Annotated in this window: 105 protein-coding genes, 2 tRNA genes, 1 other RNA gene and 3 pseudogenes; 57 read left to right on the forward strand and 54 right to left on the reverse strand. The window is 32.8% G+C overall.

The window, feature by feature from the left end:
- Positions 1 to 261 precede the first annotated feature (261 nt).
- Genes P8K68_RS07310 through P8K68_RS07320 form a run of 3 tightly spaced genes read left to right on the forward strand, consistent with a single transcriptional unit; the run spans position 262 to position 2,075 of the window.
- The gene (locus tag P8K68_RS07310) at positions 262 to 939 is read left to right on the forward strand and encodes a DUF4294 domain-containing protein (protein ID WP_300249038.1); all 678 of its coding nucleotides are present in this window, start codon (positions 262 to 264) and stop codon (positions 937 to 939) included.
- The gene (locus tag P8K68_RS07315; RefSeq protein ID WP_300249039.1) at positions 940 to 1,566 is read left to right on the forward strand and encodes a hemolysin III family protein; all 627 of its coding nucleotides are present in this window, start codon (positions 940 to 942) and stop codon (positions 1,564 to 1,566) included.
- A gap of 17 nt (positions 1,567 to 1,583) precedes the next feature.
- Entirely contained in the window at positions 1,584 to 2,075 is a 492-nt protein-coding gene (locus P8K68_RS07320) for a GNAT family N-acetyltransferase (RefSeq protein WP_300249040.1), read from the forward strand.
- Positions 2,076 to 2,211: 136 nt separating this feature from the next.
- Here P8K68_RS07320 and P8K68_RS07325 read toward each other — a convergent pair whose 3' ends face one another.
- The 3 genes from P8K68_RS07325 to P8K68_RS07335 form a co-directional block, all read right to left on the reverse strand.
- Positions 2,212 to 2,640 (reverse strand): DUF4268 domain-containing protein, encoded by a 429-nt coding sequence (locus P8K68_RS07325; RefSeq protein ID WP_300249041.1) that lies wholly within the window; start codon positions 2,638 to 2,640, stop codon positions 2,212 to 2,214.
- 131 nt (positions 2,641 to 2,771) lie between these two features.
- Entirely contained in the window at positions 2,772 to 3,446 is a 675-nt protein-coding gene (locus P8K68_RS07330) for a ZIP family metal transporter (protein WP_300249042.1), read from the reverse strand.
- 190 nt (positions 3,447 to 3,636) lie between these two features.
- Complete coding sequence (locus P8K68_RS07335; protein WP_300249043.1) at positions 3,637 to 4,368, reverse strand: class I SAM-dependent methyltransferase; 732 nt, start codon at positions 4,366 to 4,368, stop codon at positions 3,637 to 3,639.
- Between the two features lie 198 nt (positions 4,369 to 4,566).
- Between P8K68_RS07335 and P8K68_RS07340 the strand changes: the two genes are divergently transcribed.
- Positions 4,567 to 5,727, forward strand: coding sequence for a THUMP domain-containing protein (locus P8K68_RS07340; RefSeq protein ID WP_300249044.1), 1,161 nt, complete (start codon positions 4,567 to 4,569; stop codon positions 5,725 to 5,727).
- A gap of 164 nt (positions 5,728 to 5,891) precedes the next feature.
- Here P8K68_RS07340 and P8K68_RS07345 read toward each other — a convergent pair whose 3' ends face one another.
- From P8K68_RS07345 to P8K68_RS07360, 4 genes are all read right to left on the reverse strand, one after another.
- The gene (locus tag P8K68_RS07345; RefSeq protein ID WP_300249045.1) at positions 5,892 to 6,404 is read right to left on the reverse strand and encodes a 3'-5' exonuclease; all 513 of its coding nucleotides are present in this window, start codon (positions 6,402 to 6,404) and stop codon (positions 5,892 to 5,894) included.
- Positions 6,405 to 6,823: 419 nt separating this feature from the next.
- On the reverse strand, positions 6,824 to 7,123 hold the full coding sequence (locus P8K68_RS07350; RefSeq protein ID WP_300249046.1) for a type II toxin-antitoxin system RelE/ParE family toxin: 300 nt from the start codon (positions 7,121 to 7,123) through the stop codon (positions 6,824 to 6,826).
- Entirely contained in the window at positions 7,116 to 7,367 is a 252-nt protein-coding gene (locus P8K68_RS07355) for a type II toxin-antitoxin system ParD family antitoxin (RefSeq protein WP_300249047.1), read from the reverse strand. The genes P8K68_RS07350 and P8K68_RS07355 overlap by 8 nt, the downstream gene beginning before the upstream one ends.
- A 451-nt stretch (positions 7,368 to 7,818) precedes the next feature.
- On the reverse strand, positions 7,819 to 8,793 hold the full coding sequence (locus P8K68_RS07360) for a hypothetical protein (RefSeq protein ID WP_300249048.1): 975 nt from the start codon (positions 8,791 to 8,793) through the stop codon (positions 7,819 to 7,821).
- Positions 8,794 to 8,996: 203 nt separating this feature from the next.
- On the opposite strand from P8K68_RS07360, the gene P8K68_RS07365 reads away from it, so the two are divergent.
- The gene (locus P8K68_RS07365; RefSeq protein WP_300249049.1) at positions 8,997 to 9,476 is read left to right on the forward strand and encodes an OsmC family protein; all 480 of its coding nucleotides are present in this window, start codon (positions 8,997 to 8,999) and stop codon (positions 9,474 to 9,476) included.
- 208 nt (positions 9,477 to 9,684) lie between these two features.
- Here the strand turns inward: P8K68_RS07365 and P8K68_RS07370 are convergent, their stop codons facing one another.
- The 4 genes from P8K68_RS07370 to rlmD are packed head-to-tail and all read right to left on the reverse strand — an operon-like array spanning position 9,685 to position 12,763.
- The gene (locus P8K68_RS07370) at positions 9,685 to 10,416 is read right to left on the reverse strand and encodes a DUF6048 family protein (protein WP_300249050.1); all 732 of its coding nucleotides are present in this window, start codon (positions 10,414 to 10,416) and stop codon (positions 9,685 to 9,687) included.
- Positions 10,382 to 10,921, reverse strand: coding sequence for a DUF6452 family protein (locus tag P8K68_RS07375; protein WP_300249051.1), 540 nt, complete (start codon positions 10,919 to 10,921; stop codon positions 10,382 to 10,384). Before P8K68_RS07375 ends, P8K68_RS07370 begins: the two co-directional genes overlap by 35 nt.
- Positions 10,922 to 10,949: 28 nt before the next feature.
- Entirely contained in the window at positions 10,950 to 11,312 is a 363-nt protein-coding gene (locus P8K68_RS07380; RefSeq protein WP_300249052.1) for a four helix bundle protein, read from the reverse strand.
- A 35-nt stretch (positions 11,313 to 11,347) separates the two neighbouring features.
- Positions 11,348 to 12,763 carry a 23S rRNA (uracil(1939)-C(5))-methyltransferase RlmD gene (rlmD, locus tag P8K68_RS07385; protein WP_300249053.1) on the reverse strand — a complete coding sequence of 472 codons (1,416 nt, stop codon included), beginning with the start codon at positions 12,761 to 12,763 and terminating at the stop codon, positions 11,348 to 11,350.
- Between the two features lie 200 nt (positions 12,764 to 12,963).
- Between rlmD and P8K68_RS07390 the strand changes: the two genes are divergently transcribed.
- A complete protein-coding gene (locus P8K68_RS07390; RefSeq protein WP_300249054.1) occupies positions 12,964 to 13,395 on the forward strand; it encodes a DUF6768 family protein in 432 nt (143 codons plus the stop codon).
- 163 nt (positions 13,396 to 13,558) lie between these two features.
- Positions 13,559 to 14,839, forward strand: a complete 1,281-nt coding sequence (rocD, locus tag P8K68_RS07395) for an ornithine--oxo-acid transaminase (RefSeq protein WP_300249055.1) — start codon at positions 13,559 to 13,561, stop codon at positions 14,837 to 14,839.
- 56 nt (positions 14,840 to 14,895) lie between these two features.
- Here rocD and P8K68_RS07400 read toward each other — a convergent pair whose 3' ends face one another.
- The 3 genes from P8K68_RS07400 to P8K68_RS07410 all read right to left on the reverse strand — a co-directional run bounded on the left by P8K68_RS07400 (position 14,896) and on the right by P8K68_RS07410 (position 17,334).
- Positions 14,896 to 15,222: a CCC motif membrane protein gene (locus tag P8K68_RS07400; protein ID WP_300249056.1), complete on the reverse strand. Its 327-nt coding sequence runs from the start codon at positions 15,220 to 15,222 to the stop codon at positions 14,896 to 14,898.
- A gap of 9 nt (positions 15,223 to 15,231) precedes the next feature.
- Positions 15,232 to 15,507, reverse strand: a complete 276-nt coding sequence (locus P8K68_RS07405) for a DUF2752 domain-containing protein (RefSeq protein WP_300249057.1) — start codon at positions 15,505 to 15,507, stop codon at positions 15,232 to 15,234.
- Positions 15,508 to 15,582: 75 nt separating this feature from the next.
- On the reverse strand, positions 15,583 to 17,334 hold the full coding sequence (locus P8K68_RS07410; RefSeq protein ID WP_300249058.1) for a T9SS type A sorting domain-containing protein: 1,752 nt from the start codon (positions 17,332 to 17,334) through the stop codon (positions 15,583 to 15,585).
- 260 nt (positions 17,335 to 17,594) lie between these two features.
- On the opposite strand from P8K68_RS07410, the gene P8K68_RS07415 reads away from it, so the two are divergent.
- Complete coding sequence (locus P8K68_RS07415) at positions 17,595 to 17,786, forward strand: LPXTG cell wall anchor domain-containing protein (protein ID WP_300249059.1); 192 nt, start codon at positions 17,595 to 17,597, stop codon at positions 17,784 to 17,786.
- Between the two features lie 2 nt (positions 17,787 to 17,788).
- The gene (locus tag P8K68_RS07420; RefSeq protein ID WP_300249060.1) at positions 17,789 to 18,340 is read left to right on the forward strand and encodes a DNA mismatch repair protein MutS; all 552 of its coding nucleotides are present in this window, start codon (positions 17,789 to 17,791) and stop codon (positions 18,338 to 18,340) included.
- On the opposite strand, the gene P8K68_RS07425 is transcribed toward P8K68_RS07420, so the two are convergent.
- On the reverse strand, positions 18,341 to 19,276 hold the full coding sequence (locus P8K68_RS07425) for a hypothetical protein (protein WP_300249061.1): 936 nt from the start codon (positions 19,274 to 19,276) through the stop codon (positions 18,341 to 18,343).
- Between the two features lie 140 nt (positions 19,277 to 19,416).
- Between P8K68_RS07425 and P8K68_RS07430 the strand changes: the two genes are divergently transcribed.
- Positions 19,417 to 20,559: a cysteine desulfurase family protein gene (locus tag P8K68_RS07430; protein ID WP_300249062.1), complete on the forward strand. Its 1,143-nt coding sequence runs from the start codon at positions 19,417 to 19,419 to the stop codon at positions 20,557 to 20,559.
- A 1-nt stretch (position 20,560) separates the two neighbouring features.
- Here P8K68_RS07430 and P8K68_RS07435 read toward each other — a convergent pair whose 3' ends face one another.
- A complete protein-coding gene (locus tag P8K68_RS07435) occupies positions 20,561 to 23,080 on the reverse strand; it encodes a TonB-dependent receptor plug domain-containing protein (protein ID WP_300249063.1) in 2,520 nt (839 codons plus the stop codon).
- Positions 23,034 to 24,719, reverse strand: a complete 1,686-nt coding sequence (locus P8K68_RS07440) for a M23 family metallopeptidase (protein ID WP_300249065.1) — start codon at positions 24,717 to 24,719, stop codon at positions 23,034 to 23,036. Before P8K68_RS07440 ends, P8K68_RS07435 begins: the two co-directional genes overlap by 47 nt.
- Before the next feature lie 177 nt (positions 24,720 to 24,896).
- Here P8K68_RS07440 and P8K68_RS07445 point away from each other — a divergent pair, with 177 nt between their 5' ends.
- The 4 genes from P8K68_RS07445 (at position 24,897) to rny (ending at position 27,320) form a co-directional block, all read left to right on the forward strand.
- Positions 24,897 to 25,187, forward strand: coding sequence for a hypothetical protein (locus P8K68_RS07445; RefSeq protein WP_300249067.1), 291 nt, complete (start codon positions 24,897 to 24,899; stop codon positions 25,185 to 25,187).
- 15 nt (positions 25,188 to 25,202) lie between these two features.
- A complete protein-coding gene (locus tag P8K68_RS07450; RefSeq protein WP_300249069.1) occupies positions 25,203 to 25,496 on the forward strand; it encodes a cell division protein ZapA in 294 nt (97 codons plus the stop codon).
- 60 nt (positions 25,497 to 25,556) lie between these two features.
- Positions 25,557 to 25,687: non-coding RNA, 6S RNA (gene ssrS, locus P8K68_RS07455), on the forward strand.
- Between the two features lie 58 nt (positions 25,688 to 25,745).
- Positions 25,746 to 27,320 carry a ribonuclease Y gene (gene rny, locus P8K68_RS07460; protein WP_300249071.1) on the forward strand — a complete coding sequence of 525 codons (1,575 nt, stop codon included), beginning with the start codon at positions 25,746 to 25,748 and terminating at the stop codon, positions 27,318 to 27,320.
- 169 nt (positions 27,321 to 27,489) lie between these two features.
- Here rny and P8K68_RS07465 read toward each other — a convergent pair whose 3' ends face one another.
- Positions 27,490 to 28,386: a site-specific tyrosine recombinase gene (locus P8K68_RS07465; RefSeq protein ID WP_300249072.1), complete on the reverse strand. Its 897-nt coding sequence runs from the start codon at positions 28,384 to 28,386 to the stop codon at positions 27,490 to 27,492.
- 64 nt (positions 28,387 to 28,450) lie between these two features.
- Positions 28,451 to 28,801, reverse strand: coding sequence for a TM2 domain-containing protein (locus P8K68_RS07470; protein ID WP_300249073.1), 351 nt, complete (start codon positions 28,799 to 28,801; stop codon positions 28,451 to 28,453).
- Between the two features lie 49 nt (positions 28,802 to 28,850).
- Between P8K68_RS07470 and P8K68_RS07475 the strand changes: the two genes are divergently transcribed.
- Both P8K68_RS07475 and aroQ read left to right on the forward strand, forming a co-directional pair.
- Positions 28,851 to 29,726: a hypothetical protein gene (locus tag P8K68_RS07475; protein ID WP_300249075.1), complete on the forward strand. Its 876-nt coding sequence runs from the start codon at positions 28,851 to 28,853 to the stop codon at positions 29,724 to 29,726.
- A 29-nt stretch (positions 29,727 to 29,755) separates the two neighbouring features.
- On the forward strand, positions 29,756 to 30,169 hold the full coding sequence (gene aroQ, locus P8K68_RS07480; protein ID WP_300249077.1) for a type II 3-dehydroquinate dehydratase: 414 nt from the start codon (positions 29,756 to 29,758) through the stop codon (positions 30,167 to 30,169).
- A 187-nt stretch (positions 30,170 to 30,356) separates the two neighbouring features.
- Here the strand turns inward: aroQ and lpdA are convergent, their stop codons facing one another.
- On the reverse strand, positions 30,357 to 31,733 hold the full coding sequence (gene lpdA, locus P8K68_RS07485; protein ID WP_300249079.1) for a dihydrolipoyl dehydrogenase: 1,377 nt from the start codon (positions 31,731 to 31,733) through the stop codon (positions 30,357 to 30,359).
- A gap of 176 nt (positions 31,734 to 31,909) precedes the next feature.
- On the opposite strand from lpdA, the pseudogene P8K68_RS07490 reads away from it, so the two are divergent.
- Positions 31,910 to 32,334: pseudogene (locus P8K68_RS07490) on the forward strand (FAD-dependent oxidoreductase); the annotation flags it as partial.
- Between the two features lie 303 nt (positions 32,335 to 32,637).
- Complete coding sequence (locus tag P8K68_RS07495) at positions 32,638 to 33,570, forward strand: nuclear transport factor 2 family protein (protein WP_300249081.1); 933 nt, start codon at positions 32,638 to 32,640, stop codon at positions 33,568 to 33,570.
- A 200-nt stretch (positions 33,571 to 33,770) separates the two neighbouring features.
- On the opposite strand, the gene msrB is transcribed toward P8K68_RS07495, so the two are convergent.
- Entirely contained in the window at positions 33,771 to 34,253 is a 483-nt protein-coding gene (msrB, locus tag P8K68_RS07500) for a peptide-methionine (R)-S-oxide reductase MsrB (RefSeq protein ID WP_300249083.1), read from the reverse strand.
- A gap of 198 nt (positions 34,254 to 34,451) precedes the next feature.
- Here msrB and P8K68_RS07505 point away from each other — a divergent pair, with 198 nt between their 5' ends.
- Both P8K68_RS07505 and P8K68_RS07510 read left to right on the forward strand, forming a co-directional pair.
- Positions 34,452 to 35,279 (forward strand): M48 family metallopeptidase, encoded by an 828-nt coding sequence (locus P8K68_RS07505; protein WP_300249085.1) that lies wholly within the window; start codon positions 34,452 to 34,454, stop codon positions 35,277 to 35,279.
- Between the two features lie 67 nt (positions 35,280 to 35,346).
- On the forward strand, positions 35,347 to 36,744 hold the full coding sequence (locus tag P8K68_RS07510) for an MFS transporter (RefSeq protein ID WP_300249087.1): 1,398 nt from the start codon (positions 35,347 to 35,349) through the stop codon (positions 36,742 to 36,744).
- A 224-nt stretch (positions 36,745 to 36,968) separates the two neighbouring features.
- Here P8K68_RS07510 and P8K68_RS07515 read toward each other — a convergent pair whose 3' ends face one another.
- Positions 36,969 to 39,515 (reverse strand): ATP-dependent Clp protease ATP-binding subunit, encoded by a 2,547-nt coding sequence (locus tag P8K68_RS07515; RefSeq protein ID WP_300249089.1) that lies wholly within the window; start codon positions 39,513 to 39,515, stop codon positions 36,969 to 36,971.
- Positions 39,516 to 39,775: 260 nt separating this feature from the next.
- Here P8K68_RS07515 and gyrA point away from each other — a divergent pair, with 260 nt between their 5' ends.
- Positions 39,776 to 42,340, forward strand: a complete 2,565-nt coding sequence (gene gyrA, locus P8K68_RS07520; protein ID WP_300249091.1) for a DNA gyrase subunit A — start codon at positions 39,776 to 39,778, stop codon at positions 42,338 to 42,340.
- 17 nt (positions 42,341 to 42,357) lie between these two features.
- Positions 42,358 to 43,614 carry a tetratricopeptide repeat protein gene (locus tag P8K68_RS07525; RefSeq protein WP_300249092.1) on the forward strand — a complete coding sequence of 419 codons (1,257 nt, stop codon included), beginning with the start codon at positions 42,358 to 42,360 and terminating at the stop codon, positions 43,612 to 43,614.
- 47 nt (positions 43,615 to 43,661) lie between these two features.
- Here the strand turns inward: P8K68_RS07525 and P8K68_RS07530 are convergent, their stop codons facing one another.
- Entirely contained in the window at positions 43,662 to 44,411 is a 750-nt protein-coding gene (locus P8K68_RS07530) for a C40 family peptidase (protein ID WP_300249094.1), read from the reverse strand.
- Positions 44,412 to 44,420: 9 nt separating this feature from the next.
- Positions 44,421 to 45,599 carry an acetyl-CoA C-acyltransferase gene (locus P8K68_RS07535; RefSeq protein ID WP_300249096.1) on the reverse strand — a complete coding sequence of 393 codons (1,179 nt, stop codon included), beginning with the start codon at positions 45,597 to 45,599 and terminating at the stop codon, positions 44,421 to 44,423.
- Between the two features lie 359 nt (positions 45,600 to 45,958).
- Here P8K68_RS07535 and P8K68_RS07540 point away from each other — a divergent pair, with 359 nt between their 5' ends.
- The 4 genes from P8K68_RS07540 to P8K68_RS07555 all read left to right on the forward strand — a co-directional run bounded on the left by P8K68_RS07540 (position 45,959) and on the right by P8K68_RS07555 (position 48,939).
- On the forward strand, positions 45,959 to 48,013 hold the full coding sequence (locus P8K68_RS07540) for an HDIG domain-containing metalloprotein (protein ID WP_300249097.1): 2,055 nt from the start codon (positions 45,959 to 45,961) through the stop codon (positions 48,011 to 48,013).
- Between the two features lie 90 nt (positions 48,014 to 48,103).
- Positions 48,104 to 48,191, forward strand: a tRNA-Ser gene (locus tag P8K68_RS07545).
- A 31-nt stretch (positions 48,192 to 48,222) separates the two neighbouring features.
- A tRNA-Pro gene (locus P8K68_RS07550) sits at positions 48,223 to 48,297 on the forward strand.
- 228 nt (positions 48,298 to 48,525) lie between these two features.
- Positions 48,526 to 48,939: an Arm DNA-binding domain-containing protein gene (locus P8K68_RS07555; RefSeq protein ID WP_300249099.1), complete on the forward strand. Its 414-nt coding sequence runs from the start codon at positions 48,526 to 48,528 to the stop codon at positions 48,937 to 48,939.
- Here P8K68_RS07555 and P8K68_RS07560 read toward each other — a convergent pair.
- From P8K68_RS07560 to P8K68_RS07580, 4 genes are all read right to left on the reverse strand, one after another.
- Positions 48,923 to 49,876 (reverse strand): transposase, encoded by a 954-nt coding sequence (locus P8K68_RS07560; protein ID WP_300249249.1) that lies wholly within the window; start codon positions 49,874 to 49,876, stop codon positions 48,923 to 48,925. The two genes, P8K68_RS07555 and P8K68_RS07560, sit on opposite strands and share 17 nt — an antisense overlap.
- Positions 49,877 to 50,525: 649 nt before the next feature.
- The gene (locus P8K68_RS07570) at positions 50,526 to 51,158 is read right to left on the reverse strand and encodes a hypothetical protein (RefSeq protein WP_300249101.1); all 633 of its coding nucleotides are present in this window, start codon (positions 51,156 to 51,158) and stop codon (positions 50,526 to 50,528) included.
- Between the two features lie 188 nt (positions 51,159 to 51,346).
- Positions 51,347 to 51,637 (reverse strand): hypothetical protein, encoded by a 291-nt coding sequence (locus P8K68_RS07575; RefSeq protein ID WP_300249103.1) that lies wholly within the window; start codon positions 51,635 to 51,637, stop codon positions 51,347 to 51,349.
- Complete coding sequence (locus P8K68_RS07580) at positions 51,618 to 52,511, reverse strand: universal stress protein (protein WP_300249105.1); 894 nt, start codon at positions 52,509 to 52,511, stop codon at positions 51,618 to 51,620. The genes P8K68_RS07575 and P8K68_RS07580 overlap by 20 nt, the downstream gene beginning before the upstream one ends.
- Before the next feature lie 161 nt (positions 52,512 to 52,672).
- Here P8K68_RS07580 and P8K68_RS07585 point away from each other — a divergent pair, with 161 nt between their 5' ends.
- The 5 genes from P8K68_RS07585 to P8K68_RS07605 are packed head-to-tail and all read left to right on the forward strand — an operon-like array spanning position 52,673 to position 56,492.
- The gene (locus tag P8K68_RS07585; protein ID WP_300249107.1) at positions 52,673 to 53,890 is read left to right on the forward strand and encodes an efflux RND transporter periplasmic adaptor subunit; all 1,218 of its coding nucleotides are present in this window, start codon (positions 52,673 to 52,675) and stop codon (positions 53,888 to 53,890) included.
- A gap of 6 nt (positions 53,891 to 53,896) precedes the next feature.
- Positions 53,897 to 54,640, forward strand: a complete 744-nt coding sequence (locus P8K68_RS07590; RefSeq protein WP_300249109.1) for an ABC transporter ATP-binding protein — start codon at positions 53,897 to 53,899, stop codon at positions 54,638 to 54,640.
- 12 nt (positions 54,641 to 54,652) lie between these two features.
- Complete coding sequence (locus P8K68_RS07595) at positions 54,653 to 55,870, forward strand: ABC transporter permease (RefSeq protein ID WP_300249111.1); 1,218 nt, start codon at positions 54,653 to 54,655, stop codon at positions 55,868 to 55,870.
- Between the two features lie 18 nt (positions 55,871 to 55,888).
- A complete protein-coding gene (locus P8K68_RS07600; protein ID WP_300249113.1) occupies positions 55,889 to 56,107 on the forward strand; it encodes a hypothetical protein in 219 nt (72 codons plus the stop codon).
- A 19-nt stretch (positions 56,108 to 56,126) separates the two neighbouring features.
- Positions 56,127 to 56,492: a hypothetical protein gene (locus P8K68_RS07605; protein WP_300249115.1), complete on the forward strand. Its 366-nt coding sequence runs from the start codon at positions 56,127 to 56,129 to the stop codon at positions 56,490 to 56,492.
- A gap of 8 nt (positions 56,493 to 56,500) precedes the next feature.
- Here the strand turns inward: P8K68_RS07605 and P8K68_RS07610 are convergent, their stop codons facing one another.
- Positions 56,501 to 56,983: a DinB family protein gene (locus tag P8K68_RS07610; RefSeq protein WP_300249117.1), complete on the reverse strand. Its 483-nt coding sequence runs from the start codon at positions 56,981 to 56,983 to the stop codon at positions 56,501 to 56,503.
- 141 nt (positions 56,984 to 57,124) lie between these two features.
- Here P8K68_RS07610 and P8K68_RS07615 point away from each other — a divergent pair, with 141 nt between their 5' ends.
- Positions 57,125 to 57,955 (forward strand): 5'-nucleotidase, lipoprotein e(P4) family, encoded by an 831-nt coding sequence (locus P8K68_RS07615; protein ID WP_300249119.1) that lies wholly within the window; start codon positions 57,125 to 57,127, stop codon positions 57,953 to 57,955.
- Between the two features lie 39 nt (positions 57,956 to 57,994).
- On the opposite strand, the gene P8K68_RS07620 is transcribed toward P8K68_RS07615, so the two are convergent.
- Positions 57,995 to 58,489: a hypothetical protein gene (locus P8K68_RS07620; protein WP_300249120.1), complete on the reverse strand. Its 495-nt coding sequence runs from the start codon at positions 58,487 to 58,489 to the stop codon at positions 57,995 to 57,997.
- Between the two features lie 49 nt (positions 58,490 to 58,538).
- Complete coding sequence (locus tag P8K68_RS07625) at positions 58,539 to 58,943, reverse strand: hypothetical protein (RefSeq protein ID WP_300249123.1); 405 nt, start codon at positions 58,941 to 58,943, stop codon at positions 58,539 to 58,541.
- A gap of 133 nt (positions 58,944 to 59,076) precedes the next feature.
- On the opposite strand from P8K68_RS07625, the gene P8K68_RS07630 reads away from it, so the two are divergent.
- The 4 genes and pseudogenes from P8K68_RS07630 to P8K68_RS07645 all read left to right on the forward strand — a co-directional run bounded on the left by P8K68_RS07630 (position 59,077) and on the right by P8K68_RS07645 (position 61,892).
- Positions 59,077 to 59,427 (forward strand): carboxymuconolactone decarboxylase family protein, encoded by a 351-nt coding sequence (locus P8K68_RS07630; protein WP_300249126.1) that lies wholly within the window; start codon positions 59,077 to 59,079, stop codon positions 59,425 to 59,427.
- Positions 59,428 to 59,443: 16 nt separating this feature from the next.
- The gene (locus P8K68_RS07635) at positions 59,444 to 59,830 is read left to right on the forward strand and encodes a hypothetical protein (RefSeq protein ID WP_300249128.1); all 387 of its coding nucleotides are present in this window, start codon (positions 59,444 to 59,446) and stop codon (positions 59,828 to 59,830) included.
- 238 nt (positions 59,831 to 60,068) lie between these two features.
- Positions 60,069 to 61,079, forward strand: a pseudogene (locus P8K68_RS07640) (AI-2E family transporter); the annotation flags it as partial.
- Positions 61,080 to 61,634: 555 nt separating this feature from the next.
- The gene (locus tag P8K68_RS07645) at positions 61,635 to 61,892 is read left to right on the forward strand and encodes an OmpA family protein (protein ID WP_300249129.1); all 258 of its coding nucleotides are present in this window, start codon (positions 61,635 to 61,637) and stop codon (positions 61,890 to 61,892) included.
- Between the two features lie 214 nt (positions 61,893 to 62,106).
- Here the strand turns inward: P8K68_RS07645 and P8K68_RS07650 are convergent, their stop codons facing one another.
- Complete coding sequence (locus P8K68_RS07650) at positions 62,107 to 62,559, reverse strand: DUF2267 domain-containing protein (protein WP_300249130.1); 453 nt, start codon at positions 62,557 to 62,559, stop codon at positions 62,107 to 62,109.
- A 160-nt stretch (positions 62,560 to 62,719) separates the two neighbouring features.
- On the opposite strand from P8K68_RS07650, the gene P8K68_RS07655 reads away from it, so the two are divergent.
- The 4 genes from P8K68_RS07655 to P8K68_RS07670 all read left to right on the forward strand — a co-directional run bounded on the left by P8K68_RS07655 (position 62,720) and on the right by P8K68_RS07670 (position 65,638).
- A complete protein-coding gene (locus P8K68_RS07655; RefSeq protein WP_300249132.1) occupies positions 62,720 to 63,484 on the forward strand; it encodes an exodeoxyribonuclease III in 765 nt (254 codons plus the stop codon).
- A gap of 72 nt (positions 63,485 to 63,556) precedes the next feature.
- On the forward strand, positions 63,557 to 63,685 hold the full coding sequence (locus P8K68_RS07660; RefSeq protein ID WP_300249134.1) for a hypothetical protein: 129 nt from the start codon (positions 63,557 to 63,559) through the stop codon (positions 63,683 to 63,685).
- A 38-nt stretch (positions 63,686 to 63,723) separates the two neighbouring features.
- Positions 63,724 to 64,560, forward strand: a complete 837-nt coding sequence (locus P8K68_RS07665) for a chemotaxis protein CheB (RefSeq protein WP_300249137.1) — start codon at positions 63,724 to 63,726, stop codon at positions 64,558 to 64,560.
- Positions 64,445 to 65,638: a PAS domain-containing sensor histidine kinase gene (locus tag P8K68_RS07670; RefSeq protein WP_300249140.1), complete on the forward strand. Its 1,194-nt coding sequence runs from the start codon at positions 64,445 to 64,447 to the stop codon at positions 65,636 to 65,638. Before P8K68_RS07665 ends, P8K68_RS07670 begins: the two co-directional genes overlap by 116 nt.
- A gap of 38 nt (positions 65,639 to 65,676) precedes the next feature.
- Here P8K68_RS07670 and P8K68_RS07675 read toward each other — a convergent pair whose 3' ends face one another.
- Both P8K68_RS07675 and P8K68_RS07680 read right to left on the reverse strand, forming a co-directional pair.
- Entirely contained in the window at positions 65,677 to 66,027 is a 351-nt protein-coding gene (locus tag P8K68_RS07675; RefSeq protein WP_300249142.1) for a hypothetical protein, read from the reverse strand.
- Positions 66,028 to 66,097: 70 nt separating this feature from the next.
- Entirely contained in the window at positions 66,098 to 66,505 is a 408-nt protein-coding gene (locus tag P8K68_RS07680; RefSeq protein ID WP_300249144.1) for a hypothetical protein, read from the reverse strand.
- A gap of 207 nt (positions 66,506 to 66,712) precedes the next feature.
- Between P8K68_RS07680 and P8K68_RS07685 the strand changes: the two genes are divergently transcribed.
- Positions 66,713 to 67,381 (forward strand): BON domain-containing protein, encoded by a 669-nt coding sequence (locus P8K68_RS07685; protein WP_300249146.1) that lies wholly within the window; start codon positions 66,713 to 66,715, stop codon positions 67,379 to 67,381.
- A 277-nt stretch (positions 67,382 to 67,658) separates the two neighbouring features.
- On the opposite strand, the gene P8K68_RS07690 is transcribed toward P8K68_RS07685, so the two are convergent.
- Positions 67,659 to 67,868 carry a dodecin family protein gene (locus P8K68_RS07690; protein WP_300249148.1) on the reverse strand — a complete coding sequence of 70 codons (210 nt, stop codon included), beginning with the start codon at positions 67,866 to 67,868 and terminating at the stop codon, positions 67,659 to 67,661.
- Between the two features lie 167 nt (positions 67,869 to 68,035).
- Here P8K68_RS07690 and P8K68_RS07695 point away from each other — a divergent pair, with 167 nt between their 5' ends.
- The 4 genes from P8K68_RS07695 (at position 68,036) to P8K68_RS07710 (ending at position 74,505) form a co-directional block, all read left to right on the forward strand.
- On the forward strand, positions 68,036 to 69,889 hold the full coding sequence (locus tag P8K68_RS07695; RefSeq protein ID WP_300249150.1) for a T9SS type A sorting domain-containing protein: 1,854 nt from the start codon (positions 68,036 to 68,038) through the stop codon (positions 69,887 to 69,889).
- Positions 69,890 to 70,062: 173 nt separating this feature from the next.
- The gene (ppsA, locus tag P8K68_RS07700; RefSeq protein WP_300249152.1) at positions 70,063 to 72,456 is read left to right on the forward strand and encodes a phosphoenolpyruvate synthase; all 2,394 of its coding nucleotides are present in this window, start codon (positions 70,063 to 70,065) and stop codon (positions 72,454 to 72,456) included.
- 1,225 nt (positions 72,457 to 73,681) lie between these two features.
- Complete coding sequence (locus P8K68_RS07705; protein ID WP_300249155.1) at positions 73,682 to 73,969, forward strand: hypothetical protein; 288 nt, start codon at positions 73,682 to 73,684, stop codon at positions 73,967 to 73,969.
- A 17-nt stretch (positions 73,970 to 73,986) separates the two neighbouring features.
- A complete protein-coding gene (locus P8K68_RS07710; protein ID WP_366143736.1) occupies positions 73,987 to 74,505 on the forward strand; it encodes a trypsin-like serine protease in 519 nt (172 codons plus the stop codon).
- 161 nt (positions 74,506 to 74,666) lie between these two features.
- Here the strand turns inward: P8K68_RS07710 and P8K68_RS07715 are convergent, their stop codons facing one another.
- The 4 genes from P8K68_RS07715 to P8K68_RS07730 form a co-directional block, all read right to left on the reverse strand.
- Positions 74,667 to 75,059 carry a hypothetical protein gene (locus P8K68_RS07715; RefSeq protein ID WP_300249157.1) on the reverse strand — a complete coding sequence of 131 codons (393 nt, stop codon included), beginning with the start codon at positions 75,057 to 75,059 and terminating at the stop codon, positions 74,667 to 74,669.
- A 100-nt stretch (positions 75,060 to 75,159) separates the two neighbouring features.
- Positions 75,160 to 76,227, reverse strand: coding sequence for a response regulator (locus P8K68_RS07720; protein ID WP_300249160.1), 1,068 nt, complete (start codon positions 76,225 to 76,227; stop codon positions 75,160 to 75,162).
- Between the two features lies 1 nt (position 76,228).
- Positions 76,229 to 79,138, reverse strand: coding sequence for a PAS domain S-box protein (locus P8K68_RS07725; protein ID WP_300249163.1), 2,910 nt, complete (start codon positions 79,136 to 79,138; stop codon positions 76,229 to 76,231).
- 67 nt (positions 79,139 to 79,205) lie between these two features.
- On the reverse strand, positions 79,206 to 80,231 hold the full coding sequence (locus P8K68_RS07730; protein WP_300249166.1) for a mechanosensitive ion channel domain-containing protein: 1,026 nt from the start codon (positions 80,229 to 80,231) through the stop codon (positions 79,206 to 79,208).
- A gap of 78 nt (positions 80,232 to 80,309) precedes the next feature.
- Here P8K68_RS07730 and P8K68_RS07735 point away from each other — a divergent pair, with 78 nt between their 5' ends.
- From P8K68_RS07735 to P8K68_RS07765, 7 genes are all read left to right on the forward strand, one after another.
- The gene (locus tag P8K68_RS07735) at positions 80,310 to 81,107 is read left to right on the forward strand and encodes a peroxiredoxin (RefSeq protein ID WP_300249169.1); all 798 of its coding nucleotides are present in this window, start codon (positions 80,310 to 80,312) and stop codon (positions 81,105 to 81,107) included.
- Between the two features lie 32 nt (positions 81,108 to 81,139).
- Positions 81,140 to 81,790 (forward strand): hypothetical protein, encoded by a 651-nt coding sequence (locus P8K68_RS07740; RefSeq protein WP_300249172.1) that lies wholly within the window; start codon positions 81,140 to 81,142, stop codon positions 81,788 to 81,790.
- Complete coding sequence (locus P8K68_RS07745) at positions 81,780 to 82,415, forward strand: dienelactone hydrolase family protein (protein WP_300249174.1); 636 nt, start codon at positions 81,780 to 81,782, stop codon at positions 82,413 to 82,415. Before P8K68_RS07740 ends, P8K68_RS07745 begins: the two co-directional genes overlap by 11 nt.
- Positions 82,412 to 83,044, forward strand: coding sequence for a phosphoribosyltransferase family protein (locus P8K68_RS07750; RefSeq protein ID WP_300249176.1), 633 nt, complete (start codon positions 82,412 to 82,414; stop codon positions 83,042 to 83,044). Before P8K68_RS07745 ends, P8K68_RS07750 begins: the two co-directional genes overlap by 4 nt.
- 179 nt (positions 83,045 to 83,223) lie before the next feature.
- Positions 83,224 to 83,835 (forward strand): flavin reductase, encoded by a 612-nt coding sequence (locus P8K68_RS07755; protein ID WP_300249177.1) that lies wholly within the window; start codon positions 83,224 to 83,226, stop codon positions 83,833 to 83,835.
- On the forward strand, positions 83,832 to 85,004 hold the full coding sequence (locus P8K68_RS07760) for a M20 family metallopeptidase (RefSeq protein WP_300249179.1): 1,173 nt from the start codon (positions 83,832 to 83,834) through the stop codon (positions 85,002 to 85,004). Before P8K68_RS07755 ends, P8K68_RS07760 begins: the two co-directional genes overlap by 4 nt.
- A 14-nt stretch (positions 85,005 to 85,018) precedes the next feature.
- Entirely contained in the window at positions 85,019 to 86,038 is a 1,020-nt protein-coding gene (locus tag P8K68_RS07765; protein WP_300249182.1) for a hypothetical protein, read from the forward strand.
- A 61-nt stretch (positions 86,039 to 86,099) separates the two neighbouring features.
- On the opposite strand, the gene P8K68_RS07770 is transcribed toward P8K68_RS07765, so the two are convergent.
- A complete protein-coding gene (locus P8K68_RS07770) occupies positions 86,100 to 88,043 on the reverse strand; it encodes an erythromycin esterase family protein (protein WP_300249185.1) in 1,944 nt (647 codons plus the stop codon).
- Between the two features lie 118 nt (positions 88,044 to 88,161).
- Between P8K68_RS07770 and P8K68_RS07775 the strand changes: the two genes are divergently transcribed.
- The 3 genes from P8K68_RS07775 (at position 88,162) to P8K68_RS07785 (ending at position 92,104) form a co-directional block, all read left to right on the forward strand.
- Positions 88,162 to 89,214 (forward strand): pesticidal protein Cry7Aa, encoded by a 1,053-nt coding sequence (locus tag P8K68_RS07775; RefSeq protein WP_300249187.1) that lies wholly within the window; start codon positions 88,162 to 88,164, stop codon positions 89,212 to 89,214.
- A gap of 1 nt (position 89,215) precedes the next feature.
- A complete protein-coding gene (locus tag P8K68_RS07780) occupies positions 89,216 to 91,483 on the forward strand; it encodes a glycosyltransferase (protein ID WP_300249189.1) in 2,268 nt (755 codons plus the stop codon).
- Between the two features lie 120 nt (positions 91,484 to 91,603).
- Positions 91,604 to 92,104, forward strand: coding sequence for a nicotinate-nucleotide adenylyltransferase (locus tag P8K68_RS07785; RefSeq protein WP_300249191.1), 501 nt, complete (start codon positions 91,604 to 91,606; stop codon positions 92,102 to 92,104).
- 115 nt (positions 92,105 to 92,219) lie between these two features.
- Here the strand turns inward: P8K68_RS07785 and P8K68_RS07790 are convergent, their stop codons facing one another.
- The 13 genes from P8K68_RS07790 to P8K68_RS07850 all read right to left on the reverse strand — a co-directional run bounded on the left by P8K68_RS07790 (position 92,220) and on the right by P8K68_RS07850 (position 107,715).
- Positions 92,220 to 94,877: a cation-transporting P-type ATPase gene (locus P8K68_RS07790; RefSeq protein WP_300249193.1), complete on the reverse strand. Its 2,658-nt coding sequence runs from the start codon at positions 94,875 to 94,877 to the stop codon at positions 92,220 to 92,222.
- Positions 94,878 to 95,033: 156 nt separating this feature from the next.
- Complete coding sequence (locus tag P8K68_RS07795; RefSeq protein WP_300249195.1) at positions 95,034 to 95,504, reverse strand: Hsp20/alpha crystallin family protein; 471 nt, start codon at positions 95,502 to 95,504, stop codon at positions 95,034 to 95,036.
- A gap of 111 nt (positions 95,505 to 95,615) precedes the next feature.
- Positions 95,616 to 96,038, reverse strand: coding sequence for a TerB family tellurite resistance protein (locus P8K68_RS07800; RefSeq protein ID WP_300249197.1), 423 nt, complete (start codon positions 96,036 to 96,038; stop codon positions 95,616 to 95,618).
- Positions 96,039 to 96,200: 162 nt separating this feature from the next.
- Positions 96,201 to 98,783 carry a calcium-translocating P-type ATPase, PMCA-type gene (locus P8K68_RS07805; RefSeq protein WP_300249199.1) on the reverse strand — a complete coding sequence of 861 codons (2,583 nt, stop codon included), beginning with the start codon at positions 98,781 to 98,783 and terminating at the stop codon, positions 96,201 to 96,203.
- A complete protein-coding gene (locus tag P8K68_RS07810; RefSeq protein WP_300249201.1) occupies positions 98,783 to 99,790 on the reverse strand; it encodes a hypothetical protein in 1,008 nt (335 codons plus the stop codon). Before P8K68_RS07810 ends, P8K68_RS07805 begins: the two co-directional genes overlap by 1 nt.
- Before the next feature lie 134 nt (positions 99,791 to 99,924).
- On the reverse strand, positions 99,925 to 100,761 hold the full coding sequence (locus tag P8K68_RS07815) for a universal stress protein (protein WP_300249224.1): 837 nt from the start codon (positions 100,759 to 100,761) through the stop codon (positions 99,925 to 99,927).
- Between the two features lie 103 nt (positions 100,762 to 100,864).
- Positions 100,865 to 101,695, reverse strand: a complete 831-nt coding sequence (locus P8K68_RS07820) for a universal stress protein (protein WP_300249227.1) — start codon at positions 101,693 to 101,695, stop codon at positions 100,865 to 100,867.
- Positions 101,696 to 101,909: 214 nt separating this feature from the next.
- Complete coding sequence (locus P8K68_RS07825) at positions 101,910 to 102,746, reverse strand: universal stress protein (RefSeq protein ID WP_300249230.1); 837 nt, start codon at positions 102,744 to 102,746, stop codon at positions 101,910 to 101,912.
- A 98-nt stretch (positions 102,747 to 102,844) separates the two neighbouring features.
- Positions 102,845 to 103,684, reverse strand: a complete 840-nt coding sequence (locus P8K68_RS07830; RefSeq protein ID WP_300249233.1) for a universal stress protein — start codon at positions 103,682 to 103,684, stop codon at positions 102,845 to 102,847.
- A gap of 405 nt (positions 103,685 to 104,089) precedes the next feature.
- A complete protein-coding gene (locus tag P8K68_RS07835; protein WP_300249235.1) occupies positions 104,090 to 105,232 on the reverse strand; it encodes a saccharopine dehydrogenase C-terminal domain-containing protein in 1,143 nt (380 codons plus the stop codon).
- Between the two features lie 272 nt (positions 105,233 to 105,504).
- Positions 105,505 to 106,197 (reverse strand): hypothetical protein, encoded by a 693-nt coding sequence (locus P8K68_RS07840; RefSeq protein WP_300249237.1) that lies wholly within the window; start codon positions 106,195 to 106,197, stop codon positions 105,505 to 105,507.
- Positions 106,198 to 106,294: 97 nt separating this feature from the next.
- Positions 106,295 to 106,531, reverse strand: coding sequence for an HPF/RaiA family ribosome-associated protein (locus P8K68_RS07845; protein ID WP_300249240.1), 237 nt, complete (start codon positions 106,529 to 106,531; stop codon positions 106,295 to 106,297).
- A 29-nt stretch (positions 106,532 to 106,560) separates the two neighbouring features.
- Complete coding sequence (locus P8K68_RS07850) at positions 106,561 to 107,715, reverse strand: hypothetical protein (protein WP_300249241.1); 1,155 nt, start codon at positions 107,713 to 107,715, stop codon at positions 106,561 to 106,563.
- A gap of 690 nt (positions 107,716 to 108,405) precedes the next feature.
- Between P8K68_RS07850 and P8K68_RS07855 the strand changes: the two genes are divergently transcribed.
- Both P8K68_RS07855 and P8K68_RS07860 read left to right on the forward strand, forming a co-directional pair.
- Positions 108,406 to 108,669 (forward strand): helix-turn-helix transcriptional regulator, encoded by a 264-nt coding sequence (locus tag P8K68_RS07855; RefSeq protein ID WP_300249244.1) that lies wholly within the window; start codon positions 108,406 to 108,408, stop codon positions 108,667 to 108,669.
- 3 nt (positions 108,670 to 108,672) lie between these two features.
- Positions 108,673 to 109,935, forward strand: a complete 1,263-nt coding sequence (locus P8K68_RS07860) for a type II toxin-antitoxin system HipA family toxin (RefSeq protein ID WP_300249246.1) — start codon at positions 108,673 to 108,675, stop codon at positions 109,933 to 109,935.
- Positions 109,936 to 110,125: 190 nt separating this feature from the next.
- Here P8K68_RS07860 and P8K68_RS07865 read toward each other — a convergent pair.
- A pseudogene (locus tag P8K68_RS07865) lies at positions 110,126 to 110,244 on the reverse strand (IS1595 family transposase); the annotation flags it as partial.

Consider the following 110,244-nt stretch of genomic DNA (forward strand, 5'->3'; position numbering starts at 1 on the left):
CAAAATAAATCTGTAATTTTAGAGTAACAAAACATAGATAGGTTTTTAGATTAATAAATTGAATTTCAGTACTTTAATTTACTAAAAATCTATCTTTTTTACTATTAAAACTTATCTAAATATTAATCGAACTCAGGTTTAAACGACTTAAGTTTACTTTTTTTCTGATAAACTCAACTGTTCTTATAATTTCAAACCTAACCTATCCAGTTTTCAGAAATTCAGTATTTTTGGCATAATAAATGTCCCATTATTTATTAGATGAACGACTTAAAATACATACTAATAATTTGCCCTTTCATGCTGATTGCTCAGATAAAGGACATTAAACAAGATTCTATACCTAAAGAATATCTTATTATTGAAGGCGATTCAGTACCTAGAACATCTATAGATTTAGATGAAGTGATGCTTTTACATAAGCTCAAGTTTGATAGTAGAGACGATAGAATCCGGTATTTAATTTTAAGACGAAAAACCATCAAAGTATACCCGTATGCTAAAATGGCAGCAGAACGCTTAGATTCTATGAATACAAGGTTAGCAACACTTACTAGGAATCGTGAAAAGAAACGTTATACAAAACGTATTCAAAAATATATTGAGGGTGAGTTCTCTGAGGAATTAAAAAAAATGTCGCGTACAGAAGGGCAAATTTTAGTAAAACTCATACACCGCCAAATAGGAAAAACAGCGTTTGATTTAATAAAGGAATTACGAAGTGGTTGGCGTGCCTTTTGGTATAATACAACTGCCAGTATGTTTGATATTTCACTAAAACGAGAATTTGACCCACTAAACCAAAAAGAGGATTATTTAATTGAAGATGTCTTGCAACGTAACTTTCAAAGCGGACGATTAGAACGTCAAAAATCAGCTATTAAATTCGATTTTTACGATTTAACAAATAAGTGGGTTCATCAAAATACACCCGAATAAATGCGTGTTCAAACTCCATTCGAAGAAAAACTCAATGCCATATCTCATGCCATTGGTGCTTTGTTTGGTATTGCAGCCCTAGTTTTACTCATCTTAAAGGAAACGAGTAAAACGAGTTGGAGCTTATTTAGCGTCATTGTTTACGGTACTTCAATCATCATCTTATTTATGGCTTCAACATTTTACCACGCCGTAAAAGGGGAGAAGCGAAAGCACTATTTTAGAATTGTAGACCACATCAGTATTTATTTCTTAATAGCGGGAACCTACACGCCAGTTTGTTTAATCGCTTTAGAGCATACTTTAGGGTGGACACTCTTTTTCGTCGTTTGGGGGATTGCAGCTTTTGGTGTGATTTTAAAACTTTTTTTTACAGGAAAGTTTGAATTATTTTCAACGCTGCTTTATTTAGTCATGGGCTGGCTCATTATTTTTGACTTTTCTAATTTAGCTGAAACTATAGGTAACCCTGGTATATTATTCTTATTTGCAGGCGGATTATCCTACACAGTCGGTATTGTTTTTTATGCGATTCAAAAAATACCATTTAACCATGTGATTTGGCATCTGTTTGTTTTGGCAGGCGCTATTTGTCACTTTTTCATGATTTACTTGTATGTAATATAATGATATTATAATTTTCTATGATTACCATTAAACGAGCCAATACAACTTCAGGCTATCATCAAATAGAAGCTTTAGCAGATACTATTTGGAGAGCGCATTACATTCCCATAGTTGGAAAACCGCAAATAGATTATATGTTAGATAAATTTCAATCTGCGAAAGCTATTGAAAAACAAGTTGAAGAAGGTTTTGAGTATTTCTTTTTAATTTATTATGGAACTCCAGTTGGCTATATGTCCATAAAACAAGAAGTTAAGGCTTTGTTTTTAAGTAAACTATATATACTGAGTAGCTACAGAGGTAAAAAAATAGGTAAGACTGCCATGCCGTTTATAGAAAACAAAGTGAAAGCTTATAATTTGGAACGTATTAGGTTAACGGTCAATAAGAATAATAGCAATGCAATTAAAGCTTACGAAAAATTAGGTTTTGTAAATGTACGACCATTGGTTACCGATATAGGAAATGGCTTTGTAATGGATGATTATGAGATGGTGAAAAAGGTTTGATGTCTTATGTCATTACGAGGAGCTCAGTGACGTGGTAATCTTTTCAATTGAATTTCAATGTGTAATTAGATGAAAGCGATAAAACAGATTGCCACAACATTTTTCAAATGTTTCGCAAAGACGTTTCATTTTAATTTCACCCTTCAATAACCTCCTTATATTCCTCAAAAAAAGCTTCAAACAAGCTCATGTTTTTATTGAAGAATTCCATAACATCGCGCCAAGAGTTTTTATTATGTATAGAAACCTTTTGTTCAAGAGGCACATAGATTCTTGAAATTTCCTTTTTGTTTTCTAAAAAATATGCCTCCTCATAAATAGCTTCAGGAAGATATTCCTCTAAAAGAATCGATTTTAAGGCAACTAACTTTTCCCAAAAATTAATACGGTTTTCTAAATCATCCTCTAAATCTAAAGCCACTAAAGCTGTTTTATTATCAAAATGAAATTTAAAACTTAAGCCTTTCAGTTTGGTATCATACAAAACCCATTTCCGTGGGAACGATTTCCCAAAGCTTGTCCAAAATTCTTGTCTTAATATGCGCGATTCTTCTTTAGAGAACATTTAAAAGCCCTTCCTTAATCCTTCCCAAAGGGAAGGAAACACTTTTGTGTTAATAATTTATACTTATAATTTTTACATTTCGTTATCCATAACAGTTCCCTTTCCTTTGGAAAGAGGGTAGGGAAAGGCCTCTATACCAAATAAGCCACCCCAACCCCAAGTATAATAGAAATAAACTTAGATAAGTTGAATTTATGCCCTTCGCCACTTTCAAACAAAATGGTGGTGGAAATATGGAAAAATATCCCAATAACTATGGCGTTAATAACATGCGCATATTCAGCAATCATAATGGACGAATGTGAAATCCAAGTGCCCAACGGTGTCATTAATGCAAATACCAACAAAAAGCTTCCAATCTGTATTTTAGTATAATTAGACTGTAATAAAAACATAGTAATTAACGTAGCAATGGGTATTTTATGCACCAAAACCCCATACACCATATCATTGTGGTCATGAATAGAAAAGCCTTCTAAAAAACTATGGATACATAAACTGATAAAGAGCAACCACGGAAAAGCGGTATCGTGTTTATGAATATGCACATGCCCATGTTCTGCCCCCTTCGAGAATAACTCCAACACAATTTGTAGCATAATACCGCACATAATAAAAAGGCCAGTAAGCTTGGTGTTTAAATGACTATAAACCTCCGGAAGCAATTCAAAAAGGGTTAAAGCCAATAAAAAGGCACCACTAAAAGAGAGTAGGAGCTTGGTGTTCCAAGACTTTTGTTTTTTACTAAAAAAAGCTAAAACAAAGCCTAAAACCACTGCAAGTATGGGAAAAAGAAACTTATTCATTTAAAATAATACTGTAATTATTATTACTTATGTCCCCTCGATCGCAGTCGAGAGGTTCTTTAAATCCGATATTTTTATTAGGTCTCGACTGCGCCCGACCAGACATTAAATATTTTTTTAAAAATTATTGATAAAGCCAATTATCAATAAAATTCACCACATTACTAATAATTAAATGTCGATTATCAACCTATTTAAAAATCATAACTAAACGTTCCGAAGTTTTTGGGTTAAACTTATGCAACTTATAATCACCAAAAACATCTAATAAATATACACCAGCCTGTTCAAAAAGCGCTTCAAAATCAGCTAAGGTAAAACCACGCACACGCTCCTGAAAATTGTACAACCTTTCATCAGCCGTAAAAGTAATATCTTTTATAATATATCCATCTTCCACGTAGCGTTTTAAATGGAAATCAATATCCTCAACCGTTTTAACCTCTTCAGGCACTAAATTATCAATCACAAACTCACTATTCATAAAATCAATAACCCCAAAACCAAAGGGGTTTAATTCTGCTTTAATAGCCTCAATAGTTTTCAAATTATCCGCATCATCCTCAAAATACCCAAAACTGGTAAACAGATTAAAAACCGCGTCAAACGTTTTGTGGTAAGGGGTACACATATCATGCACATCAAAACGCAAGCGGTGGTTTTCAAACTGTTTTGCAAAATCAATGCTATTCGCACTTAAATCCACACCCGTTACATCAAATCCAATTTTATTAAGGTATAAAGCATGTCGCCCCTTTCCGCAAGCCAAATCTAAAATAGTACCACCCTCCGGAATATTTAAGTAATTGGTAAGCGTATCCATAAAAGCATGCGCTTCGGTATCATCCCTGTCTTTATATAAAATGTGATAAAATGGCGTGTCAAACCAAGAAGTAAACCAAGCCGTTGTGTTGTTAGTCATATGTTTTTTTTGGGGTTACCCCGCCCAAAAGCGGGGTCAGGCTTTCCGTTACAAGTCCTCGCTTCTGCGCTTAGGCGCAAAAGCTGTGGGCTTTCCACTGCAATCCTTAACCCGAATTATCAATAAACTTTACGTTTGCCGCAAAATTACATTATTTTTGCAATCTATTAGACGTAAATAGTCTATCAGACTTAAAAAATGGCAGAAAATTTTAACATGGTAGCCAAAACCCTATTTGGCTTCGAAGATTTATTAGAAAAAGAACTCACACAACTTGGCGCTATGTACGTAAAAAAAGGCGTCCGAAACGTCGCTTTTTCAGGCGATAAAGGGTTTATGTACAAATGCAATTTAGCATTGCGTACCGCAGTAAAAATCCTAAAACCCATCCATTCCTTTACCGTAAAAAATGAAAAAGATTTATACGATAAAATTTACGCCATGGATTGGTCGCAGTATTTAAAACCAACAGGAACATTGGCGGTAGATGCCACCATACATTCCGATTTGTTTTCGCACTCGCTATACATCGCACAAAAAACAAAAGACGCCATAGTTGATAAGTTTAGAGAAACCGACGGACAACGACCAAACGTAGACCTCAAATTCCCAGACCTAAAAATAAACGTGCATATCGATAGGAGAAAATGTACCATATCCCTAGATTCATCAGGCGATTCTCTTCATAAACGTGGCTATAAAACCGCCACCAATATTGCACCCATAAACGAAGTTCTGGCAGCAGGACTCATCATGCTATCTGGTTGGGACGGACAAACCGATTTTATGGATCCCATGTGCGGTTCCGGAACCATGCTCATAGAAGCCGCTATGATAGCCTGTAATATTCCGCCAAACCTTATGCGAAAAGAATTTGCATTCGAGCGCTGGCAAGATTGGGATGTGGAGCTATTCGAAAAAATTGAAGCATCCCTACTCGGAAAAACTCGTGATTTTCATCATAAAATCACAGGTTACGATAAAGCACCAAGTGCCGTATCCAAAGCCATAGAAAATGTAAAAAACGCTCAACTAGAAGATTTTATAGACGTTAAGCACGAAGATTTTTTTAAAACCCAAAAGGGAGGCGACGAGAAACTTCATATGGTATTTAACCCGCCATACGGCGAGCGTTTAAATATCGATATGGAAGAATTTTACGCCAATATTGGCGATACGCTAAAACAAAACTATCCAGGTACAGATGCTTGGTTTATTACCTCAAACCTCGATGCACTAAAGCATGTAGGATTGCGCCCTTCAAGAAAAATACATTTATTTAATGCGAAACTAGAATCGCGTTTAGTAAAATATGTGATGTACGAAGGGAGTAAGAAGGGGAAGTATATGAATAACTAAATTCCTTCCTTTCGACTGCGTTCAAGATAAACTACAGCAGGAATCTCATGAATTGAATCGTCATTGTGAGGCACGAAGCAATCTGTTTGTTTAGAGTTATTAATAAAGTTCTAGTTTTTAATTAAGAGATTGCCACGTCGTACCTCCTCGCAATGACGGATTAATTAAAACAAAGGCAACCGCTCAAACTGCGCAATTAAAAACAACTTACCACAAGCACGCGCATCAGACAATGCATCATGGTGTTTTAAAGCAATGTTATGCACTTTACAACACGCATCTAACTTTGCAGGTTTATACCCTTTTTTACGATACATTTTAAGTGTACATTCCCAACGCTCGGGCATGATTAAATCAGACTGCGGAATGTTATAATCTTTCATCGTTTTTAGTAAAACGGTTCTGTCAAAAGACTCATTATGTGCTACGGTAACGATACCCGAAATACGCTTTTTAATCTCTGGATAAACGCCTCTAAAGTTTGGAGAAAACTGCGTGTCATCTTCAGTAATACCATGCACTTGCTGGTTGTGCCAATTATAAGCGTTGTTTGGTGGTTGTATTAACGCATGAAACTCGTCAATAATAACACCATCTTTAAACGTTACAATACCAACAGAACAAATGTGGTGGCTTTTTGCGGTCTCGAAGTCTATGGCTGCAAATGTGGTTGACATGGTTAAGGTTTTGGAAGTAAAGTTACAGTTTTATGTTTGGAATTTGGTTTTATATGCTATGAAGAATTCTTCTTGTTTTTTTAGAATTACTATATTAAATGGTTTCGCTACAGCTAAGCTCCGTTTAATGGCCGCAAGATGTTCTAATTCTAAAAAGACATGTTTTTAATAATCCTAAAATTAGATTAGAAAACTGTATTCGATATTTCTGTTACGCCACTAAGCGGCGCTTAGCGGTAGGGGGAGTAAACTGTTATTTCGTAAATAATTTTGGTCTCCGCTTATTGGTTTTGTGTATGGTTAGTTGCGTGTTTCAGCAACTAATTTAGTAAACAAAAAAGAACGCGATAAAATTCGCGAGGATTTTCGTAAGTAGGCGAGAACTAGCCATTAATTATACATGCTATTGTGTGTAGTTTTTATTCCATTATTCTATTTTTCAAATCCATTCTTTCGTGCAAAATTCTCGTTATCTCAACATAATTTTCGTTTAAAGTTCTGTAAAATATTATATGTCGATTTGCCTTTAATCCCAGAAGTTGTTCTGATATTCCGCCGTAGTATTTTCCTGAATCTGGATTCTCTGCAATTTCTTGACAATTAGAAATAAGTCCATCGTAATATTTGTCAGCTTGCATTTCCGACCAAATTTCAAATGTATACTCCCAAATCTTTGATAAATCTTCAACAGCATTGTTGGTCAACTTATATTCAGCCATTCGAGTGTTTTTTTGCTTTTAGAGATTCAAGATGTTTTTTTGGATCAAAATCGTGAGCTATTCCGCTGTCAATGCCTTCTTGAATTGCTTTTTTCAAAGCAATCACTTTACTTTCTTCTTCTTCTAAAAGTCTTAATCCAGCACGAATAACTTCGCTAACATTTTTAAATCTCCCTTCTCTAATGCTACTTTGGACAAATTGGTCGAAATAATTTCCGAGTGATATAGATGTGTTTTTACTCATTTTAGTACTAATTTAAATCAAATATACCAAAAATTGGTATAATGACCAAATTCCTCAAATTGCATACAACATTTAGATATGGTTCCATTGTAATAAACTATATCGTTCGATACTGAAACAAGTACAGCACAAGTAAGCGAAGATGGAATTTTCTGACTAAAAAAGGAATGCGTACTTATATGAAATTATCAACAATGAATATTATAAATTAACAGTTCCGTAGCTTTCAAAAAAAAATCCCTTTCGTTGCTGCTAAGCTCCACTTAGAGGTCGCAAGATGTTCTAGTTCTAAAAAGACATGTTTTTATTAATCCTAAAATTAGATTAGAAAACTGTATTGGTAATTTCTGTTACGCCACTAAGCGGAGCTTAGCGGTATCGAGGGCTTTTGATTTATTATTTATTTTTTTAAGTGCTTTGTGCAACGATTACCGTTTTTGCAGTAGTGTTTTTATTCTTTCCTGTTATTCAAATCATATTTGCGATAGGATTTATAAACGTGTTGGTAATAAACATTTTCAAAAGGAAGTCCCTCAAACCTAAATTTACAAAAAATGTGAGGACAATTATAATAATCATCACCTTCGATATCATATTCAACTATGTCCGAAAAATTTATTTGTCCAATTTTTATTACGCTCAATAATTCTCCTGTTATTTCTGTGTCTTGATAAGCATAATCCCAAGAATTATCTTCATAAACTTGAATGGTTTCAATTCCAATAATAAATTCCATTCCATTGTAATAAAGTGATTTAATTTCGGCAGCAAACCAAGAATATTCACCATAATCGTTAGGTTTATTACTTGTAGGATATTGACTTGCATCATAAGCACGTAATATCATTCTTGAACGTCTTTTTCTATCTCTTTGAGAGTAATTTATCCATTCAGAAAAGTCTTTAGATATTCTTTTCTTTAATCCTAAATTTCTTTTTAATTTCAGTTCTTTAATATCTTCATTAATAATGAATTTGGGCCAAAATTTCTGTAATAAATTATTGTGGTCCATAAATTTTGATTGAAGTGTATCCCAACCAAAATAAATAATTTCAAAGGCAGTTTTCAGCTCTTCCTTTAGAACTTCGCAATATTCATCTATTTCTGGGTTATCTTTGAATGTAGAAGTGAAGTAAAGAATATCAAACTTAATTTTTAAATCATTGTCTAATATTTTTTTTACGTCTTTTTCGATATCATCTAAAAGTTCCTTTTTTAAAAGTATATCTCTCCTACTTAAATCCTTTTTTTTGCATTGAATAGCTATGTTTTTCTGGGCAGAAAAGATGTCAATTCCTTTTTGATTATGTCCTTTTCGACCAAATTTTTTAAATGTGCTTGTCTTTTCGATATTGTCGAATAATTCACAAATAGCATCTTCAAACAAGTCTTCATTATTAGGTGCAGGAAGTTGATATAGATTCATTTGTTTGAGATTTTGGCTTACATTACTTACAACATTTAGATATGGTTCCATTGAAATGAACTATATCGTTCGATACTGAAACAAGTTCAGCACAAGTTAGCGAAGTTAGAATTTTCTGACTAAAAAAGCAATGCTTACTTATATGTAATTATCAACAATCAATATTATAAATTAACAGTTCCGTACCTTTCAGAAAAAAATCCATGGCATTCAACCACATTTTAAAAGCCAAAGTAAATTGGCAATTGGCTCATAACGAAACCACACAAAACCCCAAAGGTTTTAGTAGAAACCATGTGGTAACTATAGCCAATAAAAAAATACCTCTAGAGGTGTCTGCAGCAAAAGCGTTTAGAGGGGATGAAGCCCTTTATAATCCAGAAGACCTGTTATTATCTGCTTTGGCTTCCTGCCATATGATGTCTTATTTATACGTTTGCACACAGCATAACATTGAAGTTTTAGACTATGAGGATAACGCCGAAGCTGTTTTAGAAGTTGAAGCGTCGGGGAGTGGGTGTTTTAGAAAAGTGATTTTAAATCCTGTGGTAACCATACAAGATGCTTCAAAAAAAGAACTTGCCAAAACGCTTCACACAAAAGCTAATAGTTTATGTTTTATTGCTAATTCTTGTAATTTCCCTGTAGAGCATTATGCAGAAATAGTAATTAACATGAGTTAGAGGTAAAATGTACCTGGTTTGATGACAGACTTTGGCGGATTGACCCGCGTTAGGGATAGTAGTGGCATCCTTTTTTAATAAGAAACACAAACTTTATTTTGAACTTTCATTTAACAGATAGCCACGTGCTTCGTTCTCGTTATGACGTTTAAAAAAGATATAACGGATAGCCCGACCCTTTTCGGGGAACGCCCAAATTAATAATTTACTACTTTACCTTCTTATAGAGTGGAATTCTATAGGCTAAGAAGTAGCTATAGCCTGCGCCAATTCTGCTAGTATCGTAAGTTTTACCAAAACCTGGTATATAAACATTATCAAAATTGTCTGGGACCGTTTGGCTTACAGCTATTTTTAATTGCACATTCAAGCCTAAGTACAGGTTGTTGAGTATTTCTGCTTTTATTCCTAATATAATTTCTGCCCAAAACGCAGTTAGCCCTGTTAGTTCTTGTTTTGTTTCTGATATGAGTTGTGGTGCCCAATATTGGTCTATGCTATACACTTGAAAACTATTTAAATCATGACTAAAGGTGCTTGCTCCAACTCGGAACCCAGAATAAATCATGTTGTCCATATTCAGCCAGTTTTCATACATATTATAATCAAAACCGCCTTTTATGTAACTGCCTTTGGTGGTGATGTTTAAAAAATCGTTAATGGTGTTTTTTTCTTCAAAACCAATTTCACCGGCTACATATAATTTCTCTTTTAGACGGTAATCTGCCATAATTTCAAACCCTGTATAATCATCATCTATAGTAGTTCTTATCAGTTTACCAATATCCCCACCTACTCGAAGTCCATATTTTAGTTTGATTTTAGTAGAATCGTTAGCGGTACTAACAATACTGTCATTTTGAGCGTTAACTAATACACACAAAAAAAACGAGCATATTAAGCTACTAATGCGATATATTAAAGTGTGTTGTTGTCTCATCTTCTACAGATTGATTGTCGGTTAAAGGTTGTCTTGAAAGCATCCAATTATCACCATCATCAACAATGGTAAGTGTTACGTTTTTAAAAATAGTTTTAAAACCACAGGCACGAGATACAAATACTTGCTCGCGACTGTAATTTATAATAATACGATCCTGATTACCGTCAATAAAATCATCAGCGGTATCATCAGGTGTGCCAGCATCATTTACAGTGGCTTCTTTTACTAAAATATACTCCGTGGTGTTATCATCTGTTTTTAATGGCAAAACTAGATTATCTGTATCTTGAAAAATATAGCCTGGTAAAAAATTCTCATTATCAGCTCCAATAACCACCAAATCGAATACATTTTTTGAGTTATCTGAATTTGCCGAATCTAATAAATCTATTAATAATCTTGGAGTAGTTGGGGTAGACGCTGGACAAATATCGTCGCGTTCGCAGCTATAATTGCTTATTGCTAAAATGAGTGTTATTAGAAGTAGGCTTGTTTTTTTCATTAATTGTTTTGTATATGCGTTTATTTGTTTATCCGTTTAGTTGAGAATGCCTTAGCGCATTTAGCATATTCGTTATTTTTTCAATTTTAGCTCTGACTAATATATAATCATTTTCAGAAATAAAATTTAATTCTTTTGAAATTATTAATTGATTTAATACTTCCATTGCAGAACTGAAAGATATTGTTGTAAAATGTGCTTTATCTTTATTTGTGTTTCTGGATGTTCCCTCAGATAGATTTGATGACATTGAAATTGATGCACGCCTTAATTGACTTATTAAACCAAATTTTTCTTCCGAAGGGAAGGTATTAGTTATTTTATAAATGGTCTTTACCAACTCTATAGACTCTTTCCAAACTTCTAATTTTTCAAATGAATACGTTTTCATTTTAAACAAATAAACTTTTTTAAACAAATAAACCTCTAACGTTTTTCAAGTAATACTACATTTTCCACATGAAAAGTTTGCGGAAACATATCTACAGCTTGGGTTTTTATCACTTTGTATTGTGCATCCATTAGCGCTAAATCTCTAGCTTGCGTAGCGCTGTTACAACTTACATACACGACTCGTTTTGGAGCAATGTTTAATATTTGTTGCACGACATCTTTATGCATGCCATCTCGTGGCGGATCGGTAATTATAACATCTGGCTGTCCATGCGTTTTAATAAATATATCATTAAAAACCTGTTTCATATCGCCAACAAAGAATTCAACGTTAGTAATGTTATTTAATTGTGCATTTTCTTTGGCAGCGGTAATAGCATCAGGAACAGATTCTACACCAATAACTTTACTGGCTTGTTTTGCAACAAACTGCGCTATGGTTCCGGTTCCTGTATATAAATCATAAACCAATTCGTTACCTGTTAAACCTGCAAAATCTCTTGTAATTTTATAAAGTTCAAAAGCTTGATTAGAGTTGGTTTGATAGAATGATTTCGCATTAATCTTAAATTTTAAACCTTCCATATCTTCAAAAATATGGTCGGCACCTTTATAGCAAATCACCTCTTGATCGTAAATGGTATCGTTTGCTTTCCCGTTAATAACATATTGCAATGCGGTTATTTCTGGAAATTTTTCAGCAATAAAATCGAGGATTAATTCACGTTTGGTTTTATCTTCTTTAAAAAACTGAATCATCACCATAATATCGCCTGTGCTAGACGTTCTAATCATCATGGTTCTTAACAGTCCAGTTTGATTTCTAGTATTAAAGAATTCTAAATCGTTATCAATAGCAAATTGCTTCACTGCGTTTCTAATAGCGTTGGAAGGGTTTGCTTGTAAATGGCATTTTTTTATGTCTAAAATTTTATCCCACATACCAGGAATATGAAATCCTAATGCATTTCTATCTCCTAAATCTCTGTCAGATTGAATTTCTTCAAGGGTTAACCAACGGCTATCGCTAAATGAAAATTCCATTTTATTTCTGTAGAAATAGTGTTCTTCCGAACCTAAAATAGGTGTGATTTCAGGAAGTTCTATGTGCCCAATGCGCGTTAAGTTATTAGTAACTTCTTTTTGCTTATAATACAATTGATGCTCATAACCCATGTCTTGCCATTTACAACCACCACAGGTTCCAAAATGTTCGCAAGCAGGTTCTGTTCTTTTATCTGAGAGTGTATGAAACACCGTTGCTTTTGCTTCATAATACGCTTTTCGTTTTTTAAAAGTTTGAGCATCTACAACATCTCCAGGAACGGCATTAGATAGAAAAATTACCTTTCCATCAGGTGCTTTGGCTATAGTTTTTCCTTTAGCAGCTGCATCAATTACTTCTACATTTTCAAAAACTTGTTTTCTCTGTTTACTTCTTCTAGACATGCTGCAAAAATAATAATAGCAAGTAATTAATATGACATTATTTCTATTAACTTTAAAGGAAATTCATATTCACTTAAAATAAAATGAACCTTTTTAGTTTTTTACCGTCTTTAGAGTAGTAATCCAGGTTGTAAACATGCATAAACGAATTATTAATATACCCAAAATGGAAGTGGCTAGTTTGTTTAAAATGCTTTCAAATGAAGAGGATAAAAACTAAAATAACTTTTAAAAACGCTACAATCATGAAAAATAATATGGAAAATATCGACAAATTAATTAAAGAAACACTCACAGAGCAAGCGTCTAAATTCTATGATGATTTGGAAGAACAAAATATGATACAAATGCTATTTGGTTTGTTTGAAGGAAAAAATAAATGGTTCATGTATGTAATGAATTTGGTTACTCTGATTTTTTTCGGACTTTTTATTTATTGTTTAGTGCAATTTCTTAAGGTAGAAGCCACCAAAGATTTATTAAAATGGGAATTAGGAAGTGTTGTCTTTTTGCTAGGTGTTAGTATGCTAAAAGTGTTTGCATGGATGCAAATGGATAAAAATGCTTTGTTTCGGGAAATGAAGCGCTTAGAGATACAAATTTCCTCTTTATCAGGTAGAATGTCTAAATAACATTTTTAGAAGCAAATAATATTTATTAATTTGCAACCTCCTAGGGATGATTTCTCTCCCACGCTGAATTTTCGATACTTTTCGGAAGGATAAAGGTACAGAAGGAATGGTTATTTTTTTAAATATCCATTTGTTTGGATAAAAACGTTTAAATTTTTTTAAAATGGCTGTTTTAAACCAATTAACTTCGCAACAAGCGATAGATTTAGAAAACAAGTATGGTGCACATAATTACCATCCATTGCCTGTAGTATTAAGCCGTGGAGCAGGCGTGTATGTATGGGATGTTGAAGGCAAAAAATATTATGATTTTTTATCAGCTTATTCGGCGGTAAATCAAGGGCATTCTCATCCAAAAATAGTGAATGCTATGGTGGAACAAGCGCAAACGCTAGCACTAACTTCAAGAGCATTTTATAATGATATGTTAGGAAAGTACGAGAAGTTTGCTTGCGAATTTTTTGGCTTTGATAAACTTTTACCCATGAATACGGGAGCCGAAGCTGTAGAAACGGCTTTGAAACTATGTAGAAAATGGGCTTATGAAGTAAAAGGTATTGATGAAAATAAAGCAGAAATTATTGTTTGTGAAAACAATTTTCATGGAAGAACAACAACTATAATATCATTTTCGAATGACCCCGTAGCTCGAAAAAACTTTGGGCCTTATACCAAAGGATTCATCAAAATTGAATACAATAATTTAAATGCTTTAGAAGACGTTTTAAAAAGCAATCCCAATGCAGCTGGTTTTCTAGTTGAACCTATTCAAGGTGAAGCTGGTGTTTATGTGCCAAGTGACGATTATTTACTAAAAGCCAAAGCACTTTGCGAACAGTATAACGTGTTATTTATTGCTGATGAAGTACAAACAGGTATTGCTCGAACAGGACGTTTATTAGCAACATGTGGTAATTGTACTTGCGACAACAAAAATTGCTCAGATACACCAGATGTAAAACCCGATGTTTTAATTCTTGGAAAAGCTATAAGTGGTGGTGTGTATCCTGTTTCTGCGGTTTTAGCAAATGATAGCGTTATGAATGTTATAAAACCAGGAAATCACGGAAGCACATTTGGAGGAAATCCAGTGGCAGCTGCAGTGGCTATCGCTGCTCTTAAAGTAGTAAGAGATGAGAACTTAGCTGAAAATGCTTTTGTACTAGGTAATTTATTCCGAAGTGAATTAGATAAATTTATAGAAACCAGTAATATTGTAAAATTAGTTAGGGGTAAAGGCTTGCTTAACGCGATAGTTATTAATGACTCTGAGGATAGTGATACCGCTTGGAATATTTGTTTAGCACTAAGAGATAATGGTTTACTAGCAAAACCAACACATGGTAATATTATTCGTTTTGCACCCCCTTTAGTGATGACAGAAACACAATTATTAGACTGCGTAGATATTATAAAGAAAACGCTTAAACAATTTGAAAGTTAATAAAAACGGCGACCTATTGGCCGCCGTTTTTATTATATATAATAGGTGTTTTTAAACTATTGATTTTGCATTTGCTCCATCATTTCTTGAGATTGCCTCATTAACTCATCCCATCCAACAGTAGATATTCTATAAATGGTCATTACTAAGTAAAGAATATTTAAGATTAAAATAACCATAGCTACAATTTTAGCTGTATTCATTGCTTTTACACTTGCAGGGGTAAAATTTTCTGGGTCTAATTTAGCTTCTTTCAATTTGCTTTGAGCAATGAAAAATGCAATACCTGCTAATATAAAGCCTATTCCGCCAAAGCAGCAGCATAAAAGTCCTAATATAGCTAAAACGTATACAAGAGTTGGGTTGAGTTTTTGTTGTTCCATGTGTTAAATTTAATTGATTATTTTAATAATAAAACTTGTAATAATTATTGAAACTGTTATTATGGCAAGCGCTCCAATTATTTTATTTGAATGTTTAAATTTAAAGAAAATATTAATGCCAATATATAAAAAAAGAGCAATTAAGCTATATATGGCAGGGTACATTTGAAAAGCAGCTATAAACTCGCCCTGGAAAATCAATGCTATAGCACGTTGCATACCGCAGCCCATACATTCTATTCCTAGAAGTTTTTTGTTTAAACAGGGTAGCATGAACTCTTCCATAAATTTTAAAAAAATATATTTTAGAGCTAAAATAATAAAACCTAGTTAAGAAAATACATCATATACTAATTTCTATTAATTAATAATGATTTTTTTGTTGAAAACTTGTTGGTTTTTCAGTTCAATTTTTACAATGTAAACACCACTATTTAGTGTTTTTGTTGAGTAGGTATATTTACTTTTTGATGAAGCCATACGGTCATTCATAACTTGTTTGCCTGTAACATCGTATAAACTAAATGTTTTAATTTCAAGATTGCTTTTGTTTAATACCTTAAGTTGTGATGTTCTATTGTTCTGAAATATTTTTAAATTTTTAAAAGTGTCTTCAGTGTTATTTAAAACGGTTTTGCTAAAAGTAATTTCAAAACGTTCTTTATACGCGCCACTTTCAAGATTAATTTCAAAGTCTTGATCTTTCAGATTGATAAACGTATCCTTTTCAATGTCATGAATATAAATAGGTGAAGCAGAATCAAAATTTTGAATATCGGCTATTCTTATTCTGATAGGAACATTTTCATTTGTTTGAATAACTAATGGGATTTTTAAATCGATATCAAGTGGAAGTGCCTCAGAGATATAAGAGTTATTATCTATGGTCCAGTAGGCATCAGATGAAAGAATATCACTTGAATTTATATATGATTCTAAACCATAATCAAAACCTTTATTTGCAGTATCATGAAACGTTTGTACTAACTGTCTCGTATATCTGTTATTGAAGTCAATATTCAGTCTAAAACGTTTATAATCGTCTGGTACTTCAGAAAACCTATTTTCATTTGTAGTGTTTTTTTCTTTTTTCTCTGAAGGTCTAAAAAACTGACTATTCCCTGCGCTTTCTTTTATAAAAGCGCGATGTTCGTTTTTTGCTCTTACCATACCATTTGCAACGCCTTCAACCATAAAACCTTGTCCTATTGGAATATATCTTCTTGCAACATTATTACCTGTACCAGTATTAGTTACATTTATAGTCCCGTCGTCGTTGTAAGTATTAAATACCGCTGAAACAAATGTTTCTACCGTTCCTGCAGCGTTTATAGTATAGCTAGCATAGCCTCCACTATATTCATCTAAAGCATGCGAGTTTATAGTTTGGTCTTGTTCCCAAAAATATAAAGAGCCATTAATAACCGCAGCGTTTTGGGTATCGTGTAAGTAAGCAGCAGCATCCATGGCAGAAGGGTAGGGGTTACCTGCCAAGGTAAAATGATTATTTAAAACGGCAACAGCAATAGTGCCATTGTTTGGCTTGCCTCTAAAATCATAACGTTGTGCATTTCCAGAACCTGCTGTTCCTTTCATTGTAAAGCCTTCGCCAGGATTAATTGCTGTGCTACCTTTTATGTGAATCCATTCTGAATACCCATTAGAAGAAATGAATTTCCATACCCAATAAGGTTCTATGTTTAAAGGGGTAGAAGTACCATTAAATGAAGCAGAACTTACAAAAGTGGCAGGTGTTGAGGTGATTAACCCTGTAGCATCATTTAACAACGAAATGCCAAAAGGGTTGTTAATTAAGTTGTTGGTTTTATCTCCAATTGGCGAACACCAATAATTATATTCATACTCTCCAGCATTTGCCTCTTGATAAACACTTAACTCGCCAATACCAGAGTTTCCTGTTGTTCCCGCTCCTTGAATGAGTTGAGATTCGTTACGAAGGTATATACTGCTAGAAGCTTCATTTAAATTGATATCATCTTCTACAAAAACAACTTCATTGTCTACAAAAATGTATGCGTTGTTGCGAACCGAAAGTTGTGAAAAACTTAGGTTATAAATAAATAATGTGAAAATGATTAATTTGTTAAGCATATTTTTTTGGGATACAAAGCGCAAATATATTAATTTTTTTTATAAAAACGCATTTTAACGTATTTAAATGTATTTAATCGGTGTTTTTAGTCAAATATTAATGATTTTTTTGATATGAAAAATCTAATTTTAGCGTAATTTGCTTGCTCAATCAGGATTGGTTTTTAATATGAAACATCCATAACTAAAAGTTTAATACCTAAGCGCAGTGACTTTATGGATGGAACATGTTGCAAATAAAAAACATTAAGTAAATAGCTATGAAATATGTAAATTATATTTTAATTATTATTGGTGCTTTTATTGCTATGTATGCAAAAACAGGTACAGACCAAAACCAATATATTTTAATTGGAGGTATAGTTATACTGATACTTGGGGTTTATAGAGTGTCTAGAAATATTCCAAGCAGGCATAATAGTGAAAATGAAAATAATTCTGAAAACAATTAGTTATGGCATTTAACTCAGGGGATTCTGTTTTGGTTTTAGATGAAGACTTATCAGGTGTTGTTAAAAATATAAAAGGCAGTACCGTTTCAATTGAAACTGATGATGGGTTTTTACTAGATTTTCAAGCCAATGAATTAATTTTGAAAGATAAAAAAGAATCTATAGCATCAGAAATATTCTCAAACTCAAATATTGATGCCGTTGTTTCAGAAAAAGAAATTCCTAAACGGAAAAACCAACCTAAAGTTAGATCTAAAGATAGGTATGAGCCTACAATGGAAGTCGATTTACACATCAATCAATTAGTGAATTCTACACGAAGTATGTCTAACCATGATATGTTAACATTGCAGTTAGACACGGCAAAGCGCAAATTAGAATTCGCTATAAATAAGCGCATTCAAAAAATAGTTTTTATACACGGTGTAGGCGAGGGGGTTTTAAAGATGGAGTTGGAGTATTTATTTGGACGTTACCAAAACCTAAAGTTCTATGATGCCAATTACCAAAAGTATGGCTTAGGTGCTACCGAAGTTTATATTTATCAAAATTAATTAAGGAAAAACTGGAGTAACCTGTCTACTATCCGAAGTCACACTATTATCTAAAGTACCAAAATCAAAAATATCAAGTGAGATAAGTTCTAAATCTATATCAGAAATGATAAGAGTAACTGTATATGTTTGAGATATGGTATGTTGTCTATATGCCACAGCAGCCGGTGTTCCTGTATTTGCAACATCTTTGTTTAAATAATCTGCACCAAACTCACTAACTGTAATATCATTTGCTGGATTCTGATCTTGACTATCATTTTCTTCATCTCTGGTGTCAATACCATCGCCATCATCATCAGCGTCTAAATAATTTGGTATGCCGTCACCATCAGTATCTAAAGCATCACTTAAATCGCCATCGTTATTTGGGTCGGGGTCTTCATTCTTGGTTAGTATATTATCTCCGTCATCATCGGCATCAATATAATCAGGTAAACCATCACCGTCGGTATCTTGAGCATCCGTAAAATCGCCATCACCATTGGGGTCTTGGTTTTCTAATTCAGCAGCAATATTATCATTGTCATCCTCAGTTAATGTCGTTTTTAAAGTTGCAGTACCGCTAGTACTTTCTATATCCTGATTAATATTTATTTCTGCGTTAGGTATCACATTACAAAATAAATCAGAGGGCAATGATGCATTGCTATAGCTACGGTAATTAAAGGGGTTAGATGTGCTTATAGTGTATGTGTTTTCAAAAACACCAGCTTCATCAACAGCTAGAACATCTTCTAGGTTTGTATTACTTAATTTTAATGATAAGGATTCAGATGGATCGTTTTTTGTTTTGTAAAAAACCAAATCGTCACCACCGTCACAAACTTTAAAAGTATTATCAAAATCTAATTCAACAGTAATAATATCACCATCATCACAAGAGTTTAGTACTATTGTGTTTAAGATTAGAAATAGAAAAAATAATTGACGCATCGTATTTGGTTTTTAGGCAAAAATAATAGAATTGTTATTTATAACGCTTGTTATTGTTAATAATTTTATTTCAAGTATTTTTGACACCTAAAGTAGCTTTGGCGTATTGTAAACTTTGCTTTTAAATATTTGTAACTACTATGAAATCCGTTTATTTTGATAATGCAGCAACAACACCCATGCGCGATGAGGTGATTCATGCTGTTTCAGAAGTTATGAAAAGTAATTTTGGAAACCCTTCATCTTCACATAGTTTTGGAAGATCTTCAAAGGCTTTAGTAGAAAAGTCTAGAAAATCTATAGCAAATTTTTTAAATGTTTCTGCTGGCGAAATCATTTTTACATCGGGAGGGACAGAAGCTGATAATTTGGTTTTAAATAGCGTAGTTAGAGATTTAAAAATGGCTCATATTATTACTTCTAAGATTGAGCATCATGCTGTATTGCATACTGTAGAGGCACTTAAAAATAACTATGGAGTAGCTGTTAGTTATGTTAATATCACAACAAAAGGGGATATTGATTATAAGCATTTAGAAGCTTTATTAAAAACTGAAGATAAGACGCTAGTGAGTTTAATGCATATAAATAATGAGATTGGAACTATTTTAGATATTAAACGTGTTGCTAGTTTGTGTCAAGCTAATAATGCATGGTTTCATAGTGATGCTGTGCAATCTGTAGGGCATTATAAAATGGACTTACAAGATATTCAAGTTGATTTTTTGGCGGCTTCGGCACATAAGTTTCACGGACCAAAAGGAGTTGGTTTTACTTTTATTAGAAAAAACTCTGGTTTAAAACCTTTAATAGTTGGTGGAGAGCAAGAGCGAGGTTTACGCGCGGGCACTGAAAGTATTCATAATATTGTAGGTATGGAAGTTGCCATGAAAAGTGCTTATGATAATTTAGAGAACGAGATGCTTTACATTACTACTTTAAAGCATTATTTTATTGATGAACTTAAAAAAGCCATACCAGACGTAATATATAATGGTTACTCTGATAGTTCAGAAAAAAGCACTTATACGCTAGTAAATGTTTGTTTACCTATACCTCCAGATAAATCTGCGATGTTATTATTTCAACTAGATTTAAAAGGTATTGCTTGTTCTAAAGGGAGTGCATGCCAAAGTGGAAGCTCCCAAAAATCACATGTTTTAGCAGAAATTTTAAATGCTAATGATTTACAAAAACCATCCATTAGGTTTTCATTTAGTGTTTTTAATACTAAACAAGAAATAGATTATGTTGTGGCTGTTTTAAAAGCGTTTATCGAATAATTTAAAACGTCATAGTAGTCCTTACATTAAAAACACGAGGTGTTAAATAATTAGGTATAGCAATTTGTCTTTTACTACTCACATCTCTCACCCAAGTATTGGTTATAGAATTTTGAACATCAAAGAGGTTGAAAATTTCAAAACCAAAAGAAAGCGCTTTAAAAGGTTTTTTCCAACCATGTTTAAATTGTTTTTCCGAATCTACTAACACATATTGTAAGCCAAAATCAGCTCGTTTGTAAGATGGTAATCTGTTTTGAAATTCATAAGGGTCAGCATAACTGGGGGACCCTCCTGGTAATCCTGTATTGAAAACTAAATTTAAATACATTTTTAAATTTGGCATGTTTGGTACATAATCTTGAAATAGAGCTGCAAACTTTAAACGCTGGTCTGTAGGCCGAGATATATAACCTCGATTTTCTATATTTTCTTCTGTTTTTAAATACCCAAAACTAAACCAAGATTCAGTACCTGGAACAAACTCCCCATTTAGGCGCATATCTAAACCATAAGCATAAGCTTTAGCACTATTATTGGCTCTATAGCGAATACGAACATTTTCAAGTGTGTATGGGTTAACATCTGATAGGTTTTTATAATATACTTCAGAAGTTAATTTAAATGGTCTGTCCCACATTTTGAAACTATAATCGTTTCCTAGAACGAAATGAAATGATTTTTGGGCTTTTACATTAGGTTGAATCACACCATTACGATCACGAAGTTCTCTGTAAAAAGGCGGTTGGTAATATAAACCTCCTGCAACACGAAACAGCATGTCTTTTTCCCAATTAGGCTTTATAGCAAATTGAGCACGAGGGCTAAAAACGGTTTGATTTGTTGATGAAATCCCGTCTCCACTAACCGACCAGTTATGAGCACGAACTCCAGCATTATACCAAACATCGCTAGTTCCTAAAGTACTGCGTTTACTCCATTGTGCATAGGCTTGAAATCTGTTTATTTGTGTGCTATTTGTTGCTCTTACATTTTGAAAAGGTTCTAGCGGGCCACTAAAAGGCTCGTACGGTTGATCGTTAGGAAATGTCTTTGGTGGTCTTACTGAAAACCCTGCTGAATCAATGACTTCCCATTCAATCAAACGGTCTCTAATATCTTCATTGGTATATTTTACAGACCACTCAAATCTATTATCTTTAATTTTAAAATCACCTTTGTGTTCTATGTTGGTAATAAGTGCATCTAAGTCATTTCTTCCGTGGTTAAGTTGGCTACCAATCCCTTGGCTAAATTCTACTTCACCCAAATTTTCATCACCAATACTACTATTCACTTCACCTAATCTGTATTGTGCTAAAATATCAAAATACTCTTCTTCTGTGGTATGGTATGTTGAAGCAATTAAATGCAATGTTAAATCATTATTTGCAAAATAAGAGCCTTTAAAAGCGCCAAATAGTGTTTGATATCTGTCTTTTTCTTGGCCATCATAAAAGACTAATAATGCCACAGGATCGCTTAATGTTCCAAAATTAGTTTGACGTGTTTGTGGTTCAAAATTATATTTATTTATTGAAGCACTTCCCAGAAAACTTAAATGAAATTTATTAGAAAATTTATAAGTAAAATACCCTTGAGCATCAGCAAATGTTGGTCTAAAATTAGTTTCGGTTTCTTTAGCATTTACTAATAAGCTATTATCGCGATAACGAAGTCCAACAATACCAGTAAACTTTGAATCTTTACTTATGTTTTCAACCGAAAGACTACCACCTAATAAACTCATGTCTGCATGGACTTCAAATTGATAAGGGTTTTTATAAGTAATATCTAAAACGGACGATAATTTATCGCCATATTTAGCTTGAAAACCACCAGCAGAAAAATCTACGTTCTGAACCAAATCTGTATTTACAAAACTTAAACCTTCTTGCTGTCCAGAACGCACCAAAAAAGGGCGATACACTTCAATACCATTTACATACACTAAATTTTCATCATAATTTCCTCCACGAACCGAGTATTGGGTGCTTAACTCGTTATTATTACTTACTCCTGGTAGGGTTAAAAGTAAATTTTCAACCCCAGCATTAGCTCCAGGTATTTTTCTAATAACTTCTGGTTTTATAGTAATAATACCTTCAACTTCTTTACGTCTATTACCACTAATTATAACAGTTGCTATTTGTTCTATGGAAGTACTCATTACAGGATTGAATTCGTAAACTTCTCCATTTTTTAAATTGAAAGTACTCATCACTTTTTTGTGTGAAAGATGTGTAAACGCTATTGTGATATCTTTATTAGCAGGAATTGTAATGTTGTAAAAACCATTAGTATTGGTTTCTGTACCGTTATCATCAGTTTTTATGCTTACTTTTTCGATAGGTTTATTATTCTCATCTAGAATAATTCCTTTAATAATTGCATTTTGTGCAAAACTTAAGGTTAGAACTGAAAAAAATAGAATAGTAGTTAGTAGTTGTTTTGCTTTCAAGAGTGTAAAAAGTTTATTTTCTGTAAAATAACGTTTCAAAAGTAGAATTATTTCCAACATTATCAGTAACAATTACTTTTAAATTGTTTTTAGTATCTGTAATAATACCATCATTAAAATCGTGAGTAAGTGTTTTCGTTTTGTAATCGTACTCCATTAAAATCCATTTCCCATTAATGGTTGCTCGATAATTTGATACGCCTGAGCCCTCATCATCAATTTTAATTTTTAAGTACCTATACTTACTCAACCATTGCTTACTCTTAAAGTTTACAGGTGAAATAGTCGGTTTTGCAAGATCCATAGTAAGTGCGTAAGTCCCTAGTTTCTTTGTGCTAGCTATTAATATATGGTCTTTTCTTTTTGTATATGTGTAGGCAGGGTAATTTTTATAACCTACTAATCTGGCAATATAGAGTTTGTTTTTGTCTTCGTTTGAATATTTGCTAATATCATAAGTTATAGAGAAATTCTTCTTTGCAGCCTTAATATCTTCATGAAGTGTAAGTGTGTCATTTTTTACTTCAAAATCTATATAAAAATCATTGTAAAAAGTGTCATTATAAAAATCAACAGAAATCCCCTCTTTTTTTAAATTTGTAGATTGATCTGCTTTAATAAAATATGGAGTTACTATTTTTTTTTCAGGTTTTGCTAAATTATTTTTTACGCCTTTAATATGAACGGTAACCCAAGCTTCATTGTTTTTGTAGTCAGCAACTCTAATTTTATAGATGGCGTATGTGCTATCTTCAACTTTAATCACACCATCGTTAAGTGTTGATTTAAAAAGGCTTAAAGGATTGTTTTTTTTGAATAATTTCTGAATACGTTGTTTTTTTGTTGAAAAAAGCTCATAATCTATAAGCTGATTGATGTGTTTTGTTTCTTCAAATGAAAAGCGTTTAAAATCTATTTCAAAATTTTTGCTACCATTAATAAAAGTTTGAATATTATAAACACCATTTGAATTTGCTGCTAAATCCTGCCTATCAATAGTACTCACTGCAAAACCAATATTCCCGATAGCCTCAATATTTTCAGCATTGTAATCGCCATTTTTTAAAGGTGTTAATCTTAGTTTTTGTTTGGTGTTTGAACTATTTATAAATGAATTTTCATCTAAGGGATATGCATAAATAGACTTGATTATAGGGTTGGTGGTGTCTTTAATGTCGATTCCGAAAAGCATCGGATTCATTGGGCGCTCATTTTTATCTCTAATTTCAAAATGTAAATGTGGGCCACCAGAACCCCCTGAATTTCCGCTGTAAGCAACAAGAGTGTCTTTTAAAACAGGTAGTTCCTCAGCTTTGGGAAATAGTTCGACCTCATAAGATTCTTTTTTGTATTGATGTTTTTTTACAAAGGCTTCAATATCTGGAGAAAATTTTTGAAGATGCGCATATACTGTTGTGTAGCCATTTGGATGCGTAATATAAAGCGCTTTTCCGTAGCCATAATGCGATACTTTTATTCTACTAACAAAACCATTTGCTGAAGCTTTTACTTTTAATCCGGTACGTTGTTGCGTCTTAATATCCAACCCAGAGTGAAAATGATTAGAGCGTAACTCTGCAAAAGTGCCAGATAATACTAGCGGAATATCTAATGGATTGTTAAAATAATCTTGTGGATAATTGTTTTGTGCATCTAAAAAAAATGAAAAAACTAGAAAGAGGGACAGTATATATCGCATAAGTAAGTATTGTGGCTAAATTATCAATTTGATATGAAAACGCAAAGAATAAAACAAAAATCAAGCCATTATGTTATGTTGTTGGTCATAACTCACCTAAGTGAAATTTTATGATAAAACAATTGTTATTTATAGATAGGAGTATTAACTTTGTTTGATAAGTATTGAAATTTGTAAATGAGTAATATTGAAGATATTGTAGATTCATTAGAAAACAAGATTAGTAAGGTATTACACAAACTAGAGCTTTTAAAACTTGCTAATTTGAAATTAAATGAAGAATTAGAGGTTTCAAAGCAAGAAAATTTAACCCAACAAAAGCATATTGCAAATTGGGAAGAAAAATACGAAGCGCTTAAAATGGCAAATACAATACTTGGTAGTGACGAAAATAAAAGAGAAACTAAGCTTAAAATAAACGCCTTAATCAGAGATATTGACCATTGTATTGCTCAACTCGCTGATTAATGTTAAATAAACTCAATGTCAGAAAAGCTTAAAATAAAGCTATCAATAGCTAATAGAGTGTATCCTTTAACCATTGAATCAAGTCAAGAAGAAGGATTGCGTAAAGCGGCTAAAAATATTGAGGCTATGATAAAGCAATTTGAGCAAAGTTATTCCGTTCGAGATAAACAAGATGTATTAGCCATGTGTGCTTTACAATTTGCATCTCAAGTAGAACAGAAGTCTATTGATAAAGCAAGTGTTAATGAGCATGTTGAAGAAAAGCTAAAGGCTTTAAATGAATTGTTGCATTCGCATATAGTCTCTTAACGTTCTTTAAAATAAAATAAAATAAAAGTTACTGCCTACATTGGTTATTTTTTTTGATAAACTCAACGTTAATTCTTTAAAAAGGGTGAGTTTAAGTTGTAAAAGCATGCTGCTAGTACTGAATTTAATTTCAGTATCTCGAGCAGACCCTTGATCAGCTTGTTAGCCCTAAACTTGTTTTTAAGGAGTTTATACAAAACTTTATACTGGTGTAGGCTTTTTTATATATTATAATCAACTAAACAAAAGATGGATAACTCAATTATATTTGCAGTAGGCGGTGTTGTATTAGGGCTGATAATAGGCTTTGTAATAGCAAAAACACTAGAGAAAAATAATGCTTCTAAACTTGTTAAAGAAGCAAAGAAAAACGCAACTTTAATACTTAAAGAAGCTAAAAGTGAAGGCGAGACGCTTAAAAAGGATAAAATACTTCAGGCTAAAGAAAAGTTTATAGAACTTAAATCAGAACATGAAAAAGTCATTTTATCTCGCGATAAGAAAATGGCTGAATCTGAAAAGCGTACCCGTGATAAAGAATCTCAAATCTCTAGTGAATTATCAAAAAGCAAAAAGCTTAATGATAGTCTTGAGAGTAAAATTAAAGATTACAATCATAGGGTAGATGTGCTTGAAAAGAAACAAGAAGCCGTTGATAAATTACATAAAAGTCAAGTACAACAGTTAGAGGTTATTTCCAGCCTTTCGGCTGAAGAAGCTAAAGAACAATTAGTAGAATCTTTAAAAGGAGAAGCTAAAAACGATGCGATGGCTTATGTTCAAAGCTCATTAGAGGAAGCTAAATTAACAGCTGAACAAGACGCGAAGAAAATCATTATAAACACCATACAACGTATAGGTACTGAAGAGGCTGTAGATAATTGTGTATCTGTATTTAATATAGAATCGGATGATGTAAAGGGTCGTATTATTGGACGTGAAGGACGAAATATTAGAGCGATTGAAGCAGCAACAGGTGTAGAGATTATAGTCGATGATACACCCGAAGCCATTATTTTATCATGCTTTGATTCTGTGAGACGAGAAGTAGCTCGCTTATCCTTACATAAACTGGTTACCGATGGTAGAATTCACCCTGCTAGAATTGAAGAAATTGTTAAGAAAACTCAAAAGCAAATAGAACAAGAAATAATTGAAGTTGGAAAACGAACTGTTATAGATTTAGGGATTCATAATTTAAACCCAGAGTTAATTAAAATGGTCGGTAGAATGAAATACCGCTCATCTTACGGTCAAAACTTACTACAGCACTCGAGAGAGGTTGCTAAGCTTTGTGGTGTGATGGCAGCAGAATTAGGCTTAAACCCAAAGATGGCAAAACGCGCAGGATTATTACACGATATTGGAAAAGTGCCAGATGCAGAAGCAGATATGGAGACGCCTCACGCGATATTAGGTATGCAATGGGCTGAGAAATTTGGTGAGAAACCAGATGTTTGTAACGCTATTGGAGCACACCATGATGAAGTAGAAATGAAATCATTATTAGCGCCAATTATTCAAGTTTGTGATGCTATTTCAGGAGCAAGACCAGGAGCAAGACGTCAAGTATTAGATAGCTATATTCAACGTTTAAAAGATTTGGAAGATATTGCTTTCGGATTTAACGGTGTTAAAAAAGCTTATGCTATTCAAGCAGGTAGAGAGCTTCGTGTGATTGTTGAAAGTGAAAAAGTAGACGATCAAAAGGCTGCAGATTTATCATTCAGTATTTCTCAAAAAGTTCAGACAGATATGACTTATCCAGGTCAGGTTAAAGTCACTGTAATTCGAGAAACAAGAGCGGTTAATATTGCTAAGTAACAAATTCCTGTGAAAACAGGAGTCTTATGATAAATACTAAATTTTTATTATCAGAAAAATCCAGCACTAGCTGGATTTTTTAGTTTTGTTAAAAGTTAAAAGTTAAAAGTTAAAAGTTAAAAGTTAAAAGTAAAAAGTAAAAAGTCCATTTTTTACAAACAGTTTACAGTTATTTCCTTGGATGATACTTCTCTACAACCTTAGTTAAATGACTTTTATCTAGATGCACATAGATTTCGGTAGTAGTGATGCTTTCATGTCCTAGCATAAGTTGAATGGATCTTAAATCTGCATCATTCTGGAGTAGGTGAGTTGCAAATGAATGCCTAAACGTATGTGGTGATATCTTTTTTTTGAGTTCTATTTTCACAGCTAGTTGTTTTATAATTGTAAATATCATGGCGCGTGTTAGTTGCTTACCACGTCTATTTAAAAACAAGGTGTCTTCATGTCCGGGTTTAATATTTAAATGAACGCGGATTTCGTTTCTATAAATATTAATATATTTTTGAGTGATATCAATAATAGGTACAAAGCGCTGTTTGTCTCCTTTACCAGTCACCTTTATAAAACCTTCATCAAAAAATAAATCTGATATTTTAAGATTTATGAGCTCGCTCACGCGCAACCCGCAACCATATAAGGTTTCTAGTATCGCTCTATTGCGTTCGCCTTCTGGTTTACTTAAATCAATGGCTTTAATAATACGGTCTATTTCTTCTTCAGATAGTGTGTCAGGAAGTTTTCTGCCTATTTTAGGCGATTCTATAAGTTCTAAAGGGTTGTCTTTTCTGTAATCTTCAAATACTAAGTAATTAAAAAAGCTCCTTAAGCCAGATAATAGTCTAGATTGAGATCTTGCATTTATGGTTTTGGCAATATCGTAAATAAATTGCTGGATTATTTCTGAGCTAATATTAATAGGAGAATTATTAATGCTGTTAGTTTCTAAAAAGCCGATAAGTTTTTTTATATCTAAAGCATAATTATCGATAGAGTTTTTAGACAATCCGCGTTCTATTTTTAGATAAAGTTGATAGTCTTTCAGTGCGTTTTGCCATTTCATACCTTAAAAATAAGCAAAAAAAAAACTACCAATTGGTAGTTTTTTTTATAAATGAATTAATAAGCTAATCCCATTTATCTGTTAAGATATTTATTATATCTATTATAGCCCAAATACCAAGACCTCCAATTGTTAAAATAAACAATATGTTTGCCCAAACTGGTTTGTTGTAATACCATCTGTGAGCAGCAAAAGGCCATCCTAATAAAAACCAAAGTGCAGCACCAACCCATTTATCTTTAGCCTTTACAACAGCTAAAGGAGTATAGACTTCATCAGAAGTTTCAGATAGTGTAACCTGAGTGTTTGTTGCTGTTGTTTCTGCAGTGGATGTTCTCTTTACAGGGAATGAAGCATAACAGGTAGAGTAACTTAATAAAACTACCATGAAAGACAATAATAATTTAATTTTCATAATTAATTGGTTTATGTTTGTCATGCAATTTATAAAAAAAATATTAATTATGCTCAGAATTTACTTATCTTTTTTTGTAAGCTTTTTTTTCTTTTTAGTGTCTTTTTCCCAAAATAAACACGAATATGTTGGAGGTGTAAAGTTAAGTGACACTATTTTAATTTCTTATAAGATTAAGTTTACAGAATCTGATGGAGAAGTAAAAGGATACTCAATTACTGACATAGGGGGAGAGCATGAAACAAAATCAAATATTTTTGGCGAATATGATGTTGATAATAAAGTATTAAGTTTTAGAGAGACGGGTATTGTGTATACAAAATCAACTGTTTCGCAAAACGATTTTTGTTTTTTGAATACAACAATTAAAAATTTTATATTTGGAAAAACTAAAAAAGTAAAAGCTAATTTTATTGGTTTATTTTCAGATAATACAGAATGCATTAATGGTGAAATTTTATTAAATGCATTTGAACAAGCAGAGGAAAGAGCTCAGAAATTAGTCAATAAGATTAGTAAATCTAAAAAAGTTCCTGACAGTCTAAAACAGAAATTAAGAGAAATAAACTTGATGGATACTTTTAAGATTAATATGTTGAAAAAAAATCAAACACTGAGTATTTTTACCAATTCTAACAGCATCAAATTCATTATTTATGATGGAGGAAAAGAGGATGGAGATAAAATTACTATTTTAGTAAATAATGATATAGTATTAAATACTTACGAAGCTGATAAACTGAAAAAGTATTTAGATATAAATTTAGATAAAAGAAAAACATCAATAGTTATAAAAGCTGTAAACGAGGGTAGTATTTCTCCTAATACAGTTGTTGTTGAAATTGATGATGGCATCAATAAAATAAAAGCACTATCTAATTTAAAGAAAAACGAGACTACACAAATAGATGTTCTTAAACATTAAATCAAACCTCTTTTTTGTATTTTTAAGCCATGAAAAAACTAATCATCATTAACGGCCCTAACCTAAATTTACTAGGAAAAAGAGAACCTAATATTTATGGAAGTCTATCTTTTACTGAGTTTTTAGAAGAAGTAAAAATTAAATACCCTAAGGTTTCAATAGATTATTTTCAATCGAATATAGAAGGCGAATTGATTGATAAACTTCAAGAAGTAGGTTTTACATATGATGGTATAGTTTTAAACGCTGCCGCCTATACACACACTTCTGTAGGCATTGGCGATGCCGTAAAAGCTATTGAAACACCAGTTGTAGAAGTTCATATTTCTAACACGTTTAATAGAGAAGAGTTTAGGCACCAATCTTTTATATCTCCAAATGCTAAGGGTGTAATTCTTGGTTTTGGGTTGCAGAGTTATGAGTTGGCTATTCAGAGTTTTTAGGAGTCCTACCTAAACTAAGCCCCACCTAACCTCCCCAAAGGGGAGGAATTCTTACTCATACCTTATAAAAAAATGCGATTCAAACGAATCGCATTTTTTTATTTTTTATTGCTAACCTAGTCCTGTTTTTTTTATTTAACCGAGTAAAAGTTCCTCCCCTTTGGGGAGGCTAGGAAGGGCTTTCTTTTTATAAATGTATTACTTCATCATAAGCCGCTGCAACAGCTTCCATTACCGCCTCACTCATAGTTGGGTGTGGGTGAATTGCTTTTAATACTTCATGCCCTGTGGTTTCTAATTTTCTACCTAAAACAGCTTCAGCAATCATATCGGTAACACCAGCACCAATCATATGACAGCCTAACCATTCGCCATATTTAGCATCAAAAATAACTTTTACAAAGCCCTCTTTATTTCCTCCAGCACTAGCTTTTCCTGATGCTGAGAATGGGAATTTTCCAACTTTAATATCTAAGCCTTTATCTTTTGCTTGCTTTTCAGTTAGTCCAACAGATGCAATTTCTGGAGAACAATAGGTGCATCCTGGAATGTTTCCGTAGTCTAAAGCTTCAACATGAAGTCCTGCTAACTTCTCTACACATAAAATCCCTTCCGCGGAAGCGACATGTGCTAAAGCAGGACCAGGAGTAATATCTCCAATAGCGTAATAACCAGGAATATTAGTTTGGTAAAAATCGTTTACAATAACTTTATCTCTATCTACAACAATACCAATATCTTCTAATCCAATATTTTCAATATTTGTTTTAATACCAACGGCGCTTAAAATAATATCGGCTTCAAGAATTTCTTCGCCTTTACTAGTTTTTACTGTGGCTTTAACACCTTTTCCAGAAGTATCTACTTTAGTAACTTCTGCAGAGGTCATGATATTAATTCCAGATTTTTTAAAGCTTTTTTCTAATTGTTTAGAAACGTCTTCGTCTTCAACAGGAACAATACCTGGTAAATATTCTACTATAGTGACATCCGTTCCCATAGAGTTATAGAAATATGCAAACTCCACACCAATAGCTCCAGAACCAACCACAATCATTTTCTTAGGTTGTTCTTTTAAAGTCATGGCTTGTCTGTAGCCTATCACTTTTTCACCATCTTGTGGTAAACTTGGTAACTCACGAGAGCGAGCTCCTGTAGCAATTATAATATTATCTGCGCTATATTCAGTGCCATCAACATCAACTTTCTTTCCTGGTTTCAATTTTCCAAAGCCATCAATAACGTCAATTTTATTTTTTTTCATTAAAAACTGAACGCCTTTACTCATGCCATCTGCAACACCACGGCTACGTTTCACAACGGCATCAAAATCGTGTTGAGCCTCTTTAACTTTTAAACCATAATCTTCAGCATGTTTAAGATATTCAAATACTTGCGCTGATTTTAATAATGCTTTAGTTGGAATACAACCCCAATTTAAACATACACCACCAAGGTTTTCTTTTTCAACAATAGCGGTTTTAAAACCTAATTGTGATGCTCTGATAGCTGTTACATAACCACCAGGACCACTTCCAAGAACAATAATATCGTATTTACTCATTTGTTAAAGTTTAAGTTGCGAATTTACGAAATCGAATTTGAAAAAAGAATTTACAGTCTTAATAAATCCAAAAAAAATATTACATAATAATCAAATGGTTATTGATGTATTTGTCATGCACTTGAAGAATCAAATCTATCTTTGTTTTACTACCTCTGTGGTGTAAGTTTTTATTTATGAATATACCAATAACGAGTTTCCCTCGGATTATAATTATTGGCGGTGGTTTTGCAGGTGTTGTCTTAGCAAAAAAAAACTATCAAACTGCGACGTGCAAGTCGTACTTTTGAATAAAAACAATTACCACACATTTTAGCCTTTATTACATCAAGTGTCTGCCGGTTGATTAGAGCCAGACTCTAATGCGTATCCGATTAGAAAAATATTAAAAAACTTTCCTTTTTTTTTCAGACTAGCCAATGTTGAAGAAATTGACACTAAAAAAAATAAGGTAAAAACAAATATTGGTAATTTAAAATTTGACTATTTAGTTGTGGCTTCAGGGTCTATAACAAATTTTTTCGACAATAAAGACGTTGAAAAATATAGTATGGCAATGAAAACCAAACCGCAGTCTTTAAATTTAAGAAGTTTAATTATGTGCGTTTTGATAGAGAGGCATGTTTAATTATTCGTCCGTTTAAGAAAAAATTAAAGGGTAAAAATGATTTGGGCGAGTTGCCAAAAAAATGGCAAACAGGCTTTCACTACTCGCTCCTTCCTACGTCAGGGAGCTCAAACAAACCGTTCAATCCTTCTCGCAGGGGATACTTGCTAAATTATAGTTGTAGCCCTAAATTTCTGGTTTCTTTAGCTTTTTTTTTAATAATATACATGTAAAACATTGTTTATCAGTTATTTTGTTTAAATTGAATTCAATTAATTAACCAAAAATAACTCAAAAATGAAAAAACAAGCCATTATTTTCATGATGCTTTTTACAGTTATCATGTATTCTCAAAAGAAAAAAAACGGAACAGTTTACAATGAACATCCTGCTATTGTTGCAGTTGAAGCCATGGTACAAGCCTACTTTAATGGAGATGCAGATAAAGTTGCCAGCTATTTAGCTGATGATTTTAAATCTTATCAAGGAACCAGTATTAATAAGGATGCAAAAGGTAGGGATAAAGAGTGGTTTTTAAGTAGCGTAAAATGGGTAAAAGAAAATTGGTCTTACATTAGTTACAAAAGAACACCAGGTGCATATCCTGATGCTATTGACTATAAGGATGATGATGGTGTATGGGTGCAAACATGGGATCACTTGAAAGCACTCGATAATAAAACAGGGGTTAAGTTAGATATGCCAATACATCGCCTTTTTCAAATGACAGATGATAATAAAATTAAAGTCATGATTACTTATGATAATGACTTACCATGGGCAGAAAGAAGAAGAAGTTTTGCACCTAGAACAAACGGTACAATTTATAATAACCATGACAATATTAATACAGTAAGAATTTATATGGGGGCATTAGAAAATGGTGACGCTGAGAAAGGATTTAGCTTTTTTACTGAAGATGCTACCTTTACTAATTTAGATATGGCACCAGATGAATCTAATACAGTTTCGGAAGAAAAAGAAGGGTTTCTAAAAATGTTGGAAAGTTGGACTATTGAAAGTATTGATGTTAATGGATATCCGGATTATTTGGAGTATGAGATAGGTAATGGTAAAGTTGCACAGTCGTGGTGGACAGTAAGAATGACTAGGAAATCTGATGGTAAAAAAATAAAATTACCCTTAATGTTGACTCATGATTTTAATGATGAAGGTAAAATAATTCGCGAGTCGGGTTATTATACATTGCAAGCATTGTCAGCAAAATAAGTTTTTTTTAAAACAAACCCTTCAAATTCAATTTTGGAGGGTTTTTACTTTAAACTAAAAGCATAAATCATCCGTAAAATGGCGCTTCTCTTTTTATTAGTTAAACTTATTTTTATTGAAACTTAAAGAATCTACTTTTGAGATAGATAGTGGTTTCCAATTTTCTCCTATTAATAGCTTACTATAATATAAATGTAAAACTAAAGATTTGGAATAAATTTTAAAGCAACTCCATTTATACAATGACGCTTGCCTGTTGTTTCCTTTGGGCCATCATTAAAAATATGCCCTAAGTGTCCACCGCATGTAGCGCAATGTTCTTCTGTTCTAGCATATCCTAAATCGTAATCTGTAGAAAAGGCAACATGACCTTCAATTTCTCTATCAAAACTAGGCCAGCCAGAACCAGAATCATATTTATGTTCACTTTTAAATAAAGGTGTATTGCATCCTTTACAAAGGTATACTCCAGCCTCGTTGTTTTTGTTTAGTGGACTAGAAAAAGCACGTTCGGTACCTGCTTGTCTTAAAACATGAAATTCTTTAGCTGATAACTCCGCTTTCCATTCAGCTTCTGTTTTAGTAATCTCGAATGTTTTTGTTGCCTCGGGTGTTTTTTTTTGTGCTGTAGAATTACAGTTAAAAAATAGTGTTAGGACAAAACCCATTAATAATTTATTCATAATTAGCAATTTTTAATATTTAAGTCGTTTCGTTTTATAAAACATAACATTAAATATAAGATAAATAAAATATGATTTAAGTCCATATTAATATTCAATCTTTTTTACTTTTACATGATGTGACAAATAAAAAACTTTAGTGTCTAAAAATTAAGGTACAGTTTTTGTATTTTTAAGAATTAAATAAACCCTAGAATAATGAAAATAAGAAATACACTTTTTTTAATTGTTACAATAAGTCTTGTTTTTTCGTGTGCTACTAATCCTTTTACTGGAAAAAAAACTATGGCTTTAGTTCCAAATTCTCAATTATTTCCAACGGCCTTTGCTCAATATAGTCAGTTTCTTAATGAAAATAAAGTACTTACAGGAACTAAAGATTCTGAAATGATAACTAGAGTAGGACAAAGAATTGCTGTAGCTGCAGAGAGATGGTTAAATGCAAATGGACATCAAAGTTATTTAAAAGACTATAAATGGGAATATAATTTAGTGGATGATAAAACGGTTAATGCTTGGTGTATGCCTGGTGGTAAAATTGTGTTTTATACGGGTATTTTGCCAATAGCTGAAAATGAAGCAGGAGTTGCTGCTATTATGGGTCATGAGGTGGCACATGCTTTAGCAAATCATGGTCAGCAACGTATGAGTGCTGGAATGCTGCAGCAATTTGGAGCTGTAGCAGGGAATATTGCTATTAAAGATGACCAAGCGAGAAACGCATTTAATCAATATTACGGTATAGGGTCTCAGTTAGGTGTTATGTTGCCTTTTAGTAGAGGTCATGAAACTGAATCTGATCAAATAGGTATTTATTTAATGGCCATTGCGGGTTACAATCCAGATGAGGCAGCTCAATTATGGAGACGTATGAAAGCGAATAGTGCTAAAAGCGGTGGGCAAGCGCCACCAGAATTTATGAGTACACATCCTGCAAACGATACAAGAATTGCTAATCTTACTGAGTGGGCGCCTAAAGCGAGAGCGGAAGCTAAAAAGTTTGGAGTAACAACGTTTAAAAAATAATATACATCCTTATAAATAAAATAATGTATTACTTTAGAAGCTGCTTATAAAAGAGCAGCTTTTTTTTATGGCAGTATTGAAAAAAGGAAGCAAAAAACTTCTTAATGCATGGGCTTTTTACGATTGGGCAAACTCGGTATATACGCTTACTATAGCGTCGTCAATATTTCCAATATTTTATTCTTCATTGTTTGTTTCTGAAATTAAAACGGTGCAAGCTTTTAGATTTGAATTTAAAAGTACGGCACTTATTACATTTGTTACTGCATTTACTTTTTTGGTAGTAGCTTTAACATCTCCAATTCTTTCTGGTATTGCTGATTATGTAGGTAATAAAAAGCATTTTTTAAAATTTTTCTGTTATGTTGGAAGTGCTGGCTGTATAGGTTTATATTGGTTTGATATTACGCCCGAGAAAATACATTTAAGTTTGCTATTCTACTTTATGGGATTGATAGGCTATTGGGGTAGTTTGGTGTTTTATAATTCTTATTTGCCAGATATTGCTTTTCCAGAGCAACAAGATCGTGTTAGTGCGAAAGGATTTTCCCTTGGATACCTGGGTAGTGTACTTTTACTTGTCTTCAATTTATTAATAGTTATGTTTCCAGAATGGTTTGGATTTGATATTAGTATATCTAATGCTATAACACAAAGCGGTTCTGAGGCAGAAATAAATGTAGCTTTAAAAGCAGCAAAAGATTTAGCTTCTTTTAAGGCTATGAAAATATCTTTTATTACAGTAGGAGTTTGGTGGGCTTTGTTTAGTCAATACTCATTTTATTATCTGCCTAAAGGCGTTTCTTCAGGTCATAAAGTTACTAAAGCAGTTATATTTAATGGTTTAAAAGAGTTGAGAGCTGTTTGGAAAGCGCTAAAATTAAATCTGAGACTAAAACGGTATTTGTATGCCTTTTTTGTATTTAGTATGGCGGTTCAAACCATTATGTTAGTTGCTGTTTATTTTGGTGAAGAAGAAATTTCGTGGGGTGGTGCCAGTGAAAAAACTATGGGTTTAATTGTTAGTATTTTGGTTATTCAGATAGTCGCTATTTTAGGTGCATATTTAACTTCTAAAGCGTCATCTAAATTCGGGAATATTAAAACATTAATAGTTGTTAACTGTATATGGATGGCATTGTGTTTTTATGCTTACTTAATGAAAACCCCAATGGATTTTTATATAGCAGCAGGCTTTGTGGGATTGGTCATGGGAGGGGTACAATCTTTAGCACGTTCTACATATTCAAAATTTTTGCCTGAAACAGAAGATACCACATCGTATTTTAGTTTTTATGATGTTGCAGAAAAAATTGGGATTGTTATTGGTATGGTTATTTTCGCATTCATAGATCAAATTACTGGAAGTATGCGTAATGGCATTCTATTTTTATTCATCTTTTTTTTAGCAGGGATTATTCTTTTGTTTAGAGTGCCTAGAAAAAAAATAAATAGTAGTAACTAAAATTATTCATTCACCGTTCATCTAGAAAAATATCTTTTAAAAGTTCGAGTCTTAGTCTTATAGGTTTAATTGTTAGAGCTTTATAGGTGACAACATAAGGAGTAATGAGCCGTGAGAACTAACATCGTACAAAACAAATTTTCCGGGACAGGACAATTCATTAATAAAAAAATCCTGTAAAATTACAATTTACAGGATTTTTTATGTTTAATTAAGAAATAAGACTAAGACTCCGTAGGCTTTTCAGCTTTTTCAATACTAATATTTAATTCTTCAGATTTTTTGTCTAAATCAATTTTGATTTTATCACCATCTTGAAGGTTTGAAGCTACAATCTCTTCAGCTAAAGCATCTTCAACATATTTTTGAATCGCTCTTTTAAGAGGTCTTGCTCCATATTGTTTATCGAAACCTTTTTCAGCTATATAATCTTTAGCACTCTCAGTAAGTGTTAAGATATAACCTAAGCCTTTAATTCTGGTTAAAAGTTTCTCTAATTCAATATCAATAATTTTATTGATGTCTTCTTTTTCTAAAGCATTAAATACAACAACATCATCAATTCTATTCAAAAATTCTGGTGCAAATGATTTTTTAAGTGCATTTTCAATAACACTTCTAGTATTGGCATCTTCTTGAGATTTTTGAGACGCCGTACCAAAACCAATACCTGTTCCAAAATCTTTAAGTTTACGAGCTCCAATATTGGAAGTCATGATAATAATCGTATTTCTAAAATCAATCTTTCTGCCTAAACTATCGGTTAAATAACCATCATCAAGTACTTGAAGTAGCATATTAAAGACGTCTGGATGTGCTTTTTCAATTTCATCTAATAGAATAACAGCGTAAGGTTTACGTCTTACTTTTTCAGTAAGTTGTCCACCTTCTTCGTATCCAACGTATCCTGGAGGTGCTCCAATTAATCTAGAGATTGCGAATTTTTCCATGTATTCACTCATGTCAATTCTAACAAGAGAATCTTCGCTATCAAATAACTCACGAGATAGCACCTTAGCTAACTGTGTTTTACCAACGCCTGTTTGCCCTAAAAATATAAATGAGCCAATCGGCTTATTGGGGTCTTTAAGTCCTGCACGATTACGCTGAATAGCCTTAACTACTTTTGCAACGGCTTCGTCTTGTCCGATTACTTTTCCTTTAATAAGGTTTGGTAATTCTGCTAATTTGTTAATTTCAGTTTGAGCAATTCTGTTAACAGGAACGCCTGTCATCATAGAAACGACATCAGCTACATTGTCTTCAGTTACAATTTCGCGATGCTGTTTAGTGTCTTCTTCCCATTTTTCTTGTGCAATAGCTAATTCTTTTTCAATGCGTTTTTCATCATCTCTAAGTTTTGCAGCTTCCTCATATTTCTGTTTTCTAACAACAGCATTTTTAGATTCTTTAATCGCTTCTAGCTGTTTTTCAAGTTCAATAACTTGTTTAGGAACGTCTATGTTGGTAATATGTACACGAGACCCAGCTTCATCTAAAGCATCAATAGCTTTGTCTGGTAAAAAACGTTCCGTCATGTATCTGTTCGTTAATTTTACACAGGCTTCAATGGCTTCTGGAGTATAATCTACATTATGGTGTTCTTCGTATTTTCCTTTTATGTTATTAAGAATTTCAATCGTTTCTTCAACTGTAGTAGGCTCTACAATAACTTTTTGAAAGCGACGCTCTAAAGCACCGTCTTTTTCTATATACTGTCTGTATTCATCTAGAGTTGTAGCGCCAATACACTGAATTTCACCTCTAGCTAAAGCGGGTTTAAACATGTTTGAGGCATCTAAACTGCCTGTTGCTCCACCAGCACCAACTATCGTGTGTATTTCGTCAATAAACAAAATAACGTCATCATTTTTTTCAAGCTCGTTCATTACAGCTTTCATGCGCTCTTCAAATTGTCCACGATATTTTGTTCCAGCAACTAAGCTTGCCAAGTCTAAAGTTACCACACGTTTATTGAATAGAATACGTGACACTTTTCGTTTTACAATTCTAAGGGCTAAACCTTCAGCAATGGCAGATTTACCAACACCAGGTTCGCCAATTAAAAGCGGATTGTTTTTCTTTCTTCTACTTAAAACTTGAGAAACACGCTGAATTTCTTTTTCTCTACCAACAACAGGGTCGAGTTTGCCTTCTTCAGCTTGAGCTGTTAAATCGCGTCCAAAATTGTCTAAAACGGGGGTTTTTGACTTCTTGTTAGATTTTCCTGCTGGAGCATTAAAAATATTATCCTTTGAAGATTCTTCTTCAGGGGCGTTGTCGTCGTCTTGAAATTCAGACTTTGGTTCTATATAATCATTATCGTTTGTAATCATAAGTTTAAATTGTTCTTTAACATTATCGTAGTCAACTTTTAGCTTATTTAAAAGCTTGGTAGTGGGGTCGTTTTCATTTCTTAAAATACACAACAACAGGTGTGCGGTATTTATCGAAGTACTTTGAAATAATTTGGCTTCTAAAAATGTAGTTTTTAAAGCGCGTTCTGCTTGCCTTGTAAGATGTAAATTCTTTTTTTGATTTGAAGCTACAGTTGTATTTGGGTTTGCAGGACTCAGTATTTCAACTTTTCGTCTTAAATGATTTAAATCAATATCTAAAGCATTTAATATGTTTATTGCTTTTCCGTTGCCGTCTCGTAAGAGTCCAAGCATTAGGTGTTCAGTACCAATAAAATCATGGCCTAAACGTAATGCTTCTTCTTTACTGTAAGCAATAACATCTTTTACTCTTGGGGAAAAATTATCATCCATAAATGTGTCCTTTCTGCATTAAAAATAGTAAAACATTTTAACTAAAGTCAAAAACTATACCTAAAAATATATGTTTCGTGCTAATTGACGAAAAAATCTTTATAAAATCAAAATTTTATGATGCATACTTATTAACCAAATAAGTCGGTTAAATTGTTAATAAATTACATGAAAAATGAACACTGATAGTCTTACTATGACTGCTGAAATTCTTATATTAGCATGTTTTGAAAATTACATAAAACTAAATTAAATTATTTATGGCAGAAGGAGAAAAAGTCATTCCTATTAATATTGAGGATGAGATGAAATCAGCTTACATTGACTATTCAATGTCGGTCATTGTGTCACGTGCTTTACCAGATGTAAGAGATGGCTTAAAACCAGTTCACAGACGTGTGCTTTATGGTATGCATGAGCTGGGTGTTAGAGCAAATACAGCACACAAAAAATCCGCAAGAATAGTTGGAGAGGTTTTAGGTAAGTATCACCCACATGGTGATACATCGGTTTATGACGCTATGGTGCGTATGGCTCAAGAGTGGAGCTTGCGTTATATGCTTGTAGATGGGCAAGGTAACTTTGGTTCTATTGACGGTGATAGTCCTGCTGCAATGCGATATACAGAAGCACGTATGCGTAAAATATCTGAAGACATGTTGGCAGATATTGATAAAGAAACTGTAGACCATAAATTAAATTTTGATGACACGTTGCAAGAGCCAACGGTTTTACCAACGCGTATTCCTGGGCTTTTAGTTAATGGTGCATCAGGCATTGCCGTAGGCATGGCAACGAATATGCCTCCTCACAATTTAACAGAGGTGGTAAACGGAACTATTGCTTATATAGAAAATAATGATATTGAAATTGACGAATTAATTACGCACATTAAAGCGCCAGATTTTCCAACAGGTGGAACTATTTATGGTTACGATGGGGTTAAAGAAGCTTTTCATACAGGGCGTGGACGTATAGTTATGCGTGCCAAAACTAATATTGAAGAGGTTAATGGTCGTGAATGTATTATTGTTGATGAGATTCCTTATCAAGTGAATAAAGCAGATATGATTAAGAAAACTGCTGACTTGGTTAACGATAAAAAACTAGAAGGTATTTCGCTTATTCGTGATGAATCAGATAGAAATGGAATGCGTATTGTTTACGTTTTAAAGCGCGATGCTATTCCAAATATTGTATTAAATAAATTATTTAAGTATACGGCTCTACAGTCCTCATTTAGTGTAAATAATATTGCGTTAGTTAATGGACGTCCGCAGATGTTAAACTTAAAAGAGTTGATTCATTATTTTGTTGAACATAGACATGAAGTTGTTGTAAGACGAACTACTTATGAATTGCGCAAAGCAGAAGAACGCGCTCATATATTAGAAGGATTAATTATTGCCTCAGATAATATAGATGAAGTAATAAAAATCATCAGAGCCTCATCCAATGCAGATGAAGCGCGTGCTAATTTAATTGAACGTTTTAAGCTATCTGAAATACAAGCTAAAGCTATTGTAGAGATGCGATTGCGTCAGCTTACTGGTTTAGAGCAAGATAAGTTGCGTGCAGAGTATGAGGAAATAATGAAAACCATTATCGACCTTAAAGACATCTTAGATAAGAAAGAGCGTCGTATGGACATCATTAAAGAGGAGTTGGAAGTTGTTAAAGAAAAATATGGAGATGAACGTCGTTCAGTTATTGAATATGCTGGAGGTGATTTGAGTATTGAAGATATGATTCCTAATGAAAAAGTGGTGATTACAATTTCTCATGCGGGTTATATTAAGCGTACCTCTTTAACGGAATACAAAACACAACATAGAGGAGGGGTTGGTCAAAAAGCATCAACAACGCGAAATGAAGATTTCTTAGAAAATTTATTTGTTGGAACAAACCACCAGTATATGTTATTCTTTACTCAAAAAGGAAAATGTTTCTGGATGCGTGTTTATGAAATACCAGAAGGGAGTAAAACCTCAAAAGGTAGAGCTATTCAAAACCTTATAAATATTGAGCAAGACGACAAAGTCATGGCTTTTATCTGTACTCAAGATTTAAAAGATGAAGATTACATAAATAGTCATTATGTGATTATGGCTACCAAAAAAGGTCAGGTTAAGAAAACATCATTAGAACAGTATTCAAGACCGAGAACAAACGGAATTAATGCAATTACAATTAAAGACGATGATGTATTATTAGAGGCTAAACTTACAACTGGTGAAAGCCAAGTAATGTTAGCATTAAAATCTGGAAAAGCCATCCGTTTTGAAGAGGCTAAAACGCGACCAATGGGACGAGGTGCTTCTGGTGTAAGAGGGATTCGTTTACAAGATGAAAAAACCGATGAAGTTATTGGTATGATAGCTGTTGATGATATGGAAAGCAATGTGCTTGTAGTTTCTGAGAACGGTTATGGTAAACGTTCTAGCTTAGAAGATTATAGAATTACCAATCGTGGTGGTAAAGGTGTAAAAACAATATCTATTACAGAAAAAACGGGTAACTTAGTATCTATAAAGAATGTAACAGATGATGATGATTTAATGATTATCAATAAATCTGGCATAGCTATTAGAATGGCTGTTAAGGATTTAAGAGTTATGGGAAGAGCCACTCAAGGTGTTAAGTTAATTAATCTTAAAGGAAACGATTCAATAGCTGCTGTTGCAAAAGTGATGCATGATGAAGATAAAGTAGAATTGGATGAAGATGGAAATGTAATAATTTCTGAAAGTATTGAAAACACTGATGTGACAGAAGATGGCACAACTCTTGATAATGATATAAACGAAAATAACACTGAATCTTAAACTTAATATTATTTAAAATGAAAAAACAATTAATCATAGCTTTAGCCTTTTCAATAAGTGCATTTTCATTTGCACAGAAGAAGGAATTGAAAACAGTTGAGAAAGCTATTAAAAGCAACAATTTTGCAGAAGCTAAAGCAGGTATTAATCAAGCAGAAGGACTCCTATCTGTCATGGACGAAAAATCTAAAGCAAAATTTTATTATTTAAAGGCGCAAGCCTTGTATGCAAACGGAAAAGGTTCTGATGCTGATATTTCAACAATATTAGAAAGCTTTGCTAAAGCTGAAAGTAACTATGGTTCTGAAATTACCGCTTTAAAGCAAACCATTTCTAACGGATTGTTAACTAAAGGAAATGCTGCTTACGAAAAAAATGATTACTCTAATGCTTCTAAGTATTTTGAAAAGTCATACAGAGTTACTGAAAGAGATACTTTATTTCTTTATTATGCTGCAGCTACTGCTGTGAATGTAAAGGAATATGATAGAGCTTTAGTATTATACGAAGAGCTTAAGAATTTAGGATATACAGGTATTGTAAAACAGTATTTTGCAACAAATGTAGAAACAGGAAAAGAAGAGGTTTTAGACAAAAACACTCGTGATTTATATGTAAAAGGTAAAAGTCACATAAAACCAGGAGAACGTTTAACAGATTCTAAAAAACCAGAAATAGTTAAAAATGTAGCATTAATTTATGTTAGTAAAGGAGATAATGAAAAGGCTATAGCTGCCATGCAGGAAGCAAGAGCAGAAAGTCCAGATGATATTAATTTAATTCTTTCTGAGGCTAACGTTCATTATAAAATGGGTAATACAGAGGAGTTTAAAAGCCTTTTGCAAAAAGCGACAGAAATGGATCCTACTAATCCTGAGTTACAATATAATTTGGGAGTTATTGCAGCAGAGTCAGGTCAACCAGTAGAGGCAAAAGCCCATTATGAAAAAGCTATTGAGTTAGATCCTAATTATGTTAATGCATATATAAATATATCGGCACTTGTACTAGGAAGAGAGCAGCCACTTATTGAGGAAATGAATGGTTTAGGAACTTCTAAAGCTGACGATATGCGTTATGATGAATTAAGAGAAGAACGACAAAATTTATATAAGGAAGCTATTCCATTTTTATCTAAGGCCTTAGAAATAGATACGAAAAACTTGAGTGCTGCAAAAACATTAATGAATATATATAGCATTTTAGGTGAATCAGAAAAACAAAAAGAAATTAAAGCAACAGTCGATGCTCTTGAGGCTGCTGGTGGAAACTAGATATTATTAAAAGTGATATAAAAAATGCCGCTAATTAGCGGCATTTTTTATATCACTTTTTTAATAACACGCAGTTTATGTGTGTGTATGTTTTTATCCACATTATAAATTCCAGAATGGTCTAAACGATCTATTCTAACTTTACCATGAGCATGAATAATATAGTTGTCTTTCATGATGATGCCTACATGAATAATAGCACCTTCATTATTATCAAAAAAAGCTAAATCACCAGGTTCGCTTTCTTCAATAAAACTTAAGGCCTCTCCTTGCGTAGCTTGTTGTGACGCATCGCGTAATAATTTGTAGCCATTTAATTTGTAAACCATTTGTGTAAAACCAGAGCAATCAATCCCAAATGGTGTTTTTCCTCCCCACAAATATGGTGAACTTAAATAAGTAAATGCCGTTCGAACAATATTGGATTTATCATTTTTGTCAGCAATATAATTACCGTCATATTTATGGTTTAAAAGAGAAAGACCGTTTAAGCTAGACCCAATAGTAATTGGGAATATTTGTTTGTTGTTATCTTCAATAAACTCTACCAAGTCTGTAGATAATTTTGGTGTTTCTTTATTGAGGGATTTATATTGGTCTTCAGATATTTCAACATATTGTTTGTTATCTATCCAGCCTTCGTATTTATCAAAAGCTAATCTAATTCTAATCCATTGCTTGCGTTGTTCTAAAATTTTAAAAAAGTCACCATATATCACTTGTGAAACTAATTCACTAGTGTCTGCAGGTTCATCTCGAAGCGGAACAATGCTTAAATTACATATACCGTATTGCATTAAATACTTTTAGTTACGTTCTATAATCATTGCTGATGCTCCTCCACCGCCATTGCAAATTGCGGCAGCACCAATTTTAGCGTCATTTTGTTCCAAAATGCTTAATAAAGTAATCAAAATTCTAACGCCAGAGCATCCAAGGGGATGACCAAGAGAAACCGCACCGCCATTAACATTAACGTTTTTATCAGTAAGACCTAAAATTTTCATATTCGCTAAACCTACAACAGCAAAAGCTTCATTAAATTCAAAAAAGTCTACATCTTGTATCTTAATTCCAGCTTTATCAATTGCCTTTGGTAAGGCTTTAGCAGGAGCCGTTGTAAACCATTCAGGTTCATGTGCAGCATCTGCATAACTTTTTATCGTTGCCAGGGGTTTTAAACCTAGTTCTTCAGCCTTTTCTTTACTCATTAAAACCATCGCACCTGCACCATCATTTATCGTTGAAGCATTTGCAGCAGTTACTGTACCGTCCTTAGTGAACGCAGGGCGTAATTGCGGAATTTTATCCATTCTAACATTGGTGAATTCCTCATCTTTATCCACCATTATAGGTTCTCCACGACGCTGAGGTACTTCAACAGAAACGACCTCATTGTTAAATTTACCAGTTTTCCAAGCTGCAGCTGATCGTTCATAAGATTGAATCGCATAATTATCTTGCTCTTCTCTAGAAAATTCATATTTAGTTGCGCAGGCATCGGCACATACACCCATAGCGTTTTGATCATAAGCATCAACTAAACCATCTTTCTGCATGCCATCAACTAATGTCGTTGGTCCAAATTTCGTTGCATTTCTGGCATATAGATAGTGTGGTATAAGGCTCATGTTTTCCATACCTCCCGCAACAACAATATTAGTATCGCCTAAAGCGATGGATTGAGCTGCTTGCATAACGGTTTTCATACCCGAAGCGCAAACTTTATTTATTGTTGTGCAAGGCACCGTATTTGGTATGTCAGCATAAATAGCAGCTTGTCTTGCTGGAGCCTGTCCTGTGCCAGCTTGCACTACATTACCCATTAATACTTCTTCAACTAACTCAGGTTTTAAATTTATTTTATCTAAAGCACCTTTTATTGCAATAGCACCTAGCTTAGGAGCAGGAATTGTTGATAGCGTTCCTAGAAAACTTCCAATTGGAGTTCTTGCTGCGGAAACAATAACGACTTCTCTATTCATCAATATAACGTTTTAGTTTAGTTATTGAACTTACCTCATTTTTAAATAAGTTACTTTTTGCAATATAGTTTTGCTTTTTTTTTGATACAACTTATGTTCTATTGAAAAAAAACATGTCATTACAGTGCGAAAAAATAAACTTTTCGGTACAATAGAAAAAAATAAGATTTGTTCATTGCGAAAATAATGATTTTTTAGTAGAAATTTAAAAGATTAGATGTTTATAAAAAAATGGTAAAAGCTTATAAATTTATTACATTTGATACCTAGATGAAACATCCATAACTAAAATTTAATATTTAACGAAATGATTATATGGGTGTTACATGTGACAAGTAAAAAGGAATGAATATTAACACATGAAAGACTTCATAAATAAATTATATAAAAACCATTCCTTAATATATAAGGCGTTATTATTTATATGTACAACCTTCTTAATTGTTTATTTATTTCCAAAAAGTGGAAAGTTTAAATATAATTTTGAAAAAGGTAAACCATGGCAATCTGAAAGTTTACAAGCACCTTTTGATTTTGCTATTAAAAAAACAGATGAAGAAATAGCATCAGAAAAAAAGAGCATTATCAATAATGCAATATTGTATTTTGATATAGATAATTCTATACAACCAAAAGTTAACGATGCGTTTAAAGAACAGTTTAAAGCTATATTTTCTGATAGTTTACCAAATAGTGTCTCAAATAAATTATTCAAAACAGGAGAACGTATTGTTTCAGAATTATACAAATATGGTATTTTAAGTGAAGTCCACGATTTTTCTAAAGATAGATCTATTGTAATTCTTGATGGAAGGGAAAGAAAATACGATGGTTTTTATTCAGACTTAGTTAAGCAAGACGAAATTACAGCCATTATAGAAAGTGTATTAGCTAAAAATAATCTATCAAATTTTAAAACAGACTTTGTAGCGCTTTGTTTTGATTTGATTGAGCCAAATATAGTATTTAATAAAACACTTACAGATAAAGCCATACAAGATGAACTAAGTAGAATTTCTTTTACCAGAGGAAGTATCGCTAAAGAAACCTTAATAGTATCTAAAGGTGAGGTTGTTGAAGGAGATAAGTATCAAGCGCTAAAATCTTTGCAGTCTGAATACGAATCTCAAGTTTGGAATGATGCAAATTATAATTGGGTATTATTTGCATATACCTTGTTGGTTGCATTAGCATTGTTAATGTTGCTCTTGTTTTTAAGAAAGTATAGGTCAGAGGTTTTTGAGAATAACACAAAAGTCACTTTTATATTTTTTAATATTTCATTAATGATATTCATTACAACACTTGTAGTGAATTATGATGCTAAATACATATATATTGTTCCAATTTGTATATTGCCTCTAGTTTTTAAGGCGTTTTTTGATGCACGTCTAGGTCTGTTTGCACATGTTCTTACGGTACTTTTATTAGGCTTTATAGTGCCTAATAGTTATGAGTATATGTTTTTGCAAATAATAGCTGGTATAGTAACTATTCTAACAGTTTCAGAGTTATATAAACGTGCTAATTTGTTTATTTCTGTTGGGCAGATAACGCTCATTTATATTATTGCCTATTTTGCATTTTTTGTAATTCATGAAGGCAGTGTAGAAACATTTAAATGGGAAACGTTTATCTGGTTTATTTTATGTGGATTAGCTACCTTGTTTGTTCAGCCTTTAATATATGCTTATGAAAAGCTTTTTGGATTAGTTTCTGATGTTTCACTTTTAGAGTTGTCAGATACCAATACCAAGTTGCTTAAAGAGTTATCCAATAAGGCACCAGGAACCTTTCATCATTCTTTAAACGTGGCGAATTTAGCCGAAGCTTCCGCAAATGAAATAGGAGCAAATGCTATGTTGGTTAGGGTGGGTGCTTTGTACCATGATATTGGTAAAATGAAGAATCCTACATATTATACCGAAAATCAATCTACAGGTATCAATCCGCATGATGAGTTATCTTCAAAAGAAAGCGCAAGAATAATTACAGATCATGTTATTAATGGTATCGAAATTGCAAGAAAAAATAATTTACCAGATCGTGTTATAGATTTTATTAGAACCCACCACGGAACGAGTGTAGTCTATTATTTTTATATGCAAGAGAAAAAGGATTTTCCTGAAAATGAAGTAGATAAATTAGATTTTAGTTACCCAGGACCAAAGCCATTTAGTAAAGAAACCGCTATTTTAATGATGTGTGATAGTATTGAAGCAGCATCAAAAAGTTTAAAAGAACCCACATCTACTAAAATTGAAGCTTTTGTTGAAAACATTATAAATAAACAAATAGAAGAAGGGCAATTTTTAAATGCGAATATTACTTTTAAAGAAATTCAATCAATAAAAAAAGTGCTAAAACACAAGCTTGCAAATATTTATCATTTACGAATTGAATACCCAGAATAAAATCAAAAAAAATACTTGTATGCTTTAAGATGAAAAGCTACATTTGCATCCGCATTTAAATATAAGTGCGATGTTCATATTAAAACAATTGGAGAGGTGCCTGAGTGGCCGAAAGGAACGGTTTGCTAAATCGTCGTACCCCAAAAGGGTACCCGGGGTTCGAATCCCCGTCTCTCCGCAAATAATTGTAATACAATTGATAACCAAATCGGGGTGTAGCGTAGCCCGGTTATCGCGCCGCGTTTGGGACGCGGAGGTCGCAGGTTCGAATCCTGCCACCCCGACGAACCTAGTAATAGGTTAAATCAAAACACTGTTAATCTTATGATTATCAGTGTTTTTTTGTTTTTACACATTTTATTTGCTATCAAATAAAGGTAACTAAAACCGTAAAAAAGGTGTGCAATTAGGTGTGCAATCATTCACCAGAATTTTAGTAACTTTAAAGAGCTTTTGAGACATGATTTGACTTTCGTCTATACAAATTAATGTTTAACAAAAAGTCATTTAAAATGAAAACAAGAAGTACATTCACAGTTATTTTCTTTACAAGAAAATCAAGAAGCACCCCCAATCAAATTTCTATTTATGTTCGTATTACTGTAAACGGCAAACGCTCAGAAATAAGTTTAAAACGAAGTATTGATCAAAACCAGTGGGACAGTACCAAAAATAGAGGTAGGGGGCAATCAGAAAGGATAAAAGTTTTAAACGCCTATTTGGATGGTGTTTATAATAAGCTGCTCCAATGTCACAAAGAACTGTTAGAAGAAGACAAGATAGTATCTGCCGATGCTATAAAGTCCAGATATTTAGGAGAAGACGATACCAGCAAAACCTTAAAAGAATTGATTGCTTATCATAACGGAAATATGATGGATCAAGTCAAAAAGTTGTGGGATTTCAGGATTAAGCAAAAATTGTAGTTAATCTATACAGGAAAAAATTCACGTTCCTGACTCCCCTGAACTGCGCTCTAAAAGCTTTAATCTTAGCATTGAAAGATTCCGCAGAAGCATTTGTACTTCTGTTATCGAAGTAGTTAAGTATATTTTTATAGTGTACAGACATTGTTCTAGCAATGGTATTAAAACTTTTAAAGGCTGCTTGCCTTACTTTTTTATCCCATTTGGCCAATCGCACCAGAGCTGAAGTTTTATCATCTGTATTGTTAAATATCCAAGATAGGTTTTGGCATAATTTATATGCTTTTTCTATATCAGGATAGTGGTTAAAGAGTATTTCTGCTCTTTTAGATTGGTTTTCAGTCCATTTGTTGCTTGGTTTATAGAGCAGGTACCTACTTCTTGCCAGTAATTGTTTTAGTGTATCTCCGTTGGGTAATATTTCTGGTATGTGTTTTAGATTTTTACTTCTAGCATTTTCTATGGCATTATTTTCAAAATCGATGGCTTCCCATCTGTGTTTGATTCTTATTTCCTGCAAGGCGTCCAAAGCTAATTTCTGAACGTGAAAACGGTCTATGACCAAGGAGGCGTTTGGGAATGATTTTTTAACAATAAGCCCCATGTTTCCTGCCATGTCCAGAGTCACTTCTTCAACGTTATTTCTTCGCTTTACAGGAATTTTATGGAGTATTTTTATAACCGTTTCAGCTTTGGTCCCTTTAATCATGGCCACTATCGCACCTTTCTTTCCTTTAGCACCTTTATTGGTGACAATAGTATATAGTTCGCCGTTGCAAAAAGCGGTTTCGTCAAGCGACAGATGGCTTCCTATGTTTTCGGCAAACAACAGCCAATCCTGTGCATGCTCTTTTTGATCCCATGATTTAAAATCGCTCAGGTAATCTTTGTACTGCCGCTGTAGTTTCTTGCCGTTAACACCATAGAAAAACCCTATGGTATGGCAGTCGGAAGCCCTAGTGTTGACTAATATCTTTTAAAAAAGCAGCGAATCCGGTGGTCATCCGCGTTCCCTGTGATACTAAATTCCAATCTCTCTGGACAACTTCATTTGTTGCTTTATCTAGCCACCTGCGGCGTTTTATATGGAGGTAAACATTTTTACCTCGTATAGGGAAGTCTTGAACTGTTGCCTCGGGAAAGAAGCCTTTAGAATGGAGTTTTGTTCCATTAAACTCTTCGGGAATCATGTTTAGTTCTGTAAAATAAAAATGTAGTGCTTATCCTTTAACTTCGTGCTTGGTTAAATCAAAATACCTGACAAGTATTTCTGGAAGTAATAAATTAGCTATGGCTAATAGTGAATCTGATGACATTGAATTTTTTCATTCAAAGATCTTCCTTTTTTAGATACTCCACAACTTTTTGACTTGATTCATGTAAATATGGTATCTATAAAAACTATTCAGAAATAATTTGTTTTTGTATAAGGCTCATAACCTTAAGGACACTGGTTCGAGTTCAGTTCCGACTAATAAATTTAAAGTTATAATCTAAAAAAAACATCCCTTTTTTATGAAATAATTTCAATTTCACAATATCGACAAAGCCTATAGTTTATTATAAAATTTAATTGGAATAGTATATTACTTTGAAGCAATAAAACCTTCTGATTCTAAAGATTTTACAATGGCGCTCACATAGTCCTGAACAGTAGTATTTATACTTTCAGGGTCTACAATATTATAAGAAGCCACCCAAACTAATGATTTGTCATCATCAATTTTGAGGTCATATAATGTAGCTTCGATATTATAGACGTTGTATTGGTTATAATAGCCTTCTATAAAATAAACGTCTTGGTACAAATAGTAATAGCGCCCCCAGGGTCTCCAATAATAATCTCTAAAATATGTATCACCAGAGTAATTGGTTTTTTCATCAATACCTTTTACAGCAGAAATTAAAACCGAATCAAAACCGTCATTTTTTATGCGTTTCATTTCTTTCTGGATATCTTCTTCCGTCTGTTTTAAACTAGTAAAAGTGGGCTCGAACACATCATAACTTTCTACGGCTTCAACACCTCTATTCTGAAGTTCAATTTTTAACTGTTCTTCAAATTTTTTACGAGCTGTGAGGTTTTCGGTAATACCAATTATCATTACTTTTTGAGGTTTGTAATAGTTATAATGGCTACTACGCCAACTATCTGCCATTTTTACTGATGAGCAACTATATATAATTACAATTACTAAAAGATAAACTAAATGTTTCATAATAAGTCTTTTATTAGAACTATGAAATTACTTGATTAATAATGTGTTGCCAATGACCTTAATCAGTTTGAAAAAGGTTTACAAAAAAAAGCTTTCATTATTATTTAGATATCCATAAAAAATGAAACAAGCCAAAGTGTTTTATAAATATGCTTATTAAACAGTTTTTATGAGCTTATTATCAAAACTTAATTCAATAAAAAATCTGGACAAAAAATTGGAATAACAAAAAACACAAACAGTAAAAATAATACAGCCCAAAGCATCCACATTAAAAGTGGATAGGCAATGAGATCACCCTTGGATTTAGGACGTAACGAATGTGCAATTAAGCCATGTATCCCGAAACTTAATATTAGAAAAGTAATACTTGATGAAATAATTAAGAAACTATTGGTATGTGTTTCTCGAATAGTATATAGATAAATGCCTATAAGTATTGAAATTGCAATGACTATTTTAAATATTCTTCTGCTCATAATACATGTTATTAAATTTCTCTAAAATTAATTCGTTAAAACTTAATAAAGGAACCCTTCCATAAATTTCCATGCGTTTTACAAAATCTCTATGAAACCATTTTTTCTTAATGCCTTTTTCTTTTCTTTCTAACATGGCTACTAAATCAGCATCTATATCACCTAAATAGATTTTAAGTGAATCAAAAGTAGCTACGGAAAGTAGAACTTCAACGCTTAATTTATTATATTCAACCTGTTCTTCAAGCATTTTTTTGAAACCTTTCTCCTTTATCTTAAAAGCGTCTTCATTTTGCGTATGTATATGTAATGCTTTAATTTCTGCATTAAGAGGTTTGGCTATTTTAACGAGTTTCTTAATAGCTTCAATATCTTCATCTTCAAAATCCGTGGCATATACTATGGTTTTTATTTGATTATAGCTTGCATCTTCTGGGATCGCCAATACTGGACAAGGTGATGTATCAATAAGATGCCTAGTGGTATTTCCCATTAATAATTCTCTTAATGCACTACCTCCTTTCATTCCTGTTACCAATAGAAATACATGTGCTTCCTTAACGCTAGAAATAATGCCATGCACTACTGATTTGTTTTCAATAGCTTCAATATCAATATTTAAGTCATCCAAATCTGCTTTCAAGATTCTGGTACAAAATTTTTTAAGTTTTGAATGGTGTTTTTTATAAGCATCACCTTCAATATCTGGAAAGGCATCTTCTGCTTTTAAACTCAAATTATCTAATAGCGTAGGATAATCAAATACATGAACCACTTTTAAGGTCGTACCAATTTCTAAGCTTAATGAATGGGCATATTTTAACGCAGCTTCAGAATTTTTAGAATAGTCTGTTGCACAAAGAATTGTTTTCATCTTTTTTTATTGTTCGTAATGTTTATAGACAAATTTAAACGTCAAATACCTAGTGATAAATGACCTGGGTCATATTCACACTGTTTTATTACTGACCGATATCATTGGCACTTTAAATACTTCATTATAATTTTGATACGTTAAGCACACTTTATAACAAAATGAAAAAATCTACACGAATTATAATTGCTTTAATAGCAATAGCACTAATTGGTTATTTCATCATAAAACCAAAACTAAATAGCAAAAAGTTAGATTATACTTATACCATTATTGAAAAAGGAAACATTGAGGCAGATATATCCAGTACAGGCACTGTTGAAGCTATAAACACCGTTGAAGTTGGTACCCAAATTTCAGGAACTATTAAAAAAATTTATGTCGATTATAATGATAACGTAAAAGCTGGACAGCTTTTGGCAGAAATGGATCTCAAATTACTTAATGCCAGCTTAAGCAGTGCGCAAGCCAATTTAGCAGTAAGTCAGGCACAATTAAATCAGGCAAAAGACACATACGACAGAAACACTATTTTGTTTGAAAAAGGCGTGATTTCAGAGCAAGAATATCTCAATTCCAAATACACCTATAATCAAATTGAGAGTGCAAAAAAAGCAGCTCTAGCAGCTGTACAAAACACAAAAGTCAATATTGGCTTTGCACACATTACATCGCCAATAAGCGGAACCATTACAGAACGAAGTGTTGAAGAGGGACAAACCGTGGCAGCTTCTTTTGCTACACCTACTATGTTTATCATAGCCGAAGATTTATCTAAAATGCAAATTCTTGCTGATGTGGACGAAAGCGATATTGGCTATATAAAAGACGGTATGCAAGTACGTTTTAAAGTACAGACCTATCCTGAAAAAGAGTTTTATGGTACTGTAAGTCAAATCCGGTTGCAGCCCATTGAAATAAATAATGTAGTTAATTACCAAGTTGTTGTGGATGTTGATAATAAGAAAGAATTGCTGTTACCTGGAATGACTGCCAATCTTGAGTTCATTACAGATACAGCCAAAAATGTATTGCTTATTAATAATTCGGCATTACGTTTTAGACCTAATGAAGCAATGTTGAAAGAAATTAAGCCTGTTTTGGAAGAAAAAGCTAATAACATGTTGCCCGATTCACTAAAACAAAAATTCAATACTGCTATTAACAATGAGGAAACTTATACACCAGTTAGTTTTAAGAAAAACCTGCCTTCTAATATAGATGGTTTCTTTTTTAAAAATGAAAGCGGAAAATTAGATTTTAAATTTATTGAAATAGGTGTCAAGACAGGTTTACAATCTGAAATTAAAAGATTTCTTGATGGCTCAGAATTAGCAGAAAGTATGAAAGTCATCAATGGCATTAAATCAAAAAATTAAAATGAGATGCCTACAAAAAAAGTTATAGAAACCAAAAAAGTAAGCCGTGTGTTTAGAAATGGTGATATAGAAGTACATGCGCTTACAGATGTTGATTTGATTATTGAGGAAGGAGAATTTGTAGCCCTTATGGGAGCCTCTGGTTCAGGAAAATCTACTTTTCTAAATATTTTGGGTTGTCTAGACCAACCAACTTCTGGCGAATATTACTTAGATAATGTACACGTTAATAAATTGGACAAAAACCAGTTGGCAGATATCCGAAATCAAAAAATAGGCTTTATTTTTCAAAGTTATAATTTATTGTCGCGAACAACCGCATTAGAAAATGTGGAGTTGCCACTTGTCTATGATAGAACAGGTAGGTTTTCAAACTCAAAAGAAATAGCAATAAAAGCCTTAGGGCAAGTAGGACTACAAGATCGTATTTATCATAAAACTAATGAGCTTTCGGGCGGACAACAACAACGTGTAGCTATTGCAAGAGCCTTGGTCAACGACCCAACGCTTATCTTATCCGATGAAGCTACAGGAAATTTAGACAGTAAAGCCAGTATAGACATAGCTGATCTATTTGTACGATTAAACAATAAAGGAAAAACCATAGTAATGATTACTCACGAACCCGAAATTGCACAGTTCGCTAAACGTATGATTTATATGCGCGATGGTCGTATTCTAACCGATGAAATCATCAAAGATCGCAGCACTAAAGAAAGTGCTTTAAAAGATTTAGAACTAACAAGTTGATAAAACGAATACATGAAGCAATTTCTAAAAATATTCAAGGTCGCTTTTCAGGCCATCAACAAAAATAGAACTCGCAGTATTCTTACTATGTTGGGCATTATTATTGGCGTTGCTGCAGTTATTATGACGATTTCGGCAGGCGAAGGAGCAACTCAACAAGTTCAAGATCAAATATCAGGATTAGGAACTAATTTATTGATGATAAGTACAAAAGAAGAGCATAGAGGCGGTATAAATGTTAGAATGGGCAGACCAATAGAGAAAAAGGATTTAGATATTTTACAAAAAAGCTCTGTTTGGATGTCCAAAATTTCTCCTTTGGTAGCTATTGGCGCACAGGTTATTGGCGCTGCTGGTTATGTTTCAACAACGGTTTACGGTGTCTCTAATCAATATTTTGATATTTTAAGTCGGGAAATAGTTTCAGGAAATGCATTTACAGCAGAGGACGTTACAACCGCTAGAAAATTCTGCGTTATAGGCGAAACTATAAGAGAAGAAATTTTCCCAGGGCAAGACCCTATAGGCAGACAAATACGAATAAATAAAGTCCCTTTTACAGTAGTTGGTTTATTAAAGGAAGAAGGCGAAGGCACAATGGGACAAGACCAAGACGATATTGTTATAGCACCTTATACAACGGTTCAAAACAGGTTATTTGGCCATCGTAGAGGGTACAATATGATAATGGCTAGTGCTTTGAGTGAAGACCATATTTTGGACGCTGAAATTGAAGCTACCGAGCTATTGCGAGAATCACATAGAATATTAGACCAAGATGAAGATGATTTTGAAATTACTACACAAATTGAGTTGCAGGAAATTACTGGAAATGTAACGGGAATATTAACAATAATATTGGGTGCCATAGCTAGTATTTCATTAATTGTAGGCGGTATTGGCATCATGAATATCATGCTAGTTTCGGTAACAGAACGTACCCGAGAAATTGGCACGCGTTTAGCAATTGGAGCCAGAGAAAGTGATATTCTAACCCAATTTTTAATTGAAGCTATTGTGTTGAGTTTAACAGGTGGTATTTTGGGTATTATTCTTGGAATTATAGGAAATCAAATTATATTCAAAGCAACTGGATTTTACATACCAACAGTTGCCTACTCTGTATTGATTGGCTTTGGGTTCGCTGTATTAGTAGGTGTGGTTTTTGGTTATTTCCCTGCGCGAAAAGCTGCGAAACTAAACCCTATTGATGCCTTGAGATATGAATAAATTAAAGAAAATTACGATATGAAAAATTTAAGAAAACTATTAACTGAAATCACTCAACTCACCACTAACATAGAGACCAATTACCCAGAACTATATCGCTCTTTGGACGAGAACCCATTAACCATTCCTAAAACAGATCATCCAAATGTAGATAAACAAGTCATGGAAGAGTATTTGGAGAGTTTAAAGCAACTGCTCAAACATCATTTGGAAACACATAATAATAAAAACACTTAATTCATTAAAATAAATAATTATGGGAGAAATTGCTACTTCAGACAGGCAGATTACTATATTTTATCATTCTAAATCGGTTAGGGCAAAACAAACATTAGCGTATGCAAAAGCCGAAGGTTTACCAATACTAGACATTGATATTTTAAAAACGCCACTTACAGGTACACAAATAACAGAACTAGCAGATCGCTTAAATATTGAGATAAAAGACTTGGTAAATCAGGATCATCCTGCTTATGTCTCACATTTTGAGCATCATGATTTTTCTGAAAGAGATTGGATAAAAATGATACAACATAATCCTGAGATCATGAAACAGCCTATAGCGTTGCGCGGTGATGTTACTATTTTGGTAGAAACACCAACCGATATTATTAAGATTTAGAAAGCACATTAAATTTTAGCAGATTCGCCTTTTAATACTTTCAAATAAGTAGCTATTTGTCCTCTGTGATAGGTTTCATGTTCTAGTACATGATGCATTATAAACCACCAAAATGTCATTTCTTCGCCTTTTGTATTACGAACCAAATCTTTAATGGTTATAGCATTAAATTCTGAAATTATAATATTTCTTTTTTCGCCATTCGCCTTTAAGGTTTCAATCAAGGACTTGTATATGGTTTCATCAACATTAAAGTGAGGTTCTTCAGAACCCATTTCCCATTTGAAGGTTCTTTTATTGGTTGTTGAAAGACTAAAGAATATGTTGTCCACATCAATGATATGTTGTACCAAGTGAGCAAAACTCATAGCCGTATTGTTTAATCGCCAGTTTATAAACCCCTCAGGAACTTCTTCAAGCCTTTTAAGGGTTAGTCGTCTTATTTCGGAAGATAATGCCGCAAGTTGGTCAAATGTATTATTTGGTTTCATATGATGTTCATTTTAGAATTATTTCAAGGTAAAAAACCTGATTTTTTTTAACAATGACTCAAGTCAGTTTTGTAATCTATGACTAAGGTCATTTTATAAAAAATGCTGTCTCAGTACATTTGATATATATTGTATAAAACTATGAGAGTTAATCTTCTAATTGCCGTTTTCAGCTTTACATTGCTTACAGGATGTAAAACGCAAGTCACAACAATTAATAAGGAGAAATCCAAAACCGAAACGATTGCTATTCCTATTAAAGAATATTCCATATTGGCAGTACTTTGGCAACAACATGCAGCGGAATATCGTGCATTAACGTATCAGGCTTTCAACACAGCAAAGCTTCAATTAGATGATATTCTGGCCAACAAAACAAAAATTGAAAAACCACTCGCTATCGTAACCGATATTGACGAAACCGTATTAAACAATAGCCCTTACAACGGTAAGCTGATTGAACGCAATGAAGACTATTCTGAAACAAGTTGGATAGCATGGGGAAAAGAAAAGAAAGCAAAAGCAGTTCCAGGTTCTCTCCACTTTTTTCAATATGCACAAGATAAAAATGTGGAAGTGTTCTATCTATCCAATCGATTATCAGTTCAAACAAGTGAAACTCTTGAAAACCTTAAGCAGTTGGGGTTTCCTTTTGCGGACGAAAACCATATTTTATTAAGAACTGATGAAGGCGGAAAAGAAACAAGACGAAAAAAAATACAACGATCTCACGATATTGTAATGCTGATTGGCGATAATCTTTCTGATTTTTCTGAAGTATTTGATGGCCAACCTACAAAAGTAAGAAATCGTAAAGCAGATAGTTTAAAAACCTATTTTGGAAACAAGTATATCGTATTGCCCAATGCCATGTATGGCGATTGGGAAACCAAAGGCATTTTAGAAGGAAAGTATTATTGGACAAATTTTCAAAAAGACTCCATTCGCCATAGTAAAGTAATAAATTATTAGGACTATTACTTTCCCCAAAACACAAATTAGAATATACTTTTAGTCCATTTCTTTGGATTCTAATAATCCTGGATGAAATCGTTTTAAGAACAAATTACGAGTTGAGTCCATGTGCTTAATCATGCTCTCTAATTCGGAATGCTGATTTTGCCAGTTTCTGAAAAAATAATCATCTTCAAAAAAATCATTCATAAAAAGTGAGTCGTGTTTAGGGAAATATGAAAAGTCCTGGTTCCATGTATTAGGCATGTTATCTCCTAAGTAACGTTGGAAAGAGTCCATGATGCTATCTAAATTTACCCGTAGAGAGTCTCCTTTGATATCTGAATACGACCAAGAATAAATAGAATCATATTTAATTAGATTTCCAAACTCATCATATTCTTTGCGAACATCCCATTTTTCTTTAGGCTTTACAGCTGTATGATCTTGAGCAATTTCATAACTATCAATTTCTGGAACTTCTTTCTCTTTAACTTGATGATTACAGCCTATAAACATCAATACTAACAATAAGATTATACTACGTTTCATTTTTTATATATTTTATAATTAGACAATGGCAAGCGATTCATTTTAAGGCTTAATTTCTTCTGCTTTTAGAGCTACTTCTAGAACTGCTTTGTCTTCTAGATGTACTACTGCGACTAGTGTTGTTTTCGCGATGATATCCTGAAATATTATCATCTCTGTAACCTTTTATGCGCACAAATCTGCTTCGTCTTAAATCAATACCATTATATCGCTGTGGTAAAACCCTGACTCTTACCCATGCACCATTATTCAAATAGAGATAATTGCGTAATGATAAATCGTAATAAATCATGTATTCGGGAAAATAAACATACCGTACAGCTTCAACTCTATTGGGGTAAAACCAAGGTGGTGGTGGCACATCAGGTCTAGAAGAAATTACGACAGGACCACAACTCTCTAGTGTTAGAAAACTCATTAAGAGCATAATAATAACATAGCCTTTGTTTTTCATGACGCATTTATTTAGTACAAATCTTATCACAAAGAAAACAAAGAACAACCTGTACCAAAATGACTTGGGTCATTTTGAGAGCTCTTTTTTTAAAATACTTTTGAATCAACATTAACACTCAAATTTTTATATCATGATAAAAGATCATTCTAAAAAATACAACGACCTCACAAAATCAATGCGCGAATTAGGTGATAAAATCCCAGAGACAATGAACAGTTTTAATGCATTGCATAAAGCAGGTATTGCAGAAGGCGCATTAACTTCAAAAACAAAAGAACTCATTGCTTTGGGAATAGCAATCACGGTAAGATGTGATGGTTGTATTGCATTTCATGTACACGATGCACTTAAAGCTGGTGCTTCGTCGCAAGAGATTTTAGAAACTATTGGTGTTGCTGTACTTATGGGTGGCGGACCAGCCGTTGTGTACGGTTCTGAAGCCATGGAAGCTTTAGAGCAATTTGCAGTTTTAGAAGATTAAATAAAAAACAAATATCATGGAAACACAAGTTTTATACAATTCAGACTTACATTTTGAGCATGTACAATGGAATCGTGAACTCTCGTTTTGGGAAGACGAGTTAAAATCTTTCAATAAAAGATTAGAGGAATTAGTTACGCGTTGGACTGATAAAAAAGTACTAGCCAAATTAGAACATTATCAAAACGAATTTATACTGCATGACAAAAGAATAGATGAACTGCAAGAAGCCATTGAAGTTCATGAAACACAAATGGCTGGTTTAAATTTAGAAGGTAAAGATGCACTTGATACTACTTTGGTAAAAAAACATCTTGAATTTCGAAATAAAATGGAAACGCAGAGGCAAATCTATTCAGATTTAAAAAAAGAATTTTTCCGATTTCTTTCAAAATATATGTAGTTGCTTTGCTTGTTCCTATTGGCTTTAAACTTCCTTATCAAGGGGCGCTTATAAGTTTCTAAACTGATATAGATCATTGTCAATTCATTAAGGTTAATTTAATATTGGACTCTATGAAAAAATACACTTTAAATTTACCTAACATATTTTATTTCTTGAGCATAATAGCTTTAGGCATTTACTTGATAATAGTGGGCAAAGTAATTCTTGCACCTATTATTTTTAGTTTTTTTTTGCTTTAATGTTAAAGCCTATAGTTGATTTTTTTCAAGGCAAACTGCGCAACAAAATAGTTGCTATCTTCGCTGCGTATCTTACAGTTGTATTACCGTTGCTAGCACTGATTTTATTTTTCATCAATCAGTCTTCAGCTTTGTTTAGCGATTTGCCATCTATAAGTGTAAAACTAACTACCATTGCCAATCAATTAGTGGATTGGTTCAATCAAAAATTTGCACTAGAGGCTCAATCTTCCTCAACTTGGTTGTCAGAAAATTTTAAATCCATACTAGATCTCACTATGGGTTTCCTGCAAGAAAGTTTTCAATCTGGCACCACTCTTATAGCCAATTTTATCTTAATAATTGTGATTACGTACTTTCTGTTATTGTATAAAACAGCCTTTAAAAACTTTGCTATTTCACAAGCAAAACCAAAACACAGGGAAACACTAAACCATCTTTTTAACCAGATTCAAAAACTAACTAAACGCTATATGATAGGTCAAGGTATTATGGTCATTATCCTAGGGACTTTAATAGGATTGGGACTGTGGGCTATTGGTGTTCCTCATCCTTTTTTTTGGGGATTTTTAGCTGGTTTTCTAGAGGTTATTCCTTACGTAGGCACAACCATAGGCGGTATTTTGCCATTCACCTATATGCTAATGGTTGGCAATACACTTTGGCAACCATGGGCAGTAGTGATACTTTATATTATAATACAACAAATAGAGGGGAATTTAATTTCACCAAATGTTATGGGTTCCAGTATTAAGGTAAATCCGCTGTTTATTATTGTTGGTCTTTTTTTAGGAGGCATAATTTGGGGCATTTCGGGTATGATTTTAGCATTGCCCATACTAGCAATTTCAAAAGAAGTTTTTAGAAGTTTTAATGCATTAGTGCCAATAAGTTACCTCATGGAAGATGGTCTTACTAGAAATGAAACTCTATTTCTAGAGAAATTTGACCATGCAAAACATCGCTTCTTAAGCCTTTTTTTTGAAGACAAACACGATGAAAATTAAACAAAGTATCCAAATCGTATTTTAATTTGGGCGTGACCACAAGGGTCGTGCTTTCCATTGCAATTCCTCGCTCTTCCTTGCAGTCAGGCTGTGGGATTTCCATTGCAATCACTCACGCAAAAAACACTCCTATTCAGCTTTTGAATAAAATTTAAAATTTATCGTAAACCATTCAATTTCATACTTACCCAAGTCATTTACCTTTTTACGGCATATATCTAGTTTTGAAATGCCTTTAAAATGATTTAAATCTTAAAATCTTATAAGCATGAAAAAGTCAATTTTTTATCCATTGGTTTTACTATTTTTTTAAAGCACCAATACCAATTTTTTAGAGCGATTATCAGACTTATCCGTAGTCAGTATATCTGGTGCCTAAAACATCACAAAATCTTTGGAAGCGCTCAATCAACAAAATAAATACATTAAGGCTTTAACCAGTTTCATGCAACGTAAAAATTCCTTGAACTTGGTATTGGTAACGAACCTTAAACGGTCTTTAGATTATTTTGATGACGAGGACATTAATATTGAAGTAAAAAAGGCGTGGTTTACGTGTCCATTTCAGATAAGATGTTGTTCCGATCTGGTCGTTATAAAATTAACGACAATGCTAAAAACGTTATTGGTAAAATTGCCAAAATTATAAACGATCCTAAGGAATTGGATATTCTGGTTGAAGGTCATACAGATAATGTGCCAAAAACCACCAACGAAACTGCTAGAGGTCGTGCCATAAATGAAATCCTGATATTACCAAAATTAGATCAGTTCTTTGAGCTTTTAGAGACACCTATTTCAAAAAAAAAGTAATTTTTATTCGAAGTGAATTCTATTTTAATTATTTATTAAATACAATCAAAAAACTACAATATTATTCTTCAAATAATTAAATTTTTCAGAAAGAATTTAAATGCCATCAAAAAAAGAAATTTGAACAGACCCAAATCATTTTCTCAATCGTGTATTGTATATACATTTAAAAATAAGTAAAATATCTATTAAAAAAGTTCCTTTAATTATGTAATTAAAACATAATACTATGGTAAACCATATCTTTTAAATCCTTTGGGAGTTCAGATCTTATATCCTCAATTTCACCTAAAGAAATATACTTTCTAAGCTTAATAAATGTTGTGTAAATATAATTTTCGGCCAAATCGTTGTCATACCCAAAATCACTGATCTCAGAGGGAGAATCAAAACTTTTTACTAAATCAATAAAATCGTCCATGGTTTTAACCTTAGTTTTTTTCTGTTTAGGACTCCATCCATTAACATAAACCGCTTTTAAAAACATAGGAAATTGTGCTATGAGCTGTATTGATTCTTCAGTAGAAATTAATTCTCGTAGTCCATGTAATATAGAAGACAATATACGTCCAGCTTTTTCTGTATCGCCATTGAGATTTAATTCTTTAGTATAGTCATTTATAAATTTGTTTGCTTCTTTCGCGAATTGATTGAAATTTAGTGCCATGATATTTTCTTTTTTATGATTAGAATCATTTTAAACAATAAGTATATGACTTAAATTTAGGTTTTATTTTAACCAAGAGAAATGACTTGGGTCATTTTACAATTAATTTTCAAAAACTAAACTAAGAGCGTTTTTTAAATAGATTTTATACTAACTTATTATGAAAATAATATCATGGAACGTTAACGGCATAAGAGCCATTGTAAAAAAAGATTTTTTTCAAGATTTAAAAAAGATGAATCCAGACATCCTTTGTATTCAAGAAACAAAGGCACAAGATGATGCGGTAACTAAAAGTTTATTCCAATTATCAAATTATAATATCTATGTGAATTCGGCAGTTAAAAAAGGCTATTCTGGAACAGTAATTCTTTCAAAAATTAAACCCATTTCCATTGTGTATGGTATGGGTATTCCTAAGCATGATAAAGAAGGACGCATTATTTGTGCTGAATACAAAGACTATTATCTTATTAACGTCTATGTGCCAAATTCTGGTCAACACTTAGAACGGTTGGATTACCGAAAACAATGGGATGAAGATTTTTTGAGGTATTTGCAACATCTTGAAAAGGAAAAACCCTTAATCGTGGCTGGCGATTTTAATGTGGCACATCAAACTATCGATTTAAAAAACGATAAAACAAATTATAACAAAACGGCTGGTTATACCCAAGTAGAAATAGATGGTATGGATAACTTTATCAATGCAGGATTTATAGATGCGTTTAGAGAAATACATTCTAACGCAGAGGCTTACACCTATTGGAGCTACCGTTTTAAAGCAAGAGAGAGAAATATAGGTTGGCGTATTGATTATTTCTTGATGAGTAAATATTTAATAAATAAAATAGAAACCATTAATATTCTATCAGAATACTATGGTTCTGACCATTGTCCAATTGGACTAGAAATTAATTCATAAAACGCGCAAAAATTCATGAAATATTTATACTTTAAGTACCTTTAAAACCATTAAAAAATAGAACTATTTCCCATGGCTAAAAAGAAAATACCAACAGCAAAAAATAAAGAAAAGCCAGTGCCTGCAAAGAAAAATACGGTACCAAAAAATAAAACGAACCCTTTTCTTATTGTAGGTATGGGGCATCTGCTGGTGGTTTAGAGGCTTTTAAAGAGTTTTTTGAGTCGGCACCAAAACATATGGGTATGGCATTTGTAATTGTACAACATTTAGACCCAACACATAAAAGCCTTATGGTGCAACTTTTAAAAAGTCATACAGACATGCAGGTTAAGGAAGTTAAAGACAAGACTAAAGTATTACCCAACAATGTTTATGTTATCCCACCAAATAAGGATATGGCCATTTTTAATAGTGTTTTGCACCTTATGGAACCATCTGCAGTCAGAGGATTTAGAAAACCAATAGACTTTTTCTTTCGTTCGCTTACAGAAGACCAGCAGGAAAAGGCTATTGGTATTATTTTATCAGGCACAGGTACCGAAGGTACATTGGGTTTAAAAGACATTAAAGGTCAAGGCGGACTATCCATCGTTCAAGACCCAGAAACTGCAAAATATGATGGTATGCCAAGAAGTGCGGTAGTGGCAGGTGTTGAGGATTTTATACTTGAGGTGAAAAAAATACCAGAAGCACTAGTAAAATATGCAAAGAACCGAACATTTAAACCTCAAGAGAAACCCGAAATAGTTTCAACTACAAATCAACTTCTTGAAAAAATATTCATCCTATTGCGTAATGAAACCGGCTGTAAATTTGGCGATTACAAAAGCAGTACGGTCATTCGCAGAATAGAGAAACGGATGGCATTGAACCAAATTGATAAACTGGAGAACTATCTAAAATATCTTCAAAAAAACAAAGAAGAACTTCAAAAATTATTTGACGAACTGCTGATTGGTGTCACTTCATTTTTCAGGGATAAAGAGGCTTATGATGTCGTGGAACAAAAAATTATTCCAGAAATTATTAAAAAGAAATCCGACGGAGATACCATTCGTGTTTTTATTGCTTGATGCCGATGATAAGGTCGTTATTGTTAATAAAAAAGGCTGTGAATTGTCAGGTCATAGTGCAGAAGAAATAATTGGCAAACGTTGGTTTAAAGGTTTTATTTGTGATATTGGTAACAATTGTTTTGAAAAAGAAAAAGCTACTTTCGGTGAAAAACGTACAGTCTATCCTAAAAATTTTCAATGTAAGTTAAGAAGCAGGTCTAATGATGAAATAATTATGTCATGGAGCAATAGTATCTTAAGAGACAATAAGGGTCGGTTTTTAGGCACTATAATGGCAGGTGAAGACATTACCGAGCGAAAAAAAACAGAGCAACGAAAAGAAGAATACACACAAAATCTCGAAACTATTGTAGAGCAAAGAACCAAAAAATTGACAGAAGCTTTACGCAACGAAAAAATGGTCAACGAAATGAAAACAGCATTTGTTTCCATGGCGTCCCACGAGTTCCGCACACCATTGACTACTATTTTGTCGTCTGCTATTTTGATTGCAAAATATAACGCTCTTCAACAGTATAACAAACAATCACAACATGTGCAGCGGATTAAATCTTCTGTAAAACAGCTTACTGCTATTTTGGAAGATTTTCTTTCCATGGATAAACTAGATCGTGGCATTGTCACCACAAGCAAAGAGGCTTTTAACTTAAAATTGTTTATTAAGGAAATATTGGATGAACTAAAATGGTCCTTAAAAGAAAACCAGCAAATTCATTTACAATATAAGGGCAGTTCAAAAGTTGTAATGGATAAAAAAATATTGCATAACGTTTTTGTAAACCTTATTACCAATTCAATAAAATACTCGAACACCGATATCTTTATTAATGCAAAAGTTGAAAGTGATACTGTGCATATTACATTTATTGACGAAGGCATTGGCATTCCAAAAGATGAACAAAAACAGCTATTTACTAAATTTTTCAGAGCAAAAAACGCTGTTAACATTCAAGGGACTGGGCTTGGTCTATGTATTGTAAAGCACTACGTTAATTTGCTGGAAGGTAACATCACTTTTAAAAGCGAATTAGGAAAAGGGTCTACATTTTATCTATCATTGCCAAAAAACGCCTAGTAATCATCTCATATTTTATTAATACTAGACAACCTAGTTTAATCAAAATAAGCTTCCAAAACCTTAATCTGCCATTGTCCTACAGTTGAGACCTCTGTATCAGCATTAAGTAAAACCAAACCATAACCCAATTTAGAGAGTTTACAATCGTTAATAATGTCGCTTTTTAAATCTGTAAATACGGGCATAAAATGTTGTTGTATTTCTAAACCCGAAGATTTCCCAACGTTTATGGCCTTTAAAACCGCATCAGAAATCTGTTCTGGTGATAAGCCCTCTTTCAATAAATTACTTGCTAAATGGTTTAATTGTATGTTGTAGTAAAAATCCAGAAAGTTTTCTATAGCATCAGCTTTATGATATTGTTTTTGATAAATTAAAATTTCCATAACGTTGGTTTTAAAAACGGACTATTAGTAAACTAAATGTTGATACATAATACCAAAGGACATTCTATTGTTAAATATCTTTGGCATGATCAAAAATTATTTTTTTGAATGTTTTAAAATTCTCGGTGAAGGTATTCATCCGTTTTGCAAGCTGGCTATGTTTATCTCTATAAACGGCATCAGATAATCCTTTTTCACCTTTTACTATTTTAGATAATGTGCTTTCGTGCTGTATAATATCGTCTTCAAGGTCTTCTAGAAAATCGATATGTATTTTATCCAGATTTTTCAATAGTTTAGTAAACTCTTGTTTGTTGCTCTCTTCGGATTCTTTTTGCTTCAATAAATTTTCAAAAAACCGAATCTCGTCTTTCAAAAATTCAATGGTGTCCAGCCATTCTCGGCTTTCAAAATGTAGTATGTCCAATGCTGCACCAAGTAGTAATTTTGCTTTCGGATTTGAAATTAAGGTCGTCATACCATATCTATTTTAAACTATTTTATTACGCATTTATTGTTTCTTTTAGAATGTAAAAATGCAATACTATTGTTTAAAATAAAATGACCTAGGTCAGCAAGTTTATGAAATAAAAAATGTTAAAATTATCTCAACTGATTTGGGTCATTTTCAATACATTACAACTCATGTAGATTTGGATATATTAATTTTAAAAATATAAAAATTATGAAAACAGATGTAGAAATTAAAGACGATGTATTAGACGAATTAGCATGGCAGCAAAATGTGGATGAAACTCAAATAGGGGTTATTGTGGAAAATGGTGTGGTAACACTTAGTGGTGTAGTTAATAATTACTCTAAAAAACTAGCTGCTGAAAAAGCAGCAAAAAGCGTTAAAGGAGTAAAAGCGGTTGCTCTTGATATTGAGGTTAAATATGGTAATGATTTTAAAAAAACGGATAAAGAAATCGCAAAAGCTGTAGTAGATGCTTTTGAGTGGAATTCTTCAGTTCCTGAAGATGATATTACCATAAAAGTTGAAAATGGTTGGGTTTACTTAACAGGAGAAGTGCAATGGTTATATCAAAAAAATGCTGCAAAAAAAGCTGTAGAAAAACTGTTGGGTGTTAAAGGTGTAAGTAATTCGATTTCACTGAAAAGTAGCATAAAACCTTCTGAAGTAAAAGAAAAAATAAAAAGGGCATTTGAAAGAATGGCAGCCTTTGATGCAGATGGTATTATTTTAGAAACTCATGGTAATACAGTGACATTACGTGGTAAGGTACATTCTTATAAAGAAAAAGAAGATGCTGAAACCGCTGCCTATAATGCGCCAGGTGTTTATGATGTTAAAAACGAACTTAAGGTACAGTATCGTGCAGCGTATGCATAGATAATTTATTATTTAAGTACAATTCCAGATAACTCTGATTTTAATTATAAAGTCAGGGTTATTTTATTGTAAAAAATTTAAATAGACTCAATAAATTACATATAAATTTGAAAAAGATGCTAAAAGTATTGTTAACGCCACAAAGAAATTAGATAGTAAAATTTGATTCTTTTTTTAGATGCAGCAAAAAGAAAGAGCCTTCTAAAAAAATAAGTAGTGATATACGTTTTATATTTTAAGAAAGCTCTTTCTAGCACCAACTAAACTGAATAATTAATTAAAGGCTGTCCATAATACCAAAGCATACTTTGGTCGTTACTCGGTACTCTGCAACCGCATTATTATTTACGGTAACCTGCATGTCTTTAACATATACTGATTTAATATTTTTAACCGATTTTGCGGCTTCTTTAACCACATTTTTAACGGCGTCTTCAAAACTAATCGTTGAGTTGCCCAACACTTCTATTACTTTTAATACTGACATGATATTTTGATTTAATTTTATTAATACACTTCAAAATTAGAAATAGAATATGCTTTAGAAAATGACCTAGGTCAGGTGAAAGAAAATAATATCTCATTGACGTAGGTCATTTTAAGTAAGGATTGCTATTGTTACTTTTAAATATCAAATTCACAAAACGTCAAATCATGAAAATAAAACTATGCTATAGACTATTAATAACCTCGTGTTTAATAGCGGTTTCTTTTATGGGTAATACACAAACCACCTATGTGGCAGATAATTTTTTTGAAAGTTATTTAGAACACCATAATGCAAATGGAGAAGTTGTGACTGTTGGTGACCCGTCAAGTATGGGAAATGGAGTGTCAGGAGATGATTATGTGCTTACCTCAAGAATTAATACAGTTGCTCATTTAAATGTATCTAACAAAAACATCAGTGATTTAACTGGAATTGAAGATTTTATTGCATTGACTGAATTGGATTGTTCTGATAATAATCTAACCAGTTTAAACATTAGTAGCAACACAGCATTAACCACCTTGTCTTGCTATTTAAATGAAATAAGCAATTTAGACGTTAGTAGCAACACCGATTTAACGTATTTATCTTGTTATAGTAATGAATTGGCTACATTAGATATGAGTAGTAATCCCTTATTAACCTATTTGTCTTGCGACTATAATAATTTAACCAGTTTGGATGTAAGTACTAATAGTGCTTTAACTTATTTATCTTGTTTCTTTAATGATTTAAGTGCTTTAGATATAAGTAGTAGTACTTTATTAACAGATTTATATTGTGATAAAAACGATTTAAATGCTTTAGATATAACTAATAACACTGCTCTAATTCATTTACAATGTTTCGAGAATAACTTAGCCACTTTAGATGTAAGTAATAATACTCTTTTAGAGGATATAACGTGTTACGATAATAATCTTAGTGAATTAGATGTAAGCAACAATACCCAATTAACATATTTATCTTGTTATTCCAATAATATTAGCAGTTTAGACGTGAGCAACAATATCTTACTAAATTCCTTAAGATGCGCTCTTAATAATTTAAACCATTTAGATGTGAGCAACAATCCAGAATTAACCTTTTTAAGCTGTCAATCCAATAACTTGACTGAGTTAAATGTGAAGAATGGTACTAACAATAATATTACATATTTTAATGCCAAGTTTAATCCAGATTTAACCTGTATACAAGTAGATGATGTTGCTTACAGCGATGTGCATTGGTATAATATTGATACACAATCTTTTTTTAGCGCATATTGTGGTTACGATCTCACCTATGTACCAGATAATTTATTTGAGCAAGTCTTAATAGATCTTGGATATGATGATGTGTTAGATGATTATGTACGCACCGCTAATATAAATACCTTAACCTCTTTATATATAGCTTTTGAAGGTATAAACGACCTAACAGGAATAGAGGAATTTTCTGCATTGGAGTCCTTATTTTGTAATAACAATAATTTAAGTGTTTTAGATGTAAGTCATAACACAGCCTTAACTTTTTTAGCTTGTTACAATAATAACTTGAGCAGTTTAGATTTAAGCACTAATACAGCCTTGACATTTTTGAGTTGTACTAATAATGATTTAAGTAGCTTAAATGTGCGAAATGGCAATAATTCAAATATTACACCTTCTATTAATTTTAATGCCCTTAATAATCCAGACTTGTACTGCATCCAAGTGGATGATGCATTTTGGAGTACAGCAAATTGGCCAAATATAGATGACCAATCCTATTTTGATCAGGATTGTACGCTATCATTAACTAAAAATATGCTTTCATCTTCCTTAAACATTTACCCAAATCCTGCTGCGGATTATTTAACCATTGATTTAAAAAACAATTTACAGCTAAAAACAGCAACTATTTACAGTATTACGGGTGTTTTGGCTATGCAAACACAAAAAAAGAATTTCAATCTAGAAGGTTTGCAATCTGGTCTATACATATTACAAGTCAGAACCAATAGGGGTACTATTCATAAAAAAATATTAAAAGATTAAGGTCGTGCATACTGTAAAATCTAACCTTATTCTATGTAATTAAAAAGGATTTGTCTAAAATAAAAACTCTAAAAAGCATCATTTAATAAAGCGTGATTTTCTGATTTACATTATTTTAAAACGATTAAAACATGAGTGCTTTTAGAATTAAATAACAAAAAAGTATTAAAAATATGGAATCACATATTAAAAAATTTAGCGAAATTGGTATAAATGATATTGAAATTGTAGGGGGTAAAAATGCGTCTTTAGGTGAAATGTACAATCAATTAATACCCAAGGGCGTAAATGTTCCCAATGGCTTTGCAACAACATCATTCGCCTTTTGGGAATTCTTAAAAGAGAATAAGATTCAGCAATCTTTAGAAGAACTATTATGCCAACTTGATAGAAAAGAATTCTCAAACCTTGAAACAATTGGGAAACAAGCACGCGATTATATTCTAAAAGGAATATTTTCCAAAGAATTTTCAGAAGAAATCATAAAAGCCTATACTAATTTATGTGGTGAAGATAAAAAAGCAGTGGCCGTAAGAAGTAGCGCAACAGCCGAAGACCTTCCAGATGCCAGTTTTGCAGGACAGCACGAAACCTACTTGAATGTAAAAGGAGATGAAGAATTACTTAAAGCTGTAAAAAAATGCTTTGCGTCCTTATATACCAATCGCGCTATCAAATACAGAGAAGACAAAGGATTTCAACATCATACTATTGCGCTTTCGGTTGGTGTCCAGCTTATGGTACGATCTGACAAAGCCTCCTCTGGCGTTGGTTTTACCATAGAGCCAGAATCTGGTTTTGATAACGTTATCCTACTTTCTGGTGTTTGGGGATTGGGTGAAAATATCGTGCAAGGTACTGTAAACCCCGATGAGTTTTACTTATTTAAACCAAACTTGGAAAATGGCAAAAACCCCATAATTCAGAAAACACTGGGAGACAAGAAACTATGTATGATTTATGCAAAAGATAAAACTAAAATATCTACTTTAAATATTTATACACCAATAGTTAAACAGCAACAGTTTGTGTTATCTAATCAAGAAATTATAACTCTTGGACAATGGGCAAAACAAATTGAAGCGCATTATAAAAAGCCTATGGATATAGAATGGGCTAAAGATGGTATTACAAATCAATTATATATTACCCAAGCACGACCAGAAACGGTGCACCAAATCCGAAATAAAAATATTCATATTGAATATAAACTATTAGAAAAAGGAACCGTTTTGTCTCAGGGTAATGCAGTAGGTTCTAAAATAAGAGTAGGTAAAGCATGTTATTTAAAATCGCCAAAGGATGTGAACCTACTTGCCAAAAATAGCATTATTGTTACAGATACTATAACACCAGATTGGGATCCGTTATTAAAACAAGTGGCTGGTATTATTACCAATAAAGGAGGAAGAACAAGTCATGCAGCCATTGTTGCCCGTGAGTTGGGTGTTCCTGCCATTGTAGGTTGCGGTGATGCGACTACTACAATTAAAGATGGTGAAATTATTACTTTATCATGCGCACAAGGCAAAACAGGATATATTTATAAAGGCGAACTTTCTTTTGAAGAAAAGGAAATAGATTTTTCAAATATAAAAATGCCAAAAACGGAAGTTAAAATGATTCTGGCAGACCCCGAAAATGCCTTTCAATTATCATTCTATCCAAATAATGGTGTGGGTTTATTGCGAATGGAATTTATAATTACGCATTTAGTTAAAGTACATCCTATGGCATTAGTACGTTTCGATAAAATCAAGGATATTTCAGTCAGAAAACAAATTGCCGAAATCACCCAAAACTATAAAAATAAGGAAGATTACTTTATAGACCAACTCTCGCAAGGTATAGCAACTATTGCAGCCGCTTTCTACCCTAAAGAAGTTATTGTAAGGTTAAGTGATTTTAAAACCAACGAATATGCAAATCTTATTGGGGGTTATGATTTTGAACCCAAAGAAGAAAACCCAATGCTTGGTTTTAGAGGCGCATCTCGATATTATAGTGAGTTGTATAAAGAAGGATTTGCATTGGAGTGTAAAGCCATAAAAAAAGTAAGGGAAGCTATGGGGCTTACCAATTTAAAAGTGATGGTACCTTTTTGTAGAACCATTAAAGAGGGTGAAAAAGTACTTGCCAACATGGAAGAAAACGGCTTAAAACGTGGTAATAATGGTTTGGAAGTCTATACCATGGTTGAAATACCAAGTAATGTGGTTTTGGCAGAAAAATTTGCTGAAATATTTGATGGTTTTTCTATAGGTTCAAATGATTTAACACAACTTACTTTAGGCATAGACAGAGATTCTGAACTCATGGGAAAACTTTTTGATGAAAACGATGAAGCTGCAAAACAAATGGTTGCCATGGCCATAAAATCAGCAAAAAAAACAAATACTAAAATTGGACTTTGTGGACAAGCACCTAGCGATTTTCCAGAATTTGCAGCATTTCTGGTAAACCAAGGCATTGATAGTATTTCTTTTAATCCAGATGCTTTATTACAAGGTATAGAGAATATCAATAGAGCTGAAAAATCAATTTTACCAGCATCAGTTATTATGTAATAGAATTAATTTTAAAAAATATATTCAAACTGACCTAGGTCATATAGCGAATTTAAAAACTGCTATATATTAGCCATATCATAAAAACAAATGTTCTTTGAAACTTAACAATATTAAAGAAGCTATTAATTAATTTTTGTTGATATAAAGTGATTAATCTTGTTTGGCAAAAATTAATTTGAATTGTGCTTATCAGTAATTGATGGTATAAAGAAATTAATTAGAGTTATAAAGAGTTAGTTGCTTTATAAGGAAACTGGAAGTTTCGACTTCCAGTTTCTATTTAAAAAAAATGATGCAATTGACCTAGGTCATTTCGCAGCTTGTATAAGGGTTGTAAATTAGCAGTAAAATTATTAAGAGAGTTCTTTGAAATAAAAATAAAGGTTCTTGTTGCAGTAATGTAACAAAGACCATTGGTGCGAAACTGTGCTTGAAAGCTTTAAGCTTTTTGTGTTGACTTTGTAATGAAGTGCATGCAATATCAGATTAAGACTGTAAAGAATAGTTTTTACCAGTAATCTGGGACATTTAGTTGTCCCAGATTATTTTAAAATATTGGTTGTCAATTGCTGTAAGGCAAGCGAAACCAGTTTGAAACGATTGAATTTGTTTTACAAAAATTGATTTTTTAAAAAATTCCAGAAATGGAAGTTTTGATTGGTTAGTTGGACGTATAGATAAAATGAATCGTCTCAACAGGAAACTGGAAGTTTAGGCTTCCAGTTTCTATTTTAAAAAAATAATACAACTGACTTTGGGTCATTTTAAACTTTGAAAAAGGGCTTTAAATTAGCTGTATAATTTTAGATTGTTCTTTGAAAATATAAAGGTATAGGTTCTTAATGTAGATGTACAGAAGAATCTAGAGTGTAAAAGGTTCTTAACGATTTTGAAGTTATTATGTTGACTTTGTAAAAAGTATATGTAATGCCAAAAGGTTATAAAGAGAATTTTGCACCAGTAATCTGGGGCATTTAGTTGCCCCAGATTATCTTAAAATATTTAGGATATTGGTCAGTTTCTGTTGTAAAACAGGTACAGCCAACATGAAGCGATTAAAATTGTTGTTACCAAAATTAATTTATTCTAGTATGTTAGCGATAGGGTATTTTAATGGATTGGTTAGCGGTATACATAAAATTAATCGTCTCATTAGGAAACGGGAAGGCATTGTCTTCCCGTTTTTGTTTTATAAACATTTTCAAGATTAAATTTGAATTAAATGAAACCATTACTAGTTATAATGTGCCTTTTTTTAAGCAGTTTTGGCATAACACAGATGCTATCCGACCGCTATAAGGAAGTGAAATCTTCAGTTGTTGTTATTGATATATTAAGTGTAGAACCCAAATCGTCTGGCAACACTATGGCGTTAGTTACCAAATCCCAAAAGGGTTCTGGTGTTTTGGTTTCTAACGAAGGTCTAATCTGGACAGCATCCCACGTTGTACAAACTGCTGAATTGGTTAGAGTGGAATTTCTGGATGGAGACATATACCAGAGAGCCTAAGCAATGATTTTTCAAATATAGAATTCTTACAAACGGATGCGGCTATAAACCTCGGAAATTCTGGTGGTCCTATGTTTAATATGAAAGGTGAAGTTGCTGGAATAACTAGCTGTATTTATAGTGTATATGGTGGGTTTACGGGTATTGGTTTTGCAGTATCCTCAAACACTGCAAAAAGGCTATTGATGGAAGCGCCAACTATTTGGACGGGTATGGAATCCATAATAATTACTAGTAATATTGCAAAAGCCCTTAATATTCCTCGAGAATCCGGATTGCTTATTCTTAAACTATCCTCTAAAGGCGTAGCAAATAAAATAGGACTTAGAGGAGGTACCATTGATGCGAATATAGATGGTAAAGACCTTATAATTGGAGGTGATATTATTTTAGATTTTGCAGGTATTAGTTTTGATACTCTCAATTTCCAAAGCTTAATACAGGAAAAATTAGAAAATTTTGATACCGGTGATAAAATACCCATAACCATTTTAAGACAAGGCAAAATTGGAATTATTGAGTTTAAAAAAGAATAGTTTATATGTTTTTAAACTTAATTGTTAGAAATACAAAAATACAAATCAGATATTTGGTTTTATATCTTCCTCTTCCAATATATGCTCTAGGTGCCAAATATCTTCTTTATAACCTCTTACAATTAGTAAATACTTGCCACTGTTTAAAGTTTTTAGGTATGCTATGGCTCGCTCTTTACTAACACCCATACCTCTAAAATACCATAAGGGCCAGATGATAAAGTTGCCAAAGATTTACCATTTACTTGATGCAGGAACGTCGATGTTAAACTACCAACAATGAAAATATTGCCTATTTCAGGATTGTTAAACTTACCAAACCTAACTTTACTTCCCCATATTTTTTCCCAATATATTTTTATTACATCAATGCCTTCAGTTAGTTCTTTTTCTTTATCGATATAATATTGGGAAACTTTTCCTAGAATAGAAATTTGAGTTGTAGAAACATCTGTTTCTTTAGCATGATTTATGGCTATTTCTAATTGTGATAATTTTTGGAAAGCCTTAAAATAAATCTGTTTTTGTTCTGTATTATAATTCTTTGAATACATTTTTTTTAAACGCGTTAATTCCGCTCTGTTTGTAAATATAACTTGCTATATTATTACTTGGAATGATTACAGTCAATTGGTTTAAATTATTCAATCTATTTTAATTAAAAACTACAATATCTTCAAGTGCTTTTTCATCTCTAATTATTATTTTTCTACTGGAGTCTATGGCTATCAGTCCTTCGTCTTTAAATTCGGTTAGCATACGTATAGCTGTTTCTGTAGCAGTTCCTATAAGACCTGCAAAATCGTCTCTTGCAATACCAATACCACTTGTGTCTTTATCGCACAAGACACCGTTTTGATGCAGATCTAGCAACGCTTTAGCAACACGCTGTCTTACAGTTGCATAAGCCATATTTACCAATTGTTCTTGTGCTTCTACCAAATTATTAGAAATTAATGCTACAAATTTGTTAGCTACTTCTTTATTAGCATGAAGCAAGGTCGTAAATTCTATTTTTGGAATACCATAAAGCTCTGCATCTTCAAGAATCGTAGCCGATTCAATATAGGTTTTACTTGTTAATAAAGACAATTGTCCTATAAAATCCCCAGCACTGTAAAATCCAGTTATAAATTCTTTACCTTTTTCTGTTGTTCTATATGTTTTTAGTGCGCCGCTTTGTACAAAAAACATGGTGTTTGCAGGACTACCCTCCATAAATAATAATTCGTTTTTTTTGTATTTTTGAGATGAATAATTCTTAGATAAATGGTCTATGTCCATATAGTCTGAAGCTTCTTCAATAAACTGGGAAATCCCTTCTATGGTTCTTGAAAACTCTTTTTTTAAGAAATTGTGTTTTTTAAGTCGACTTTCTATGGCTCCTAATAACTCTTTTTCGTTAAAAGGTTTGGTAAGGTAATCGTCGGCACCTAAGTTCATTCCTTTTCGCATATCACTTTTTTCTGCTCTTGCTGTTAAAAAGATAAAAGGAATACTAGCTGTTTTTTTATCACTACTTAAAACATCAAGCACACCATACCCGTCTATTTCTGGCATCATAATATCGCAAAGAATGATATCGGGTTTATTTTTCTTCGCGCTTACAATACCTATTTTACCGTTTTCGGCTGTTATGACTTCATAATTCGCCAATTCTAAGATGTCTGCCGTATTTTCTCTAACATCCTGGTTGTCCTCAATTATTAGTATTTTTTTCATTTTATAACATATTTATTGGTAATTCAATATAAAATGTACTACCCTGATGTAGCACACTTTTAAAACTAATATTACCTTTCATGAGTTCTACATATTGTTTTACAATGTTTAATCCTAACCCAGTACCTTCAATATTTAGGGCGTTTTTTGCTCTAAAAAAGCGTTGAAACAAATCCTCTTGCTCTTCTTCCGGAATACCCATACCTTGATCTGTAATTGCTATCCGTACTGTTTTTTGGTCTGTAGTAATCTTTAAATCAATTTTGGTGTTTTCTGATGAATATTTGGAGGCATTAGATAAAATATTGTTAAACACATGCCGCAATAATTTGGGATCTAATTTTACCGTAAGTTCTTCTACACTTGTGTTTAAATAAATATTTTGGTTCTGTTTTAGACTTAATTTTACTTCTTTTAGCACCATTTTAGAAAAATGAATAAGATCGAATTGTTTTGGTAATCCCGCAATTTTTCCTTCTTCCAATTTACCCAATGAGAGAAAATCGTTGAGGATTACAACAAGGTTTTTAACGTTCTTTTCTATTTGAGCTAAATATTTTTTTCTTTTAAATTCTTTTCCTGGTCCATTTTGCTTACCAATTAAAACTGCCGAAGTAAGAATAGCACTTAATGGGGTTCTAAACTCGTGAGATGCCATAGATACAAAACGCGATTTTAACTCGTTCAGTTCCTTTTCTTTTTTTAATGCATTTATTATATTCTGTTCTTCTGCTTTATGTTGTGTAATATCGTTGTAAACCAGTAAGGCACTTTTTAGCTCTTTATTTTCATCATACAAAGGTGTTGTGTTAACTGAGAAGTATCTTTTTTTATATTCTATTTCAAAAGAGATATGATTTCCTGAAAGTGTTTTTAGAATATCGTTTTTTATTCGTTTTTTTCGTGCTTCAGAGAATGTAACTATATCGTCTATAGTCATGCCATCAAAAAATAGTTGTTTTAGTCCTAACTGTGATAATACTTCCCCTTCAGCAAATAATACTTTAAAGCTTTTATCTACTACTGCAATAAAACCATTAGGGAAATTCTGTGCTATTGCAGATGCCAAGGTTTCGCTTGCTATTGCTTTTTTTTCTGCCAATTTTGCCACCAGAATTTGATCTTCTAAATTTAAATTAGTTTCTACCAATTTTTGAACTGTGGACATCACTTCTTTAGTGCGGTATTGTACAATTTCTTCTAACTTATTTGTGTATTTTTCTATTTCTATTTCCTTTTCCTTTAAGGCTATTATTGTGTTATGCTTTTCAATAGCCACACTTGCCAAATGGGTCATATCTAAAATTATTTCTATTTCTTCAGGTAGTGGATTTCTAGCGTTTTTACCGTAAATGGCAAAGGTACCTAGTGCTTGGTTGGTTGGCGATAGTATTGGGAATGACCAACAGGCTTTTATACTGTTTTTTGAGGCTGCTGCCTTAATTGCTTTGTAGTCTTCCCAAAGAATATTGGTTTCTATGTTTGATACAATAACTTCCTTTTTTATAAAGGCTGCTGTACCGCAAGAACCTGCTTTAGGCCCAATTTTAAGACCTTCTAAAAGTTGACTGAAATCCTTTGGAACATTTGGTGCTACTAATGTTTGTAGGGTTTTGTTTGTTTTGTTTAATATTAAGATTGAGGCCAAACAATTCTTAAAATGAGCTTCGGCAGTTTCTATAATTTTTTCTCCAATAATTTTTATTGGTTTGTCTTGTGCTATAAGCTCCAGTATTTTTCGTATTTGGTCTTTAAGGTGCTCTTCTTTTATTTTATGAGTCACATCAGTTTGCACGCCAATAAAGTGAGTGAGCTCTTTTGCTTCGTTATGTATGGGTGTAATAGTAAGTTCGTTCCAAAACAGATCTCCATCTTTTTTGTAATTGCGCAAAACCACATTACAGGCTTCACCTTTAATAATGGCATTTTTTATAATACTTATTTCTTTCTGGTCGCGATCATCATTTTGCAAAAACCGGCAGTTTCTTCCCAAAACTTCATCTTTGGTATACCCAGTTATTCTTTCGAAAGCATCATTGCAATAAATAATAGGTATGTCTTGTTGTTGTGCATCGGTAATTATAATGCCGTTACTTGCAGAAGCTAGCGCATTATTTCTTGTTTTAATTAAATCATCTTTTGTATGCTCTTCTGATACATCTCTAACAATGGTTAAAAGACTATGGTTGTTTAAGGGAGATATTCTAGCTTCGAAATATGTGGTTTTATGGTCTACATTTAGGCTGTATTCTGCTAGCTGCAAACATTTTTCTTTGATTGCTTTTTTTTGAGCTTTCCGAAGTTTTTCAAAGACATTGCGTGGTAAGATATCTTTCATGTTTTTACCAATAATGTCATCTAGTAGTACTGATTTTTTATTTTCTGGTAGATAGCAGTCGAGATAATTACCGTCATAATCCTGAATAAAGATTATATCTGGAATGGCATCTAACAAGGCTTTAGTTTTTGCTTCACTAGCTTTTATAGTTTGTTCTGCCTTTTTTTGTTTGGTGATATCAATAATATAGCCTTCTATGGCAACAAGCTTACCCTTGGTATTAAAAATGCCTTCACCTTGTTCCCAAAGATATTTTAATTGACCGTCTTTAGTTTTTACTCTATACTCCAGGTTAAATGATTCTTTTTGGTTTAAGCTTCTTTGGGTCTTGTTCCATAGTTGCTCCTGGTCTTCTTTTAAAGTGATATCTGTAAAATTGATAGTCCCATTTATAAATTCTTCAGCACTATAACCTGTTATATACTGACACCCTTTACTTATGTACTCCATCTCCCAATTTCTATTGTTTTTGCAACGGTAAACAATACCCGGTAGATTATTGATTAAGGTATCATAGTTTCTAATGGTTTTTTTAAGTACCTTAATATTATTAATAGTTTTTGTTAGGTTCATTTTTATTGTTGGTTATTTTATTCATACATATATTTTAATATTTAATGTTTTAGCATTTAAAAAAAAATTAAATTTTAAATACTTCCATACGTCTTAATTTTGGTAAGGATGCAGGATAGTGCTCTTGTATAAACCCCATGAGTTCTTCTCTTACAGCGCAACGTAAATTCCAGATATCTGAAGCATTTTTTGCACTAAATGTAGCTCTAAGCTCTATAGTTTTTTTGTTGGTTTTGGTAACTAGTAGTTCTGCTAAGTTTTTGTCCCATTCTGGGTGTGTTTCTAAAATTTTAGTTAATTCTGTTCGTAAATCCTTAACCGGAAACGAATAATCTACATACAAAAAAACGCTACCTATAATATCAGCAGAGTTAAAGGTCCAGTTTACAAAAGGTTTGTCGTTAAAATAGTTGAGTGGTAAAACCAAACGTCGCCAGTCCCAGGTTTTTATAACAACATAAGTTAGCGTTATATCTTCTACGGTACCAAACTCGCCTTCTATCACTACTTCATCATCAATTTTTATGGGCTGTGTAAAGGCAACTTGGAATCCGGTAATAAGGTTTGCAATCGATTTTTGGGCTGCAACACCAACTATAATACCTATTATACCAGCCGAAGTGAGTATGGTAGTACCTATTTTTTTAACTTCAGGAATGTTCCATAAAATAGATGCAACGGCCAGCGTAATTATAATAATAAAGGAAAGGCTTTTTAAAAAACGTAATTGCGTTAATGCTTTACGCTCTTTTGCCTTAATATAACCAGAGACTTGAAATTTCTGATTTACAACAACCTCTATGGCTTGTATAAAAGCAAGTAATATCCAGGTTAAATTAATGATAATAACCACCTCAATAAGCTTCTGCCAAAAAAAGCTGAACTCCAAGCTACTTAAAGCACTAAATATTACAAGTATTGGTAATAGAAATTTAAAAGGTGTTTTTAACTGATTTAAAATCTGTTCTTTTAAAATAGTTGGTTTTTTTTTATGACTTAACCTAATAATTCTAAAAATGAGCCATTGTAAAAAAAGCCCAATACCTATACATATAGAAATTATTATTATTTTTTTTAACCAAAGTTCTGGCATGGTACATCTTTTAGCTGTTCATTAATTTTTAATCAAAGCTAATACAGAACCACCTCATTTAAAATGATATCTATCAGTATGAATGACCTAGGTCATTTCAGGTTATTAGTACCTGATTTAATTTTGAGTTTTAACAATGTAATTAAAGAAAAAATGGAAACAGCTGAAATGAAAGAACAAGCAATCTCAACAATGCCCAGAATAGGTGATAATGCCCCAGCTTTTAAAGCAATAACCACACAAGGAGATATTAATTTCCCTAGTGATTATGTTGGACAATGGGTTATTCTATTTAGCCATCCTGCAGATTTTACACCTGTTTGCACCTCCGAATTTATAACATTTGCAAAGCTAGAAAACAAGTTTGGTAAAGCAAATTGTAAACTGGTTGGATTATCTATTGACGGGCTATATAGTCACATTGCCTGGTTAAGAACCATTAAGGACAAAATTGAATTTAATGGCATGAAGAATATTGAAGTGAAGTTCCCCTTAATTGAAGATATTACCATGGAAGTTGCCAAAAAGTATGGAATGATACAACCTGGAGAAAGTAAAACACAAGCTGTAAGAGCCGTATTTTTTATTGACCCAGAAGGTATTGTTAGAGCCATTATATATTATCCTTTAAGTTTAGGACGAAATTTTGATGAAATATATAGAGCACTCATAGCGATGCAAACTGCTGATGCCTTTAATGTAGCTACACCTGCAGATTGGAATCCTGGTGATGATGTTATTGTGTCTCCTGCAGGTTCTTGTGGTGTGGCAGAAGAGCGAATGACTTCTACAGATGAATTGGATTGTAAAGACTGGTTTTTCTGTACTAAAAAACTAGATAAAGATGACGTGTTACATACCGTTCTTAAAAAATAACCAAAAGTAGTATTTAGTATAATCATATTTCAATGCCCAGTTTTTTAAAATATCCGATTTCCTTATTAATTATTTTGTTGATTTTTTGCTGTAATAACTCAGATAAGAAATCAATACATAAGACTGATGATATTAAAATAGCTGAAAAAGGCGCTGTTTTTTCAATTGATACATCAGGAATTTCAATGGATTGGACAGCTTATAAATTCACTAATAAAGTTGGTGTCTCTGGAACTTTTAACGACTATACGATTACTAAAAAAAAGGAATCTGGTGCTGTTGAAGATATTCTAGGAAATTTGAAGTTAATCATACCTACTTCAACTGTAAATACAAAAAACCCAATAAGAGATTTTAAATTGGATGCCTACTTTTTTAAGGTTTTTAATACTTCAACAATAACAGGAACCATTTTAAACGCAAAAGGCGATGAAGGGTTTATAAAACTGCAAATGAATGAAAAGTCTCGTAAAATTCCTTATACCTATGCGATTAAAAATGATACTATTACATTATTTACACATCTAGACCTCAACCTTTGGGATGCAAAAGAAGCCCTAAATACCCTTAACGCAGAATGTTATGAATTGCATAAAGGTGAAGATGGTGTATCCAAGCTTTGGCCAGATGTGGATGTAAGCATTAAATTACCTTTAAAAAAATCAGATACAAATGAATTATAAATCTATAGATATTCCTATAAATGCTGTTAGCTTAAAAGGGCGTTTACGATTGGTTAAAGATCAAAAAGGACTTATTATCTTTTCGCACGGAAGTGGTAGCAGTCGGTTAAGCAGCAGAAATAATTACGTTGCAGATTGGTTGCAAAACGAAGGTTATTCTTCTTTGCTTTTTGATTTATTAACCACTTCTGAAGATCTAATTTATGAGAATCGATTTGATATTGATTTACTAACCATGCGTTTAGTTAAGGCCACCCAATGGATTTCTAAACAAAACTATACCAATAGTGCTCCAATAGGCTTCTTTGGTGCAAGTACAGGTGCTGCTTCTGCATTAAATGCATCTACATTATTAAATTCTAAAATAAAAGCTATTGTATCTCGTGGAGGTCGACCAGATATGGCAGAATCTAAGTTAAATAAAGTTGATATTCCTACACTTTTAATTGTTGGCGGTAATGATGGTATTGTTATAGAATTAAATAAAAAAGCTTACAATAAACTAGACGGCATTAAGAAGTTAGAAATTGTTGAAGGTGCCACACATTTGTTTTCGGAACCTGGTAAGCTAGATGAGGTGGCAAAATTAACATGTAATTGGTTTAATAAATACTTAAAAAAATGATATTTAAAGACAGAATTGAAGCTGGGAATTTATTAGCAGCAAAATTAGAATCCTATAAAACAGAAAATGCGATAATTATGGCGATACCAAGAGGTGGTGTACCCATAGGTTATCAAGTAGCAGAAAAATTACATTTACCATTAGAGGTTGTGCTTTCAAAAAAAATTGGGCATCCGTTACATAAAGAATTTGCTATTGGTGCTGTAACTCTAAAGCATAAGGTTTTAAGTGATGCAGCTTCGGTGGTACCCTCAGAATATATTGAAGCAGAAACCAAAAAAATTAGAACATTGCTTACCAAACGATACCAAGAGTATTACGGCAAAAAGAAACCACTTCAACTAAAAGATAAAGTTTTAATTGTCGTAGATGATGGCATTGCTACTGGTAACACAATTTTATCTACTATAGAAATGTTGTACGACGAAAAGCCAAAACAAATTATAGTAGCTATCCCAGTATCTTCACAAAATGCACTGCAAAAATTAAAAAACACTCCTTTTATTGATGATGTTATTTGTCTTAAAGCGCCTGTAAATTTTAGGGCTGTTGGCCAGTTTTATAAAAACTTTGACCAAGTGGATGATACAGAAGTAAAAGCCTTGTTGAACAAAGAAACGGTAGCATAAATTGCTTGTTCATAGTTATGGCATTTTAAAAAATATTTTAAAATCAGTTAGGTGAAATTCCGAAAAACGAGCATCAACTTATGCAATTTTCTATGTTATAAAATGTTTAATGACTGATGAATATCATTTAATTTAACAAGTTAATTGTATAGTTTAAAAGTGTGATTTATATATTGGTTATGAGAAGATTACATGAAAACGGCTATTTTAAATTAGATATTTCAAATCCAATATGGGAACAAATTTTTACAGTTGCTCCTTTGGTTGTAATTGGCACAAAAGAAGGTAGTAAATATGACTTGGCTCCCAAACACATGGCCATACCCATTGGGTTTGATAATTACTTTGGTTTTGTATGTACGCCTAAACATAAAACCTACCATAATATAAAAAAAACCAAGAATTTTACAGTCAGCTTCCCATTACCCAACCAAGTGGTATTGGCGTCTTTAAGTGCGTCTCCAAGATGTGAAGAAAATTTAGGAGCAAAACCCATAATTGATATATTGCCCACCTTAAAAGCATCAACTATAGATGCGTTATTTTTAGCAGAATCTTATTTGTTTCTAGAATGTAAACTCTTCAAAATAATTGATGGATTTAATGAAAACAGTATAATTACAGGAACAATAAGAGCTGCATATTGTCATAAAGATTATTTGAGAGTTTCAGAAAAAGATGAGCAGCAACAACTTAAGGAAAATCCAATATTGGTGTATATAGCCCAAGGACGATTCGCAAAAATTTCTGAAACTTATAATTTCCCTTTTCCAAAAGACTTTAAACGGTGAGCAATTCAAAACAACATATTGCCAATACCATAAAAAAATATCTTGAAGATAATCGGCATGACATGTTGAATTTCTTAAAGGATATGGTTGCTATAGAATCGCCATCAAATAATAAAGAGGCACTTCATAATATTATCAAATTTCTTGAAGACAAATTTAGGTCACTTGGATTTTATACAATTCATGTTAAAGGAGAAAAGGGAGGAGGCTATTTATATGCTCGCCCTTTAAATAAAGAAAAAAATAGTCCATCCCAGTTGTTACTGGGACATTGTGATACGGTTTGGGATTTGAACACCCTCAACACCATGCCAATTTCAGAAAGCAAAGGCAAACTTACTGGTCCAGGTGTTTACGATATGAAAGCAGGATTAACGGAAATAATATTTTCTCTCTCAGCTATAAAAACCTTGAAACTAGATGTGTCTCAAACACCAATCGTTTTAATAAATTCAGATGAAGAAGTTGGTAGCCATGAGTCTACTCCAATAATAAAAAGACTTTCAAAAGTTGTAAGTAGAGCCTTTATTCTAGAGCCACCTTTAGGTGTTGAGGGTAAGTTAAAAACCGAAAGAAAAGGTATTGGTCGTTTTACTGTCACTATAAAAGGCAGAGCCACTCATGCAGGTTTAGATCCAGAAAAAGGCATAAATGCCATTGTAGAACTCGCTCATCAAGTGCAAAAACTGCATGCTATGAACGATTTTGATAAAGGAATCACAGTAAACGTAGGGTTGATAGAAGGTGGTACCTCGGCTAATGTAGTGGCGGCAGCAAGTAATGCGGTAATAGATGTGAGAGTTTATAATCAGAAAGATGGCGATTATATCACTAAAAGAATCCATGAATTAAAACCTATGCTTGATGATGTAGAGCTTGTAATTACAGGCGGAATAGGCAGACAGCCTATGGAAAAAACATCTCGCAATCAACAGCTATGGAAATTAGCACAAGCAGATGCCAAATTAATAGGTCTTTCTTTAGAAGAGGCATCGGCTGGTGGAGGTTCAGACGGAAATACCACAAGCTTATACACAGCCACTTTAGATGGTTTAGGTACCACAGGAGATGGCGCCCACGCAACACACGAGTTTATCTATATTGATAAATTAATAGAACGAACAGCCTTATTAACATTATTGTTGCTGGAGAAATCAACTACTAATTAATAAAGACAAAAGCTATGATATACAAATATATCTATTCAAGTTTAACACGAATCTCAGATTTGTCGAGTAAAGGTTTTGAGGTTGAAAAATTAGATAAATCACAATGGCAAACTGGAGACTATGTGGTTTGTAAAATCATTGCAAAAGGCAGTGATTCTTTCAAAATAGAATTACCAAACGGACGCATGCGCGGTGTAATGGGAGGGGAGTCTCTTGTTGGAGCTTTAGGAGAACGGCATGCGACTTTAGAAGCAACCGGTACCTGGAGAGCTGTTGAAGATGATGATACCCTCCATGTATTAACTGGTGGTGGGCTCTTAGGAAAATTAACATCAAAATCAGTTTATATTCATGAAATGACAACTATAAAATATCTGGGACATGCCTTTAGGAATGGTGAAAAATTGAGAATGGAAGATTTTGTAAAACCCGTAAAACCAAAAGACTTTACTATTCCTGTTGTATTGTTTGTGGGAACATCGATGTCTGCTGGTAAAACCACTTCGGCACGAATAATTACCAATATTTTTAAAATGGCAGGTTTAAAAGTTGTTGGAGCGAAAATAACAGGTGCTGGACGATACAAGGATATTTTAGCCATTAAAGATGTTGGTGCAGATGCTGTTTTTGATTTTGTAGATGCTGGGCTACCTTCATCTATCTGCGAAAAAGATACCTATTTAAAAAAAGTAGCGTACATGAAAAACCTTATTAGCAGTATAGATGCAGATGTTGCAGTAATTGAAATTGGGGCTTCACCTTTAGAGCCTTACAACGGTGATTTGGCTATTGAGGCCATAAGGGAAAATGTTAAGTGTATTATTTTAAGTGCTTCAGATTCTTATGCTGTGTATGGTTTAATGAAAGCATTCAATATTAAACCAGATGTTGTTACAGGAGTTTCTACAAATACTATTGCTGGTAGTGAATTGGTTGAAAAATTATGTGGTGTTACAGCTCTAAACTTAATTGATCCTAGGTCCATCCCAAAACTTAAAGAAATTTTAAACGATAACTTAGGTTTTGAACTATGAGGTTATTCAGTTTATTAAATATTTTATTCTATTAAGCTTTTTTTAATGGCTTAATCATTTCTTATCTATCCAATAATCCAAACGGATGCAAATCCATGAGCTTTGAAGTTTCTGTTTTAGTTATTAATGGTGTAATGGCTTTTGTTTTATTAAACCAAATGTATTCATCAAACTGCGATGGTAAAACCGTCTTGAAGTAATGACTCAAAAGTTCGGTTTCTGGTCTATAAACAACACCAATGGCCCTTTGAAGTCGGGGTGTGCCCAATAACTCTCTCAGATTATTATGGGTATGCGTTTTGCGTAAAGGCAAAGTGAAATTGGTAACATTTGTTTTATGGCAAAGATGCTCATAACTGTCTTCTACAGATGCGTTCACCGTTATTACTTCCATTTTTTCTCCCCAATTTCTGGCAGCTGCAACCGTTCCTGTATGTGTTCCAAAACCAATATGATAAGATTTTGTGCCGAAATGTTCTTTACATAAATGACCAATATTTATTTCACCTCTGGCATACATTTCTGTAGCCAAAGCATTGCCAATATGCGAATTATGTGCCCAAACAACTGCTTTAGACTCTTTTCCAAAATAAGATAACAAAGATTTTAGGGTATAGAACATGTGAAAATCGCGTAAGTTCCATGACTCTGCACTACCATAGTACATGGCTTTGTAATACCGTTCTGCATCAACTACAACGGTAGCATTTTGATAGGCATAAAAATAAGCTTGAGAATGGTTGAGTTTATTTTTATGCTTTAACAATTCAAACAACATATTGAGTATCTCTTTTTCGCAACTTATAAGTCTATTGTTTTTTATCAATTTGCCATAAACCGAAGGTTGCGACATATATGGTGTAATACAGGCATATCTTGTTTTTGCCAATTCTGCCAAATCAGTATCCATATCTTCTAGGTGTTTAATAACTAGGTCTATAGAATTCTCTAAGCCATACAAATCCAGTCCATAAAAACCAATGGTATTATTGTGTTTGGTATTGTACTTTTTTAGCCATTCTACAAAATCGAGTACTTCTTTGTTTTTCCACATCCACTGCGGAAAACGTGCAAAGGGCATCCAATCTTGTACTTTATATTGATTTCTTACGTAATTATTAATCTGTTCGGCATCAGACCAATCGGCCTCGGCACATACAAAATTGAACCCTTTTTTTTCGATGAGTGCCTTTGTAATTTCTTGTCTGGTTAAATAAAACTCCGAAGTCCCATGAGAGGCTTCACCTAACAATACTACTTTGGCATCGCCAATTCGTTCTAACAACGCTTCCATAGGGAATTTTTTGATTGTTTTAAACGGAATGGAACTCATACCAATTTCATCTATCATTTCTATTTCAGGATACGTTTCTGTACTAATTTCAGGAAGGATTTTTGGGTTTGGAATAAAATAGCTGTCCCTTAATGCTTTTGAAGCGTATTCATCTTTTCCAACTCGTTTTACAATTTGTAGCATGACGTGTGCCCAATCAGGACCAATAGGTACCAATAATTTGGCATCAATTTTTAACTGTTCTTTAATGGTTTTTGGAATGGTTTCTATTTCTGAAGCAATCAAAATAGCATTAAACGGTCCTTTTTCTTTCCAACCCATTTCTGGCTTACCTACTTTTATATGCACATTAGTAATGTCTATAGTTTTTAACACTTCTATGGCCCAATTTGCATAGGTTTCATTGGTTTCAACCGTATAAACTTCTTTATATATTTTTGAAAGCACTACCAAAATATAAATAGAATCTACTCCAGTAATCAGAATTTTTTCTTCTTCTTTTACCTTTAACTGTTCTAACATTCTGGCAACAACAATAACTCTGGGTTCTGTTTTTTCCTGATTTTTCTCGATTCTTATATCTTCATAAAAATAGGGGTGTAATGTTTCTGATAATAAAAAGGCTTCAGGTATATCTTGAAAGGCTTTTAAAAGTAATGCACTGGTAATGCCTTTATCTTCTAATTGTTCTTTGATGCTTACAGCTTTCATAAGAATAAATATTTTTCACGAATTACTCAATTCTTAATAGTTATATAAACTTATTACAGTTCTATGATTTATGGAATGACCTAGGTCATTGTTGTTCATTTTTACAAAAACTAATTTCATGAAAAATTTAACTATGGATTTAGTGACCAGATATGGTGTTATTTTAGAAAAGACCGATAATAGCTTTGAGAATCTTGGTGTTTTTAATCCTGCAATTATGCAAGAAGGGAATACGGTACACATGCTATATCGTGCTGTTCGTGATGGTAATTTTTCTACCATAGGATATTGTAAACTTGATGGGCCTTTAGAAGTTGTTGAACGCAGTAAAAAACCTCTTTTTTTTCCTGAAACACCCGAGGAATTTCAAGGGGTTGAAGACCCAAGAATCACGAAGATAGAAGATACTTATTATTTGTCTTATGCGGCTTATGATGGTATTAATGTATTTGGAGCCTACGCAACATCAAAAGATTTAAAAACATTTGAAAGACAAGGTATTATTACACCCAAATTCACTTTTGAAGAATATTCCAACCTTGTTAAAAAGAACTTTGAAAAGATAAGTGACCTGCACATTATGTTTTACGACCTTTTTATTCGCTATAGGTTAACCGAATTAATGAAAGGTAAAATTTATGTTTGGGACAAGAATATTATCTTTTTTCCGAAGAAAATCAATGGAAAATTTGCCGTTTTACATCGTTTGTTTCCGTCTATTCAAGTTATGTATTTCAATGATCCAAAAGAGTTAACACCAGCATTTTGGGAAGATTATATATCTAATTTGCAAAAGCATATTGTACTGCATCCAAAATGCAAGCATGAAAGTAGCCATATTGGTGGTGGTTGTCCACCAATTGAAACCAAAGATGGCTGGTTATTTATTTACCATTCTGTACAGAACTCACCAGACGGATTAACCTATCATGCCTGTGCTGCATTATTACATCTAGAGCACCCAACAACAATAATTGGTAGGTTAAAAGAACCCTTGTTTTCCCCTGTAGAACGCTATGAAAAAGAAGGATATGTAAACAATGTGGTGTTCCCAACTGGAACAGCTCTTTTTGATGATGACCTATACATATACTATGGTGCGGCAGATAGCCGTGTTGCAGTAGCATCTGTTAATATAAATAAACTATTAAACGCACTTAAAAAAAAATGATATGAAAAAAATAACCAAATCAAAAGTAGTATTCCTTTCAACATGTCCGCCAACAGAATGTGGCATTGCAACATTTACATCAGACCTAGTTTCAGCTATAAATAATGGTTTTGGTGATAGTATAGAACCATTATTTTGCGATTTAACCCATAATCCAAAATTAAGTAATGGGCATTTTAGCCTCAACCCAAAAGACAAGGATGCTTATAGGACTTTGGCTAATCAAATAAACGAAGATCCTTCAATTAAATTGGTACATATTCAGCATGAGTTTGGGCTGTTTGGCGGCACGTATGGGAATTATATTCTCAATTTTCTCGACACCATAAAAAAACCTGTGGCTATTACATTCCATAGTGTTATCCCTAATCCTGATTCAGAATTAAAATCCTTTGTAAAATTACTTACGTCTTATGTGAAATTGATTTTTGTTATGACCAAGAAATCGCAATCAATTTTAACTGAAGATTATGCAACAGAAAATGCTAAAATTACCTATATACCTCATGGTACACATATTGTAAATTATGCAGAACCCTCTGAAACAAAGAAAAAATTCAATTTAGAAAATCGTACCATACTCTCTACTTTTGGGCTTTTAAGCTCTGGTAAAAACATTGAAACAGCACTAAAAGCATTACCGGCAATTATCGAACAAACACCTAATGTTCTTTATTTGGTTATTGGAAAATCGCATCCAAATACCATTAAAAATGGTACTGATGATTATCGTGAGTATCTTAGAAATATAGTAGAAATGTATAATCTAAATAACCATGTTGAATTTATAGACCGGTATTTAGAGATTAACGAACTCTTGGACTACCTCAAAGCAACAGACCTGTATTTATTTACTTCAAAAGACCCAAACCAAGCTGTGAGCGGTACGTTTTCCTATGCCATGAGTTGTGCTTGCCCAATGGTAGCAACCTCAATACCTCATACCAGAGAGGTGCTAACACCAGATACTGGTATTATTGTAGATATTGAAGCACCTGAACAATTTTCTGAAGCAGTAAACAGCATTCTTGCAAATGATGTTTGGCGTAAATCTATGGCTATTAGCGCATTTCAGAAAACAAGGGAATCGTCTTGGGATAATGTTGCCATAAAACACATGAATACATACAATAAGCATATTGATGCATTTGAAACGATTCCATTTAAACATCCAACAATTAATTTAAAACATATAAAGCGGTTAACGACGTCATTGGGGATCGTTCAATTCAGTAAAATTTCTGAACCAGATATGTCTTCTGGATATACATTAGATGATAATGCACGTGCATTAATTGCTATGTGTATGCATTATGAGCAGTTCAAGAAATCATCAGACTTATCATATATAGATACTTATTTGTGTTTTATAGAACGTTGTCAAACAGACTCTGGCACTTTCATAAACTATGTGGATGAAAACAATAACGAACATATAAAAAACAACTACGTAAATCTGGAAGATTCTAATGCACGCGCTATTTGGGCTTTGGGAACACTAATTTCCTTAAAGGAACATTTACCAGAAACCATGGTAAATAGAGCAATATTGTGTTTTCTAAACAGTACACAATGGATGCAAAACACATTATCGCCAAGAGCTATTGGGTTTGTAATAAAAGGCTCGTATTTATATTATATTGGCGAACAAGATAAATTTGCAATATCAATTATTGAAAAACTATCACAAAATCTTATTACAAAATACGATGTTAACGCCATAAAAAGCTGGAAGTGGTTTGAAAACTATTTAACCTATGCCAATAGTATTTTGCCCGAAGCCATGCTTTATAGTTATTTAGCAACAGGTAAAGAGTCTTATAAAAGAGTGGCTATAGAGTCCTTTGATTTTCTATTGTCTAAAATGTTTATAAATGGACATTTTAAAGTGATTTCTAACCAAGGTTGGTATAAAAAAGATGCGTTACCGAATGATTATGGCGAGCAACCTATTGATGTTTCATATACCATACAAACTTTAAGACTTTTTTACAAAACCTTTGAGGACTTAAGGTATAAAACAAAAATGCAAAGCGCATTCAATTGGTTTTTAGGTAAAAATCACCTTAACCAGATTATGTACAACCCAAATACTGGTGGCTGTTATGATGGATTAGAAAAAGAAAATGTAAACTTAAACCAAGGTGCGGAATCTACTATTTGTTATTTGATAGCGCAAATTATTATGGAACAACGCAAAGCCGTTTCGTCTGGAAAAATAATTCACCTACGACAAAAAAACATAAGCACGCATTTAAAAATATCTTAATAAAGGTATTTGAATAAAGGGTATAAACTCGAAACGAAATGGCGCTATTGACCCAGGTCATTTCGCATGGTTAGGCTGCTTTGTAACTTTGGATATTATAAACTTTAAAAACTTATTATTATGAAAAAATTAGTTCTTTTTTTATTGGTTTGTGGTTTAATCACACCAGTATTTGCGCAAATAATAGTGCTCGATACCGTTGAAATTCGCCCTATCAAATACAAATATCTTTTTGAAGTTGTAGATGATAATATTGATCAAAACGTAAAAAATTTACAGACAGCACTTGCAAAGTTTGATGTAAGAAAAGAAGAGTATTACAGTGATGACTATGATAATTATTCAGTAACGTTTAGGATACCAGAAGGTTATGCTATTGCAGCCTACGACGAAGACGGCAAATTAATTAGAACCATTGAGCGATATAAAAACGTTAAACTACCGTTAGCTGTAAGTCAAGCCTTAGCTGAAAGGTTTCCCAATTGGGCTGTTGACAAAGATATTTATAAGGTGAGTTATTCTGAAGCAGAATGGGACTCTAAAAAAATCTATAAGTTAAAATTGACCAATGGTGAAGAAACCGTTAGAGTTAAAACTGATGAAGATGGTAATTTTTTATAAGGTTTTCAACTTATATCGTTACTGATTTAAAAAATTTCATTAAAAAAAGAACATTGAATTTATTGATTTCAATGTTTTTTTTTTTTTTGATTTATATGGTTTCAAGAAAACAGCATTAAATCGTACCACCTAAGCGCTTAATAATTTGTGCTAAAACCAATGAGCCTATTGAAAAAGCACCAATTATTAAAAACTGTTGAGCTGACAAAGTTATTAACGAAAGTGCTTGCGAAACTGCAGTAATACTATATGCCAAATAGGTTAAAATTGAACATAGCATAATAGCCAGCCAAACCCATATATTGGTGGTAACTTCATTTTTAAAAAATGACAAATGACGTGCAGGCATATTAAAAACGTTGAGTAATTGTGCAAAAACGAGCGTAAAAAAAGCCATGTTATTAATTTGCATCGACGACAAATTCAATACATAATAAGAATACATCGTTATGCCTAAAACAGATAAACTTATGGTTATTCCATAAATAATGGTTGTTAGCCATAGTTGGGTTGTCATAAGCGGTTCCTTTGGATTTTTAGGTGGTAGTTGCATAATATCATCTTCACCTTTTCCTAATCCTAATGCTAAAGCAGGAAATATATCAGTAATAAGGTTTAAGAACAATATTTGCAAAGGCAACAAGGGTGACGGTAAGTAAAGAATTGCGGCAACACCAACTGAAAGTATTTCAGCAAAGTTGCTTGATAATAAATACACAACAAATTGGCGTATATTCTGAAAAATAATGCGACCTTGCTTTATGGCCAATTCTGTTGCGGCAAACTTATCGTCTAATAAAATGATATCTGCTGCTTCTCTGGCAGCATCTGTACCTCTAATTCCCATGGCAATGCCAATATCTGCTTTTTTCAATGCAGGCACATCATTAATACCATCACCAAGCATACCAACAACATGGTTGTTTTTTTGAAAGAATGTAATGATGGCTATTTTTTGTTCTGGTGTCACTCTTGCTAGAACCGAAGCCTTGAGAAATTGTTCTCTTTCATTTTTATTTAACGCTTCAATATTTAGAAAATTGCTACCAATAAGAACCTTGGTCTCTGAAGTTTTCTCATCTAACAGACCAATGTCTGTTGCAATTTTTTTAGCAGTTCCAGGATGATCACCAGTAATCATTATAACCTTTATACCCGCTTTTTTATAACTTTCAATAATTGGTTTTACATCGTTCCTTGCTGGGTCTATAAAACCAATAATACCGATAAACGTAAGCTGTTCGTTTAGTCCTTTATTTTTAGGTTTTGTTTTGGTCTCTGTATAGGCAAAAGCTAGAGTACGCAGCCCTTTTAATGCCAAATTATTTACTTTTTCAGACCATGTTTCTTTGTTTTTAAAAGGTTTTATTTTACCATTTTTCAATAGTGTATTGCATTTGGAAACTACTGTTTCAAAAGCACCTTTTACAAATACGCCATAACCAGATTTATCAGGATTGGAATTAATGGTCAACATCATTTTACTTTCAGTACTAAACGGTACTTTTTCAATTTCTGAGTAATTATTACGAATTGCCTTCAAATTAAATCCTTTTTGCTCAGCAAAATCCAATAGCGCTAAATCTATGCCATCGCCATGTCTATCATCAGAAGATAATTGCACATCGTTACATAAGATACCTGTAACTACTAATTTATAAAAGGCATCATTTTGATTTAATTCTGAAACTGGTAGCGTTTCATAATCCTTTATATTTTCAATGGATTGTGTGCCAAATTCCAGTGTTTGTACTTTCATTTCATCTTCGGTAAGCGTTCCTGTTTTATCTGTACAAATAATATTGGTGGCACCTAAGGTTTCTACATCTTCCAGTTTTTTGATGATGACCTTTTTTTTTGAAAGCCTAATCATACCATGCGCCAAGGCTATAGTAGCAACGATGGGAAGACCTTCAGGAATAGTTGCAACTGCTAGAGCGATACCTGTTTCAATCATTAACAGCATGTCTTTTCCTGTAATAATACCTGAAATAATAATGAATGCAGCAAAAAATAAGGTAAGCCAAATTAGGCGATTGCTCAATTTTCTTAATTTTTTTTCGAGAGGCGTACGTTCTTGTTTGGCGCTGATAGCCATTTGTTGAATTTCTCCCAATTGGGTTAACATGCCAGTTGCCACGATGATTGCTTTTGCTCTTCCCGAAAGAACAGTAGTGCCTTTGAAGACCATATTGGTCTGTGACACAATAGCTATGTTATTATCTAGAGCATTGGTTTGTTTTTCTACTGAAGCACTTTCTCCAGTTAATACAGCTTCTTTTACTAATAAGTTTTCAGTAGCACACAAGCGTGCATCGGCTGGCACCACATCACCACTTTCTAGGATTATAATATCACCAGGAACCAGCGAAGTTATCTTTATTTTTACGTTATTTCCATCTCTAAGAACACGAGATTTTACGTATTTTAAACCTATTTTGCGAAGCGCTTCAAGTGATTGTATTGCTTGTAACTCCATACTAAAACCAATTGCAACTGTAATTAAAATAACAATAAGAATGGCAATGCCTTCTAGCCAGTCTTGAAATCCGAATGCTAGTATTGTAGCGGCAGTTAGAATATAAATGATGGGATCTGCGAATTGGTTAGCTAAAATTTTAAACTTATTTTGTCTCGCCTGCTGGATGATATCATTTTGTTTATATCGAAGCAGGCGTTTTGCGGCTTCTTTAGAGCTTAACCCTTTATCAATATTAGTCTCTAGTTTTTTTGCAACATTTTGAAAAGAATTAGAAAAAGGATTAGGTGTCATTTTGAAACGGTTTTAATTCAAAATTTAATTATTAAAAAGGGTGACATATAAAAATCACCCTCTACAAAACCATAATACTTTAAGTGATTACTATGTTTTAAGTAGAGGGTGATTAATAACCAAAAAAAGAACTGCTTCAGTTAGAAATGAAGGCTGTTATGCAATTTCTATTTTCTTTGGTTTTAGTTTTTTGGCTTCTGCCTTTTTTTTGAGGTCGAAACTTAAAATTCCATCATGGTATCTTGCCTTTACATCTTCCTCTTTTACGGTTTCTGGTAGCTGTAAGGATCTAGAAAACGAATTATAACTAAACTCTTGTCTTGTGTAATTGTCATCTTTCTCTTCTTTAGAATCTGATTTTTCCGCAGAAATATTAAGGCATCCATTATCAATGGTGACTTCAAAATCTTTTTTTGAGAAACCAGGTGCGGCAAGTTCTATTTCAAACTTATCATCTTCCTCTTTAATATTTAGAGCAGGTTCACTTGAATTTCCGTTCCAAAAATCATCTAATATTGATGGGCCATTCCATAATCGATTGCCAAAAAAATCATCTGTATCGAAAAAATCTCTGGTTGCAAGACCACCAAATGGTCTTATTCTGTTTCTAAATTTTACTAGTGACATAATTTTAATATTTAAGTTATACAATTTATCTATAGCTAAAATATTGTAGAATTAGAGGTTGTGAAATGATGTGGGTCAGTTCGTTAAATTGTATTTCAAAAATGCTAAAACTCAATTTTTTATTAAACTACTATATTGCTCGAAATCTAATTTTCCTTCAAATATTAAAATTGATTTTTCTATTATTTCTTCTGCTTTTACCGAATTAAAGCCTAAACCAATAGCATATTTGAGAATAAGACTTTTTTCTTTTGGCTCAATACGGTTATCTGCATAGATTATTTTAAACAAATCAAATAGAAGTTCTAGCCTAATTTCAAATGAATTATTAGGTAAAATTGGGTGTTGTTCAGGATTTTTTATTATCATTTTGTATTCATCTTTTGATATTCCCAACTTTTGTGAAAAACGCTGAATAACCGCTTGCTCTTCAGCGTTTATTGTACCATCAACTTTTGCTAAATTTATTATGGATGCGAAATGAGCAAGATTATTTCGTTGTTCGCTTGATTCAAATTTGTTTACAATTGCCATGATATAAATGTTTTTTATGTTTTGGGTTGAATCTTCAATAAGTTTTAGGTCTTGTAATTATTCACACCTCATATTCTTCCCTTAAATTAAACAATATTTAGTTTCTACTTATGCAGAATCTATTCAGTTTTATCCATTACTATATTTTAATTAATAGCAACATTACGCTTTAGTAGCTTTTAATCTTTTAATCCATTTTTCTAATTCCACAGCCCAAAAGACAACACTCGATACGGCTAATGTAATACCTAGTTCTGTCAAGGATAATGGTTGTGTTTTGAAGATGTTGTTAAAGAATGGCACATAGATTATGATAAGTTGAAGCGCAAAGGTTATTAATAATGCCCCTAACATAGGCTTATTGGAAAACACGCCTATTTTAAAAATAGATTCCTTTTCTGAGCGAATAGCCATAACGTGCCCCATTTGGCTAAAACACAATACGGTAAAAGTCATGGTTTGCCAATTGATATTTTCATGATGTATTGCCCATGCTTGCATACCAAGTGTTACAGAACCCATAAAGAAACCTACCCACAGAATATGTGCTGCCATACCATCTGCAAAGATACTCTGTTTTGGATGTCTTGGTGGGCGCTTCATGATATCAGATTCAGAGGGCTCTGATGCCAGTGCGAGTCCAGGTAAACCATCAGTGACAAGATTAACCCATAAAATATGTATGGCTAAAAGTGGTATTGGTAATCCAAAAAATGGGGCAAGTAATATGGCCCATATTTCACTTGAATTGCCCGTCATTATATATTTAATGAATTTTAGGATATTATCAAATATCTTTCTGCCATGTTTTACCGCTACAACAATAGTAGCAAAATTATCATCTAATAAAATCATGTGCGAGGCTTCTTTGGTTACCTCTGTGCCATTAATACCCATAGCAACGCCTATATCTGCATTTTTAAGTGCTGGCGCATCATTAACACCATCGCCCGTCATCGCAACAAATTGATTTTTGTCTTGCAATGCTTTAACGATTTTTAGCTTTTGTTCTGGATTTACTCTGGCATATACACGTACTTTTTCAACAATCTTTTCAAAATTATCTTCACTTAGTTTGGCCAATTCAGTGCCGTTTAATATCATATCTTCCAAAGAAGAAATTATTCCAAGTTGTTTTGCAATGGCTTGGGCGGTAAGTTTATGGTCACCAGTAATCATAACGGGTATAATACCTGCATCCTTGCATTCTTTTACTGCTTGTTTAGCTTCCTCACGCGGTGGGTCTATCATTCCTACAAAGCCTATAAGAGTAAGGTCTTTTTCCATTTCAGAAGCGTTTAAACTTTTGGGAAGTGAGGGCAATAGCCTTATGGCATAACCTAAAATACGATAGCCTCTTTCTGCCATTTTATTGGCCTTATATTCAAATTCAGGAACATGTGGTTTTTGCTTATCAACAAGTTTTCCTAATAAAACGTCTACAGCTCCTTTGGTAATAGCAAGAATTCCACTATCTGTTTTGTGAAAGGTAGTCATGCACTTTCTAATAGAATCGAAAGGTAATTCTGCTATTCTTGGTACTATTTTTTCAAGACGATTTCTTTCAACATCCTTATGGTATGCATACTGAACTAATGCTACTTCGGTAGAATCTCCTAACCATTTACCATCTTTATCTCTTATAACATCGTTGTTTAAAGCTATTGCATTTAGAAGCGTATTTTTATTTTTAAAAACGGATAAGGGTTCGGCATCCATTGTTTCAAAGACTTCTTGAACGGTCATTTTATTCAACGTAAGTGTGCCTGTTTTATCTGAGCAGATATAGGTTACCGAGCCTAAGGTTTCAACAGCTGGAAGTTTTCTGATAAGGGCATTGTTTTTAGCCAATCGTTTGGCGCCAAAGGCCAGTGTTATAGTTACAAGAGCTGGCATTGCCTCTGGTATAGCGGCAACGGCAAGGGAAATTGAAATTATCAACATATTTAGAATACTTTCCCCACGCAACCAGCCAATTGCAAAGATTACAGCACAAAGTATAAGTATAATAACAGAGAGTTTTTTACCAAATGTGTCTAGTCGCTTTTGTAAAGGGGTTTCTATTTCATCGGTTTGAATCATTTTGGCAATATGACCCAATTCGGTTTTCATTCCTGTGGCTACTACATAGGCAAGTGCTCTCCCTTTTGAAATAAAAGTACCTTTGAAACCCATATTTATGCGGTCTCCTAATACATAATCTTTTTCGGGAAGTTCATTTGGGTTTTTCTCTACATTAAGGGATTCACCTGTAAGTGCAGATTCATCTACTTTAACTTGATAGGTTTCGAAAAAGCGAACATCAGCAGGAAGAATATTGCCCGCTTCAAGAGACACCACATCTCCTTGTACCAATTCGGAAGCAGGTATGTCTAATGTTTCGCCATTTCTTATAACACGTGCATTACTAGAAGCCATACTTTTTAATGCTTCCATGGCTTTTTCTGCTCTATATTCTTGCACAAAGCCAACGAGTGCATTGAGTACAACAATAATAAGAATAATGATGGTGTCTATTAAATCTCCTAAAACACCAGATATTATGGCCGCTGCAATCAGTATAAGAATCATAAAATCCGTAAACTGATGAAGCAGCATTTTTAAGATGGTCTTCTTTTTTGTATCCTCAATTTCATTTTTACCATATTCTACAAGTCGTTGTGCAGCATCTGTTGCGTTAATACCAGATGTGCTTGTATTTAATAGCTGTGAAATCTCCGTAAGTGGTAGTAGATGCCAATTCATTATTTTGAGGGATTAACTCTGTAGTATAACACGACCATCATTAAGATAAAAACTAAGAGAATGAGCACGGTATCGATAGCAAGTTTCCATTTTCTTTCACTTTTGAAAACAATTCCAGTAATACCAATTGCGGTAATTATAATAGTCCCGAGAATTGGGACAATATGATTGGGACTTGTGTCCATTAATATTGGGCCTTTGAAGTATAATATATCGTCTAGGGCTAGTATGCCTATATTAAATATATTACTGCCAAATATGTTGCCTATAGCTAAGTCTATTGTTCCCATTCTAATGGCTGCTACAGAGACCACAATCTCAGGCAAAGATGTTGAACCAGCAAGAAACAATGTTCCAAAAAAGCTTTGACCTAAATTACTGGCTGTAGCGAGATGCTCACCAAAATAGGGCAATGCCATTGCAGCTAGCATTACAATTAAGGCATTTTTGATGTACTTTTGAATAACTTCTTTCTTGGTGTAGTTTTCTGTGTTTATATGCTGACTATGTGACCTATGTTTTTTCTCATACTTGTAGAGCACACGGATTGAAATAAAATATAGCGTTAAGAATACAAGACTAGAGCCTCCTATCCAGCCAATTCTTCCATAAACTCCTGGCATTATAATCGCTAAGGCAACAAAGTTCAGCATTACAATACTTAATGCTGCAACTATAACATGGCCGGGTTGTGCAACAGAAGTCAATGGTTTTTTTGGATTGTAAAAAAAATCCATGATAGATATAATAAGAATATTGAATGCACAACTACCAACGAGATCACCAACAGCTAGATTTGGTGCATCAACAATAAGAACAGAACTCATGCCAGACATTAATTCGGGAATTGAGGTTACAGAAGCCATAAGTATAATGCCCATAAACATTTTTCCCCAACCCAACATTTCTGCCAAAATATCTCCATATTTTGCCAGCTTGGTGCCACTTATAAGTATGATGAGTGTACAGGCTATAAAACCAATAATATTTAAGTAGATATTGCCCATTATGTTTTTAAAGAAGTTTGTCTTATTTTTTTAGTCCACGCTTATATTTTCGCTATCTGCTTCTTGAATGTTATCTCATAGTAACCTGATGAAAAAATGAGGGTTTTACGGTATTATTAAGATTTGAAAATTTATTAATTAAAAAAATCACTACTCTTTTGAAAAGTAAGTAGAGGTGTCTTGGTTTGAAATGCTGTGTTTTGAGTAACACTTTTTCGGAATAATTTCTCAAATAAGTTGGTGCGATGTGTAAACATAATAACCATATCTGCATCGACATCTGCAATATACTGGTTGATGCCTTGCACGACAGAAGCAGCTTTAAGTGCTTTAACTTTTATTTTCTTATAGGAAAACAAAGTTCTAAGTCTTTTTTCCTGTTTTTGAAAATCCTCATCAACGTGGGTATTATCTTCATTAATATGCAAAATGTGAATCCAAGCGTTCATTAATTTTGCAAATGGTATCATGATTTCGAACTCTTCATCTAGATTTTCCAGATCACTTGAATACACAATATTACCGACACCTCTGTATCTTGCATATTCTGGGATTGTTAGAACTGGAATGCTACTATGTTGAATAATACTAGCGGCATTGCTTCCTATAATTACTTTTTTTAAACCACTAGCTCCTTTGGTGCCAATACAAATGAAATCAATATTATTTTTTAGAGCAAAGGCTTCAACTTCTTTTTCTATTGAAGCGCCAGAAATAATTTTAGTGCTTATTTTAGGATTATGGCTATTTTCTTTTTTTATAGTTTTAATAAGTTCATTCATATCCTGCTCAGAACTCATTTTAATAGCCTCTTCAAGCTTTTTTGAACTAATGCGCGCCATTGTAGGTGTGCTTGTATCTATAACATGCAGTAATACAAGGTGTAGTTCAATATCTTTACTTAAGCCCACTGCATACTCAATGGCTATTATTGACAATGGTGAGAAATCTGTTGGTATCAAAATTTTCATAACATACTTTTTTAGAACTTAAAAGTATTTTAATAAAAAAAAATACGCTATGATATTGGTCAGTTCAAAACGAAGTATTAAAAAATAAACTATTTTTATTTGTTTACGAAAAAACAAGTACTGGAATATTTGTATGATTCACCATTTTTTTTGCCAGACTTCTATCAAAAATACGTTCAATAAAGCTTCTTTTTCTAGTGATTAAGCAGAGCATATCTGGTTTTGATTTTTCTAGAAATTCTAATAACTTGTCTTCTGCATCTTCACCATAAAGCAGTTCGAAATGAAGTTTTTGATTGCTAACGACATGAGATATTTGACTCTCTAATTTTGAAATAAAATTTTGTTTTTCTTCTAAATCCTCTTCAAGTGTACTAATATGAATCACCTTAAGTCTGGATTTGTAGTACTTTGTGATTTTTGTAATAAACTCAATACAGGTTTTATCTTTTATGTGGTAATCTGTTGCAAATACTATTTCAGATAAGTTGTTGAATTTCGCCTTTTCTGGTATTGCCAAGACAATCGATTTTGGATTACGAATAGTTTGTGCAGCTAAGCTACCAAATATCTTATTCTCAAGATTATTCTTGCCAATAGTACCCATTACAATCATAAGTGGATTTATATTCTCCATATAATCTTTAAGAAATAAGGTTCTTCCTTGTAAAATATCATAATCACATTCTAGACCAAAGGACTCTATTTCTTTTTTTAGCTTTTTAAGCATTTGTTCTGCATACTCCTCTAATATTGTTATTGTATCTAAAAGGATGTTTGGGTTTTCTTCTGATGTTGCAATTCCACCAATCTCAATAGCATGTACTATTTTTATTTTACATTTTAAAGCTTTCCCCATAGCAATGACATAAGCCAATGCATTTTTTGCACAATCAGAAAAGTCAGTTGGATATACAATTAGTTTTGATTTCATTTTCAGGATATTATTATTATTATTATTTCATTGGGGTATTTTTATTAGTATAAAACTAACCCAATAGCAATCAATCTGCTATGATATTAATCAGTACGATATAAGTATATGAAAACTTAAAATGTTTGGATGCTCAAATTCTAAAAACAATATTTCAAAAAGTTTATTTAAACAAAAAATGAACCGATAATTATAAATAGTTAATATGGGTCAGTTACGAAAAAACAAGTACTGGAGTATTTGTGTGATTCACCATTTTCTTTGCCATGCTTTTATCGAAAAGGCGTTCAATGAAGTTTCGTTTCCTAGTGATTAGACAAAGCATATCTGGATTTGCGTTTTCTAAAAATTCTAATAATTTATCTTCTGGATCATCAGCATTAAGGAGTTTGAGATAAAGTTTTTGATTGCTAAATACTTGAGATATTTCATCCTTTAACTTTAAAAGGAAATTTTGCTTTTCTTTTAAATTTTCGTGAGGTTCACATATATGAATAACCTCAAGACTGGCTTCGTAGTATTTTGTTATTTTCGTAATGAACTCTATACAGGTTTTGTCTTTTGTGTGATAATCTGTAGCGAAGACTATTTGCGATAAATTATTGAACTTAGCTTTTTCCGGTACTACCAAGACAATGGATTTTGTATTACGAATTATTTTAGAGGTTTGGCTACCAAATATCTTATTCTCCAAACCACTTTTGCCTATAGTGCCCATAACTATCATAAGAGGGTTTATATCCTCCATATATTCTTTTAGAAATAAAGTTCTGCCTTGAATAATGTCGTATTCGCATTCTAAACCACATATTTGTATTTCATTTTTTAACTTTATTAATTTCCTTTCAGCTTCCTCCTCGATTAATGTGATTTTCTCTAGAAGGGCAACAGCTATTGGATTGTTTTTCGCAGAACCAAGTGAAGCCATTTCCATAGAATGAACAATTCTTATTTTGGATTTTAGTGCTTTACCCATAGCAATGACATAAGGCATTGCGTTCTTTGAACAGTAAGAGAAGTCTGTTGGGTAAACAATTAGTTTTGATTTCACTTTTACTAGTTTTAATATGTGGTTTCTTTAATATTACAATTTCAAGATTCATTACTATAAAATTTACATTCTACAATAACAAAGTGGTCATTATCTTTTTAATTTCTTAAATCATGTAATGCCAAAACAGGAACAACAGAATGATAACCAAGATTTTTTGCCATGGTTTTGGACAAAAGATTTCTAAAAAAGTTATGTTTTTTGTTGATAAAAACAACCATATCACTATTTCGACTTTCAACAAAAGAATTAACAGCTATTTGCACATTTTTATTATTTAAAGTATGGAATGAGTACTGTAATCCTTCAAAATAATCCTTTAAACGGTTCTGATTATTGAGTTGGTCTTCATCAAGCCCTTCATCTTTATCTAGTACATTTAAAACGCTAATCGCTGCTTTGGTAATTTTTGCAATATCTACCAAAATCTGAAAATCGTGTTTTTTGTAATGCAAGCTGTAGCTGGTAGGGAAAACAATGTCCTTAATCTCTTTAAATCTTGCTTTTGATGGGATAGCCATTACTGGGCAGTTTCTTATTTTTTCCATAGCGAGTACTGTCTGGCTTCCATAAATATCAATACTAGAATCTGTGGCTCCTTTAGTACCCATAATTACTATATCTATATCTCTTTTATCTACTATATCGGTCATTATGTCCACTAAAGAGCCACATTCTGATACCATATGGAACTTATGATTGATAGACTCATCAGTCACAGATAGTCTTTCAAGAATATTGGACAATCCAGCAATTGATTTCTTTTTAGACTCCTCTAAATCTCTAGCTAGAGCAAGTTCCATCGTGTAAGCTTCTATGCTGTAGGTGTTCAAAATATAGAACTCGCAAACTTCATCTCTAAACAAATTAATGGCATAATCTATAGCGTTTTGTGCATTTCTTGAAAAATCCGTTGGTAATAGTAATCTCCGTTTCATAATATATGTTTTATACGGTTAAATCTATTTTTAATTCAAAATTTTCGCAATGATATTTATCAGTCAAATCTACAGAGCCAGGATTTGCCCATTACTAAGTATTCTAAAGAACATATTGAACTTTATCAAAACCTAGGAAAGCTATTTTACGCCATTACTGTTTCGGACAATAAAATAGAATCACAAGAATATTATAAGGTTATTGAAATGGTCAAGATAATGAAGGTAAAGACGCTACATTTACAAATATTTGCCCAGGTTTTGAGAGCAGAACTTATAGAAATGAGACTATTGCAGAAAGTTTAAAAGCAATTGAAGGAAAATCAATTTCTATTTGTGATTGTAGACGTTTGAAGTAGCAAAACGCTTTTTATTTTTTTTGAAAGAATAATAGCGGAAGTGCGTTTATACCTTTCCATAAACTGGAACGATGTAACTTCCATTTAAAAAGGGTTTTGTATCAATCTCACTTTGCAGCAGAACACCTTTGTAAGAAGATTCAAGAAGTAATTGAGCAGATTGTATTAAGGGTACGGCAGTTGTTGTTTGGATGGCACGCAATTGATGGTTCCCTACTTTTTGAGGTCGTATTTGCTTTGAAACTTCTTGTCTACGCAATATGCCATTAACATCTTTACCTTGCACAGCGGCATATAAAATGATTTGGTCGTCTTCAATATGTGGAATATGATTTTCCATAATGAGCTGTAGGGCTTCAATAGGATTTTCAGTCGTGTTTAGCTTATTAATTTGTTCTTCTATCCAAGCATAATGTCCTTGATGTCTTAAGGTTTTATAATCGAGTGATTGAACCTTTTTAGCTAATGCATCAGGCAAGTTGGCCGCACCTCCTGAAGTCAGGTCTTCTTCATAGATAATGCCATCAATTATAATAGTTGCACGTTCTGATAGAGATGGAAGTTTTGTTTTCTTAAAATTTCTAATAACTTCAGCCTCTTTAATATATTCTGTTGCTACACCTACAGGACTCCAAGTGAACCCATAATAATAAGGCGGTACAGCATTTTTAGTAAGTGCACCAACTTTAAACTCTAAGGCATCTACTTTTTTTACTTTATAATCACTACAAAATTCTTTATAGAGATGATTTGCCAATACATTGATATAGCCTGGTGCGAGACCTGTTTGTAATATAAAACCTGTTGTTGCATCTTTTGCTAATTGTTTAATTTCTTCGGTCTCTGCAACATACTCTGTAAGGTTGGCGTAGTGCATATTAAAATCTTTGGCAAAGCGAGCTATTTTGGGTGCTTGGGTTCCTGGTAAGCAGTCTAAAATTATATCTCCTTGTTTAAATATGCTTTCCATTTCTTTAAAAACACCCTCTTCAGCAAGATGAAATGCTTTAATTGAGCAAGGTTTGGTAATACCATCTTTAATCCAATCCACTAGGTTTTGGGCTTTATCGAGCGTTCTGTTACCAATAAATATAGTAGGTGGCACTTTACTCCATTCTGCGAGTATTAACCCAACAGCTTGGGCAATTCCTCCAGCTCCTGCAATTATGATATTGTGATGCTTATTCATATAAGAAAGATAATACTTTGTGTGTTTTATTTACCTAAATTTATATTGTATTTTTTCGAATAGTTTATCCATTGATTATTTTACGGTAAACCAACTTCTCGGAACTCGCAATTATGTTTTAGCACTAGTTGTTGAATTCTTTTTAAACCAAAGCGCAAGATCCTGTTTACAAAACTAACTTATACATCTCTTATAAACCATTTATTACATTCCATTGCCTAATGTTTTATAATCGATTACTAAAAGCTTATTTATATTGATTTCCAAAGCATTTAGTTTTGCTGTTTCGAATCTTTTGACATTCTAAAAAACTCACTGCAAGAACTATCAAACAGTAAACCTTGTTTTAAGATTTGATTAAATTCCTTTTGTGTTGGTGCTATTTTTATCTGTCTTATTTTATTGCTTTCGCTGTAGTTTGTTTGTTCTATATCTGTTATTTCTTTAAGTAGCTCAAAGTCTTCTGGTATTTCTGCTTTAGCTATAGTAAGTATGTTTTTTTGTTCTAGAGAGAGTACTTTTACTTCCCAAGATGCATCATCTAACTTATTATTTATTATAAGATGCCCTTTAAATAATTTTGCAACATGGTCTGTCGCCATATTGAATAAGGTGTCATTTAAGGTTAATTGTGAGATAATAGAATCATTTTTAAGCTGCGATGGAAATGATTGATTGAGCTCTTTTAAATAAAGCTTTCCGTTAACAAATGAAATATCTGGATTGGAATCGACTTCAGGTTTTGTTAAGGTGGTTTCAAATTCTAAAGCTTTATAAATGGTTTTGTCGTTTACAATTAGGGTTACACTATCTGTTTTACACCAATACATACCACGATATTGTTTTGGAATAGTTGCTAATTCTTTTTTGCCATGAGGTTGAGGTTCTGAAAATACGACAGGAGGTTGACAGGCATGTATAATTATAAGGTTAAGAACTAAAAATATAAATTCTGAAAGTTTCATTATCATTTTTTTAGAGACGTTTGTAGTGGTGGGTTTAATACGTTTTCATATCATCTTTCTTAGTTTTCAATTGTTTTTCCAAATCTCTGATTGTTTCTTAAACTGCTGCTTCAAAACTCTCTTCATTTGAAGACGCAAATATTCTGGGACCAGGAACGCTTAATCGTATATCACATATTTTACCTTTGCCATAAGTCCCTTTGTCTTCTTTAAAAAACACATCGGCTCTTATAATCCAGTCGAACTTTTTACCAAGATTTTCCAGTTTTTCTATGACTAGGGACTCTGAAGATTCCCTAATTGGGGTTTGAATAAATTGAATGATGTATTCCATAACTTTCTTTAATTCAGATTAGTAGTTTACTAATATCTATAGAGTGCGTTTATTTTTGAATATGGATTTGGCATGTCGTCTTTTTCGAGCAAGTAGACCTTTCCATCTTGTAAAAAAGTTTTTATTGCAGCCATATTTAATAGAGAAACGTTTGTTTTTTCAAGATTTTTACGTATTTCTACTTTCTCTTTTTTAGTATGGTAAATACCAAATATATCTTCTCTATTTTCGATAAAAAGGGTGTCTATTTTACCATGAAATGCTGCTGGTACAATCTGTTTGATATCTGATGATGTTTTTCCTTTACCTTCATATTGTTTAAAGGCTTCTATTTTTTCTTTTCGCTCTTCATCAAAAACAGGTGCCATCATCTCCCAAGCTATTTCATGTAACAAAAATTTATCTGTTTCTACAGGATCATTGGTAATATGATTTTTTTGTAGGTGTTTATAGGTGTTTACCTTTTTATAAATTGAAAATAAATAATCCTGACTTGCAATTAGCATTGGCAATTTTTTATCATTGAGTATAGTCATAAGCCCTTTATCTATAGCTCTAAAATGCCTTGTTATTTCGTTTTTTCGGGCTCTATCAGATTCTGCGTGACCATGAAAGGTAGCTGCTCCATAACCTTCTTTTTGTGTTCTGAATTGTAGATTTTTTTCTTCATAATCATAACCTACGCTTTCTTCCAAACGAGCAGGAATTAGGTCATTGACGATAACATCTGTTATGCTGTGTCTGGTCATTTCATATAACTTTACATCCTCCAATTCCAAGGTTAGTAGATAAAAAGAACCATCTCCCACAAACATTGGCATTAAAGGACTTAGATAAAATGAGTTTGCAACATAATTAAAGGCTTCAAAACGGACTGGAACAGTAAATGCTTTAAAAAAGCTTTTGGATAAAAAGATGGCTAAACCATCTGATTGGTATCTCCAAAATCCTGTGTTATCAATCAATTGCTGAATTGGGTGTACTAAATCGTCGATTTCTTTTACACTCAATTCTTCCTTGCCTAATTTGGTTTTAACCGCTTTTAGCTCATTTTTTAAGGCTTTTGCATCTAGTTTTTCAATCACTTCTTTCCCTGCTCGGTGTGTTGGAATAAAAATCGAAATACAAAAGGCACTATGAATACTTGATAGTTGCTCTATATCTTGTTTGGTAAGTATTGCCATTTATCTGTTTTTTGTTTATTATTCAATAATACAGACTTTCGAAACTTATAACAATGATGTAGGTCAGTCATGGTTGTGTTTTTATTATAGAAAATAAGTTTTTTAAAAAAAATATCATTTGTAGCGGTATAAAATATTTTTTTCTGTAACAACTAGGTTCAATTGTAAGCGGTATTGCAACGGTACATTCAGCATCACCATTAGATAAAGAAATCCAAAGCGATGTGAATTATGTTTGATCCATTTGATCCTTGGTTATGGACTAATTGTGGGCTAATACTGAGAACAAAAAAACCTAACTAATTGAATATTAATTGATAGGGTTTTTGTTTTTGCGGAGAAAGAGGAACTATCCAAATTATCATTTTTCGAGGGTTTTAGGGGCTTTAAAGCGCCCAATATTTTCACGTCCACCGAATTAGCCCCTTTTTAACAAAAATTTAAAGTTTTGAAAGGTTTACTTCGGTTAAAGAGTCAAATTAGTGTAAATTATGTTCTTAAAAGGTGATTATAGTAAACTTTCGAGTGAAGTACTAATTTTTAGTGCTTTTTCGAAAGTTTACTAAAGTCCTATCGTTCTGGTTTGATAAGGTAACGTTAAGAATAGTAATTCTACAAAATAATATATTTAGTGTTATAATGGTAAATATGAATTAAAATAAGTATATTTAACCATTATATTGGTATATTATGATGGAAATTACTACAATAAAAGATGTGAAAGTCAAGATTGGAGAGGCTTGTAAGTCACTTCGTAAATCAAATGATCTATCTCGAGAAGATTTAGCAGAGGTACTTGATGTCTCAAGCACAACCATTCAAAACATTGAGAATGGTAAAAATGCCACACTAGATAATGTTTTAAAAGTAGCAAATCATTTTGGATTATTGCAATCTATAGCCAATCAAATAGAGAAAGTCTTAGTTGATAAAAACGATATTTCACTATATTAATAGATGGCTAGAGATAAAATCATAGATGTTGTTGCTTTTGGTCAAGAGATTGGCAAATTGGGCTATGATATAGATCATGGTAAATCTTTTTTTCAATACAACCCAGAATTTTTAGAATCTGGTAAATACTCAAAACTTTTTCCCTTTATTTTCAAACGCACAAAACCGGCGCAGGTATTTACGGAATACCAACAAGATACTTTTCAGGGCTTACCACCAATGATAGCAGATTCCTTACCCGATACCTTTGGTAATATTATATTTCAAGAATGGTTAACAGCAAGAGGAATCCAAAAAGTAACACCATTGGAGCAGTTAGCCTATGTAGCAGATCGTGGTATGGGTGCCTTAGAGTATAGACCCGTAAAAGAGCTACCCAATGCGTCATCCGTAAACATCGATGAAATCATCACCATCTTAGAAAAGGTATTAAAAATAAAAGAGGATACTTCTGGGACAGCCCTTGATGAATTGTCTTTACTTAACGTTTTCAAGATAGGAACTTCCGCAGGTGGAGCAAGACCAAAAATATTAATATCAGAACATAAAAAAACAGGTAAAATAATCGCTGGTGATCGAGAAGTTAGTGAAGACTATAACCATTACCTGGTAAAGTTACATATTGATGATAGCGATGGCTATAACAAAGAAAAAGTAGAATACGCCTATTATTTACTAGCACAAGAAGCGGGTATAGAAATGATGCATTCTAAGCTGATAGAAAATAAGCACTTCGCAACACTTAGATACGATAGACAGCACGGAGAAAAACAGCACGTATTAACAGTAACAGGTTTAACAGGATGGGACTTTAAAAGTCAACCAGAAAACTCTTCCTATGAGAATGTTTTCAAGGTAGCTTTAGGACTAGAAGTACCACATAAGGATTTACAGCAATTATTTAAGCGTATGGTATTTAATCTCGTTTTCAGAAATGTGGACGACCATTTAAAAAACCACAGTTTTATTTATAACAAAGAAAGTAATGGTTGGAATTTAGGACCTGCATACGATTTAACCTATGCACTCAATCCACTATTTACATTCAAAATAACATCTAGAGCTTTATCGATTAATGGCAAGCGCACTTCATTAACAGTTAAAGATATCCTTACTATTGCTGAAGAATTTTCTATAAAGAATCCTAAAGGAATTATTGATGATGTCCAAGCTTTAATTCCTCGATGGATGGAGATTGCTAGTGAATTAGCGATACCAGAAAAAATAATAAAAACTATTAAAAATGAAATTAAAAATATTAAATGACCAACCTGTAACTAAAACAGTTAGGTTATAAACTAAGGGACTTGGCAAATGTTATGAGAGTACATGGTGGAATAAAAGCGTCAGATTGCACAGTGCCAGTATTAGGTTTAATCTTATTAAAGTTTGCCCAAAATAGATATAGCCAATATAAATTAATTCACATAATTAAAAATTGAATATCCGTTATAAGTCATAATCCTGTGATATTAGCAATAACAAGCCTATCGAAGAGTTGGTCTCCAAAATATCTACGATTTAGTTTATAGACGAATTCATTTAAGTATAATTGGAGATATTTTCCTTTAATTT

Source organism: Algibacter sp. (assembly GCF_029245835.1).
Taxonomy (GTDB): domain Bacteria; phylum Bacteroidota; class Bacteroidia; order Flavobacteriales; family Flavobacteriaceae; genus Algibacter_B.

Excerpts from the sequence above, each read along its gene's own strand:
- P8K68_RS07310 (WP_300249038.1), top strand. The coding sequence starts at position 262 with ATGAACGACTTAAAATACATACTAATAATTTGCCCTTTCATGCTGATT.
- P8K68_RS07315 (WP_300249039.1), top strand. The coding sequence starts at position 940 with ATGCGTGTTCAAACTCCATTCGAAGAAAAACTCAATGCCATATCTCAT.
- P8K68_RS07320 (WP_300249040.1), top strand. The coding sequence starts at position 1,584 with ATGATTACCATTAAACGAGCCAATACAACTTCAGGCTATCATCAAATA.
- P8K68_RS07325 (WP_300249041.1), bottom strand. The coding sequence starts at position 2,640 with ATGTTCTCTAAAGAAGAATCGCGCATATTAAGACAAGAATTTTGGACA.
- P8K68_RS07330 (WP_300249042.1), bottom strand. The coding sequence starts at position 3,446 with ATGAATAAGTTTCTTTTTCCCATACTTGCAGTGGTTTTAGGCTTTGTT.
- P8K68_RS07335 (WP_300249043.1), bottom strand. The coding sequence starts at position 4,368 with ATGACTAACAACACAACGGCTTGGTTTACTTCTTGGTTTGACACGCCA.
- P8K68_RS07340 (WP_300249044.1), top strand. The coding sequence starts at position 4,567 with ATGGCAGAAAATTTTAACATGGTAGCCAAAACCCTATTTGGCTTCGAA.
- P8K68_RS07345 (WP_300249045.1), bottom strand. The coding sequence starts at position 6,404 with ATGTCAACCACATTTGCAGCCATAGACTTCGAGACCGCAAAAAGCCAC.
- P8K68_RS07350 (WP_300249046.1), bottom strand. The coding sequence starts at position 7,123 with ATGGCTGAATATAAGTTGACCAACAATGCTGTTGAAGATTTATCAAAG.
- P8K68_RS07355 (WP_300249047.1), bottom strand. The coding sequence starts at position 7,367 with ATGAGTAAAAACACATCTATATCACTCGGAAATTATTTCGACCAATTT.
- P8K68_RS07360 (WP_300249048.1), bottom strand. The coding sequence starts at position 8,793 with ATGAATCTATATCAACTTCCTGCACCTAATAATGAAGACTTGTTTGAA.
- P8K68_RS07365 (WP_300249049.1), top strand. The coding sequence starts at position 8,997 with ATGGCATTCAACCACATTTTAAAAGCCAAAGTAAATTGGCAATTGGCT.
- P8K68_RS07370 (WP_300249050.1), bottom strand. The coding sequence starts at position 10,416 with ATGAGACAACAACACACTTTAATATATCGCATTAGTAGCTTAATATGC.
- P8K68_RS07375 (WP_300249051.1), bottom strand. The coding sequence starts at position 10,921 with ATGAAAAAAACAAGCCTACTTCTAATAACACTCATTTTAGCAATAAGC.
- P8K68_RS07380 (WP_300249052.1), bottom strand. The coding sequence starts at position 11,312 with ATGAAAACGTATTCATTTGAAAAATTAGAAGTTTGGAAAGAGTCTATA.
- rlmD (WP_300249053.1), bottom strand. The coding sequence starts at position 12,763 with ATGTCTAGAAGAAGTAAACAGAGAAAACAAGTTTTTGAAAATGTAGAA.
- P8K68_RS07390 (WP_300249054.1), top strand. The coding sequence starts at position 12,964 with ATGAAGAGGATAAAAACTAAAATAACTTTTAAAAACGCTACAATCATG.
- rocD (WP_300249055.1), top strand. The coding sequence starts at position 13,559 with ATGGCTGTTTTAAACCAATTAACTTCGCAACAAGCGATAGATTTAGAA.
- P8K68_RS07400 (WP_300249056.1), bottom strand. The coding sequence starts at position 15,222 with ATGGAACAACAAAAACTCAACCCAACTCTTGTATACGTTTTAGCTATA.
- P8K68_RS07405 (WP_300249057.1), bottom strand. The coding sequence starts at position 15,507 with ATGGAAGAGTTCATGCTACCCTGTTTAAACAAAAAACTTCTAGGAATA.
- P8K68_RS07410 (WP_300249058.1), bottom strand. The coding sequence starts at position 17,334 with ATGCTTAACAAATTAATCATTTTCACATTATTTATTTATAACCTAAGT.
- P8K68_RS07415 (WP_300249059.1), top strand. The coding sequence starts at position 17,595 with ATGAAATATGTAAATTATATTTTAATTATTATTGGTGCTTTTATTGCT.
- P8K68_RS07420 (WP_300249060.1), top strand. The coding sequence starts at position 17,789 with ATGGCATTTAACTCAGGGGATTCTGTTTTGGTTTTAGATGAAGACTTA.
- P8K68_RS07425 (WP_300249061.1), bottom strand. The coding sequence starts at position 19,276 with ATGCGTCAATTATTTTTTCTATTTCTAATCTTAAACACAATAGTACTA.
- P8K68_RS07430 (WP_300249062.1), top strand. The coding sequence starts at position 19,417 with ATGAAATCCGTTTATTTTGATAATGCAGCAACAACACCCATGCGCGAT.
- P8K68_RS07435 (WP_300249063.1), bottom strand. The coding sequence starts at position 23,080 with ATGTTGGAAATAATTCTACTTTTGAAACGTTATTTTACAGAAAATAAA.
- P8K68_RS07440 (WP_300249065.1), bottom strand. The coding sequence starts at position 24,719 with ATGCGATATATACTGTCCCTCTTTCTAGTTTTTTCATTTTTTTTAGAT.
- P8K68_RS07445 (WP_300249067.1), top strand. The coding sequence starts at position 24,897 with ATGAGTAATATTGAAGATATTGTAGATTCATTAGAAAACAAGATTAGT.
- P8K68_RS07450 (WP_300249069.1), top strand. The coding sequence starts at position 25,203 with ATGTCAGAAAAGCTTAAAATAAAGCTATCAATAGCTAATAGAGTGTAT.
- rny (WP_300249071.1), top strand. The coding sequence starts at position 25,746 with ATGGATAACTCAATTATATTTGCAGTAGGCGGTGTTGTATTAGGGCTG.
- P8K68_RS07465 (WP_300249072.1), bottom strand. The coding sequence starts at position 28,386 with ATGAAATGGCAAAACGCACTGAAAGACTATCAACTTTATCTAAAAATA.
- P8K68_RS07470 (WP_300249073.1), bottom strand. The coding sequence starts at position 28,801 with ATGAAAATTAAATTATTATTGTCTTTCATGGTAGTTTTATTAAGTTAC.
- P8K68_RS07475 (WP_300249075.1), top strand. The coding sequence starts at position 28,851 with ATGCTCAGAATTTACTTATCTTTTTTTGTAAGCTTTTTTTTCTTTTTA.
- aroQ (WP_300249077.1), top strand. The coding sequence starts at position 29,756 with ATGAAAAAACTAATCATCATTAACGGCCCTAACCTAAATTTACTAGGA.
- lpdA (WP_300249079.1), bottom strand. The coding sequence starts at position 31,733 with ATGAGTAAATACGATATTATTGTTCTTGGAAGTGGTCCTGGTGGTTAT.
- P8K68_RS07495 (WP_300249081.1), top strand. The coding sequence starts at position 32,638 with ATGAAAAAACAAGCCATTATTTTCATGATGCTTTTTACAGTTATCATG.
- msrB (WP_300249083.1), bottom strand. The coding sequence starts at position 34,253 with ATGAATAAATTATTAATGGGTTTTGTCCTAACACTATTTTTTAACTGT.
- P8K68_RS07505 (WP_300249085.1), top strand. The coding sequence starts at position 34,452 with ATGAAAATAAGAAATACACTTTTTTTAATTGTTACAATAAGTCTTGTT.
- P8K68_RS07510 (WP_300249087.1), top strand. The coding sequence starts at position 35,347 with ATGGCAGTATTGAAAAAAGGAAGCAAAAAACTTCTTAATGCATGGGCT.
- P8K68_RS07515 (WP_300249089.1), bottom strand. The coding sequence starts at position 39,515 with ATGGATGATAATTTTTCCCCAAGAGTAAAAGATGTTATTGCTTACAGT.
- gyrA (WP_300249091.1), top strand. The coding sequence starts at position 39,776 with ATGGCAGAAGGAGAAAAAGTCATTCCTATTAATATTGAGGATGAGATG.
- P8K68_RS07525 (WP_300249092.1), top strand. The coding sequence starts at position 42,358 with ATGAAAAAACAATTAATCATAGCTTTAGCCTTTTCAATAAGTGCATTT.
- P8K68_RS07530 (WP_300249094.1), bottom strand. The coding sequence starts at position 44,411 with ATGCAATACGGTATATGTAATTTAAGCATTGTTCCGCTTCGAGATGAA.
- P8K68_RS07535 (WP_300249096.1), bottom strand. The coding sequence starts at position 45,599 with ATGAATAGAGAAGTCGTTATTGTTTCCGCAGCAAGAACTCCAATTGGA.
- P8K68_RS07540 (WP_300249097.1), top strand. The coding sequence starts at position 45,959 with ATGAAAGACTTCATAAATAAATTATATAAAAACCATTCCTTAATATAT.
- P8K68_RS07555 (WP_300249099.1), top strand. The coding sequence starts at position 48,526 with ATGAAAACAAGAAGTACATTCACAGTTATTTTCTTTACAAGAAAATCA.
- P8K68_RS07570 (WP_300249101.1), bottom strand. The coding sequence starts at position 51,158 with ATGAAACATTTAGTTTATCTTTTAGTAATTGTAATTATATATAGTTGC.
- P8K68_RS07575 (WP_300249103.1), bottom strand. The coding sequence starts at position 51,637 with ATGAGCAGAAGAATATTTAAAATAGTCATTGCAATTTCAATACTTATA.
- P8K68_RS07580 (WP_300249105.1), bottom strand. The coding sequence starts at position 52,511 with ATGAAAACAATTCTTTGTGCAACAGACTATTCTAAAAATTCTGAAGCT.
- P8K68_RS07585 (WP_300249107.1), top strand. The coding sequence starts at position 52,673 with ATGAAAAAATCTACACGAATTATAATTGCTTTAATAGCAATAGCACTA.
- P8K68_RS07590 (WP_300249109.1), top strand. The coding sequence starts at position 53,897 with ATGCCTACAAAAAAAGTTATAGAAACCAAAAAAGTAAGCCGTGTGTTT.
- P8K68_RS07595 (WP_300249111.1), top strand. The coding sequence starts at position 54,653 with ATGAAGCAATTTCTAAAAATATTCAAGGTCGCTTTTCAGGCCATCAAC.
- P8K68_RS07600 (WP_300249113.1), top strand. The coding sequence starts at position 55,889 with ATGAAAAATTTAAGAAAACTATTAACTGAAATCACTCAACTCACCACT.
- P8K68_RS07605 (WP_300249115.1), top strand. The coding sequence starts at position 56,127 with ATGGGAGAAATTGCTACTTCAGACAGGCAGATTACTATATTTTATCAT.
- P8K68_RS07610 (WP_300249117.1), bottom strand. The coding sequence starts at position 56,983 with ATGAAACCAAATAATACATTTGACCAACTTGCGGCATTATCTTCCGAA.
- P8K68_RS07615 (WP_300249119.1), top strand. The coding sequence starts at position 57,125 with ATGAGAGTTAATCTTCTAATTGCCGTTTTCAGCTTTACATTGCTTACA.
- P8K68_RS07620 (WP_300249120.1), bottom strand. The coding sequence starts at position 58,489 with ATGAAACGTAGTATAATCTTATTGTTAGTATTGATGTTTATAGGCTGT.
- P8K68_RS07625 (WP_300249123.1), bottom strand. The coding sequence starts at position 58,943 with ATGAAAAACAAAGGCTATGTTATTATTATGCTCTTAATGAGTTTTCTA.
- P8K68_RS07630 (WP_300249126.1), top strand. The coding sequence starts at position 59,077 with ATGATAAAAGATCATTCTAAAAAATACAACGACCTCACAAAATCAATG.
- P8K68_RS07635 (WP_300249128.1), top strand. The coding sequence starts at position 59,444 with ATGGAAACACAAGTTTTATACAATTCAGACTTACATTTTGAGCATGTA.
- P8K68_RS07650 (WP_300249130.1), bottom strand. The coding sequence starts at position 62,559 with ATGGCACTAAATTTCAATCAATTCGCGAAAGAAGCAAACAAATTTATA.
- P8K68_RS07655 (WP_300249132.1), top strand. The coding sequence starts at position 62,720 with ATGAAAATAATATCATGGAACGTTAACGGCATAAGAGCCATTGTAAAA.
- P8K68_RS07660 (WP_300249134.1), top strand. The coding sequence starts at position 63,557 with ATGGCTAAAAAGAAAATACCAACAGCAAAAAATAAAGAAAAGCCAGTG.
- P8K68_RS07665 (WP_300249137.1), top strand. The coding sequence starts at position 63,724 with ATGGGTATGGCATTTGTAATTGTACAACATTTAGACCCAACACATAAA.
- P8K68_RS07675 (WP_300249142.1), bottom strand. The coding sequence starts at position 66,027 with ATGGAAATTTTAATTTATCAAAAACAATATCATAAAGCTGATGCTATA.
- P8K68_RS07680 (WP_300249144.1), bottom strand. The coding sequence starts at position 66,505 with ATGACGACCTTAATTTCAAATCCGAAAGCAAAATTACTACTTGGTGCA.
- P8K68_RS07685 (WP_300249146.1), top strand. The coding sequence starts at position 66,713 with ATGAAAACAGATGTAGAAATTAAAGACGATGTATTAGACGAATTAGCA.
- P8K68_RS07690 (WP_300249148.1), bottom strand. The coding sequence starts at position 67,868 with ATGTCAGTATTAAAAGTAATAGAAGTGTTGGGCAACTCAACGATTAGT.
- P8K68_RS07695 (WP_300249150.1), top strand. The coding sequence starts at position 68,036 with ATGAAAATAAAACTATGCTATAGACTATTAATAACCTCGTGTTTAATA.
- ppsA (WP_300249152.1), top strand. The coding sequence starts at position 70,063 with ATGGAATCACATATTAAAAAATTTAGCGAAATTGGTATAAATGATATT.
- P8K68_RS07705 (WP_300249155.1), top strand. The coding sequence starts at position 73,682 with ATGAAACCATTACTAGTTATAATGTGCCTTTTTTTAAGCAGTTTTGGC.
- P8K68_RS07715 (WP_300249157.1), bottom strand. The coding sequence starts at position 75,059 with ATGTATTCAAAGAATTATAATACAGAACAAAAACAGATTTATTTTAAG.
- P8K68_RS07720 (WP_300249160.1), bottom strand. The coding sequence starts at position 76,227 with ATGAAAAAAATACTAATAATTGAGGACAACCAGGATGTTAGAGAAAAT.
- P8K68_RS07725 (WP_300249163.1), bottom strand. The coding sequence starts at position 79,138 with ATGAACCTAACAAAAACTATTAATAATATTAAGGTACTTAAAAAAACC.
- P8K68_RS07730 (WP_300249166.1), bottom strand. The coding sequence starts at position 80,231 with ATGCCAGAACTTTGGTTAAAAAAAATAATAATAATTTCTATATGTATA.
- P8K68_RS07735 (WP_300249169.1), top strand. The coding sequence starts at position 80,310 with ATGAATGACCTAGGTCATTTCAGGTTATTAGTACCTGATTTAATTTTG.
- P8K68_RS07740 (WP_300249172.1), top strand. The coding sequence starts at position 81,140 with ATGCCCAGTTTTTTAAAATATCCGATTTCCTTATTAATTATTTTGTTG.
- P8K68_RS07745 (WP_300249174.1), top strand. The coding sequence starts at position 81,780 with ATGAATTATAAATCTATAGATATTCCTATAAATGCTGTTAGCTTAAAA.
- P8K68_RS07750 (WP_300249176.1), top strand. The coding sequence starts at position 82,412 with ATGATATTTAAAGACAGAATTGAAGCTGGGAATTTATTAGCAGCAAAA.
- P8K68_RS07755 (WP_300249177.1), top strand. The coding sequence starts at position 83,224 with ATGAGAAGATTACATGAAAACGGCTATTTTAAATTAGATATTTCAAAT.
- P8K68_RS07765 (WP_300249182.1), top strand. The coding sequence starts at position 85,019 with ATGATATACAAATATATCTATTCAAGTTTAACACGAATCTCAGATTTG.
- P8K68_RS07770 (WP_300249185.1), bottom strand. The coding sequence starts at position 88,043 with ATGAAAGCTGTAAGCATCAAAGAACAATTAGAAGATAAAGGCATTACC.
- P8K68_RS07775 (WP_300249187.1), top strand. The coding sequence starts at position 88,162 with ATGAAAAATTTAACTATGGATTTAGTGACCAGATATGGTGTTATTTTA.
- P8K68_RS07780 (WP_300249189.1), top strand. The coding sequence starts at position 89,216 with ATGAAAAAAATAACCAAATCAAAAGTAGTATTCCTTTCAACATGTCCG.
- P8K68_RS07785 (WP_300249191.1), top strand. The coding sequence starts at position 91,604 with ATGAAAAAATTAGTTCTTTTTTTATTGGTTTGTGGTTTAATCACACCA.
- P8K68_RS07790 (WP_300249193.1), bottom strand. The coding sequence starts at position 94,877 with ATGACACCTAATCCTTTTTCTAATTCTTTTCAAAATGTTGCAAAAAAA.
- P8K68_RS07795 (WP_300249195.1), bottom strand. The coding sequence starts at position 95,504 with ATGTCACTAGTAAAATTTAGAAACAGAATAAGACCATTTGGTGGTCTT.
- P8K68_RS07800 (WP_300249197.1), bottom strand. The coding sequence starts at position 96,038 with ATGGCAATTGTAAACAAATTTGAATCAAGCGAACAACGAAATAATCTT.
- P8K68_RS07805 (WP_300249199.1), bottom strand. The coding sequence starts at position 98,783 with ATGAATTGGCATCTACTACCACTTACGGAGATTTCACAGCTATTAAAT.
- P8K68_RS07810 (WP_300249201.1), bottom strand. The coding sequence starts at position 99,790 with ATGGGCAATATCTACTTAAATATTATTGGTTTTATAGCCTGTACACTC.
- P8K68_RS07815 (WP_300249224.1), bottom strand. The coding sequence starts at position 100,761 with ATGAAAATTTTGATACCAACAGATTTCTCACCATTGTCAATAATAGCC.
- P8K68_RS07820 (WP_300249227.1), bottom strand. The coding sequence starts at position 101,695 with ATGAAATCAAAACTAATTGTATATCCAACTGACTTTTCTGATTGTGCA.
- P8K68_RS07830 (WP_300249233.1), bottom strand. The coding sequence starts at position 103,684 with ATGAAACGGAGATTACTATTACCAACGGATTTTTCAAGAAATGCACAA.
- P8K68_RS07835 (WP_300249235.1), bottom strand. The coding sequence starts at position 105,232 with ATGAATAAGCATCACAATATCATAATTGCAGGAGCTGGAGGAATTGCC.
- P8K68_RS07840 (WP_300249237.1), bottom strand. The coding sequence starts at position 106,197 with ATGAAACTTTCAGAATTTATATTTTTAGTTCTTAACCTTATAATTATA.
- P8K68_RS07845 (WP_300249240.1), bottom strand. The coding sequence starts at position 106,531 with ATGGAATACATCATTCAATTTATTCAAACCCCAATTAGGGAATCTTCA.
- P8K68_RS07850 (WP_300249241.1), bottom strand. The coding sequence starts at position 107,715 with ATGGCAATACTTACCAAACAAGATATAGAGCAACTATCAAGTATTCAT.
- P8K68_RS07855 (WP_300249244.1), top strand. The coding sequence starts at position 108,406 with ATGATGGAAATTACTACAATAAAAGATGTGAAAGTCAAGATTGGAGAG.
- P8K68_RS07860 (WP_300249246.1), top strand. The coding sequence starts at position 108,673 with ATGGCTAGAGATAAAATCATAGATGTTGTTGCTTTTGGTCAAGAGATT.